This is a genomic window from Cupriavidus sp. UME77, from assembly GCF_014170355.1.
Classification (GTDB): Bacteria; Pseudomonadota; Gammaproteobacteria; order Burkholderiales; family Burkholderiaceae; genus Cupriavidus; species Cupriavidus basilensis.
Genome location: NZ_LZZU01000098.1, coordinates 1 through 89943, shown reverse-complemented (window position 1 = coordinate 89943; position 89943 = coordinate 1). Strand labels below are relative to the sequence as shown.

Sequence of the window (89943 nt, the reverse complement as noted above, 5' to 3'; positions counted from 1 at the left end):
CCATGGGCTCGCCGCGCTCGACATCGCGTACGGTGGCATGGCGCGCAATCCACGCCAATGTGGTGTCATCCGCAAACGGTGTGCCGTCGGTGAAGGCCAGTTGATCGAGGCCGGGCAGGCGTTCGAGCATGAGAGCGCAGTCGGTGGCAAGCAGGTCACGCGCGCGGGCATACTCGCCGCCGGCCTGATCCTGGGCCGTGAAAGCGTAGTACTGCAGGTCCAGCCAGAAATGATTGGCGCCTTCGGCGAAGGCCTGCTCGACGCGGTCGAGCAGTTCCGGCCACTGCTTTTGCAGCACCAGGCGCTTGAGTTGGGCGCGCAGTTCGGCGCGCGGCGCCACCAGGCGCGTCTTGCCGCTGTGCTCGTGCGGCGGGATCTCGGTCAACGTATCCCACCGTACGCAGCGCATCAGGCGGTAGGCCGCGAGGTAGCCCTGCGGTTGCTGGCGCAGGTACAGCGCCATCTGGCGCGCCCGATCCAGCAGATCGCGCGTCGAGGCCACCTCGCCCAAGGCTGGCAGGACCGAGGCGGCCGCCGGCCCGGATGGCGCATCCCCACCAGGGTTGCCGGTGGCCGACGGTGACTCGACCCGGCCCTCGAAGCGACGGATGAGCCCATCCAGCGCCGGGCGAGCCGGTTCCGGCCACTGCGCCGTGCGCTCGAGAATCAGCGCCAGCGCCGACAAGGTACGTTCCAGCTGCGCACCGGCCAGGCCCGGCACCCGGTCGAGCCGGTCCGTGAACGTCGCGCCGGCCAGCCATTCGAGCGCCGCCTTGCGGCTCTCGGCCCGGGCGGGCAGCAGCCGGGCACCAAAACGGTCGACCAGTGCCGACAGCAGCTCGAAGCCAGCGGCGACCCCTTCCGCGCCATCGCGCCGCATGCGCCCGTAGACGTAGTACACAGCCAGGCGCAAATCCTTGGCGGTCAGCTTGAGCAGCCGCTCGGCGGACTCGACGATCAGCGTGTCGTTCACGCCGGACAGCTTGGCCACCTCCTCCTTGATGGCAAGGAAGTCGTCGTCGTAGCCCGGATCGTCGCCGGCCGGGGCGTCGGGACGGATGGGTTGCAGCCATGGGTCCCAGCGCGCCTGTGTGGAGCGCGCGAGATCCGCAGGGGCACGCGCGCCGAAGAGCGCGTTGAGAAGCTTGTTGAACATGGTTTGTCGTTTGTCCCTGTTTGTCTGCGTTTGTCCCTGTCTGTCTCTACTTGCGCAGGGCGGGTGTGGCGTGCGCCGCCGCCTGCGGCTCCCGGCCCACGAAGATCCGCGTTGGCAGCACAAAGCCCCGCAGCGCCAGCATCTCCAGCGGCCCCTGCCCGACCTCGGTTCGCATCAGGTAGCGCACCGGATAGGTCACGTCCGCCGCAACGGGCGCCTGGGCGCTGCGCGCGGTCAGGCTGTCGGGATCTTCGGCGAAGGTCCGGCCGTGCGCATCGGTCTGGCGCTCGGCACCGGCCTTCGGCGCACCTGGCCCTTCTAGCGCTTCCGACACATCCAGCGCGTCCGGCCTCGCCTGCCACGTCAGCTGGTAGTTCGCGCTATCCACCGGTTCGATGTGCGCCCGCTCCAGCATCCGCACCAGGCCCCAGCGGCCGCCGAACTCGTAGCTCTTGCTGGTGCCGGCGCGCTCGGTCTGCCATTGCAGCCGGGTACCCGGGTCCTGCAGGTTCTTGCCCGGCCACGTCAGCGCCTGCCACGTCTCGCGCTGGTTGTAGTAGTGCAGCGTCTGCCCATCGAGCGTCAGCAGCGTGTCGGTCAGGCCCGGGGTGGGGATCGGCTTGAACTCGAAGCGATACTGCGGCTCGCCCTGCGCAAGCAGGTGCGCCGCCATGCGCTGCAAGGTATTGATCGCGTTGAGGAAGGCCGGATCGAAGGACTGCGCCTGCCCGCCGGTGGCCGCCGGCAGCCACTGATCGCCCTGCAGCTCGAGCACGCCCGCCAGCTGCGTGCCGAGGAAGGACCCGATCAAGCCGCTGTGCGGGCGCAGGAAGCGCGCCAGCTCGGCCAGCGAGGCATCGTTGGCGGTATCCGCAAACGGATAGCGTCCGGCGAACGAGCGGCTCCACGTCATCGCAATGCTTTGCCGCCACGCGTCGTTCAGGCTTGCCTGCGCCGGTTGCAGCACCGTCTGCGTCGCCTGCGCGATGGGCCGCACGAACAGCGTCTCGCCCATGCCCGCCCACTGGCTGCCGAGACTCGCCGCCATCAGTTGGGCATAGGCCTGGGTATCGGCCAGTTCCGAGCCCTTGCCCTGGAACAGCGCCTGCGCCATCTGGCGGGCCTGCGCATCGGCATCGGCGCTGTTGCCGACCTGCTGCAAGCGCAGGCGCAGTGCCGTTGCGCGGTCGAGGAACCGTTGCAGGCTCAGGTCACCGCTGGTGCCAGCGTTGGTGCCGGCATGGGTGCTGCCGGGCTGGCCCTGCGCCACCAGCCGCAGCACCGGGCCAAAGGCCGCGCCCAGCGGCCCCGCCGCGTCCGGCTTCGCCACCTCGGGCCCCGCCGGCTTCTTGCCCAGCAGATCCTGCGTCTTGGCCACCAGCGTATCGGACAGCGAATCCTTGCGGGCACCGGCACCGCCCTGGTATTCGAGCGACCTCATCAGCGCGATGACGGGCGACTGGCGCGCATCGGCCATCAGCTTGAGCTGCCCGATCGCGGCCGGCAGGGTCGGCGCGGCCTCCCATTGCAGGCTGTTCATGAAGCCCTGCCAATGCTCCGCGTAATCGGCGAAGTACTGCTCGGTCAGGGCCGCCTGTAGCGCGTCGGCCGAACGGCTCTCAGTCTGCAACTGCGGCTTGCCGTCGGTCAGCACCCAGTCATTGGCGATCTCCGTGCGCCTGGCGGCCTGCTCGATCGCGGGGGCGACGTACCCCTCATAGGCCTGACGGGTGAAGACCCCCGGCACGATGGCGGTGGCCCGGACCAGCCCCCGGGGATCGGTGCCGGCGGTCAGCGCCGCCAGGGTCTGGTCCGGATACTTGCTGCCAGCGTGCTCACCAAAGGCCTGGATCACACCCCGATAGACGGTGTCCTCGGCGTTGCGCTCCCCGATCACGGCCAGCAGCGTCTGGCGGGCCCCGGCGACCAGTTCGGGCCGGGGCTCGATGCGCCCGGCCGGGTTGGCATTCAGGTGCTCCGCATAGAACCTGAGCAAGCGCTCGGCAAGGTCCTGCCGCTCGCCCGGGGTCATCCGGGCATCGGTCGACCAATGCTGCACCAGTTGCGGGGCCAGGAACGTGGGTTCGGCACGCTCCGGGTTGGCCAGCATCAGATAGGTCTTGAGCGCCTGATGGCCGCTCAGCGCCACCCGGTTGGTTGCCGCATCCAGCACCGTGGTGCGCAGTTGCGCAAGATCCACCAGCGACGCCTCCAGATCCCGCTGCACCGGCGCGACGAGCAACTCGCGGCTGGCCTGCGCGTAAGGCTTCCACAGCGCGGCAAGGATCGCCGGATCGCGATTCAGGCCAAAGCGGGTCGCAAGCGGCGCGTGATGCTGGGTACGGTACTCGTAGCGCTCGATCTGCTGCTGCAGAGCAAGCAGTGCCTTCAGCCGCGTGGCAGAATTGGGGGCCGCCTGGACATCCTGAATCACTTGTTGCGCAGCGCTTACGTCTTGCGCGTTGCGCATGCCCGACACCAGCATGCCTGCAGTCCACAGACCAACCGATACCAGCGCTAGCACCGTGCAGACCGCCATCGGGTGGACCCCGATCCGGCGACCGCGGTATCGCTTGGTACTCTCCCCAATTTCTCGCCAGGCTGGCAGCAACGAATCTACCTGAATACGAAGGGCCTCCGGCGCATTTTTGGCGGCGGCAAGCTTGACTATTTTTTCCGGTGCGTCGTCTGCGGGCGCGGGTATCGGGAACGGTATTTCGAGCGTGCCGAACACGGGTGCGAACATTACACCGGCCAGCGGTGCACTCCGCCACTTCGAAGCGTGCCACACCGCCCACCGATTCACGATGCTATTGCGATGCTCGCCGATGAAGGCTGAAATTCTTGCAATAAAGGGGTTCCGCGTGGGTTCCATACAACGCTCCAAGCCGAGTGCAGCGGTGCGAGACTCAAGCGATACCAACGCGTCATGCAAGGCGTCAGCAGTGGCGCCACGTGTCCGCCGACTTGTGTCATTGAGGAATGCGCCGATGGCCACGAGTTCTTCTGAGCAAGCGCCGGCCAACTTAACAGGGTGCAGAAATGTCACTGGCGCGGCCCAGCCCACTTCGACCTGGATCGCAGCCAGGGCACGAAGCGGCTCCGTGCCTGGCGCAACCGAATTGTCTCCCGGTAAGACTTGGACCACGGCATCGACCGGGCGACGGTAGCGCAACTTCCGCAATTGCTTGAGCCATGCGGCAGCCTCGATGCCATCAGGCGAGGCATGGACAAGGACGACCTCGTCCGAGCGCCATACGCCGGCCTGCTTTAGGCCCGGGGCCACCTCGTTGATCAACCCTTCGTCGCCACACAGCATCAACCACGGCATACGGTAGCGCCAGCGCCAACCCAACAGGTTACGCAGGTCACGGTGCAGTTCTTCCAGCCGTGCGTCGCATTTGAGTTTCGTTGCCGATGGAGAGCGCGTCTCACCATTCTCGCGGGCAAACAGCCGTCCAATGGCTTTGTCGGCACCAAGTAGAACGGCGATCAGGTACACGAGGATGGCGAAGACGACGAGGAGAGGAATCCAGATCAGGACAGAAATCCTCGCGTCGCGCGAAATCAGTCCAAAGACCTCACCATCGAACCACACCACGAGGGCCACTATCGCACCCGCTCCCGCCAGGACCAAGGGGCCGCCCCATAGGGATATAGGCCCGCGGTCATTCGAGGTGGCGGACTCGGAAGCCAACGCTTTTCGGTTAGTGCTCGGATTCGTCATGGGGAGTTGTTAAGACGTGAAGGACAGCTGCCTGGGCATGGTCGAGGATGAGATGTGCGCCGGTTTCACGGGACTCGATGGCGGCAGCAATGGAAAGCCACGGGTTGACCGCGCTGACATCGCCAATGATGCGATCCGGGCGGCGTTGTGCCTCCAGCTCGCCGAGTTGCGGAAGGAATGCAGCCTTCAGCGCGGCGAGCAACGCCATATCGTGCTCGCCGTCCAGGCAGGTAATCCAAGCACGCTGCAAAAGCGAAGGCTCAGTTTTCCCCCATCGGATCGCGTCGGCAAAGAGGTCGGCCATTGCGCCGCTTTCGCCTGCAAGCGGACGATGGAGTACGCCGATGACCTTTACCGATTCGGGCAACTGAAAGCAGCCTGGGTTGAGCAATACGGCAACGCACCCCTCCGCACTGCTGACTGGGGGATTGGCATCGTGCCAGTCGGCCGCAATCACAAGCAGTGGTCGCCACTCGCCCAGGTCAAGCCACGCATCAGCCACCATCAGAGCGTCGGACGCCGGCACTGTCTGGCAATCGAAGCACGGCAATCCCATGCGGCGCAGTGCATCCCGAACTTGGGATAGGCGGCTGGTGGCCAACTCAGGCTGGGCCAGCACGCGCACCACCGGATCGTAGGCATGGCCGTACTGGGACAACGCGCGCAGACTTTCCGCAAGCGGATTCAGTGCTTCGACCATCTTCAGGACAATCGTAGAAACTGTCTCAATTTCTGGCTGCACTAGCGCATCCGGAACGCCCTCGGTCGGCGAGGCCTCCTCCAGCGGGACAACCGACAGCGACTCTTCATCGAACCGGTTATGCTCGATCAACCCTGCCCCAATCCTCGGTGCCCGCGAATCGACAAGTGGCTTTTTCGCATTCAGCGCGCAGACAAGGTTCTTGTGTCCTTGAAGGGGCAGGCAATAGCCAGCTCCCAGCACCTGCAATGGGCGCTGCGCTTCGCGCACGCGCTCGTCGATCCATTTCTGCCTGTGGGCATTCCGATGGCGGGCGTGATACCACTGCACTTCGTATCCGACTCGCACGATGCCAAGCACGATCAGGAACACACCATTCGGTATGCCAACGCTGCGCCACCAGAACAGGAACCCGTGCGCCGGCACGCCTGAGGGCCACAGCAGCAACGCGATAGCGGCGCCCAATACGCTGCACACAACCCAGATGCCGAGCCACGACAAGAAGCGCGGACCGTGTGCCGGGTACGGACTCGCCTTTCCGCCCGGAGACAAATCAATAGGCATATTCAGGCGATATGGACATTCTGTAGTGACGAAATCAGGCGACACCCACACGCGCAGCGGTGATGGTGCATGGCTACGAGCCGTCCGTCCTGATCAGGAAAAGCACCATGACCTTCTGCAATTGTCGTGGAGCCATGGCGTGCGCAAAGGGCTGAATCGCCCTTGCGCGCGAGCGGCCGGCTCATGAACTTCATGGTTGGCGAAGCGCTTGTGACCTGACCGCCATATTCGAGTGCGTCACCGAGGCGTATGGGAGATTTCATGTTTCTGCTACCGGCGATCAATGACAATGAGCTGAAATCTTGGGCGGCACAATTATTCGTCCGCAAATTCGATTGTCTTCACGAATTCCACGAATATTTCGCAATTCACATCAATCTACCGCTAATACGAATAACCAATCTTCTTTATTATATCCATCACATCCATACGCTCCGTTTTCGTCAGCCTAAAATTCGGATCTACCTCCACGGAATAACAAGTCAAACCAGATTTTTTAGGACATGCGAAATAGAAATCTGGCACTGGCATTGCAACCCCGTCTCCGAAAATTCGATTAACATGGGCAATCGTCCCACTAAAATACACCCCTCGATATTCTCGTTGCCAGGAAATTATCCTGTAGTATCTCCCCCCGGAGTCCTCGGAGGCGATTACCTCTTTCGCTGTCACTCCTTGATCGTCTGACATAGGACCGGCGACATCACTAGATGGAGGGTTTTGGAAATTAAATTTTCGACACCCAAATTCAAGCATTGCAGGCACCCTCCTATTTTTTCCAAATATATTTATGCGAAATCGTATAGCAGTTGACATTTCACCCTCCTTTAAATTTACATTTACCGCCCTACTGACAACTTATTCCCCCATTTTATATCCGCATAATTGGCGCAGACGCGAGTGTTCCTCAGATACATCTTCCGCTTGCTTCGCATCAGCTGCGTGTGAAATAAAGCAGAGTAGACAGGATATTAAAATTAACCTCATCGCACACGCCCCCACTCACAATCGCCCTATTTTTTTAAAGAAATCACACTATCTCATGGGCTTAAATTTTATATCCACCGACCAGACAATCCTTGCGCACATTTATTAACATATACTATCGAAACCCTCACCCCACAATCAGAATCAACTCGCCACTCTTATCACACCAGACCACCAAGAAATACAAATCACACCTAAAGATAACAAATCACTCAGATTAATCCTCTTTGGGAAAAAATCTTATGGTTGACAAGACCTCAATGACCCGACCAAAGAACAATGGGTTAACCGTTAACGGCTGTGGAGCACTCTCCATCGCGCCTACAATGACATCTTCGTTATGAACAATACAAAACCTTATTACACTGAGAGATGTCGTTGTCTTGACGTTATCGTTAAACGCCATCACGAAGCCGATCCAATCTGCTCCCCTCAATTCCCGAAAAGCAACCATAGATTGACTAAAACGAGGCCGAACCCATTTTCCATCATTTAATCTCGCTGGACACTTTTGACTATTTGCCTCCCTAATTTTGGCTAATTGCTCGGAAGATTCTCGACCTGATTCATCCCATGTGAAATTCTCCCTTCTCTCGCACATCACGCCAAACCAGCCTCCATGGTTTCCGCCAGGACTTTTAAACGACCAATCGTAACCAGATTGCATTTCAGCCTGACTCAAGTAAGGAATACTATTATTTTTTAATCTTTTTTTAGAAAAATAAAAAATAACATCTGGATCATTGAATTTTACATGCCACCCAACACCTAGATTCAATGCATACCGACAGTCCCTCTGCTCAATCATGAATTCACTCGGCCCCTCGCTTAATTGCACCTCCCCCACTCTATTTCCAATAACTATCCGCCCATCACCCCCTGCACGCGCAGAGTTTATAAGCAATACGATCGATGACAGAATAATGATTAATCTGAAAATATCCATCACCATGCCTCCCGCCGAACATAACCTTCTGGCAGCAAGCTTTGGGATCCGTCTGCCAACTTAAAAGAAGTAAGATCAAACAAGACAACTTGGGCATTTGCAAATGCCAAAAATCTGGCTTGGATCCCCCAAATGGATGAATATGAACTAGATGGGAACCCAGTATTTACGGTTCCAGCAACTTTCCCGAAGGCCAAATTTTCGTAAAAATACCGATTCCCTTGAGCGGTGCTAAGCGACCTCATGGTGCTGCCGGGTGTCTGATAATAATCATCGGCACCTCGTGCCGCCCCGGACCATGCCCAGTATGCCCCAGCACTGTCGGCTGCCTCGAATGGATCGGTAGTCTTATTTCTTCGATTGACTATCAATGCTGATATTTGCGTTGATGCATCACTCAGTGAATTGGTTGGATCGTACATCGTCTTTTTTCCATTCACCACCGGCCTATTATTATTTGCTTGTATAGTGCGCTGCTCCAAGACAGACTTAGCTTGCAAAGCAGTATCTATCCCAGAAAAGTCCCAGTATCTTATATAATTACTCGCGTGCGTTAATTGAAGAAATCCACGCCCATCCCAAGGCTTGTACCAAAAAGGAGAGTTTTCGCTAAACTTCTGAAACCACTGAGTCTCCTGCGTGGCATTCCCCATAAAACAGGCGGTACGCACAAGTGATGTTATTCCATATTTTCTAAATGCCTTGTTAAGTTCAATACGCCGCTGAAATGCGCTACTGGTGTTTGATAACACTGGATCAGCACCGACTATAGAAACCGGATTCCAGTTCCAGTTCCCATTACTCTTGTCAGCTGTATAGCTGGGAAGCAGTTGAGCCAACTCGACTCGACTCAGCCACCCACATCGCCTGAAATGGCGAACAAATGCAAGTGGATGAAAGAACCAGAATCTCTTATCAGTCCCTAAAGGGGTCTTATCCAGAAACTGGAATTTCTGCAAGAATTCTATGAACTTCGTATATCCTTCCGGATCGATGTCCTTGCGTTTTCCAAAAAAACCATCCGGGTCATTCAGTCTCTGGTAGCGGGCCTCGTTGCCGCTAGCATCCCACTCACTCGGGGCATGGCAAACGAAGCCTCTGAGCTTTTGCCGCACCTCTGCGTGAGTTTCTATGTATGCGGCGAGCTTGCCTTCCTGTGCATATCCCGGGCCCATTCTTTCGTCAGGGGTTTCTGCTTCCTCGACTACGGCTACGATCTTGCGCAACTCGTCGTAGTCGCACATGCCATCCTCACTGAATGGTGTGTTGCCTTCGTCGATTTTCTGCCAGCCCGTATGAAACGGGAAGTCCGCATCAGACAGCTTTTGGATCGCGTTCTGGCTGATGTCGATGTAGCCCTGCTTGCCCGTCTCGAAAGTCACAGAAACCCATGTTTTCTGGTCTGCGGCCGACAGCTTCGGGCTATCTCTCAAGATACGCCCGAACCGGAGCATCTCGTAGCCATCGCTCGGGCATTGCGGATAGAGCGCTGTGGCGCGCGCAAACATCTCGTACTCATAGTTCGCGTAGGCGTCCCGTATAGCGGAGGGGGTCAGGAGCGTGACGGTTCCATCTTTTTCAACCCAGGAACGCGTGTAGCGTTGCCCCCTGTGGAAATAGGCTTCGACATACAGCTTGCTATCGGCGTCCAACGTGCCCGCCTGCAGCGCAGGGAAATAAGTCGCGGCGGCCCCTACTTGACCGGGGGGCGCACTGACAAATGTCTGACCACCGGGGATCACGAAGTAGCTGTTCCCCCAATAGTCTTTTGATGCCGGGGTGGTGGGGTTCTCGTTTCCGAGCTGAATGGCATGGCCTGGCTGCTCGAACCATGCCGTGAAGTCGGCCTCGGTCATGAAGATTTCGAAATGCAGGTGGGGCTGGCCGTGACACGCACCGTAATATCCGAGGATATCCTTGCGATAGACCTTCAGATTCTGCGGAACTTTCACGCCATTGGTTGGATTTTCCAACCACTTTGGCAGTACGGTGGATGACCCTACGTCCGGCAGATTGTTCGGCAACGGCCCCACTTTCGTACGAATGCCATCCAGATCCAGCAGATGCATGTACAGGGAGTAGAAGGTGATACTCCGGCCCTCGCCCGTCTCGGTCGTGTGTTTGAGCAGCACAAAGCCGGTAGTGGAGTTCAAATCATCGCTGCCGTCGCTGTTTCTTTGTCCGTCAGTGACGGGCTTCTGGCTTACGAGATAAGCAATGACTTTACCGTCGGCGATCGCCCGTACAGGCTCGGTTTGCATGGTGGGTACCAGATGCGCGCCGCAATGCCAGCGGCGGTCAAATGCAATGGGGTAGACGCCGTGGTGACTCAGCTCGTACTTATCGACGACATCCATCATCGGATCGGTCCTGCTCGGGTCGCTGGAAGTCAGGCCATCGGCCGGGAGAAAGGGAGGGCTAATGATCATGATCTAGTGGGACGAAGGATACTGATCGCTGATTTGCAGGCGGCTCTTCGGCAGGCTCGGCAATGCATAGCTTTGGCCATCCGGGCCTTCGAACGTGAAGGACGCGGCTTTCACTTTGAAGGCCCCGGCGCAGAAGAATGTCGCGCTGTGCTTGTCGAATACCAGGTAGGCCCCGCTGCTGCCTATCACTACCTTCTGGCCGGCATTGATCACTACATCCTCGCTGGCGCTTGCGATATGCACGCGCTTGTCGGCAAACACATCCAGCGCGTCGTTTTGCGCTTGGATCTCGACCTTGCCTTTCGCTGCAAACAGCTTGATGCCTAGCCTTGAGGCGAACAGGGATAGCGCGTCACCGGCGGCGATGGCGATTTTCGCCAGTGCGCTGACATGGAAGCTCGCCTTCGTGGCGACATTGATGTCTCGTCCAGCAGCTACCGATACGCGCTCAGGAGTGGTGACGGCGATGCCGTTGGGTGCGGTCAGCATCATGACGGCCTGCTTCAGCCCGTTCACGCTGCTTCGCAGCCACTCGTTTTCGGCTTTCAAGTCGGCGATTTCGGCCTTGGACTGGCTGGCCGCGTTCGCCAAGGACTGCGCCTGGGCTAGAACTGAGCGCATTTCATTCATGGCCGCAGTCATGTCAAGTTGCTGGCCGTTGGCCTGCTGTTGCGTCCATGCGGTAAACAGCAAACCGCGACCGGCCCGCATTGCGCCCGTCGAATCCGTACGCAGCTCAAAGCCCTCCCCCCGCTTTTTCTTCTGGCGATCAACGAGGTAGCCAAGGTTGAGCTGGGTCTTGCCACCATACTCAGTGGAAAGCTTGATGCTCTCCTCTCCCTTCCAGTCCTCCATGCGCAGCTTGTTGTTGCTCTGCGTCTTGATCAGGTTGCGCGACAGCCACCGGTCCCGGGTGGTGATCAGGTCCTCCTGCCGGCTGTTATGCAGCGCGTGCGCGATATAGGGCTTGTTCGGGTTGCCATCGCGAAAGGCTATCGCGACTTCGGTGCCGTCGATGAGCGGGAAGTGGAACCCGGTATGCAGACCGCCGGCATACGGTTTTGCCAGGGGTATGGCCGCGCTTTCCATGCCCTTCGGCCATGGCTCAAAATCAAAATCGAAGCGGACGATGTAGTGGCCCGCTTTTGTCAGGTACGCGTATTGATATTGGCCGGGCGAGGTGATGCGCGCGCTCAGCGTGCCCTGGATTTTTGGCCAGTTTTCCTCGTCCAGCGGCAGGCGAAAGCGCCGGTCCGACGGGATGGCCTTGTACGTGTTGCGGTAAGCGGCATCACGCCCCCCGGTATGGATGACTTCGGTGATGACCTGCCCGTTGGGGGCTTCGGCCAATGGCTCATCCATGCGCAGGATGCAGCCGGAGTGCAGTCTGAGCACGTTGCTCTCGCCCGCATAGACAAGCTGGCCGGCCAACAGGGCCTCGTGGCGCAGTTGCGCCTCCCACTTCGCCTCGGCTATGTCCAGATGATGCGTGCCGTAGATATACTGCTGGCCGTAAGTTGTCTTGTCCTTGCGCGCGACGTTGGCCTCGCCCTTGATGGGCTCCCACGCCTGATCCGGGTTGTAGTCGGCGACCAGGACCGATTCGGGCACGGTCCTGGCGTGCACCTGGATGTCGGATACCGCCTCGATGCCGGCTTCGAGCCCGGCGGTCTCGCGATATGGCACGCGCAGTTCGGGCTGGTAGACGTAGTGGTCGATGTCATCGCCGAAGACGATCATCTCGCCGAACTTTCCCGGGATGAAGTAGCAATACAGCCCTTCCTGGCGCATCAGCAACTGGACATATTCCCAGTCGGATAGCTGGTACTGGAGGCGGAATTTATGCTGGGTGTACTTGCGGCGCACCTTGAGGGAAAACTGGTGGCCCCGGAGCTCGTGCCGGCGCAGGATAGCCTCGATGATCTCGGGGGCCGTCTTGTTCTGGTAGATGCGCGTGATCCGGACAAGTTCGAGCCGCGCGGCCAGCGGCCTGAGCACGATTTCGTAGGCGAAGAAATCGCGCGTGCGTTTCGTGCGTGAGAACGCCGATATCCACCCCGCGAACCGGCGCGGTTCGCTGCCGTCGCCAGGGTCGATCACGAAGGTCGCGTCACGATTGAGGTATTCAGCCCGGTCGAGTTCCAGCGGGTGGGTCAGCCGGATCGTGACGGTATAGAGCTCTCCCAATCGCTCCACTGCCTCGAACGACACCACCGACAGTTCCGCCGCGCTGGCCGCGCGAGGAACGTCCAGATGATAAGCCTGGCGCCCGGGCATCCTTGTGCCGTATGCCTCGAATTTGTCGATAACGCCCATGTCTTCTCCGTTGTCACGCCTGCCGCTTCGCGGCAAGATTCCTGGCGGATTGGTTGCGCACGCCAGGAACGACGAGTGACTTGATGCTTGGCATCGCGGCTCACCATGCAACCACGTCTGTTCGAAGTCCGGGCTGCGAAACGCTGTGAGCTTGGCGCTCCGGCCCGATTCGGAAAACATGCTACTGGGTGAGTGCGGAGAGGATCAATCGGACGTGTCCTATTTTTTGAAGAAATTTTGGCTACGCCGGTATGGCGGCAGCCCGTGAAGCGACGACGGAATAGCGGTGGCCACTCGAAAATCGGAATGCGGAAATTTCCTATTCTTCGATGGGCCGCGCCGGGCACCCGCAGGAAGTACGCCTAATGTGCACCACTGTGGGCGTCCCGTTGTTCAACCGGATCCGTCATGGTCTTCACTCCGTTGTCCGCTTGATCGAACCTGACGCAGGACTCTAAACGGTTTCCAACATGACGAAAATGTTGTTTTTACGAATTTCAAAAAACATGACAATTTTTGAGAAAATTCGTACTTGTCCGATTTATCTCGCATAGGCCCCCATGCTACTAATTCCGACTGGCTGCCTTACTGATCGTTACCGCAAGAACTGAAGAGCGTTTAAATCAGAGATAAAAAGGAACAAACGATGGCTGAGAGTTTCCAGAACGAAGTGCCTAAGGCACGGGTCAATATCAAGCTCGACCTGCACACCGGTGGCGCGCAGAAGAAGGTCGAACTGCCGCTCAAGCTGCTGGTGATGGGCGACTACAGCAACGGTCAGGACACGCGGGCGCTCGCCGAGCGTGAGAAGGTGTCCATCAACAAGAACAACTTCAATTCTGTCCTCGCCGACTTCAACCCGAAGGCAAGGATCGCGGTCGAGAACACCTTGGTCGGCGACGGTACCGAGCTGCCGGTTGACCTGGACTTCCGCTCGATGGACGACTTCAAGCCGGAAGTCGTCGCCGGGAAGGTGCCCGAGTTGCGTGCGCTGATGGCGGCCCGCAATCTGCTGCGCGACCTGAAGTCGAACCTGCTCGACAACGCGATGTTCCGCCGCGAACTGGAAAAGATCCTCAAGGACCCGGCCTTGTCCGAGCGCCTGCGCACAGATCTGCAGAAGATCGGCGAAGCCGCGCCGGCCTCACCATCCGCCCAATAAACGTCTTCCTTGAGGAATGAATCCCATGGCAAAGCATGAAATCGCCGCGCGCGCCAATAGCGAAGCAGACACCGCGGTCCTGGATGCACCCGGCAAGAGCGTCTACGAGTCCCTGTGCGAGAAGATCAACCTGACACCGGTCAAGGCCACGCGCCCGGTGGAGTCTTTCCAGAGCGCCGACGCGCTCGCCGAGTCGTCGCTGGATGAACGCGTCGCCCAGGCGATGAATGTGTTCCTGAAGATGATCCAGGACTCGTCGCAGCAGGTGGACCGTCTTGACAAGAGCTTGCTTGATTTCCATATTGAGCACCTTGACCAGCAGATCAGCCGCCAGCTGGACGCGATCATGCACAACGAGACGTTCCAGCAGATCGAATCGGCTTGGCGCGGCCTCAAGTTCCTTGTCGATCGCACCGACTTCCGCAAGAACGTCAGGATCGAAGTGCTGGACGCCTCGAAAGACGCGTTGCGCCAGGATTTCGAGGATACGCCCGAGATCATCCAGAGCGGCCTGTACCTGCACACCTACATCCAGGAATACGACACGCCGGGGGGCGAGCCGATCGGCTCGATCATCTCGAACTACGCGTTCGGCCGCGGCCCGCAGGATATCGCCCTGCTGCGCAATATCTCCAAGGTCTCCGCCGCGGCGCATATGCCGTTCATCGGCTCCGTCTCGCCGGCCTTCTTCGGCAAGGAATCGATGGAGGAGGTGGCCAGCATCCGCGACATCGGCAACTACTTCGATCGCGCCGAGTACTTGAAGTGGAAGAGCTTCCGCGAGTCGGACGATGCCCGCTATATCGGCCTGACACTGCCGAATTTCCTGGCGCGGCTGCCCTATGGGCCGGAAACCGTGCCGGTACGCGCCTTCAACTACACCGAGGCGGTCAAGGGCCCGGATCACACCCGCTATCTGTGGGCCAATGCTTCGTTCGCGTTCGCCGCGAACATGGTGCAGAGCTTCATCAAGAACGGCTGGTGCGTGCAGATTCGCGGCCCGCAGGCCGGCGGCCTGGTCGAGGACCTGCCGATCCACCTGTATGACCTGGGCACGGGCAACCAGGCCAAGATCCCGACCGAAGTGCTGATCCCGGAAACGCGCGAGTTCGAGTTCGCCAATCTGGGCTTCATCCCGCTGTCCTACTACAAGAACCATGACTTCGCGTGCTTCTTCTCCGCTCATTCGGCCCAGAAGCCAGCGCTCTACGACACCAAGGAAGCCACCGCCAACAGCCGCGTCAACGCGCGCCTGCCGTACATCTTCCTGCTCTCGCGGATTGCTCACTACCTGAAGCTGATTCAGCGCGAGAACATCGGCACCACCAAGGACCGCCGCCTGCTGGAGCTGGAGCTGAACACCTGGGTCAAGACGCTTGTGACCGAGATGACCGATCCGGGCGACGAGTTGCAGGCTTCCCATCCGCTGCGGGAGGCCAAGGTGATCGTCGAGGATATCGAGGACAACCCGGGCTTCTTCCGCATCAAGCTTTTCATCGTGCCGCACTTCCAGATTGAAGGCATGGACATCAATCTGTCGCTCGTGTCGCAGATGCCGAAAGCGAAGAACTGATCGGCCACGATCAGTCTCGATTAGCGCTGACATCACGTAGCGCCGCTGCACGCTGGCTCGACAGCCGCCGTGCGGCGCTCCCATGCGGAAAGGGCCTTTCCGCGTAACGGCCGATCACAATGAAGATAACCAGACCGCTGTGGACGCAGGGCATTTTCATGACCCCGCAGCATTTCCAGCAACAGGCACTGTGGGACCGGTATGCCGACGAGTGCGTCGCGCGCCTTGCCAGCCCCGATCCGTGGGGTACTGTTCGCGTCGCCCTTGACCAGCAGGCTTTGTCCATTCATCGTCTGGTGGTGACTTCCCTGGCCCTGCGCCTGCCGGACGGCACGGTAATCGACACCGAGACGGCGGACCGCACGCCCGCCGCACGCGATCTGCGCGACGTGCCGGCGCACATCGACACCGTGATCGTGCAGATCGGCCTGCCGCTGATGGATGCGCAAGGCGGCAACTGCATCGAGGCCGGGGAACGGCCGGCCCGGCCGCGCCGCTTTGTGCGCGAGTATCTGGAGGTCGCCGACCTGCATGGGGAAGGCAAGGAAGAGATCAGCGTTGAGCGGCATGCCGTGGCGCTGCTGTTCGATTTCGAATCGCATGTGGATTATGTGACCTGCCCAGTTGCTCAGCTGGTGCGCACGCCCCAGGGGCGCTTCGAGCCCGATCCGGCCTTTGTGCCGCCCTGCCTCTTCCTGTCGGCAAGCGACCGGCTCACCGAACGCATGAAGCGGCTCTCCGAAATACTGAGCGCCAAGAGCGCGAGCCTGTCTGTGCGCCGTCGCGAGCGATCCGACCAGATTGCCGATTTCGCGGTTGCCGATGTGGCGTTGTTCTGGCTGCTGCACAGCGTCAACAGCACCTGGCCGGAGCTGGCTCGCCTGTGCGCCGTGCCACAGCAGCATCCAGAGCGGCTCTATGGCATCCTCGCGCGTCTGGCCGGGTCGCTGCTGACGTTTTCCACCAAGGAGACCTTGCAGGCCATCCCGCCTTACGACCACCTCGCACCGGAGCCCGTGTTCGCGGAACTGGAGTCGCTGATTCGTACCCTCCTCGACACGGTGATCCCGTCACGGGTGGTACCGGTGACGCTGGAGCGCTTGCGGCCCGCTGTCTGGGTCGGCAAGATCCTCGACGAGCGCCTGGTCGAAGGCGCGGAGTACTACCTGTCCGTCCAGGCGGGCGTTCCCGCCCATGCGCTGCTCGAACAGCTGCCGCGTCTGTGTAAGGCGGGCGCGCCGGACGAGGTCGAGCAGATCGTCAATTCCGCGCTGCCCGGCATCCCGCTGCGGACGATGTCGCGCCTGCCCGCGGCGATCCCCGTGCGCATCGAGAACCAGTATTTCGCGCTCGACAGCGCGCACCCCGCATTCAAGCGCATGCTGGCTGCGCGGGCCTGCCAGTTCTACGTTCCCGCTTCGCTGCCGGACGTATCACTTGAACTCTTCGCGGTATTGCCGGCATGACAACCCTCTCCACCTCGATGCTGCCGCTCGCCTTGCGCGATACGGCCCTGACCGTCACTGAACTCGCTGACGATACGAAACCCATGGGGTTCAAAGCCTTCCAGGCAATGTGCCTCGAGCAGGTGTCGCGCCTGCGTGAGGAGCTCTCGGCTGCCGGCCAGCCGGCCGACGTCGTCGAGGACGCCGTCTATGCCCAATGCGCTTTGCTGGACGAAGTCGCGCTGGGCAGGCTGCCCGACGACGACCGCGACGCGTGGGAACGCGAGCCCCTGCAGGTGCGGGAGTTCCAGAGCCACGATGCCGGGCAAGCGCTGATCGCTCGCATCGAGCGGCGTCTGGGCGAGGCGAAGCCCGTGCTGCCGCTGCTCACCGTCTTCTACGCGACATTGGGGCTGGGTTTCCAGGGCAGGTTCGCGCTGGATGGCGCCAGCGAGCGTATCGCGCTGATGCAGGCGATCGATGAACGGCTGGAGCGTGCCGGATGGCGCAGGTCGGACGGCCCGGTGCTGGTGACGGATGGCAAGGCGCATCGATGGTGCGCGCATCTGTCGCCGCTCGCCTGGATCACGATCTCCTGCGTCGGCGCGGGCCTCGTCTACCTCGCGCTGGACCGGTGGCTAGCCGCAGCGATCGTGCCGCTCGCTGGCTGAAAAGGGTATTCGTGACCGGCTACCCCTACCGCACACTCGTCGGCTGGATCGCAGCGCTCGCGCTGGCGTGGCTGGCGCTCAGCTCGCCATGGCCGGCGACATGGAACCTGCTGCTCGCGGCCTTCACGATCGGGCTGGCGCTTCTGACGATCATCGTTGCCACGCGGCGGGTGCGCGCACGGCAGAGCGCTTCGCAACCGGTGCTGCAAGCCGTCGACGCATCGCTGGATGGGCTGCCGCGTGGTATCCGGCGCAATACACCGCTGGTGTTGGCCATCGGGGACGCATCGGGCGCCCCGCCGCTGGCATTCGGCGAGGATCTGGTCCGAATCACGGACGCTGCGATCTGGGTACGTGTCGACGACCCGGCCCGGCTGGCGCACGTGGCTGATGCACTCAAGCGCTGGCGCGCGGGGCAGGGCCCGGATGCCGTCGCCTACCTGATTGGCGCCGACCAGGCCCGCGATACGGCCGCGCTGAACGCCGGGCTTCGGCGTTGGCGCTCGGCCATTGGCGAGGCCAGCCGTGGGGTTGGCTACGGCCTGCCGGTCTGCGTCGCCGTGTACGTGGAAGAAGCCCCCCGAAGCCACGGTCCCGCGGAAGATAGTCCGTGGTTCGGCGTCTGCGGCACCAAGGTGCTGCAAGGCGCTACGCTGCCTGCCCAGATTGCCGCACTCGTCCTGCAGTACGGGCAGGCAGCGCTGCCAGCGGATCGCGAGGCCCGCATGCACCGCGCCGCACGGCTCGATGCCCTGGCGCGCTGGGCCTGCGGCGCCTTGCTCCCTGCGCTGCTCGATAACCAACGCGGCAGCCGTCAGGTGCACGTCGCAGCGTTCGGCGTGACCGCCACCGAGGGCATCCCCGCCACGGATTCGTTGTATGCCCGCTTCATCGAGCAAGCGACCGCGCTGACGCGCATCGCCAAGGACGGCCGCCGTGCACGCTACCCGCTGCCGGATCCCCTGATCCGGGGCATCGCCCTGCAGCCCGTGCGGCGCGCGCTACCGCGCGCCCTCGCCCACGCCTTTGCCTGGCTCGCGTTGGCCTTCTGCGCCGCCGCGGCGGCTTCCGCCTGGCAGAACCGTGCCCTGGTCGCACGCGTGGTGGGCGATATGGCGCGCTATCGCGCCATTGGACCGGAGCATGACGCCGCCCGTGTCGATGCGCTGCAGGCCATCAAGCGCGATCGCGACGAACTCGCTCAATACGCACGCGTCGGCGTACCGCTGCGCCTTGGCCTGGGTTTCTATCGTGGCGCCAGCTTGCTGACGCCGCTCCATGCCCTGATCGCCGCGTATCAACCGCCGGCGCCGCCGCCGTCAACCATCGAACTGGACAGCCTGTCGCTCTTCAAGAGCGGTAGCGCGGCGCTCAACCCCGGCTCGAATCGCGTGCTGATCGGCGCGCTGGAGATGATCAAGGCCCACCCGTACAAGCGCGTGCTGGTGGCCGGGCACACCGATACCGCCGGCAATCCTCGCAGCAACCTCAAGCTCTCCGAGGCCCGCGCGGCGTCAGTGCGCGACTGGCTGGCCGACGCGGCAGGCTTGCCGCCGACCCGGTTTGCGATTCAAGGCTATGGCGATACCCGTCCCAAAGCCGCCAACGACACCGAAGCGGGGCGCGCCGCCAACCGACGTGTCGAGATCACGCTCGTCCCCGATTGTCGCGACGGTGATCGCGACAGCCGGACAACTTTGGGCCATCCGGCCTGTTCATTCCAGTAGAAGGAGAAAGAAGCAATGGCAATTCCCGCATACATGTGGATCAAGGACGATGGCGGCGCCGATATCAAGGGCTCGGTCACGGTCAATAGCCGCGAGGGCAGCGTCGAGGTGGTCGCCTTCGATCACGCCGTCAGCATTCCGACGGACTCCAATACCGGCAAGCTCACCGGCACGCGCGTGCACAAGCCGGTGGTGTTCACCAAGGAAACCGATGCCTCGACGCCGTACCTGTACAAGGCGGTCACCAGCGGCCAGACCCTGAAGTCGGTGGAGATCAAGTGGTACAAGATCGACGACGCCGGCAAGGAAAAGGAATACTTCAACACCAAGCTCGAAAACGTGAAGGTGGTCGGCGTCACCCCGAAGATGCTGGACATCAAGAACCCGGCCTTCGAGAAGCACAACCACCTCGAAGACATCGAGTTGCGCTACGAAAAGATCACCTGGTCGTACAAGGACGGCAACATCATCCACTCCGACAGCTGGAACGAGCGCTCGTAATACGGGCCCGGCCGGCTTCCGCCGCCGGCCTGCCATCTCGCGCGGACCCGGCGTAAGGGCCGCGCACTCCCCCTTTCACCCCGAGTCCTTCTTCTCCTCCATGACTGCCCGCGACCTCTCTGCGTTTCTGCGTCGTCTCAACGACCATTGCGCCCGTGCCCTGGCCGACGCCGCCAGCCTCTGCGAAACACGCGCCCACCGGGACATCGAGGTCGAACACTGGCTGATCAAGCTGCTGGAGCTGGGCGACGGTGATCTGCTGGCAATCCTGCGGCGCTATGAACTCGATGTGGACGGCATCTGGAACGGGCTGCTCGCCGCCATCGAGCGCCTGCCGCATGACCTGCGGGGCAAGCCTGGCCTGTCGCAACGCCTCGGCCAGTGGCTGGAGGCCGCATGGATGCGCGCATCGCTAGAAGCCGCGACGCCCGGAGAATCCACGTCAATCCGCTCCGCACACCTGCTGGCCGCACTGGCCGAAACACCGCACTTGCTGCGCGCGCCCGGCGCCTGGCCGCTGTTGAGCGTATCCGCCGTCCAGATCGAGCGGCTGATGCACGAACTCGACAACATCTCGACCGAGGCAGCCGCTCGCGGCGCTGGCGAGCCGGCCGGACCGGCTCGCGCCCCGTCGTCGTCAGCGCCGGTCACTGCCGCCGCGCCCGCCCCAACCCGGTCGATACCCGGTCAGGCCGATACAACGGCGCTGGCCCGCTTCACGACTGACGTCACCCAGAAGGCCCGCGACGGCAAGATCGATCCCGTTTTTGGCCGCGACGTCGAGATTCGCCAGATGGTCGACATCCTGGCGCGGCGGCGCAAGAACAACCCGATCCTGGTTGGCGAGCCTGGCGTGGGCAAGACGGCGCTGGTCGAAGGCCTTGCGCTCAAGATCGCGCAAGGCAATGTCCCGGCTGTCATACAGAACGTCACCGTGCTGACGCTGGACCTGGGCCTTCTGCAGGCAGGCGCCGGCGTCAAGGGCGAATTCGAGCAACGCCTCAAGAACGTGATCGAAGCCGTGCAGCAATCGCCAACGCCGGTGCTGCTTTTCATTGATGAAGCCCACACGCTGATCGGTGCGGGCAACACCGCGGGCGGCGCCGATGCCGCCAACCTGCTCAAGCCCGCCCTGGCGCGCGGCGAACTGCGCACGATCGCGGCGACAACGTGGTCCGAATACAAGCAGTACTTCGAGCGCGACGCCGCGCTGGAGCGGCGCTTCCAGATGGTGAAGGTCGACGAGCCCGATGACGACGGCGCCTGCCTGATGCTGCGCGGCCTGAAGGAGCGGTATGCGCAGCACCATGGCGTACACATCACCGATGCGGCCATCGCCGCCGCCGTGCGGCTGTCGCGCCGCTATCTGACCGGACGCCAACTGCCGGACAAGGCCGTCGATCTGCTCGACACCGCCGCAGCCCGCGTGCGCATGAGCCTGGAGGCCACGCCGGTTGCCATCTCCTCCTGCGAGGCAGAACGCGAGGCGCTGGAGGTCGAGCGGGCTGCCCTGCTGCAGGACCAAGGGGCCATCGGCGCGGATGTCGGCAAACGACTGGTGGCCATCGATGGCCGGCTGGCTGCGCTCGCCATTGAGCTCGAACAGTTTGAACGCGCCTTTGCCGAACAGAAGGGGGCCGCCGAGACACTGATCGCGTTGCGTGCGCAATGGCAAGCCGCCGCCGACGAGTCGGCACGGCGGGACCTGGCGCCATCGATCCAGGCCGCCCGCGAGATGCTGACCAGGCACGGCCAGGCCGCGCTGATCCACGCGGAAGTAGACGAGACCGCCATTGCACAGGTGATCGCCGACTGGACAGGAGTTCCGGTCGACAGCCTGCTGTCCAGCGAGCTGGCCACCTTGCTGGCGCTGGAACGGCGTTTGGGGCACATCGTGGTCGGCCAGGACGAGGCGCTAGCCGCGCTCAGCAAGAGCTTGCGGGCCGCCAAGGCGGGACTCAAATCCGAGGAGGCACCGCTGGGCGTGTTCCTGCTGGTGGGGCCTTCGGGCGTGGGCAAGACCGAAACGGCGCGCGCGTTGGCCGACCTGATGTTCGGCGGCGAGCGTTCACTTGTCACGATCAACCTGTCCGAATACCAGGAAGCCCACACGGTCTCGCAGCTCAAGGGTTCGCCACCGGGGTATGTCGGCTACGGGGAGGGTGGCGTTCTGACCGAAGCGGTCCGTCAGCGGCCCTACAGCGTCATCCTGCTCGACGAGGTCGAGAAGGCGCACCGTGACGTACTGAATCTGTTCTACCAGGTCTTCGATCGCGGCTTCATGCGCGACGGCGAAGGCCGGGTGATCGACTTCCGCAATACCGTCATCCTGATGACCTCGAATCTCGGCAGCGAGCAGATTCTGGCGGCCGCAGACGCTGCCGTCGCGGCCGGCGCCGAGCTCGCCACCGGCACGCTGATGGAAGCGATCCGCCCGTTGCTGATCGACCACTTCCAGCCGGCACTGCTGGCACGCTTCCAGACCATTGTCTACCGCCCGCTGTCGGCCGACGCCATGGCATTGATCGTGCGGATGAAGCTCGGCAAGGTGACCGAGCGTATCGCGCGGCGCTTTGGCGTGCCGCTGCGGTGCGGCGACGCGCTGGTGGACGAACTGGTGCGAGCCTGCCTGCTGCCCGATTCAGGAGCCCGCAATATCGACAGCCTGCTCGATCGGCAGATCCTGCCGGTACTGTCGCGTGAGTTGCTGGTGCGCATGTCTGAGCAGCAGGCGCCGGCGTCGATTCACCTGACATTCTCCGAGGGCGATGGTATCGGCCTGGACTTCGAGGAGCCTGCAACGACCACCGGGGCCAACGCGTGACACGGAGCGGGCCGGGCCTCTTTGAGGCGGTGACGGGCTACTTTGCGAACGGCGTGGCCGTCGACGATTTCGATGCGGCGACGCAGACGTTCCTGTCCGTGCGGGACAACATCCAGCGCATCCTCAATAGCCGTCGCGGCAGCCTGGCGCATCTGCCGGATTATGGGCTTGGCGACCTGTCCAGGATCTACCGGCACCTACCCGCGTCGGCACACACGCTCAAACGCGAGATCGAAACGACGCTGCTGCGCTACGAGCCGAGGCTGAAATCCATTGACATCGCGATCGAAGAAACCGAACCGGGCATGTTGCTCAGCTTTACCATGAGCTGTCTGCTGCATCAGTCCGGGCTGGTGCGATTCGGCACCCACTTCACGCCGGATGGGCAGACCCGCCTCAAGCTGCTGAAAGCGGAACGTGACCGTGAGTGAGTGCGTGACCGAGCCATAGCGGCCCATCATCCTCACCCCTATCAACGACTCACCTCCCCCTGCCCGCGGTCTCCGATGGCAGCTCCCCAAAAAACGCCCGATACTGCGCAGCGAACCGCGGCAGATGATTAAACCCCCACCGTGCCGCCACCACGCCCACCGGATCCTGCGCCTGCCGTCCACCCAACGCCTGCCTCACCCCATTCATCCGCAAAGCCCGAACAAACTCCAGCGGGGCCAACCCGGTCACTTCATTGAAGCTGTATTGCAGCGTGCGCCTTGAAACCCCAAGCCGTTCACACAGTGCCAGAACACTCCAGGGCGCCTCGGGCGCAGCGCGCACCATCTCATACGCCTGTGCGACCAGCCGCCGCCGCGCAGGCGGCGTAGGCAGCAGTGCATCCCCAATGTCATGCGTCAGGGTGGACACCACCGCCATCAGCAACGCATCGCGCATGGCGCTCGCGACAAAGCGCTGGTTGAATACTTCGCTCTGCATGGCTGACGCAGCCAGCACCGCCAGCATCGCCGCCCGGAAATCCTCGGAGGCGGCGCGCCGCACCTCCGTGGCCGGCTGCAAGCGCGCGATCAACTCCGGAACCCCCTCGCGCTCCATCACGCGTTGCAGCGCGGGCAGCGGCAGCGTCACGCCGAGCAAGTCCAGCGAGGGCGGGGTGCGCATGGCCAGCGGCTGGCCGTTGCCGGCGCGCAGCACGGTGTCGCCGCTCATCCGGTAGCCGGAGAACCAGCCATCGGCACACTCGCGGTGGGGCAAGGCGATGGAAAGATAGCCGCGCCGTGCCTCGCCTTCCTCCAGCAACGCCTGGTTGGTGCGTTCGCGGAAGACGTGGACGTCGCCATAGGTAGCCTGCTGCACTTGCGCAAGAAAATGCCCGGGCGTGAGCTGCTGGTAGCGCTGCTGCCAGCCGTCCAGGCCAGTTGCCGCCATGGCGGCCTCGGTGGCAACCAAGTGGCGTACCGGGCGCCCGCTGGCGCCTGTGTCGAGGGGCTCGGTGTTGCTGTGCATCGGTGGCAGCCTGTTGGGGCGATTGACACCATCGGCGGCGGGTGGGCGTGGCCCGGCGCGCAAGGGCTCTTGTGCAGGCACTGCGCGATGATTGTATCGCCAGGCCAGGCAAGCGTCGATGCGCGGCGCAGCAGGCCCGCGGCACCTGGATGAGCGTCCTTGCATTTGTTGACAGTAGCCGACGCGGCCTCGCCATAGAATGCTGCGCTATTCATGGCGGGCATAGATATGGGATCGCGATCCGAACGGTACAGGTTGCTGGGCTACGTCGCGCTTTGCATGGTGGCGTTCGCGCTCGTCACCGTGCTGTGCGTGACGCTGCAGGACGGCAACGAGCAGCGCGCGGAGCGCAAGGTCCGCCAGATGGACAGCCGCGCCACGGCCACCGCCGCAGGCCAGGCTGGGCAACCAGCGGTCACGCGCGCATCGCGCTGAGCGCCAGCGAGCGGATCAGCAGGGCAGGAAGATCGTGAAGGTGGCGCCGGCACCCGCGGCGCTGGTCAGCTTGATCTCTCCGCCATGACGCTCCACCACGGTCTTGACAAAGACCAGCCCCAACCCGCTGCCGGCGGGCGCATCCTGCTCGGTGTCGCGCAGGCGCGCGAAGGGCTGGAACAGGCGGCCCTGGTCTTCCTCGGCGATGCCCCGGCCCTGGTCCGCCACATCGATGGCCAGCCCCTGCGGCACGCGATACAGGCGCACGGTCACGGTCGTTTGCGGCGGACTGAACTTGATGGCATTGCTCACCAGGTTGGCAATCGCCCGCACCAGCAGCACCGGCTCGGCCAGGAGCTGCGACTGCTCCTCTTCCACGTCGACTTCCACCTTCAGTTCGATCCGTGCGGCGCTGGCCAGCGCCCAGAGCTCGTCGGTGGCGTCCAGCACCACCCCGGCCAGGTCGACCTCGATGAAGTCAAGGTGCGTCGCTTCCGCACGCGCCAGCCGGATAAAGTCGTCCGCGAGGTCCAGCGTGCGGTTGGCGTGCTCGCCGATGCGGGCCAGCAGGGCTGCCTCCGGCAACGCCCGGCCAGGCTCGTTCTGCAGGTCGATCAGGGCAAGAATGGAGGACTGCGGGGACCGCATGTCGTGCGAGATAAAGCGCAGGGACTCCTCGCGGCGCCGCTCGGCCATGCGCACCTGGGTGATATCGATAACGCTGACGATCAGGCCGGCGACACCGCCGGTGTCGCTGCGCAGCGGCGCGCCACGCAGCAGCATGGGGTGTTCGTCGCGCGCTTCGAGCTCCACCCCGGGCGGCGCCTGCACCGGGTGCGCGGCGTCGGCCTCGCCCTCGGCATAGACGCTGCGCAACTGGTCCCAATAGTCCAGCCCGGCCTTGGGCTGGACGAATACTTCGTTGATCAGCTCGCGAATGCCAGGGCGCGGCGCGCTCATGTCGCCCAGAGACCCGAGCGTGCGCGGCGCCAGCAGCAGGCCGCGCCGGTTGGCGAGCAGCACGCGGCCGCCGGGATCGCAGATCACGGTGGCTTCGGGCAAGCCTTCGAGCCCGTCCGCCAGGAATTGCCGCAAGTCCCGCAGGCGCGTGGTCATGCGGTAGACCGCGCGCATGCGGGTGTCGAGGTTGCGGCCCGATTTGCGGCCCGAATTGCGGCCCGACTCGCCCTCGCCGGCGGGCATGGCCAGCAGGCCGGGCTCTTGTTCGAGCTGTGCGAGCTCGTCGGTGAGGAACTGCAGCGCCGCTTCCTGGCGCCGCCAGCTCCACAGCGGGTAGAGCAGGCCGCAACCCAGCACGGCGCTGGCCGGCGCGAACCAGAAGTGCCCAAACACGACCAGCAGCAGGCTGGCGGCCAGCGTGCCGGCCAGCAGCACCACCGTAACCAGCAGCGCGTTGCGCGGCGTCAGCATCAGCGAGGCCAGGCTCGCCAGCAACACCGGCAGCAACGTGCACAGCCAGAACCAGGGCGCCGGCAGCGTGACGATGGCCGTGTCGCGCTGCAGCGTCTGCATGGCGTTGGCGATGATTTCCACACCGCTCATGCCGTGGCCGTTGCGCGATACCGGTGTGGGGAACACGTCGCCCAGCCCGCTCGCCGTGGCGCCTACCAGTACGGACTTGCCGCGGAAGAAGTCGCGCGGCAACGTGCCGCCCAGCACGTCGAGTACCGAGACCTGCCGGAACGTCCCGGGCGGCCCGGCAAAGGGAATGCGCAACCGGTAGTCCCGGGTCCAGCCGTCGGCACCGCGCTCGTCCGCAGGACCGTCATGTCGGTAAGCGGACACCGGCCGCGGCGGCTTGCCGAAGCCGACCATCACGGCCGAGAAATGATTGAGCTGGCTGCCCGGCAGCCCTTCCTGCAGGAACACCTGGCGGGCAATGCCGTCGAGGTCCACCGCGATATTGATGTGCCCCACCTCGCTGCCCAGGCCTGTCAGCGGATAGCGCACCAGCAAGCCGCCCCGGCCCGCTTCGGCCAGCGCGGGCAGCACGACGTTGCCGGCGCGCGCCATGCTGCGTGCCAGCGCGCGGTCGTCCTCGGGATGCAAGGTGTCCGGCTCGGAGAGAATCACGTCGACCCCGATCACGCGAGGGGCGTCGGCGGCAATGCGATCGATCAGGTCGGCCAGCACCCAGCGGCGCCAGGGCCAGCGGCCAATGGCGGAGATGCTGGGGTCGTCGATGGAGACAATCACGATCTCGTCGCTGGGCGCGTGATGCTGTGCCGCAACCGACAGGTCGTAGACCGCCTTGTCGGCGCGTTCGCTCCAACCCAGCACGGCGCATGCCGCCACCAGCGCCAGCACGGCGGCCGTCAACAAGCTCCATTCGACCAGCGTACGGCGCTGGTAGCCGGCCATCATGCGTCCGGGCACCCGGCGCAGCGCGCGCGCGCGCGCGGCGAGTTGCGGCAGGCTAGTTGGCACGATTGAGCCAGCGTGAGCCGGCGCTCACGGGCTGGCCCTGCGAATCGCGCACGTACTGCACCACCTCGATACGCTGGGGCGCCGAGAAATGCGGCTCGCGGGCCGGGTCCTGGCGAGCCACCCGCACGAAATACGTGCCGCTGCCGGGCCGCGGCAGGCGGGCCGCATTGGTCTCGGTGCCGACGTCGGCCACGATCTGCGTAAAGGCGGCGTCGGATGCCATCTGCACGCGGTAGGCTTGCGCCGCGCCATTGGCACTGGCTGCGCCGGCGGCCGGCCATGCGAGCCGCAAGGCGTCGCCGCCATCGTCCTCCAGGCGCGGCTGCGGCGGCGACGGCTCCAGCGCGAACGCCACCGGCTCGCTCCAGGGGCCCTGCTGCCCGCCGGCGTCAACCGAGCGCACACGCCACCACCAGCGGCCGGGCGCAAGCGCCTGGCTGGCCGAGGGCGCCGTGCCGCGCGCTTGCAGGACGCCTTGCGTGAAGTCCGCGTTGGCCGCCACTTCGAATTCATATTGCGCGGCGTTGGCGACTTCGGCCCAGGTGAACATCGGCGTCTCGCCGTAGGCGGTGCCATCGCGCTCGGGCGCCAGCGTAAAGGGCGCGGGCGGATTCAGCCGCACCACGAACGGCATCACCGCGCCCGCACCGCCGAGGTGCCGCGCATCGAGCGCGCTCACGCCCACGTAGAGCTCGCCTTCGGGCAGGTCTTGCAGCGCGGCCTGCGTGCCGTCCACGGCCTGGGAGGACAGCAACTCTGTCTGGGCCGCATCGCGCGAGACCACCACGCGGTAGCTGGCGGCCTGTGCAACCGGCCCCCAGCTCACGGTGGCATGGCTTGCCAGCAGCGGCTGGGGCAGCGGCGCCAGGGCCGGCGCAGGCAGCAGCGCGGCGGGCCGCGCCAGGGTGCCCGTGGCCGATGCGCTGACGCCGTAGCCGGCATTCACTACCGCTTGCTGGCCGCGGCGCGAGCGGGCCTGCACCTGGCCTTCGAGCACGGCGCTCTGGCTGGCGCCGTCCTCGGTGCCCACGCGAAAGCGCGTACCGCGCACGCCGGTCACCAGCGACGGGGTACGGATCTCGAACCGCCCCACGCCGGTGCCGCGCGGCGCCACGCGGGACTCCACCTCGCCCTGGCCGATGCCGATCACGGCATCGGTCAGGCCCGTGCGGGCGAACGCGCGCAGCCGCTTGACTTCCATGGCTGTCGCCGGCGGCAACGTCACGCGTGACCCATCACCCAGTTCCATGGTGACAGTGCCGCCGGCGCCGGTCTCGATGCGGGCGCCTTCGCGCAGCTCCATGCCAGCCTGCAACGCGCGGCCATCGGCGCTCGCCGGCCCCGTGACAAAGACCACGCGGGCGGTGCCGTCGGTCACCGGGATGCGCGCCAGCGGGATGCGCAGGCGCATGCCGGGCGGCAGCCGGTAAGGATCGGCCACCTTGTTCAATGCCTGCAGTTCGCGCCAGCCGGCGGGATTGACCATGAAGCGGTCCGCCACGCCAATCAGCGTGTCGCCCGGGCGCACCTGGTAGATAAAGTTGGCGCCCTCGGCGCCTGCAGCCTGCGCCGCGGCGCTGGCGGACCATGCGGCACCAAGCACGCCAACCAATCCGGCCATGCCGATCGTGCCGGCCACACCCATCGCACCCATCGCGCCCATCGTGCATGCCGCGCGCGAGTGCGCTGCAATACCTGCCTTCCTGCCTGCTGCCATGTCGAACCGCTTCATAAACTCAGTCTTCCTTCTTGCCCTGCAAATCCTGCTGATCCTGCATATCCCCGTCGCCCGTGGCTTCGAAGCGGTAGCCGTGCGCATACACGGAAGTCAGGCGCACACCGTTCTCGGGCCGCAATGCCAGCTTGATCCGCAGCCGCGAGATATGGGTATCGAGCGTGCGCGAGCCGACACCGATGGCGCGGCCCCACACCGCTTGCTCGACCACCTCGCGCGACACCAGGCGCCCCAGGTTGCGGAACAGGAACAACGCCAGGTCGAACTCGCGCGGCGACACGTCCACCCGGGTTTCGCCGCAGGTGACGGTGCGCGCCTGCGGATCGACAGCGTAGTTGCCCGCCCGGATCAGCGCGTTGTCCTGCTGCGCCTGCGGATACGTGCGGCGCAGCAACGCGGATACGCGCGCCACCAGCTCGGCGCGGCGGATCGGCTTGATCATGTAGTCGTCGGCGCCCGCGCCCAGCCCGGCGACAATGTCCTCTTCCTGCGAGCGGCTGGTCAGGAACAGGATGGGGGGATTGCGCCCGGAGTTCTGGCGCACCCAGGTCACCACCTCAAGGCCGCTGGTATCGGGCAGTTGCCAGTCCACCACCAGCAGGTCGAATGCTTGCTCGCGCAGGGCCCGCAGGAACGTGCTGCCACTGGCGAAGCACTCGCACTCATGGCCAGCCGAGACCAGGATCTGCTGGATCAGCTCGGACTGGCTCTTGTCGTCTTCCACCGAAGCGATTCTCATACTTACCTCTTGCTTGCCACGTCTTCTCTTCCAGGTGCCACCGCGCGCTTCCCGCGCCGCCGCAAAGGCAACGCGCAATAACCCGGGCAGGCCGGGCGCCAGGTGCGCAAAAGGGGAATGGTACAGAATCCAGCGTCGCCGCGCCAAGGACGGCGCGGGAGGGTATTGCAGCGCGCCGGCGCAAAAACCGGCGCGCGCGCCTTTACTGCAGCATGTAGGTTTCGTACTCGAGGCGGTCCAGCTTGCGGTCGAGCAGGTAGATCGCCAGGGCCACCACGATCAGCAATGATACCGCAAAGCCGTAGCCATACCAGGCCGGTCCCAGTTGCAGGGTCACGGCAGTGAACGCCAGGTTGAGGATCACGAACAACCCGCTGAGCAGCAGCACTTCCCGCCGGCGGTCGAGGTAGAAGTAGATATTGAGCACCCCGAGCAGCACCACCTGCAGGCTGGCGCCGATCACGTCCACATACAGCAGCGGCAGGTAAAGCTCCGAAATGCCGAGCGCTGCCAGCACAAACCTGCCCACGACAAACAGCACCAGCGCCGCAATCGCCTGCACCTTGACGATCTCGTACAGTCCCAGCCGGATCGTCTGCACCATGGTGTTGCGCATATCCTCGATATGCTCGAGCGAGCTGCCGCCGCGCACCGCGTTGTAGAAGGCGTCGTAGTACTCGACGAAGTCGGTCTCGATGCGCACCAGGAACACGGCCATGCCCGGGATGATTGCCAGGTAGGCCAGGAACACCGGGATGTCGTAGATGATCGACGCGTGCAGCGGCCCGATGACTTGCTGCCCCGTGGACGGCGAGTACCAGAACATGAACTTGTCGAGCCAGATGCCAAGGTTGTACAGCAGCCCGATCAGCATCAGGCTCGGATAGGCATAGCGTCGCTGGAACACCTCGAACGACATGAACCGCTGGCTGGTGTAGTTGCGGTAGATCAGCACCACCATGGCGCTCAGCAAGCACAGCTGGCCGGCGACAAACCCCAGCAGCAGGCCCTCCAGCCCATGGTTGCGCAGCGCCAGCGCCGCCACCACAGTCAGCGTATAGCCCAGCAGGAAGGTCCAGACGATGGCCTTGTACTGCTTCATGCCCGTGAGGAAAATCACCGCGATCCAGATGTTGCTCATGACCACGAAGCCCGCGGTCATCAGCAACCGGTACAGCACCGACTGCTCCGGGAACGCAAAGAGCGCGCAGCCGATGCCGATGGCGCCCGACAGCACCGTGACCAGCAGGGCCACCGCGTGGTAGTTCGACAGCACCAGGCCATCGCGCTTCTCGAACAGGCGGTCCGACGTAAAGCGGGTAAAGGCCAGCTGCATCGGCCCGGTCAGGATCAGGCTGACCGCAATCAGGTAGGTCACCGAGACCTGGAACTGCGTCACCAGGCTGCCCGGCACCACGAAAGGCAGGCTGAGCACGCCGATCAGCAAGATGCCGACGATCGACAGGACCCACGGCCCGGAGCTGATGATGCCCGCATAGGCGTACGCGCCGAGCATGCCCGACAGGTTGTCCCGCCGCAGCATCTTGCGAAGTTCGAATCCAATCCCCGCCATCTCAGCGACCTCCCTTCATGGGGCAGCCCGCGGCCTGCGCCGCCCTGGCGGGAGATCCGCCCGCGGACGATTCCACCCGTGGCTGCGCCATCAGGCGCGTGTACAGCTCACGGTAGCTACCCACCATCATCTCCTGCGTGTAATACCGCTCCACGCGCCGGATGCCGGCCTGCTGCGCGGCGTGCCATGCGTCGGGCGAACCCAGCAGGCCGATCGCCTTCTCGGCCAGCGCGGCCGGGTCGGCGATGCGCACCACGTCGCCCGCCGCGCCCAGCGCCGCATCCTCGCCGGGCAGGCCGAAAATCAGTTGCCTGCACGAGCCGACATCGGTGGTCACGCACGGCACGCCGGCGGCAAAGCCTTCCAGCACCACCAGCGGCAATGCCTCGCTGATGGAGCTGAGCACCAGCACGCCCACCTTGGGCAGCAGTTCATCGATGCGCTGGAAGCCCAGGAACTTCACTTTGTCGGCGAGGCCCAGGCTTTCGGCCAGGCTGCGGCATTCCTGCGCGTATTCCGGATCTTCGTCTTCCGGGCCGGCGATCCAGCCCTGGGCATCGGGGTATTGCCGCACCACGGTCAGCATGGCGCGGATAAAGGTCTTGATATCCTTGATCGGCACCACGCGGCCGATCAGGCACAGCACCGGCGGCACGCCGGGTGCGCGCTGTGCGCGCAGCGCGGCCAGCCGCGGCAGGTTGATGCCGTTGGGAATATTGCGGGTCCGCTCGGCGCGGGCACCATCCGTGACCTGGCGCAGGCGGTTGCCTTCGTAGAGCGCGACGATGGTGTCGCCGGCGTCGTAGCAGACGCGGCCCAGCGTTTCAAAGAAGCGCACCCACAGCTCGCGGAAATAGCTGATCTGCGAGATGTCGCGCTCGAATACGTTGCGGTTGTCGCGGATCCACTGGCTCTGGAACAGGTCGATCTTGCGTTCCTTGGTATAGATGCCGTGTTCGGACACCAGCAAGGGACGTCCCGTGCGGTAGTGCAGCATGGCGCCGAGAAAGCCTGCATAGCCGGTGGACACCGTGTGGTAGACCTTGGCCGGGATCAACCCCTCGGCAATGCGCGCGAGCTGCCACAGGGGCTTGTGCATGATGCGCACGGTCCAGAAGTAGTCGGTGAAGGACGGGTCCGTGCAGTACTGGCGGTACTGCTCGGTGATGGTCCGCCACGCGTTGCGGCTGTAGAGGAACGCGTCTTCCGACAGGCTGCCGCCATCGGTCAGCTCGGGCATCAGCTCGCGGATCAGCTCGCCGGCTTCCTGCTCGCGGCCTGGCTGGCGCAGCACTTCGTGCAACTGCGCCGAGGCGGCGAAGGTGACGGGGTCGCCGTCGCTGCCATGCACCAACGGAGGCGGCGGGAAATCGTAGAGAAAATGCGTTTCCAGGTGCACGACGTTGTCGGGCAGCGCGTAGACCATGTCGCCGTAATCTTCGCGGCGGCTGCCGATGAAGACGATGGCGAAGCGGACGTCCGGAAACGCCCGGATTATCTGGTTGACCCAGCTCGACACCCCGCCGCTCACATACGGAAAGGTGCCCTCCAGCAGCAGGGCCACATCGGCCGAGTCGGCGCGGGGCAAAGGGGTATCGCTCATGATTGCCAGTAACGCAGCAGGGGCCGTACCAGTGGCAGCGGCGATGGGCTGTCGAATGACAGCAAGATGGCGCGCACGGCGGCGTAGTCGCGCTCCAGATAGGCGGCTTCGGCCAGCAGCGGCAGCGTGCGCTCGCGCGCAAAGCCAAGCTCCTCGGCCCGCTCCAGCCACCCGCGCGCTTGCGCGGGCTCGTCGCGGGTCAGGGCCAGGCGGCCACGCATGTACCACAAGCCGGCCTGGTCGGTGTCGAACTCCAGCGCGGCGCGCGCGTGGCGCTCGACCTGGTCCGCGGTGTAGCGATAGACGTCGCCTTGCACCAGGTTCTGGTAGATCAGTTCCCAGTACAGGTCGGCCAGGCGCTTGTTGATCTCGCCGCGCTCGCGATCGTCCTGCGCAGCTTCCAGGCGCGGCAGCTCGGCAAGGATCTTCTGCGTCAGCTGCTTCTCCGCGCCGTCCAGCATGCCGTAGGCCAGCAGGCGCACGTCGTCAGCGCTGTCGGCCAGCAGGTCGCGCAGTACCGGGCTGGAGGTGCGCGCCGGCATCGACTGCATGGCCACCAGCGCGGTCATGCGCTCGGGCAACGGCGCGCGCGTGTTGCCCAACTGGGCGCGCAGGCGCGCGCCGCCGCCGTGGGTCACGCGCGAGATCAGGTGGGTGACGAACACCGGCAGCCCGACCAGGCCGATGCCGGCCGTGGCACGGCGCCCCGGGAAGAAGCGCGCGATCAGCAGGCTGCCGACGCAGATCATGCCGCCGGCCAGCGGCACCAGGAAGCAGAATATGAAGAGGTAGCCATAGCTCCACGCGAACGGCACGCGAAAACGCCGGGGCAGCAAGCGCCACAGCACCATCGCGATCATCGCCGCGGCGAGCCCCTGCATCAACAGGAAGGTCAGCAGCAACGCGGTGCTGTTACCGGCGCGAGCCAGCAGCGCCAGGGCGGCGATTTGCGCGGCGATGCCGCCGATGCCGAGCTTACCCACGGCCAACCTCGCCTAGTGCCACCGGCACCGGTACCGGCGCCGGCTGAACATCCACATGGCAACGATGCAGCAAGCGGATCAGCGGCTCCACTGGCGCGTTGGCGGGCACGGCCAGCGTATGCACACCGATGCGCGCCGCTTCGAAATCGGTGCCAAACTGGGCCCGCAGCATATCTTCGATACGCACCAGGTAGGCCGACGCCGCCTCGTTGCCCGACAGTGGCATCAAGGTCAGCAGGGCACGCTGGTGTGCGCTGGTCAGCGGCCAGGCCACGTCGAGCGCGCGGCGGCTGCGGATGACCTGGTCGAACAGCGCGTCGCGCGATTCGTCCAGATCGAACACCAGCGCCACGATCGTGCTGTCGATGCCGCTGTCGCGGCGCAGGCGCGACAGGCGGGCGTAGTCCAGCGCGAAGTCGTAAGGGCAGCCGGGAATCGCGGCCGCGATGGCGCGCGTGGACACGGCGTGCTCGACGCCATCGGCGTAATAGCCCATCAGCACCATCAGCAACTGGAGGTTCTCGTAGCTGAGCGACAGGAACGGCATGCGCTCGACCACCAGCAGGCCCACCAGCTTGTCGGCCCCGGACAGCACCGGCGCCACCGCCACGTAGCGGGTCTGCGGATGGTCCGGCGACTGGCGCGACAACCCGCCGGACTGCAGGTGCGCCAGCTGGCGCGTCTCCAGGCAGTGGCGCACCAGCATATCGTCGGGGTCGAACTCGAATGCCGGGCCGATCTGCGCCGACGCCGTGGCGGATACCGTCTCGCCATCGACAGCATAGAGCGCGGCCGCTTCGAGCTGGCACGCCTGCGCCACCACTTGCAGCATGGGGCGCGAACCAACCAGCACGCCACCCGGTGCGGCATCTTCCAGCGTCACCGCGCGCATTTGCGACAGCGTGTCGCGCAGCGTGGTGGGCTTGGCCAGCAGGTCGTTCTCCAGCCGCGCATGGGACACGCGCAGCAGGTAGTGGTTCTTGGTCAGGGCTGCAAGGCGCTCTTCGAGGTAGCGGTTGACGGCGCGCGCGCGCGCCAGCCTTGTGCCCCAGACATCGCCGAACTGCCCCGCAACCAGCACCATGAGCAGCCCGCCCAGGAAGAACAGGCGCGGGAACTCGCCTGGCTGCGCACCGATCTGGTGGAAGAAGAACCAGCCGCCCAGCATCATCAGCACGCTGCCCACGCCAATCAGCGTGCCGTAGCGCAGCGCCAGGATGACCGGCAGCAGCCATGCCCAGGGAAAGCCCAGGCCCAGCAGCAGGGGGTTGTTGGGCAGTAGCAGGTATCCCAGCGCCATCGCCAGAGCCATCGTCACCACCAGCTCGACCGCAGAGACCGGTCCGCTCGTGGCGGGTGCAAGCAACCGCAAATAGCGGCCGCCCGCACCTATGCCCTGTCCTTCCCGTATCTTGTCGGCTGTATTGGCCACGATCATGCTCTCCCGCGGTTCAACCCTGGCGCAGCGGCGCCAGCAGGCGGCGCAGCAACTTTTGCGCGGTGCCCGACAACGACTCGCGGCTCCAGCCACTGTCGCTGCCGGTAGCGGACCAGACGGCTTCGCCCGTGCTCACGTCCAGCAGTTGCAGCGAGATGCCCACGGCGGGCTCGCCATCCACGCCCACCTTGTAGCGCCATTCCTGCACCGCGCCGGTGAGGGCGTAGCGCATCTTCTGGGTACGTGCCCACTCAAGCGCCTTGCCCACCGACTCGCGCTCGGCCGGCTCGAACAGCGTTTCCGGGTTCAGGTTGGCGGGATAGCGCTTGACGTTGGCAATGCCGCCGGTCTTCAGCAGGCTTTCCGCGATCGCCTCGGCGCGCAGGCCTGCCTGCGGCGTCTCGGTGTAGTTGACGATCGGCAGTATCGCCACCGACTCGCCGGCCGGCAGCGCGGGAGCGCGACCAATATCGGTCACCGCGCATCCGGCCAGCCACAGCGCTGCGCCCAGCGCACCGCACCAGCCCAGCAGTCGTGCTGCGCGGTTCTGCTTCGTGCTAGTTGTTTCCATGACTCTCTCCCCTTCTCGATTGCATACAGTGAACCGGCACGCTCGCGTGCCCGCCCGGATTAAAAAAGCCATCTGTACCGAACACCCACTTCGGTCAGCGGCGTGCCGCCGTTGCGCGCCGCGGTTTCGTGCTGCACATACATGGACAGGTGGTCGTTGCCGAACACCTTGCCGGCCACGCCCAGTTGCGCCCGGAAGTTCTGCCCGGCGCGGGTGTCGTGCAGCAGGCCGATTTCGGCGAACGGCCGCCACTTGTGCGTGTAGTCGTCGATCAGCTCGGTGCCGAAGCCGAATGTCACGCCGGCCTGCGTAAAGCCCTGGGGCATGTAGAAGCCCGGCGTGGCTTCGTCGTCGGCAGGCACCAGCGTGGCCAGCTTGTTGCTGAGCGTGCCGCCGCGCGCGTTGTAGGTGGCATGGGTGCCAACCAGGCGCACCGTGTAGTCCGGGTACGCGGTACGGATGCGGTAGCCCAGCTCCAGGTCGTACACCAGGCCATGGCCCAGCTGCGAGCCGTCCTGGCCGCGGAAGCGGTCGTACTCGATGCGAGCGCCGGCAAATTCGCGCAGGCTGAAGTTGTAGGTCGCGCCCAGGCCGAGCACATCCTTGACGCCGCCGACCCGCAGCGCCGCCGATTCGTCGGCGCTCTGGTTGATGCCGGCCAGCGTGGTGAAGCTCAAGCGGCTGTTCTCGCGCCACTCGCCGGTGAAGCGCGCGGTGGTCACGCTATCCAGGCCGTCGCGCCGGCCTACGCCGAGGCGCCAGCGCAGGTGCTGGTCGCGGTAGCCGAGCGACAGCTCGCCACGCTTGTCGGACGAGGGCACGCCGGTGAGCTGGGTCTGGTCCACGCTGTGCTGGGTGCGCCAGGCGCCGCGCAGGTTGAGGTCGTAGCCATCCCACAGGCGCACGCCGCCAGCCAGGCTGTAGTCGAAATAGCTCAGCGGGCTCTGGCGCTGGTACGTCACGCGTGGCTCGATGGCTTGCGCGTTGAACAGCAGCGTGTCCTGCAGGGTTTCCTGCAGGCTGTCGTCGGTGCGGGTGGTCTCCTGGGTTTCGTAGGCCAGCGTCTGCGCGGCGCCGAGCCGGTCGAGCTGCACGTTGGCTTCGATCTGGTTGTCCACCGGAATGCGGCCAGCCTGGCGCTCCAGCACACGGTCGAGTGCGGCCAGGTCCTGGTTGGCCAGCGCCAGCGTGATCTCGGCATACGCCGGGCGCAGCAATTGACGGGCATATTGGCGGGCCAGCCAGGCACGCGCCAGTTCGTTGGATTCGTTCGACAGGGCCCAGGCCAGCGCCACTTCCTTGGCGGCGGACGAGACTACGGCCTGCTGGCGCGCTTCGCGTTGCGCCACGCCCGGCGGCGTCTTGGGATCGAGCGCTGGCAGGCCGGGAATCTCGCCCAGCCGCGACGCCGGATTGGCGGGACCGGTCCAGTTCGCGGCATTGGTGCCGGCCATCACGGTGCGGTCGCCGCGCAGCATCTCGATCACCAGGTGCTGGGACACATCGCCCGAGGCAAAGATCTGCCCGAGCGCCACGGTCTGGCGCCGCAGCTCGGCCGGGGCGGGGCCGCCCTGGGCGTCCTCCTCCTCGGCGGCCGGATCCATGCTGCGGGGATCCGAGGCGCGGCGCCCGGCCGCGGACTGGTCCTTGTGCAGGTCGACCCAGGCCTGGCGGCGCAGGCGCCACCCGGTGCTGGTCTGGCCGATGGCGTCGTAGGCATCGGCGGCAAGGCCCAGCCAGAGCGGATCGGCGTTCTTGCCGTCGGCCATCTTGCGCAGGTAATGCAGCGCGGTGCGGCCGTCCTGGAAACGCATGCTGCCGGCGGCAAAGGCACCCCACAAATCCGGGTTGCCCTCGGCCTCGCCCTTCAGGCGCAGCATCATGGCGCGCACTTCGGTATCCGAGCCGAGATCGACCAGCGCCCACATCAGCGCGGCCAGCGTCTCGCTACCGGCGTCGGGCATGCTGGCGGCAAGGCGCAGGTCGGCCAGGGCCAGCTCGCGCTCGCCACGGGCGCGCTGGTACTCGGCGCGCATGGCCAGGAAGCGGCTGGATTGCTCGGCTTGCTTCAGCTGGGCGGGGGTCATGCCCTGCAGCAACGTGGCAACGCGGCCGTAAGCACGGGCGCGGGTGTAGTAATTGATGGCAAGCTCGAGCGACACCAGCTTGCCGCCCTTGCGCCAGCTGGCTTCCGCGATGCGCCCGGCATCGATGGGCGAGCTATCGTAGAAGTCCATCAGGTTCGAGAAATCCGATTCCTCGGTATCGCGCACTTCGGCCAGGCAGTCGTTGCGGCCGGCGCCGGGGGGCATGGCCATGCAGTGGTCGTCATGCGTCTCGGCCATGGCCAGCATCAGTTGCCGGTAGCCTTGCTCGAGCAGGTCGCCGCGCTGGTTCAGGCGCGCCAGCTCGGTCAGGGTGCGCCAGAACTCAATGTCGGTGGAGCGCGCGGTGCGCATGGACGGCACCATGGCCTCGAGGGCTTCGGCCAGCTTGCCGCGCACATAGAGCAGGTTGGCCTGCTTGAGCGCGTACTGCGGGCGCGGGCCAAAGCGCTGCTGCAATTCGGTGTAGAGCTCGAAGGCGCGGGCATCCTTGCCCGCGCGCTCGGCCAGCTCCGCCTGGCGCTCCATGATCGGGCGCGCGTTCGGGCCGTGGCTCAGGCTTTGCAGGAAGGCCAGGCCTTCCTCGGGCTCGCCCAGCCGTTCGTAGGTGGCGACCACCTGGTCGACGGTGGCGAGATCGCCCGTGCCGGCGCGGTGGCGCAGCGCGGCCAGGTAGGCGCGATCGTCGTTGAGGCCGGGCGCCAGGCGCAGCACGGCCTTCCAGGCGGTCTCGTCATTGCTGGCCTGGGCATATTCCAGCCAGCTTTTGAGCGCTACCGTGGGCTGGCGATTCCACTCGGCGACCTGGGCCAGGCGTTCGCGCCAGCGCGCCGCGCCGGGCTGGCGCCGCACGGCGGTCTCGGCAACGCGCTGGGCGTCGTCGAGCTTGCCGGCGGCCAGGAATACCTGGAACGCGAGTTCGTAGTCATCGGCATTGAAGGAGCGCTCGGCCGCGGTGGGGGCGCCGGCAGGGGCTGCCGCCGGTGCTGGTGCTGCCGAAGCTGCGGAGGCAGCCCGGGCTTGGCTCGCCGCCGCCGAAGCGGACGTGCCAGCGCCCGAGGTATCCGCCACGCGGCGCAGGTGCGGCATTGCGGCGTCGCCCATGGCGCGGCGCAAGGCCAGGCCACGCGGGCCGTCAAGAAAGATCAAGCCCTGCGCGGCCCATGGCTGGGTGGCCGCCACGCGGCGCACTTCGGCGCGTTGCAGGGAGGCGCCTTCGGGCACGGGCTGCATGCTCGGCGGCAGGCGCAGCAGCCGCTGCACATAGCGCGCGGCCTGCTCGGGGCGGTTGGCGGCCAGCGCCAGCTTGGTCAGGTAACGCAGGACTTCGGCGTTCTCCAGCAGCTTGCCACCGTGCTGCTCGGCCTGGGCCAGCGCCTTGTCGAGCTCGTTGCCGGACTGCAGCGTCTTGAGCGCGGCCAGGTAGAGGCGGCGCTGCTCGGCCGGATCGGTGGCGCGGGACTGCGCGGCAAACAGCGCGTCGGCCGCCTGCTGGTAGTCGCCGCCCGCGAGCGCCGCTGACGCAGCCTGCGCGTTCCACAGCGCCGCGCGAGCTGGGTCGCTCTTGGCCAGCGCCTGGTAGAACACCTGTGCCGGCTTGAGCGCGTTGATCGAGCGCGCTGTGGTGGCCAGCTCTTCCAGGTCGGTGCGGCTCCACTTCATGGTCACCGCCTGGTCGAGCAGCCCGCCAAGCTTTTCGACGTACTGCTTGCGCTCCGGGGTGTCCGGCAGCGCGGCAAACGCGCGCTGCTGCGTGATCTCGATGCGGGTGCGCAGGATCTGGCCGGGTAGCTCGGCGTCGGCGGCGTTCGCGTTCGCGTTGCGCACCGGCCCTTGCGGGCTGGCCGCGGAACTGGCTGCGGAACTGGCCGCATAACGCGCCTCCAGCCGGGACAGCATGGCCTCGGCCTCATCCAGCCGGCCCGTGCGCGCATATTGCTCGGCCAGCACCGCCATGAAGCCGCCGTCGTCGGGCGTGGCCCGCCACCAGGCTTCCAGGTAGGCCATGCTGAGGCCGTCCACTGCCCGGCCTTCGCCCAGCAGGCGTTCGCGCAAGGTTTCGCGCGGGAACATCAGCGCCAGGCCGATCCCCACCATGGCGGTGAAGGTCAGCACGAACGCTGGCGGCAGGAGCCGCTCGCGCTCAGGCGGCGCAGGTGATTTCGACGCTTTGCTTGGCATTGTTGGGATTGGGAACGGGAGTGGTATCGAAACGCAGCGTGCCGCGCTCCTGCACGCCCTGCACCGGCTTGCCATCAATGGCAATCCGGCAACGGTCCGCGCCTGCGAGGCGGAAGAATGGCTTGAAGTAGCCGCTGAAATCAAAACGGATGCGCTGCGCGCTGCCCTGGCCGGTGCGCTGCCAGTTGCGCACGAAGCCGCTGGCCTCGGCGATCTCGGGGCCGGAGGCAGCCGCGGCGTTAGCAGCGTTCGGGGCGCGCATCACGATGCGCGAGGCGCCATCAGCCAGGTGCACGTAGACGCCGCCGCCGGGCGCCGGCGAAGTGCCGGTGACGCCTTGCGAGTTCACCACGTCGGGCACGTCCGCGCCGCTCCACCGCACGTTGCGCAGGTTGGCGTCCCCGCGCACGATCCAGGCGGCCGGCTGCGTGGCGTCGCCACCCAGCTCGCGGGCCACCGCCATGCTTTGCCAGTCGATCACCTTGCGCACGTAGTCGGTGGCATGCACCGGCATCAGCGGCTGGCTCAGCACGTAGTCATAGACCTTGCGCAGAGCCTTGAGCGAAGCCGCCTTGGTGCCGGAGTAGTTGTGATAGTAGATGTTGACCGACTTGAAGCGGTAGGGCCGGTCGGTCAGCTCGAAGGTTTCGATCACGCGCTCGAAGCCGTAGTACGGGCCATGCCAGAGGTTGGTATAGACGTTCTCGTTCTGGTTTGGCGCGAAGATCTGGAAGGTGCCGTCGGCCTTGTTCACGCCGATCGGCGAGATCGCGGTCCAGGTCGGGTTGCTGCGCGTGATCAGCGTATCGCCGCCGTTCATGTTGAGCACGCCGGCCTGGTCGGTCAGCTTGATGGCCTCGGCAGGCGGCTGGCAGTCGCCCGACCACAGCAGCATGCTGACCGGCTTGCCAGGGGGCGCCAGGGTACGGTTGATATAGTCGATCGAGCCGCCGATCTCGCGCTTCAGGTCCATCGTGTAGCCGGGAATCGCCAGGTGGAAGTCGTCGTCGCCTTCGGTGGCATTCTCCGAGTGCGTGCCGCCGGGCACCGTGCGGCCCCACTCGAAGGGATGCGAGAAGGTGTGGCTCGCCACCTCGACATAGGGCTGCGCGAAAATCTTGCGGGCGATCGGCTCGAGCTGCGCGGTCAGCTTGGGATACATGCCGTCGCTGGCCACTTCGCCCTGGATGATCGACATCGTCATCGGCAGGCGATAGCGGTCCCAGATCTCGCGAAACAGGACTTCACCGGAAAAGCCGCCGCCGGGAATCTCGGCACGGGACGCGAAGCCGTCACCGTCCACGTGCACGGTCAGCAGGCGACGTCCGTTTTCGGTCGTGACATCCGGCACCGGCATGGCCGGCAGGCGCAGCGCTTCGCGCAGGAAGGACAACGGCTGCACCACCCAGCGGTCCTGGTCGTTGGCGCTTTGCCGCACCGCGTAAGGCCCGAGCACGTAGCCGCCCCAGGGAGTGATCGCGGCGGCGTCATAGGTCAGCGTGCCCGAATTCAGGCGCAACAGGGAGCGAAAGCCCGGGCCATCGCCCACCTGGACTGGCGCTGCCTGCGTGCGGTCCGGCGCCACAGGCATCTCGAAGCCCATCATCGGGTCCTTTGACACCACGTCCGCCTTGACGCCGATCTTGCCCTTGACAGAATTGAGCTGCAGGCTCGATGCCAGCGCTCCGTTCATGCGCGCGCCGAAATCGTTCAGGAACACCACCGGCACGCCCTGGTCGATATTGCGCTGCACCCAGCTGAAGAAACGCCCGGGCTGGTCGCGCACGTTGCCAGCCATCCAGATCACCACGCCAGCGTAGCGGTCCGGGCCGATCTCCGGCAGCGGCTGGCTGGCTTCGGCGAAGTCCACGCGATAGCCCAGGTAGTTCAGCGGCATGGAGACGAAGCGCACGCCGGCGGAGTCGTCGATCGAGACGCCTGGCTCACGGTCCTGCACCACCAGCACCCGGCGCGGCATCACCTCGATGTTGCCGATCCCAACCGTCTGCAGGCCAGGGTCGGCCACGTAAGGGATGATGTCCAGCGCGCGGATCTGCGCGGCGGTGTCGCGCGCGCACTTGCGGTCGGCGGGCGGGCAGTAATCGATCGAGATCACTGGCAGATGGTACTGCTCGCGGATCGTTCGGGCCTGGCCGAGCAGCCAGTTGCGATCGGCCTCGCTCACTTCGGTGTAGCGCTTGCCGCCTTGATCCCAGCCGCGGTATAGCGATTCAAACGCGACCGCGTACGCCAGTTGGTTGACCTGCGGCAGGATCTCGAAGCCGCGGTTGAAGATCAGCTTGGCCTCTGGATAGCGTGCCTTGATGGCGCGGATCACCGCCACCATGCCGGCCTCCTGGCGGGCGCGCTCGGCGTCCGTCTTGGCTTTGAGCTGGTAGGAGTCGAGGGTGTCGAGGAAGAAGCCGCGATAGCCGCGCTGCCACAGCGGGGCGATGACCTTTTCCACATAGAAGGCGGGCCAGCCCTCGGCGGCCTGGTCAACCACGCGAGCGCCCCAGGCGTCGTTGTTGCCGATCAGCCAGGCCTTGGGAATGTCTTTCAGGTAGGCGCGCGACGGTGCGACCTCGCCAATGCTGACGTAGGAGAACCATTGCGTATTGGGCGTGGCGGCGGTGCGCGGATCGAAGCCGCTGTCGGGCTCGACCACGGCGATATCGAACGCCTGCAGAGCGTCCACCGGCGGCTTGCTGCCGTAGTGGAAGACGATGTTCGGGGCACGCGAGCCGGTGGTGGCCAATGCCTGCGCCTGTGCCGGGCATAGCCAGGCTGCAAACACGGCCAGCAGTGCGCCAAGCCAGGCTCTTGTCATCGGCACGCCCCGGCTTGCCTGACGCAGGCCTGCCACGCGGCGCGCGACACCGTCCAATCGCAACAAATTCACTTGTTGGCCCCTATTTTTTTCATATTTTTATATTCCCGGAAAAGCTCGCTTGGCTTGCCGCCAACATGCTGGTCGTGCTTGATGCCGCCAGACGATGCATTCCGGGTATGGCTGATCCCACCCACTTCTACCTGCGCTGCCCGATCTCTCAGGCAGTCCCCCGCAGGCCAAACTCAAAGTGCTGATTAAGCACTATGGGCGAGAATTCTGAAGCATGCGCGCCATCGTGCATATAAGCATTTAGGACTAGGGAATACGCACTAGTGCAAATGCATGCTTGTGTCACAGAAGCTGGCTAGCGCCAATTCCCGGGTTTCAAACGCGGCGAAGGCGCGCTGACGGAACCCGCCGGACCTGGTCGCGCCAGGGATTTCGGTGCCTGGCAAGCTGATTGTTGTCTCGGTACTTTCTGCATTTTTGTAGTTTTCCGACTCGACAAAGTATCACAGTACGTGGCGCAAATTCGACACTGTTGTGCTCTGAGGGTGGGAAAAGAAGAAATCGCGCGCTGGCTAGGGCCGGAATACAACGGTCCGCGGCGACCAGCGCTGCAGGCAAAGCGAATGGTAGATCACGCGCTTTGCGCCCAATGTCAACAATTGTCACGCACCGCGAATACGGGGCACTTCCAGCGCGGCGCTGTGTAGAATTTTCTCAAACAAAAAAACATCGTCACCTCGGCAGGAATGGACCCGGACAAGCACCGGCCTGACGCCGCATTCGGGAATGTCGCAAGTCACGAACTGGCTCACGCACGGGCTCCACGCAGTACGCAATACGCGATATGCGATATGCGATATGCGATGCGATACGCAATACGCGCGAACCCACCTTCGAAGGCAAACTCCTGCGCAGCGATGCTGCGCCGAACTCGATGGGGATCTCATGCAGTCAGATGAGGGCACTGCCGTGATGGCACTGCTTGTCCTGTTCACCGCCACACAAATCATCCTCGCGGCCCTGATGCTGGCTTTGCGCCAGAGCGCCGTGGGCCGCGCATGGGTCGCCGGCCAGGTGCTGGCCTGCGCCGCGGGCCTGTTGGTGATCGACGCGCGCGGCGGGCCCGCCTGGTTCTTGCTGGTGGCGCCCGCCCTGGGCGTGGCCGCACAGTTGCTGACCCATCGCGGCGTATCGCTGACCGGTGGCCGCCCTTCGGCACCCGCGCGGCTCACTGCCGGCGTGCTTGCCATCTCTGCCGTGCTGGCCGCCGCTGCGCTAGGCAGCGGCAGCCGCCCGGCCGAAGTCACCGGCTACGTGGTGGCAGCCATCACCGCCTGCTTCACCCTGGCCTGCCTGCTGCAACGCCCGCTCGCGCTGACCCGCCGCAGCCGCCCGCTGGTGCTTGCCGCTTGCGGCCTGCAACTGCTGGCGCAATGCTGCGGGCTGCACGCGGTGCTGGAAGCCGGCGCCCCGGTGCCGGCCCTGAGCGCCGAGGCCTTGCTCCAGCTGCGCCTGCTGCCCGCCTTTGTCGCGATCCTCGCTGGCCTGGCGGGCTTCACCTTGATGACCATGGATGCCATGCTGGCCGAGCAGGAAAAGCAGGCACGCCTCGATGCATTGACGGGGCTGCTGAACCGCGGTGCCATGGACGGCGCGGCGATGATGCTGGCAGCCGAATTCAACCGCCACGGCCATCCGCTGAGCTGCCTGGTGATCGACATCGACCGCTTCAAGTACATCAACGACAGCAGTGGCCACCGCGCCGGCGACCGCATCCTGCAGCAGATCGGCCGCGTCCTGAAGGAAACGCGCCGCAGCGCCGACCTCGCGGGCCGCTACGGCGGTGAGGAGTTCTGCGTGCTTTGCCCGCATACCACCGAAGCCGATGCCCTCCTGCTGGCCAACCGCATCCTGCGTGGCATCCGCGCCATCGCATTGCCCCACGAGCTTGGCGGGTTCGCCAGCGCCAGCATCGGCGTTGCGCAGATCCGCGAGCGCGAGGACGGTGGGGCTGCCACCTGGGACAAGCTGTTTGGCAGTGCGGACCGCGCCTTGTATGAAGCCAAGCGGCGTGGCCGGGGCCGGGTCGTGCTCGCCTCCGAGCTGGAAGCGCTGCCGGTGCGCTGCGTGCCCGCACGCGCCGAGGCCTGCCACTAAGCGCTGGCGCAAGCCAATATGACGGAGAAATCGCATTGCCGACGCGCCGCCCGCTAGAATCCTCCAGTGCATGCTTGTCCGGACCCGTTTGCTAGTCCGGTTCGAAACCATCCCTGGAGATACTGAATGAAGGCCGACAACATCCTGCAGACCATTGGCAATACGCCCCATATCCGTGTTCAGCGGCTCTTTGGCGATACCCATCAGGTCTGGATCAAGTCCGAGCGCGCCAACCCGGGAGGCTCCATCAAGGACCGCATCGCGTTGTCGATGGTCGAGGCAGCCGAGCAATCTGGCGTGCTCAAGCCGGGCGGCACCATCATCGAGCCCACCTCGGGCAATACCGGGATCGGCCTTGCCATGGTGGCGGCGGTCAAGGGCTACAAGCTGGTGCTGGTGATGCCGGACAGCATGTCGGTGGAGCGCCGCCGCCTGATGCTGGCCTATGGCGCCACCTTCGACCTGACCCCGCGCGAAAAAGGCATGAAGGGCGCCATTGCCCGCGCCGAGGAGCTGGTGGCGGCCACGCCGGGCGCCTGGATGCCGCAGCAATTCGAGAACCCCGCCAATATCGAGGCCCATGTCAACACCACCGCGCGGGAAATCCTGGCGGACTTCCCGCAGGGCATCGACGCCCTGGTCACCGGCGTGGGCACGGGCGGGCATATCACCGGCTGCGCCCGCGTGCTCAAGCAGAAGTGGCCCGCGCTGAAGGTCTACGCCGTCGAGCCGGTCGCCTCGCCGGTCATTTCCGGCGGCGCGCCCGCGCCGCACCCGATCCAGGGCATAGGCGCCGGCTTCATCCCTCGCAACCTGGACACCGCCCTGCTCGATGGCGTGATCCAGGTCGACGCCGAGCCGGCACGCGAAATGGCGCGCCGCGCCGCGCGCGAGGAGGGCATGCTGGTGGGCATTTCGTCGGGCGCCACCCTGGCCGCGATCGCGCAGAAGCTGCCGGACCTGCCGGCCGGCGCCACGGTGCTGGGCTTCAACTACGACACCGGCGAGCGCTATCTCACCGTGGACGGCTTCCTGCCCGCCTGAGGCCAGGCAGCATTGCTGGATTCTCTTCGGGCGGCGAAGCTCGCCGTGAACCATACTGGAGACTGACAGGCGCCGGCGCAAGCATGCGCCGGCGGCCGAATCTGCCGATATGGCGTGCCAGCGGCCCTGCCGCCCGGCACGGCAGGGCTTGCCACGGCGTTGACACAAGCATTGACACGAGGACAAGGAGCTGAGATGAGCATCCCGAGTTATGAAGTCGCCCGACTGGCGTCCCTGGCCGTGCGGCTTGCGCTATCTTCCGGTCTGTCGCACGAAGAGATGCAGGCTGCGCTCAGCCTCGCGGCCACCATGATCGAGCAGGACGAAGGCGCAACGCCTGAAAACTCGGCGGCGGCAAAGGTGCCGCACGCCAAGGTGACACGCACGATCCACTGAAGGCGCGCGGCGCGCCCCCTCAACCCAGCAAACCCGCCCAATACAGCTCCGCCGCCGCCAGCACCGCCCGCATCTGGGTGGTGTGCGCCAGGCGAAACGCATCGCCATAAACCGTCTGGTCCGGAAATTCGGTGACCAGCGTGAACGGCACCGTTGACCGGGAATCCTCGAAGATCATGCAGGGAATGCCGTTTAGCACCGGAAACGGCACCGCACCGGCGTGGTTGCTCCAGGTCGCCAGCTGGCGGGCATTGAACGCAGCCAGATCCGGTGAAGCCGCCAGTTGCGCGGTCAGCGCCTGCATGAACGCCATGCCATCGCGCCCGGCGTGGTGGCGCAGGATCAGGAAAAAGCCCTTGGGAATGGTCCAGGTCTCGAATCCCGGCGGCACGTAGCCGGTGAGCGGCCGCGTCCATTCGTGGGCGGGGTAGCCGTGCAGGCTCATGTGCAACCCGGCGCCGGTGCGCTCGATGGCTTCCAGCCGGGCCGCTTTCTCCACGAAGGGCGGCGCCGTGCGCGCCTCCAGGTCGTCGCCCAGCGCGGTGTAACGCGCGGCATGCGACATATGGCGCGGATTGTCCTCGCGCAACTGCACATGCAGGGCCGCGCCGTCCGGGTTCTCCAAGGCGATCAGGGCAAAGTGCGCATGCGGCCGCTGCTTGAGCGCATGCGCCGCGCGCAGCGCCCCCACCACGCCGGACGTTTCGTTGGCATGCTGGCCACCGGAAATCACCAGCCCGGGCAGCGAACCTTCGATGTGGGTGGCGTGGACCACGCGCCCCTGCGTGGAAAGCACGCTGAAGCGCTTGCCGCCCAAGGCATGCATCTCGACGGCTGCCTCCTCTGGCGTCAGGGGCTGCGAGAGCCCGGCAAGCGCACTCGCGGACAGAGGGGCCGCAGCTGCGTCAGCCGGCGTCACTGCCGCGACATGCGGGTGCGGCAGCAATGCCACCCGCACCCGCGTGGCACCCTCCGCGTGGCGGATCTCGGGCACGATCTGGCCGGGCTGCAAAGTGCGGTCGCCACGCGGCAAACCGGCGCGATCCTGGAAGAACTCCAGAATGGAGAAATACAGGTCCTCGTGCAGGGCCTCGCGCGTGCTGATGCATTCGTCCTGATAGGACAGCCGGCGCTCGATGCCGCCCGTGTCGATGGCGATGCGAAGCACATCGAAATAGGGTCCCTGCCGGCCCCAGGCATGGCCGCGGATCGCATCCATGGCTGCGGCGAATGCCAGTTCGTACTCGGTGGCGAGAGGGCCGTCCTCGAGCACGGTGCCATCGCGCGACAAACGCAGCCACCCGCACGGCGCGCCAGAGGCCGCGAGCGGCACGAACACGCGATGGGCAATGCCGTCCAGGTCGACGACATAGTGGCCTTCGTCGTCGCCTTCGCTCAGGCGAAGGCTGCCGTGCGGCAGCATGCCGGCAAGCGGATAGGCTTCAAGCCTGAAGCGCTGCGACTGTCCCGCCGTTGTGGCCGCGGGCAGGCGCACGGAAATCTCGCCCGCGGCGGCGAGACGGCCGCCATCGCGTTCCAGCGCCAATGCTTCGAGGAAGAAATGCAGCAGCGGCTTGTAAGCGCTGTGGATCGCCGCCTGCACGCCAGCGGCGGCAAGCCGCTGTTCGGCCGCGCGGCGCGTGGCGACGTCGTCGAAGACCCAGGCTTGCACCTGTACGCCGGGCATCGCCGCAACGCGCTCAACCAAGGTATCCAGTGTGTGCGGGATTGAGGTATCGAGCAGGATCGTCATGGCTGGCCTTGGCGCCGCGCGCGGCGGGATGGGTGTCGGATCCGGCATTATAGGCAGGCTCCCGATTGCCCACGCGCACGCCCGCGGCTGCCCGGGAAGGCGCCCTCCCGGGCGCTTGCTTCGCGCGTTCCGGTAGTGGGGCCAGACGGCAAAGGCGTTCGTAGGCTATGCCGGGCCACAGCACATTTGCTCGTGCACATTTTCTTACAACCCGGACATACATTGACGTCACAGGATCGCTAAGCTGCCCCCCTTGAGCAAGCCTTGTCTTGCCACTCCAAGGAAAGTACGCATGAGCCGCTCCCTTTCTCACGCAACCCAACTTCCTGCCGCGCACGCGCGGCGGCCCCGATGAAGTGGTCCACCATCGTGTTGGTGCTGCTCGGCTGGCTGGGCGGGTGTGCCGCCATCGGATGGCTGCTGATGGCCTGCTCGGGCATGTTGTCCCAGTGAGCCACGCTGACGCACGGGCGGGCATCGCACCGCTCGGCCATCGATTTCCCGAGCCATCGGAGCGTCAAGCACGCGCCATTTCGTAACGGGGTATTTCAGCAGCGCAGCCGGATCCGGCTGCGCACCCCAACCATCACTGGCCCATTTCCCCCATTTTCAAGGCAAGGAAAGACCATGTACGATCACGCCGCCCTGCTGCACGAGAACCAAGGCACCTTCACCGCAAGCGCCATGCAAGACACGCCCACACCGCGCACGCGCCCCGCGCGCCACGCTCGCACCGCGCAGGCCAACGTTACCGCTGGCGACGTCCTGATGTCGGATATCGGCCCGCTCAAGCTGTGCCGCCACTGCGCAGAGCACTGGCCGGCTGACGGCGAGTTCTTCGCGCGGGACACCCGCCGCCAGGACGGCCTTGAACACATTTGCAAGGCTTGCCGCAAGGAACAGCGCTCGGGCCGTTGAAGCGCCTCGGCATGTATGAAATGTGAAGGCTGTCGCGCGCGGACAGCGCGCTCGGACGCGTCACCACGCACACCGGCAAATATCAAAATTCTGGCCAAAACCAATCCAAAACCTAGGGTTTCCCCCAGCATAGACAGGATATTCCAGCACATTCCGCGCCAGATTCGGATGTTCGTTTTGTCCTGTTGATGGTTCGTTCCGTCTATTCCCTCCTGCTCCTGGCGCCGCTATTGTTACGTTCAATAGTTACGTTCAATAACAAATCCCATCCCGCACCAGGAGACACGCGATGCGCACACAAGTCGCCATCATCGGCGCCGGCCCCGCCGGCTTGCTGCTCGGGCAACTGCTCGCCAAGGCGGGCATCGATGCGGTTATCGTCGAGCAACGCAGCCCCGACTACATCCTCGGCCGTATCCGCGCCGGCATCCTTGAAAGCGTGACCGCCGATGCGCTGGAGCGCGCCGGCGTGGCGCAGCGCCTGCAGCACGACGGCCTGGTTCACCATGGCATCGAACTGTCCTATGGCGGCGCGCGCCACCACATCGACTTCCACGCGCTGATTGGCCGCTCGGTCACGGTCTACGGCCAGACCGAGGTCACGCGCGACCTGATGGCCGCCCGGCATGCCGGCAATGCCATCACGATCTACGACGCGCAAGACGTCAGCGTGCACGATTTCGATACGGCCACGCCCATGGTGCGGTATCGCAAGGACGGCCGGCAGCACGAACTGCACTGCGACTTCATCGCTGGCTGCGATGGCTTTCATGGCGTCACGCGGCGCAGCGTGCCCGAGCCGTCCAAGCGCATCTTCGAGCGGGTCTATCCCTTCGGCTGGCTCGGCGTGCTCGCCGACACGCCGCCGGTGGCGGATGAACTCATCTACGCCAGCCACGAGCGCGGCTTCGCGCTGTGCAGCATGCGCTCGCTCACGCGTAGCCGCTATTACGTGCAGGTGAGCGCCGACGAACGGGTCGAGGACTGGTCAGATCAACGCTTCTGGGACGAACTGCGCAGCCGGCTGGATGCCAGCGCGGCCGAGGCATTGGTGACGGGCGCGAGCATCGAAAAAAGCATCGCGCCGCTGCGCAGCTTTGTGTGCGAGCCGATGCGCTTCGGCAGCCTGTTCCTGGCGGGCGACGCCGCGCATATCGTGCCACCGACCGGCGCCAAGGGCCTGAACCTGGCCGCCAGCGATGTTCTCTACCTGGCCGACGGCCTGATCGCGCGCTACCTGCACGATGATGCCAGCGAGCTGGACGCGTACTCGCAGAAATGCCTGCGCCGGGTCTGGAAGGCGGAGCGCTTCTCGTGGTGGATGACGTCGCTCCTGCATCGCTTCCCCGATGCCGATGACTTCGCGCTGCGCATCCAGCAAGCCGAGCTGGACTACCTCACTGGCTCGCGTGCCGCCCAGATGTCGCTGGCGGAGAACTACGTCGGCCTGCCGTATTGAATACGCTGAATCCGCGCGCGAGGCCACGCGGCACGCCTTGAAATACCAAGAAAACCAGAGCATTCGCCGCCTACGAGCGGCATAGCAGGAGACCCGCACCATGACGCCCCCAAGCAGCGGCCAGCCGGCCGCATCCCCTGACCGTGCGCGCCATGCCGGCGCCGGCATCGACGTCCAGCAGTTCATCGACAGCCAGCCGTTCTCGCGCTTCCAGTGGATCATCCTGATCCTGTGCTTCCTGATTGTCGCGGCCGATGGCTTCGACACCGCGGCGATTGGCTTTATCGCGCCGATGCTGGCCAAGGAATGGGGCGTCAGCCGCGCCCATCTCGGGCCGGTGATGAGCGCGGCCTTGTTCGGCCTGGCTGCCGGCGCGCTGGTGGCGGGCCCGCTGGCCGACCGCTTTGGCCGCAAGGGCGTGCTGGTCGGCTCGGTGCTGTGCTTCGGCGGCTGGAGCGTGGCATCGGCCTTTTCGACCTCGCTCGAAGCGCTCACGGTCCTGCGTTTCCTGACCGGCCTTGGCCTGGGCGCGGCCATGCCGAACGCGGTCACGCTGATGTCGGAGTACGCGCCCACGCGGCGGCGCTCGCTGGCGGTCAACGCCATGTTCTGCGGTTTTACGCTGGGCTCCTCGGCCGGGGGTTTTGCCGCGGCCTGGCTGATTCCGCACTATGGCTGGCATTCGGTGCTGCTGGTGGGCGGCGTCGCGCCGCTGCTGCTGGCCGTGCTGCTGATCTTTTTCCTGCCGGAGTCCGTGCGTTTCCTGGTAGCGCGCAAGGCCCCGGACGCGCGCATCGCCGCCGCGTTGTCCAAGGTCCACCCGGGCGTGCTGCGCGCAGACGAGCGCTTTCATGTGCAAGAGGCCGCGCCCACCGGCGCTTCCTCGCTGCGCACCATCCTGATGCCGCAGTTCCGCGCCGGCACCGTGTTGCTGTGGACCACGTACTTCATGGGGCTGCTGATCTTCTACCTGCTGACGAGCTGGCTGCCAACGCTGTTCGCCGATGCGGGCTACCCGATCGGGAAAGCGGCGCTCATCACCGCGCTGTTCCCGCTGGGCGGTGGCATCGGTACGCTGACCGTGGGCTGGCTGATGGACCGCGGCCATCCGTGGCGCATCGTGGCCGGCACCTACGCGCTGACTGGCGCGCTGGTCTATGCGGTGGGCCACGGCGCCGGGGACGTGTTCCTGCTCGGCGTGCTGGTGTTTGCCGCCGGCACCTGCATGAACGGCGCGCAATCCTCCATGCCCACGCTGGCCGCCGGCTTCTATCCCACGCAATGCCGGGCCACCGGCGTGGCCTGGATGCTGGGCATTGGACGCTTTGGCGGCATCGTCGGCGCGCTGCTGGGCGCGCAGATCCTGGGATTGGGATGGAGCTTTGGCAAGATCTTCGGCCTGCTCTCGCTGCCCGCCTTTGTTGCCACCGCCGCGCTGCTGATCGCCTCGGCACGGCCACGCACCGCCGTGCGGCCTGCCGTTGGCCAGCACGACGCCGCTCACTGATCGCCGCGCCACCCGTCAAACCACCGATCCAACGTCGCCATGAATGCCTGGGTAAGCCGGTTGCGTCCATCCTTCATTGGGATGGTGTACCCGCGCGATTGGTTCGCTGGCCCACACACCTTGTGTTGCCACAGGCAGCAAGCGGCACCGCCCGCTTTGCCTGGCGTCCGGCCGCCGCCTACCATGCTAGCAAAGGTAAGCCCGGCTACAGGGCGGCTGTACCAGAGAGAAATCGTGGTGAGGCGGGGACATTTTGGCGAATTACCTGGAAGAGTACTGCACGCGCATCCGGCGCGCAGCGGCAACAGCCGTGATCGACAAACCGGTGCTGGTGGATCGCGATGGCATCTACGCGATGTGCTACGTACCGTTCGAGCACAGCCATGAGCACGCGCGGCTGGTATTGGTGAGCGCCACGCCCGGGCACACCCACGTGCAACTGGCGGCGGAGCTGACCGAGAGCCTGCTGCAGCGGCATGCGCCCGGGCGCACCATCCAGCGTGAGAACAAACGGCGCGCGGAACTTGGCGGCCCGCTCGTGCGGCCCAACCTGATTCGCATGCTGGATCACTTCGGCATCGCGCAACTGGTCGGCCTGCCCGGCGCCGCGGCGCTCTGGGACGAAGGCTTCGAGCGGCTGCAGCCGCTGGCCTTGCTGCCCTATGCCACCACGCGGCGTGGCCTGGCCTTCGATGGCGACCTGGAAGAACTGATGGCGGTGCCGATGCTGCGCAGGGTGTTCGAGAACCTGTTCCTCGGCGCGCTCGGGCAGATGGATGACCAGGCGCTCTACCTGGCGCTGGGGCGCACCGCGTGGTCCGCGCTGGGCCATGCCGCTGACCGTGGCCTGCTGCAGCGCCGGCAACTGCTGGGCATGATGCCTGTACCCGCGCGCGCGGGCAGCATGGTGAAGTACTTCCTGCGCGAGGTCAGCGTCGATGCACTCTCCCCGCGAGACCCCGTGCGCCATCGCACCGCATGGCTCGACGCCGCGCATGACGAACTGGTGGCGGCAGTGCGCCGGCAAAGTCGGCATGACGCCGGTGCGAGCCAGCCCGGCACGGCGGCGACCTGCCTGGAGGCTTGAAGCCGGCCGCCGGCCAACTCGCGATATGTCGAAGTCATCACCCCACATCGGTGGGGTTCATGTTGCACTTTGGCGCGCCGTTAGCCTTCTGTGAGGGAATTGCCTCCCTCGACATTCCCGATCGGCGGCCCTTGTGGCCGCCTCTTTTTTGTGCGCGCGCGCAGACGCTCACGCGCTCAAGCGCCCCGACGCTCAGACCCGCAGGTGCCAGGCCCGCAAGTACTGGAACAAGTCCAGCCCGTGCGTGCCGTGGAACCACACGTGGCGCGACAACGCCAGTGCGCCCATCCACGAAGCCGCGACCACCAGCAGGTCGCAGCGTCCGCTCTTCCACCAGTTCAGCGAGTGCCGCCCGAGAATCCAGGGTACGCCGAGTGGGTTGGGCCAATCGGCCAGCAAGTGCATCAGCCCGCCACAGGCAAAGCCGAACGCCGGCGCGGCCAGCGCGTGCGCGCCCAGGGCGCGGTGCGCAACCACCAGCAGCGCCAGCCAGGCGATGCCCCAGTGCGTCCAGGTACGGTGTGTGATCCACAGCCGGCGGGATCTGGACCACCAGGCGACCTCCAGCCAGTCAGGCGCGCCACCGCCGGCCACGCCCGCAAAAAAGGCAAGCACCGCGGCCATGTGATACGGGCCGCCGGCACCAGACTTGGCGACCACTGCGGCGGCGGCGAGGCCTGCCGCCCATCCGGTGGCATGGTGTGCTTTGCTGGAAGCCATGACGTAGATGCGCCCATCGAGAGCCGTGAAATGAAGGGGCGCAATGGTGGCAGATCGCACCGCAAAAGAACAGGGCTCGGAGCCCGGCTTCGGCTTGCACGTATCCGCCGCGCGCGCTAAGTTGGAAGCTGCTTGCGGCAAATGCGCCGCGCACCTTGGGAGCGGGTCATGAGATCGCAAATTGCCCGGCAGGCCCGCGCAATCCTGGCGGCATCCCTGTGGCTAGCCGCGGCGGCACATGGCCAGCCGGTGGAATCCGGGCCGCTCACCATCGGCGGCTCGCTGGTGGTGGAAGGCCCCCTCACCGTCCATGGCACGCTGACCGTGGACGGCAGCGTCCTTGCACACGGCCCGCTGACCGCAGCCTGGTTTGCCAACCGCCCACCGGTCTATGGACAGCCGCCCGGCGCAGGGCGGCAAAAGGTGTTTCACGGCCCGCTCACCGTGCACGGGCCCTTGGTGGTGGAAGGCAACATGCTGGTCAACGGGCCGGTCAACGTCGATGGGCCGCTTAGCGCGGGCGGCAGCATCGACGCCGACGGCCCCATGCGCGAGCGGCGGCGCCAATGACGCGCCTGTCGATCAGGCCGATTGCAGGCGCGATGACGTGCGCCGGCCAGTCATCGCGAGCGCCGCGCCGCCGATGATGAGCGCGGCCGCGCCTGCCAGCGTCCACGTCAGCGTGGCAAAGCCGAACCACACCAGCAGCAGCGTAGCCATCAGCGGCGTGCCATATGACAACACCCCCAGCAACGCCAGGCGACCGTGCTTGGTGCCGTGGTCCCACGCCGCGAAGGCCACGCCGGTCGGCCCCGCGCCCAGCAGCAGCGCCGCGAGCCATTAGCCGGCGCTTGGCATCACGGTGGATTCCAGCGCAAGGTGGCACAAGGCACCGCACAGGGCGGGCCAGCAAGCTGGCCTCGGCGGGCGGGATCACCGCGAACGCGTAGAAATACAGGGCGTGGTAGAGAACGTGGCCATGCCCCTGCCACCTGTCTTGGCAATTACGGCTATGCGATGCGCGCGCCGTTTGACGATTTGCGAGGGAGAATAAACAGGGGCTTCCCATCGCGAAAAAAGGGCGCTATAATCGCGCCCCTCGCGACACGAAATGTACATGACGTAGCGAGCAAGTCTAAGTCCCCATCGTCTAGAGGCCTAGGACATCACCCTTTCACGGTGAGTACAGGGGTTCGAATCCCCTTGGGGACGCCAGTTTCGAGAGCAACGCCACCAAGCGCAGCCTCAACACGAGCGTCGGAAACCGCGACAAGCGGGTTCCACAGCCACTGCGGAGTGGTAGTTCAGTTGGTTAGAATACCGGCCTGTCACGCCGGGGGTCGCGGGTTCGAGTCCCGTCCACTCCGCCAGTCAGTATATGTAAAAGGCTTGCTGCTATCGAAATAGCAGCAAGCCTTTTTTTATTCCAAGCCTGGAATACCGGCCCTTGATGCGGCACCCGACGCGCGTTGCGATTGCAGGCGCCGCCCGGCGTCTACGCGCAGCGATAACGCCTGTGCCGGCGAAACAGGCTAAGCGACGCACACCAGTGCACCGTCCGTGCCCACCCGCCCCGGCAATCGCACTCAAATCCAGCCCAAGCCTTCAGCCCGATGCCGCCGCGCGCGGCAGCTTGACCACGAAGCTCGACCCCTGCCCTTCCTTGCTGGTGACCAGGACCTCGCCTTGGTGCAGGTCGACTGCCAGCTTGACCAGATACAGGCCAACGCCCGCGCCTGCCGTGCCGGCGACGTTGCCGCCGCGCACAAAGCGCTCGAAGATATGCTCGCGGTCCTTGTCCGGGATGCCCAGGCCGCGATCGGACACGGACACGCGGATCATGTCGGCGCCGCCGGAAACATGCACGGTGACCGGGGCGCCTGCGGGCGAATACTTGATCGCGTTGCCAACCAGGTTGCTGAAGGCCTGGAACAGCAGCTTGGCGTCGCCATGGAAAATCTCATTCACGCCAGGGTCGATGATCTCCTCGATGACGGCCGTGGGGGAACTCTCGCGGTGCATCTCGCAGACTTCGTGCATCAGCAGGGTCAGTGAAAAATCGACGCCTTGCAGCGTGGCAAGGCGCCCGCCGTCCAGCAGTTGCGAGGAATCGAGCAGGTGGTCGATCAGGTTGGTCATGCGCCGCACGGCAACACGGATCCGCCCGCAGCGCTCGCCGAGGACTTCGGCGGTGGGCACCTCCTTCATGCGCATGAGCCGCTGCGCGTGGCCGTCGATCACATTGAGCGGCGTGCGAAACTCGTGCGAGGCCATCGAGACGAAATTGCGCTGGAGCACCGCCAGGCGCCGCTCATTTTCCAACGTGTCCAGCAGCATCGTGGTCTGTGCGGCCAGCGCCGCCTTGCTGCGCTCCAGTTCGATCGTATTGTCGCGAAAGCGCACCACGGCGCGGGCGATTTCACCGATTTCATCCTTGCGCCCGGCGCCGGGGATCTCCACGTCGGGATCGTTGTCCATGATGCGGTGCATGCGCTCGACCAGTCCCGCGATGGGGTTCGACACGGCCCTGACCAGATAGATCACCGCGGCGATCACGAGGAATCCCGACACCAGGATAGCGCCGGCAATCAGTTGCCGGGCCTCGTGATAGGCATCCGCCTCGCGCTCGGTTGCCTGCGCGGCGCCGACGACGTTGCGCTCGGTCAGCACGCCCAGCGTGCCGTTGGCCTGCTCGAAGGCGCGGCGCGACTCGCCGCGATAAAGCGCCACGGCCTGCGTCGTGTCCTTCTGGTGGGCCAGCGAAACCACGCGATCGACCAGTTGCCGGTAAGCCGACCACTGCGCCATGAACTGCTCGTAGAGCGCCAGCTCGGCCGGATCGTGCTCGATCTTGCCATAGCGGGCCTCGACCTCCTTGATCACATCGTCCAGCCGGCTGATCTGCCCCTCGGCCGCGCGCAAGTCGGCGCGCGTCGTCGCGATCAGCGCGTCGCCCTCGAACGCGCGGTAGTCCGAAATATAATTGTTGAGGTCGCCCAGGATGCGGTTGCTCAGCAGCCAGCGGCCGCTGATCTGCGCCGACACGCTGTGAAAGTTGCTGAGCCGATTGATGCCAAACAGGCCCACGCCCACCACCAGCAGCAGGAACAGCACAAACACAAGCGACAGCCGGACGCGAATCGGCCTGAGCATGGGGACTGAATCGGGCAGCCCGACCAGGCGCCGCCCCAGGCCGCGACGCACTCGCCGGCTGGCGGGCGCCGGACGAATCGAGTGATTCATAAGACTTTTATCCTGAATTTCGCTACGCTGTACCTCGGCGGGCCGCAAGATGCGGCTCGCCGCCGCCACCAAGGACCACCATGACCGATGCCCGCCGGAAGATCCTCTGCATCGAGGACGATGCCGAAACGGCCGCACTGATCGCCGAAGAGTTGATCGAACGGGGCTTTGCCGTGAGCATCGCGCACGACGGCCAGCAAGGTTTTGCCGCCATTCTGCGCGACACGCCGGACCTCGTCCTTTGCGACGTGAGTATGCCAGTGATGACCGGCTTCGAACTGCTGGAAAAGATCACCTCGCTGGCGCCACGCTTTGCCGACATGCCCTTCGTCTTCCTCACGGCGCTGGCGCAGCGCGAGGCCGAACTCAGGGGGCGCAGGCTCGGGGCCGACGACTATGTGACCAAACCGGTCGATTTCGACATATTGTCCAGCATTGTCGAGGCTCGCCTTGCGCGGGTTGCGCGCACGCGGCCGGGGCTGCCGGCCGTGCAGCTCAGCGAGCGCGAGGTGGAAGCGCTGGTTTGGTCGGCGCGCGGCAAGACCTCGGGCGAGATCGCCACCATCCTCGGCCTGTCCAAGCGCACGGTCGACTTCCATATTGACAACGCCCGCCAGAAACTCGGCGTGGCCACCCGCATCGAAGCGGTCGTGAAGGCCGCGTCCGCCGGCATCATCAAGCCCTAGCGGCGCAATTGCCCCCCGGCCTACTGTGATCAATCACAGTACTCGGCGGCGGCCAATCCACATAGAATCGGCGCAATTTCATCGCCCCCGGAGCACGGGTTAGCGGGATTTTACGACCAGGGCGCCAGCCCCGGGGCCCACGGCGTCATGGCCGGATCTACCCGCGCCGACGATATGAGCAGATTTCAGCAGCAACGACCCACGCGAGCCGAGGTCGATCCCACCGCCAGCCGCGCGAACGTGTATCCCCATGCGGACGACCTGCGCCGTGCCACGACGCTGATCCATGTGCGTGCGAGCGGGGCGGCGGACGTGGCCGATGCCGACCTGACCGCTTTCCTGCTTACCGCGTGGCGCAAGCTGCACAGCGCCAGCCACCGACCGCCGCAGTGCCCACGTTGCCGGGCCCGCAAGTCGACCTTTGACGGTACCGATGGCAGCAGCCTGCCGCTCTTTCATTGCGGCGGCTGCCGCCAGCGCTTCAGCCGGCTGACCGGCACGCCGATGGCGCGGCTCAGGCTGGAAGATAAGGCGGAAGCCTTCTTCAACCTGGCCTCCCAGCAGGTGTCGGTCGCCGAAGCGGCGCGGCGCCTGGGGATCAAAAGCGAAACCGTCAGGCATTGGTCGATCCAGACCCGCTTGTGGCTGCTGACGCTGGATCCGCAAGGCGACTGGGAGCGGCGCGTGCAGCTCGGCGTTCGTTACGCGGTACTGCCGGCGAACTCCCGCGGCGAGCCCGCAAGCGCCGCGCGCGAGTGCAAGTGCACCATCGCCTCCGACGATAGCGATGCGCTCGCCGAAATGGAAAACGCGCCCCTGTTGATCCGGGTGTGCCCGCTATGCGAACAGACGGCGCACTAGCATGGAATAAACCAGATAAAGGAAAGGCAGGATCTTTTTTTACGGCCCTAGACCTTATTTAACCAGAAATATCATCGATCAATTCATATTGAATTCGATGCGGTTATCCTATTGCCTTTAAAGACGGCCATCCATTTCTTTCGCGCGCCGGATACAAAGCGTACCGCGGAATGGATGGTGATGGTCCCGGCCACTTCCTGCATTCCCCCAATTTCAAGGGACAGCGCGCGCCAACCGGCTTGCGGCGTGACATGGCTATCCGAAGGACTTCGATAGCGATTCTGCTATCGCTCTGCGGAATAGTCGATGCTGGATTCCAATTTTCAATTCCCAATGCGGGTAATCCCCTAAATTTCCGAAAGCCATTTGCAATGTTCTGGAAGGGCAATTGAAAGCTTGTCCTGTCATAACTGTTACAAGTAGCGATGGGAGTGTTTATGATTAAAAAACCAACTAACAGAAAAGTTGGAGCAGCCGTCATCCTGGTCTTTTCGGCTCGGGTCGCATGGGGTGTTCAACTGAGCGGAGATACCGATCCGGTCCCGCTTGTTCCACCAGTGCAGAAAGCGCCTGCTACCGGCAAGGCGCCAGCCAGCGGATGGGATCAGGCAGCGCCGCGCGGCGCCAGCGCGAGCGCCGCGCCAGCAGCCACGCTCAGTGCCGAAGAAAAGACAAAGGGCCTCGTTGGCCCCGGATTCTCATTGTGGGAGCTGTCGGAGGAGTTGCGCGCCAGCAACCCGCAACTGATCCAGGCCCGCTCGCTCTATATGGCGGCCAAGGCCACCGTGCCGCAGATCGCCGCGCCAAACAACCCGCAGGTGGGCTTTATCTGGGGCAACCTGCCCAAGAACAGCCCGCTGGCACTGGCGCGCGCCGAGAGCTTCAGCTACACCCTCACGCAGTCGATCCCGTTCCCGGGCAAGAAGGCGCTGGCCGCCGATATCGCCAACACGCAAGCCGAATCGATCGACGCGCAGCGCGACGCGCTGTACCTGCAGCTCTACGCGCAACTGAGCACGACCTACTTCCAGGCGCTGGCGCAGAAGGCGCAGCTCGATGTGCTGCGCCTGAACCTCAAGCGGCTGGAGCAGGTCAAGCAGGTGGCGCGCATCCGCTACGCCAACAACGCGGCGGGCTATGTGGACTACCTTAATGCCCAGGTAGCGCAGAGCAGCGCGCAGAACGATACGTTTGGCCTGGAACGCCAGTATGACAACGCGCTCAAGACCATCAACACGCTGATCGGCAAGAATCCCGAGTTCCCGCTGGAACTGCGCCCGGACGCCAGCGCGGTGCGCCTGCCGCCCACGCCGCTGCCCGAGCTGGAAGACATGGCCCTGCGCGAGCATCCCAACGTGCGGGCCTCGCGCTTCATGGTGGAAGCGGCCGAGAAGGGCGTGCGCCTGGCTCGCAAGGCCTACCTGCCTGACTTCCAGATCATCGGCACCTTCAATGGCAACAACCCGCCGCTGGGCTTCAAGCCGGCCAGCTACGGCATCGAGTTCGACGTGATCATCCCGCTGTTTTTCTTCACCAAGGAGAAGTACGGCGTGGATGAAGCCGTGGCCAACAAGGTGGCGTCCGACGCCAATGAGCAGTCGGTGCGCCAGCAGACGCTGCTGGCGGTGGATACCGCGCACAACAACCTGCGCCAGTCGGTGAACCAGGCGGAGTTCCTGCGCCAGCGGCAATTGCCCGAGGCCATGACCGCCTACAAGATGGCCTTCACCAACTACGCCAACAACAATGCCGACTTCACCGACCTGCTGACCGCCAGCTCCGCGCTCAAGAACGCGGAACTGGCGGTGACGCAGGCCGAGTCCGAGGCGCGCCAGGCTTACTACACGCTCGCCGCCGCGGTGGGCCGGGACAAATTCTGATGGCCGCAAGGCCTTGAACCTATGAACAAGAATCTGATGATCGGCGCTGGCTTTGTGGTGGTCCTGGCCGGCGGTATCTGGGGCGGGAAGTACTGGGCCCAGTCCCAACAGCCTGAACATGCACAACAGGCGGAGCAAGCCGGCAAGGCCGGCATGGCCGCGCCCTACGCCAAGCCCGAGGCGGCAAAGCCGCGCAACGTGCCGTCGCTGCTGACGCTGCCCGAAGGCGGCTTCGACCCGAACGCGGTCAAGTCCGCGGTGTTCAGCACGCAAGCCGTGACGATCGACACGCCCACGCCCGGCAAGCTGGCCTATAACGTGCAGCAGGCCAAGCTGGCCTCGGCGCGGGTGGCCGGCCGCGTCGAGCGCATCCTGGTGTTCGAGGGCGCCGTGGTGCATGCCGGCCAGCCGCTGGCCGAGCTGTACTCGCCCGAGTACATCTCCGCGCAGAACGAATTCCTGCTCTCGCATAACGCCTTCAAGACGCTCAGCAACAGCGACCTGAAGGAACTGGTGGACGATGCCCGCCTGACCATGCAATCGTCCGAGAACAAGCTGCGCGTGCTGGGCGCGACCACCGAGGACATTGCCCGCATCCGCGAGCGTGGCGTGGCCTCCGACACGCTGACCATCCGCGCGCCGATCGGCGGCACCATCGTCAAGCGCGACATGGACCCCGGCTCCTACCTCAACGTCGGCGACTCGCTGATGAGCATCATCGACACCCGCTCGATCTGGTTCACCGGCAACCTGTACGAGAACGACATCAAGAACGTGCGCCTGGGCCAGGTCATCGAGATCGAGACCCCGGCCTACCCGGGCCGGCACTACCGCGGGCGCGTCAGCTTTATCGCGCCCAATGTCGACGCCGATACGCACACCCTGCAGGTGCGCTGCGATGTGCCCAACCCGGATGGCACGCTCAAGCCGGAGATGTACGCCACCGCGCGCATCGTCACCGGCAGCGCGCAGGCGCTGGTGGTGCCGCAATCGGCCATCGTCAAGGACCAGGGCAAGCTCTACCTGATGACGCAGCCGGACGACAAGCACATCGAGCGCGTGGCGGTGCAGGGCACGCCACGCAGCGACGGCACCTTCCAGGTCACCGAAGGCGTGCCGGCCGGCGCGTCGGTGCGGGTGGTGACGCAGGGCGGCATGCTGCTCAACGAAATGTTGCTCAAGCAGGAGGCCTGAGATGGTCTTCTCGCCAATCAAGAGCATCCTCAAGCGGCGCCTGGTCATCGTCTTCCTGGCCATCGGCCTGCTGGCGGCCGGCGTGCTGAGCTTCCTGCAGCTGCCGCTGCAGGCGTACCCGGGCGTGGCGCCGGTCACGGTGCAGGCCATCACGCAGTGGCCTGGGCGCAGCACGGTGGAGGTCGAGCAGCAGATCACGATTCCGGTGGAGAACGCGCTGGCCAGCGTGCCGGACGTGCAGTCCTTCCGCTCGGTCTCGCTGTTCGGGCTGTCTGTTGTGACCGTCAAGTTCAAGGAGGGCGTGGATAACTTCAAGGCCCGCCAGAACTTCGTCACCTACCTGTCGCAAGCCAACCTGCCGCCGGGCGTGCAGCCCAACCTGTCGCCGGACGGCGACGCCACCGGCGAAATCCTGCGCTACCGGATCGAGGCCGACGGCATCGACGTGACCACGCTGAAGACCTACCAGGACTACAACGTCTACAAGGAGATCAAGCACGTCCCGGGCGTGGCCGACATCACCGCCTTTGGCGGCAAGGTCAAGCAATACCAGATCGTGCCGACGCCGGAGAAGCTGCAGGCCTATGGGCTCTCGCTCAAGCAGGTAGTGGATGCGGTGTCGAATGCCAACGCCAACGCCGGCGGCGGCCTGATGAAGGCCGGCGAGCAGCAGTTCGTGGTGCGTGGCGTGGGCCTGCTGCAAACGCTCGACGACATCCGCAACGTCACCGTTTCGGTGTCCAACGGCGTGCCGGTGCGGGTGCGCGATATTGCCGAGGTGCGGGTGGGCAACACGCCGCGCCTGGGCATGGTGCAGTTCGACCAGCACGACGATATCGTCGAAGGCATCGTGCTGATGAAGCGCGACGAGAACGCCACCGAGGTCCTGGCGCGGGTGCGCGACAAGATCGCCGACATCAACCAGAACGTGCTGCCCAAGGGTATCCAGGTCAAGACGTTCTATGACCGGCAGAACCTGCTCGATATCACCATGGGTACCGTCGAGCATGCGCTGTTCGTCGGCATCTCGCTGGTGCTGATCGTGCTGTTCATCTTCCTCGGCAGCTTCCGCGCCGCGGCGGTGGTGGCGGCGGTGATCCCGCTGGCGCTGTGCGTGTCGTTCATCAACATGGCCCACTTCAAGGTGCCGGCTAACCTGATCTCGCTAGGGGCGATCGACTTCGGGCTGATCGTGGATGCGGCGGTGATCGTGATGGAGAACATCATGCGCCACCTGGAGGAGGGCGAGACCAATGTGGAGGATGGCATCGTCAGGGCCACCAGCGAGGTCCAGCGCGCCATGATCTTCTCCACCGGCATCATCATCGTGGCCTACTCGCCGCTGTTCTTCATGGGCGGGGTGGAAGGCATCATCTTCAAGCCGATGGCCTTCACCATGGGCTTCGCGCTGCTGGCCTCGATCGTGCTGGCGCTGACCTTCGTGCCGGCGGTGACCTCCTTTGTGTTCCGCGGCTCGCTGCGGCCGCATTCGCCGAAGTTCATTGCCATCATCCTGAGCGCCTACAAGCCGCTGCTGCGCAAGCTGCTGAAGAAGCCCGGCCTGGTGTTCCTGGCCGCGTTCATCGGCCTGGCCGGCACGCTGTACAGCTCGCGCTACCTCGGCACCGAGTTCCTGCCCACGCTGGAGGAGAACAACCTGTGGCTGCGCATCACGTTGCCCAACACCGTGGATCTCGACTACTCGGCCTCCATCGCACGCGACCTGCGCGGCTTCTTCCGCCAGCAGCCCGAAGTGAAAACCGTGTCGGTGCAGATTGGCCGCCCGGACGACGGCACCGACTCCACCGGCGTGTTCAACCAGGAATACGCGCTGTACTTCAAGCCCCCGGCCGACTGGCCCAAGGGTGCGACCAAGCAGCAGGTGGTCGAACGCCTGTCCAAGCACCTGGATCGTATCCCGGGCATCGAGTACAACTTCTCGCAGTACATCCAGGACAACGTGAACGAGGCGCTGTCCGGGGTCAAGGGCGAGAACTCGGTGAAGATCTACGGCTCCGACCTGGTGACGCTGCAGGACAAGGCCAAGGAGGTCGAGTCCATCCTGAAGAAGGTGCCGGGCCTGGCTGACGTTGGCATCTTCAAGGAACTTGGCCAGCCCACGCTGAACATCACGGTGGACCGCGAGAAGAGCGCGCGCTTCGGCATGAACGTGAGCGACATCCAGTCCGCCGTGCAGTTTGCAATTGGCGGCGACGCGGTCACCAACATCCTGGAAGGCGAGAAGACCTTCGGGCTGTCGGTGCGGCTCAACGACCAGGCGCGCAACAACCCGGATGTCATCAACCGCTTGCTCGTGGATACGCCGGACGGCCAGCGCATTCCGCTGTCGATGGTGGCCAAGGTGGAGGCGACCGACGGGCCGTTCTTCGTCTACCGCGAAACCGGCAAGCGCTATATCGCCATCAAGTTCGGCGTGCGCGGACGAGACCTTGGCAGCGCGGTGGCCGAGGCGCAGGACAAGGTAGGCAAGGCGGTGACGCTGCCGGCAGGCTACAGCATCTTCTGGGATGGCCAGTTCAACCAGATGAAGATCGCGCAGAAGAAGCTGGCGGTGATCGTGCCGCTGACCATCCTGGTGATCTTCCTGCTGCTGTACAGCACCTTTGGCAACTTCAAGGATGCGCTGATGGTGGTGCTGAACGTGCCGTTCGCGGCCATCGGTGGCTTGCTGGCGCTGCATATCGCGGGAGAGACCCTATCGATCTCGGCGGGCATCGGGTTCTTGTCGCTGTTCGGCATTGCGATCCAGGACGGGGTGATCCTGATCTCCTACGTCAACCGGCTGGCGCAGTCCGACGACTTGCATGCGGCCGTGGTCGAAGGCGCCGCGCTGCGCTTGCGCCCGGTGGTGATGACGGCCATGCTGGCGGGCCTGGGGCTGTTGCCCGCAGCGCTGTCGCACGGCATCGGCTCGGAGGCGCAACGGCCACTGGCACTGGTGATCGTGGGCGGCATGGTGACCACCACGCTGCTGACGCTGCTGGTGCTGCCGGTGGTGTTCTCCTGGGTCAACCGCCATCGCGGGCGCAAGGGCGGCCCGGACGCGGCCTCGCTGACGCCGGCTGAAGGCATCTGAGCCTGAATTTGAACCGGAATCTGAACCTGAACCTGAACCAACCAGTGGCCGGCACGCCCCGGGCGGACCGGCCACGCAACGGGAGTCCATCATGAGCATGCGAAAAAATGCACCGGCGGCACTGCTCGCCATCCTGCTTTGCGCCGGCGTCGGGGTTGCCGGCGCCGCGTCGCCGAAGTCGTCGGCCAGCGGCAAGGGGCAATCGGCGCAGTCAGGGCAATCCACCAAGCAGTCCAGCCGGAATTCGGTGCTGCCGTCCAACGTGCGGAAATAACCGGCCGGCGAACCTCAGGCGCCGATAGGAATCAAGCCTTGGTTCCCGTCGGCGCCTGCCTCGAACACATCGCGCAACCACTGCACGAACACCCGCACCCGCATTGATAGCTGGCGGTTCTGCGAATACAGCACCGACACCGGCATCGGCGGCGGCGGCAGGTCCGCCAGCACGACCTGCAAGCGGCCCTCCCGCAACTCTCCCGCCACCCGATAGCGCGGCACCTGGACCAGCCCCAGCCCGGCCACCGCGGCGCCGGTGTAGAGATCGGCGCCGGTGACCGAAATGGCGGCCGCCAGTTGCATGGCCGTCACGCGGCCAGCTACCGTGAATTCCAGCGGCACAGGCTTGCCGGTGCCGCTGGAGATGTAGTTGACCGCGCGATGCGCCGTCAATGCATCAAGATCCGCCGGTTCGCCATGGCGGGCCAGGTACGCGGGGCTGGCCACGGTCACCTGCTCCAGCAGCGCGACCCGGCGCCCCACCATCGACGAATCCTGCAGGTTGCCCGCGCGCAGCACGCAATCGATTCCCTCGCGCACCAGGTCGACCAGCCGGTCGTCCTCGCCAATATGGATTTCCAGCTCGGGATAGTGCGCCAGGAAATCCGGCAGCGCCGGCACCACGAAATGCCGGGCCAGCGTCCCCTGCAGGTTCACGCGCAGCAGGCCCTTGGGCGCGGTATCCCGGAATGAGCCCTCCGCTTCTTCCAGGTCGGCTATCAGGCGCACGCAGCGCCGGTAGTGCGCTTCGCCGTCGTGCGTGAGCCGCACCGTGCGGGTGGTGCGCTCCAGCAGCCGGGCACCGAGCCGCTGTTCCATGCGCTTGATCAGGTTGGAGATGGTGGCGCGCGGGATCTGGAGATCCTCGGAGGCCTGGGTAAAGCTCTGGCGCTCGGCGATGCGCACGAAGGCCTGCATTTCCTGGAATCGGTCCATGCGTAGCTGAACGGTGCCGGAGTGGGCAATGAAAGACCCTGGGGCGCCGGATTGTTAATGTGAACGGATCAATGATATCAAAATGCCACCAATTATCTTTGCATAGGAATGGTCCATGATCCGTTTCACCAACCCACCGCCTGAAAGGAAACGGACCATGCGCAACGCCAACCCCACCCAAGTCGCCATCGTCACGGGCGCATCCCGCGGCATCGGTGCCGCCGTTGCCAGGCGCCTGGCGCAGGACGGTCTCGCCGTCGCCATCAACTACGCGGCCGGCGCGGCCCAGGCCGACGCCCTCGTGGCCGAACTGAAGGCCGCTGGCGCGTCGGCCATCGCAGTGCAGGCCGATGTGTCCAAGGCCAACGATGTGCGCAGCCTGTTCGAGATCACCGAGCAGCAACTGGGCAAGGTGAGCGTGCTGGTCAACAACGCTGGCGTGCTCAAGACGGTGCCGCTGGCCGACACCAGCGACGCGCTCTATGACCAGACCTTCGACATCAACGTGCGCGGCACCTTCAACACCCTGCGCGAAGCCGCCGCGCGGCTTGCCGACGGCGGGCGCATCGTCAATGTCTCCAGCACCACGCTGGCGCTGAACATGCCCGGCTATGCCGTCTACAACGCCACCAAGGCAGCGGTGGAGGCGTTCACGCACGTGTTCGCCAAGGAACTGCGCGGCCGCAACATCACGGTCAATGCGGTGGCCCCCGGCCCGATCGCTACCTCGCTGTTCCTCGACGGCAAGACCGAAGAGCAGATCCAGGCCTTCGCCAAGATGCCCCCGCTGCAACGCCTGGGCCAACCGGAAGACATCGCCGGCGTCGTCGCCTTCCTCGTCGGCGCCGATGCCGGCTGGGTCAACGGCCAGATCCTGCGCGCCAACGGCGGCTTGGCCTGAGCGCTTGCGCGGCAAGGCATCTGGACGCGGGCTACCGCTACTACGCCAAGATCTTCGGCGATGCGCCGGCCGGCGCGCACACAAAGGCCCGGGCCGCTGCCTACAATGGAGACAATAAGAACAATGACGGCGACCATCGGGCAATCGATCATGACCCCCCATCTGGCTTTGACGCATTCCACCCGCTCGGTGGCGCCGCGCGCTCACGTGCTGGCCACCCTGCTAGCCTGCGGCCTGCTGCTCGCGCACGCTGCGCCGGCCCAAGCGCAGGCATCGGCAGCATCGGCGCCGGCGGCCCCCCCCGGCGCGGCCTTCTCCGCCGGCACGCCCGGCGGCCCGTTGCCGGCCGGGTGGAAGAACCTGCCGGTGGCGCACGGCAAGGCGTCGACCCACTACAGCCTGGTGGCGCAGGACCACGCCACGGTGCTGGAAGCCGACGCGGCCGCCTCCGCCTCCGCGCTGATGCACAAGGGCAACAACCTGGACCTGGAGGCCACTCCGCAGGTCAGCTGGCGCTGGAAGGTGGAACACCCGATCGATGCGGCCGACAACAGCGTCGCCGCCAAGGAAGACGCGCCGGCGCGCCTGGTGTTCATGTTCGATGGAGATACGGACAAGCTATCGCTGGGCGAGCGCACCGCCATCAAGCTGGCCAAGACGCTGGCGGGCGAGGAACTGCCCTATGCCACGCTGATGTACATCTGGTCCAACACCGCGCCGGTCGGCACGGTCATCGACAACCCCCACACCTCGCGGGTCAAGATGATCGTGGTGTCAGGCGGAGCCGACGCCGCCGGCAATTGGCTCACGCTGAGCCGCAATGTGGAACAGGACTTCGAGCATGCCTTCAAGGAGAAGCCCGGCAAGCTGACCGCCTACGGCCTGCTCACCGATACCGACAACACGGGCGGAAACGCGCGGGCCTGGTATGGAGATATCCTGTTCGGGGCGGCGAAGTAGCGTCGCGTGCCGCGGCAAACGCGGATTGCGGTCGTCGCTTGCCAGTCATTCAAAGGGGTTCAGAACACGCACCCCGGTACCAGCAAAATCACTAACGTTGCGCGTCACTACGGTGAGGTCGTGAATCAGCGCCGTCGCCGCGATCAGTTTGTCCAAGGCATGCTCCGCGTGGGGGACACGAAGGCGCCCCCATAGCTGACCGATTTCCGCATCTACCGCGAGGATATGTGCCCCGAACTCGTGCAGCACCGTGTCGAGCCACGTGGCAAGAAGCGCGCCTTGCGCATGATCTCCCCGATGCTGGATCAGCTCGACGCCACGCCGAAGTTCGCCGACTGTGACGACCGACAAGTACAGCTCACGCTCCTGCTTTGCCGCTTGGCGAAAGAATGCTCGAACACCCTTGTCGGCACGCTCGCGCTTCCTCATCTCACTGATGACATTGGTGTCAATCAAATACATGCGCGGCCCCGCCCGGCTGATCGACGCGCTCGAAATCGCTGTCCTCGCCGACATCTGGCATGCTTGCCAACACCTCGGCAAAGCTCTTGCGCCTGGTCGTGTGCAACGCCCGCGCAAGAATTTCACGGTGCTCGGCCTCAGCGCTACGACCGTGTGCGGCAGCCTGCTCACGCAGCCTCTGTACTAGCGCTTCATCAATCCCTCGAACCAGCAGATTTGCCATGATCCCCCTCCTGCAATGCCATCCGAAAACGATAGCATTGATATCATTGCGATGCAATCATGGATCGCATCGCAATGATGCCTGCGCAGGAAGGGTGAGCAATCCGCCTCAGCCTGCCAAAAACCCGCAAACCGCCTGCGCAAACCCCTCCGGCTGCTCCCAGTTTGACAAGTGGGCCCCGTCCAGCTCCACGTAGCGCGCCCCGGCAATCCCTTGCGCCACTTCGCGGCCTTGCGCCGGCGTGGTGGCCAGGTCGTGCGTGCCGGCAATCACCAGCACCGGGCAGGAGATGCGCTGCAGCTGCGCGCGCAGGTCGGCGTCGCGCACGGCGGCGCAGTTGGCCGTGTAGCCTTCGGGCGATGCGTCCAGCAGCATCTGGCGCACCGGCGCGATGCGCGCGGCGTTGCCAGCCAGCCAGGCGGCGCTGAACCAGCGCGCCAGCACCGCATCGACGATGGCGGCCATGCCCTGGCTGCGCACCGTCTGGATGCGCGTGTCCCAGCCGCTGGCCGGGCCGATGAGGGCGGCGGTATTGGCCAGCACGAAGCGGCCGAAACGCTCGGGGTGATTGGCCGCCAGCCACATGCCGGTCATGCCGCCCATCGACAGCCCGCAAAAATGCGCGCGCTGGATGCCGGCGTGATCCATGATGGCCAGCACGTCCTGGCCGAGTTCGGCAAACCCGAACGGCGCTGCGGCCGGGGACGGCAGGCCGGAGCCCCCGTGGCCGCGGGTGTCGTAGCGCAGCACGCGAAAGCGCTGCAGCAGGCTATCCATCTGCGGCGCCCACATCTGCATATCGGTGCCCAGCGAATTGGACATGACCAGCACGGGCGCGTGGGGCGCCCCCTCGATCTCGTAATGCAGCGCGATGCCTTGGTGCAATGCAGTGGTCATGGCGTTCTCAATCCGCGCGGATGCCGCGTTCGCGGATCAGCTTGCCCCATTTATCGGTTTCGGCAGCGAGGTGCTTGCCCAGCTGCGCGGGCGTGCTGCCGATCGGCTCGGCGCCGATGGCGGCCAGGCGGGTACGCACCGACGGCTTGGCCAGCGCGTCCACCATGGCCTGGTTCAGGCGCGCGACCACGGCGGGCGGCGTCTTGGCCGGGACAAAGGCGGCGAACCACGGCGACAGGTCATAGCCCTTGACGCCGGCTTCGGCCAGGGTCGGCACGTTCGGCAGCGTCGACGAGCGCTTGGCGGTGGTCACCGCGATGGGCGTGAGCTTGCCGGAGTCGATGTGCGGCTTGGCCGAGGTGATGCTGTCGAACATATAGTCGACCTGCCCGCCCAGCAGGTCCGTCATGGCCGGGCCGCTGCCCTTGTAGGGCACGTGGAGCATCTTGACGCCGGTGAGCGAGGTGAACAGCTCGCCAGCCAGGTGAATCGAAGTGCCATTGCCGGCGGAGGCATAGGTGTACTTGTCCGGCGTGGCGCGCGCCGCGGCGATCAGGTCGGGCACCGTGGCGGGCAGCTTCTTGGCCTTGCTGGTGACCAGCACGTTAGGCACCACCGCCAGGAGCGAGACCGGCGCGAAATCCTTGACCGGGTCATAGCTGAGGCGGCCGTACAGCGCGGGGTTCACCGCCATGCCGTTGGCGACGATGATCAGCGTGTAGCCGTCCGCGGGCGAGCGCGCCACCATCTCGGCGCCGATATTGCCGCCGGCGCCGGGGCGGTTTTCCACCACGATGGACTGGCCCAGGCTCCTCGACATTTCCTCGCCCAGCGTGCGGGCGATATTGTCCATCGCACCGCCTGCGGGGAATGGCACGACCCAGCGGATCGGGTGATCGGGATAGGTGTCGGCATGGGCGGCGGACGGCAGCACGGCCAGGGTGGCCAGCGCACAGGCGCAGGCGGCCCACGCGCGCAGGAATGGCAAGCGCATCAGAGTCTCCTCCAAGTGGATTCGGAGTTGGTGTTGGTGTTGGTGTTGGCGTTGGACCGCGGCCATCGGGGCCGCGGCGGTATTCAGGGTAACGGCGAGCCGGCCGGCTTACTTGATCGACGACGGGTGCTTGGCCAGCGGCGTGACGTGGATTTCCATGTACGGGAACAGCGGCAGGCTGGAGAGCATGGTGTGCAGTTCGTCGTTGGACTCGGCATCGAACACGCTGTAGTTGGCGTACTCGCCCACCACGCGCCACAGATGCGGCCACTTGCCCTGGCGCTGCAGGTCCTGCGAGTACGCCTTCTCGCGCGCCTTGATCTCGTCGGCCTGCGCGGCCGGCATGTCCGCGGGCATCTTTACGTCCATTCTCACCAGAAACAACATGCTTGAATCCTCGGTCTATGTTTGCTTGGGCAGCGCCTCAGGCGGCGCGGCGGTAATGGGCCAGCTTGTCTTCGTCCAGCGTCAGGCCAAGCCCCGGGCCAACCGGCAGGTGCAAGGCAAAGTCACGGTACTCGGGGCGCGCCGTCACCACATCATCCTTGAGAAGCAGCGGGCCGAACAGCTCGGTGCCCCAGGCCAGCCGCGGCAGCGTGGCAAAGCCGTGGGCAGCGGCGATGGTGCCCACGCTGCCTTCCAGCATGGTGCCGCCGTACAGCGCGATGCCGGCAGCGTCGCCTACCGCCGCTGTGCGCAGCATCTCGAAGATGCCACCGGACTTGGAAATCTTCAGCGCGAACACGTCCGCGCCCGCAATGCGCGCCAGTTCCATCGCATCCTCGGGGCCGCACACGGCCTCATCGGCCATCACCGGCACCACGAAGCGCGCCGCCAGCCGGGCCAGCGCGCCACGCTGCTCGCGCGGCACGGGCTGCTCGACGAGATCGATGCCGGCGGCTTCCAGCATGGCGATGCCGGTGGCGGCATCGGCTTCGTTCCAGGCCTGGTTGACGTCCACCGTCACGCGGGCACGGTCGCCCAGCGCGCGCTTGATGGCGGACACATGGGCCACGTCATCGCGCACGCTGCGACGGCCGATCTTGAGCTTGAAGGTGTTGTGGCGGCGCTCGGCCAGCAGGGTTTCGGCTTCTTCGATATCGCGGCCGGTATCTCCGCTGGCGAGCGTCCACAGGCAAGCCAGGTTCGGCCGCACCGCGCCGCCCAGCAATTCGGACAAGGGCAGGCCCAGGCGCTTGCCCTGCGCATCGAGCAGCGCGGACTCCAGCGCCGACTTGGCGAAGCGATTTCCCCGCGCCACCGAAGCCAGGCGCTGCATGGCGGCGTGGATATTGCACGCGTCGATGCCGGCCAGTGCAGGCGCCAGATAGGTATCGATGGTCAGCTTGATGCCCTCGGGGCTTTCGTCGCCGTAGCTCAGGCCGCCGATGGTGGTGGCTTCGCCAATCCCCTCGATGCCGTCGCTGCAACGCAGCCGCACGATCACCAGGGTCTGGCGCTGCATGGTGGTCATGGCAAGCTGGTGCGCCCGGATGGTGGGCAGGTCGACCAGGATGGCTTCGACGGAGGTGACGGTTGCTTTCATGCTGGGTGTCTGCCAAGTATGGAATACGTTGAGAAGCAGTATGTGGCTTGACATCCAGGGTGTCCAAGACCGAGTATGTCCCGATCAATACCTTTAAAGTATGAAAGGACGGGGGCATGGAGCTACGTCACCTGCGTTATTTCCAGGCCGTCGCGGCCGAACTCAACTTCACCCGCGCGGCTGAGCGCCTGCATATCGCCCAGCCGCCGCTGTCGCGCCAGATCCGCCAGCTGGAGGACGAAATCGGCACCGTGCTGCTGGACCGTTCCTCGCGCGCGGTACGGCTGACCGAGGCCGGGCGCTTCCTGCTGGAGCAATCGCTGCAGCTCAACCAGCGCATCGACGAGATCGTGGAAGGCACGCGGCGCATCGGCCGCAATGAAAAGCGCTGGTTCGGCATCGGCTTCGTGCCATCGGTGCTCTATGGCTTCCTGCCGGAACTGATCCGGCTGGTGCGGGGCTCCGATGCGGCGCTGGAGGTGGGCTTGTCGGAGCTGACCACCGTACAGCAGATGGAAGCACTGAAAGCCGGGCGCATCGATATCGGCTTCGGCCGCATCGTGCTGGACGACCCGGCCATCACCCGCACGGTGGTCATGGCCGAAACGCTGGTGGCCGCCGTGCCCAGCGGCCACCCGGCGCTCAAGGGCCCGCCCATGACGCCGGCGCAGCTGGCGGCCCACCCCTTCGTGCTCTACCCGGCGCGGCCCCGCCCCAGCTACGCCGACCACGTGCTGGCGCTGTTCCGCACGCAGGGCCTGCAGTTGCGCGTGGCGCAGGAGGCCAATGAGCTGCAGACCGCCATCGGCCTCGTGGCCGCGGGGCTTGGGATCTGCCTGGTGCCGGCATCGGTGCAGCGCCTGCACCGCGACGACGTGGCCTACGTGCCGATTGACGCACCCGGCTTTACCTCGCCGGTGATGATGAGCTATCGCAGCGACGACAGCTCGGCGCTACTGGCCGAGGTGGTCAGGCGCGTCGGCGAACTGGCCGGGACACCGCCATCGGCCTGAAATCCCGCACAGGCCAGGAGAAAACCCGGCGGCATCCCATGAATGGGTGATGCGCGAAGGCCGCCCGGTTTGTAGAGTGCCGTTATAAAAAGGATACGGGGAAATCGTGCCATCGACGCACTCAGGGTCACTATCGGGCCACGCCGCGCCACGGCCGGGTGGCCCGCTCATTGCGCTGCTAAAAGCGTGCGGGGACATGCTGCGCAAGGTCTGGCGCGGCGAGCAAGGTGAGGTAGCACTCACCTTGCTCCAACCGCTCGCGGCGCGCAACGCCACCTCCGTCCAGGCGCCGGACAGCGCCTTGCGCCTGCAACTCACCTACGCCGACACGCCGCTGACGCCCGGTGTGCCCCGGGTCACCGCCACCGCTGCGGTGCTGCGGGGCGACGGCACCGACATTACCGCCTCTGTGCCCCCGTCCGCATGGACCTGGCGCCAGGCTTGCGGCCTGTCGATGCGGGCCGGCTACGGCGCGGTCACGGTCGATACCGAGGGCCAGGGGCATGCCGTGTGCGTTTGCCCGCAGGGCGCCAGCGTGTCGGTCTCCGGCACCAGCCGCGCGGCCTGCCAGACGATGGCATCGGGGGTGGAAGTGACCGTTTTGCTAGCCAGCGGCCAGCGCTTGAGCCAGCGCTTCCAGCTGGGCCCGGCCGGGCTGGAATAAGTCAGGCAAGCCAGGCCGCGACAAGAACGCGGACTGCCCATCGGCAGTTGCCCCTCACCCCGCCAGTCACCCCTTGAGGTACATGTTCAGCCGCTTGGCGGCGTTGCGAAGGTGGGTTTCCGCCGCCTGCGCCGCCCGTTCGGGATCGCTCGCCACGATCGCGTCGTAGATGGTCTTGTGCTCTTCCTGCACGGCCTCGACCATGTCCGCGTGATGGCTCTTGGTATTGCTCCTCGCCTGCCGGATCACGCGCCGCGCGCCGTGCTCCAGGTGTTCGCTCAGGGCCTGGAAGTGCGGGTTGTGCGTCGCCTCGACAATAGCCTGGTGAAAGGCGAAGTCCTCTTCATCGCCCAACCTGTCGTTGGCGATCTCGTACTCCATGCCGATCAGCGCGCGCCGGATCCGCTTGAGGTCTTCCGGCGTGCGCCGCATGGCCGCGAACCTGGTGGCCGCCACTTCGATCGTCACCAGCAGTTCCATCACCATGGCCAGCGAGTCTTTCTCGTCGATGGCCACATCCTGCATGCGAAACGCCTGGCGCTGGCTGCGCTCGGTCACGAACACACCGCTGCCCGCCTTGGGCGCAACCAACCCCTCCGACTTGAGCTGCGACAGGGCCTCGCGCACCACCGCGCGGCTGACCGAGAACTGCTCGCACAGCAAGCGCTCGCTGGGCAGGCGGTCGCCCACGGCGAACTCGCCCGCCTGGATCGCCTGGATCAGGCGCCTGGCGATCTCGTCCGGCAGGTGTTTAGGCTCGGGATGGAACATGGTTCCCTCCGGGCGCTGGGTGGGCGGCGGCGCCGCGGCACCGGGCACAGTCTTGTTCAATACGGGCTCCCTGGCGCCAGACAGCCTCTGGCTGGCGCTCGATCTTGAATTGGTCTTACAGGTCAATGTAGCACGTCTGCGCGCGCATGAAACGTGTGGAATGTACCAGCACGAAGCCGTGCCGGCACCCGTTATTCGTCTGTAATCCAAGCTCTGCAAGGGAATAAGCCCTTCGTTCCGCTACGTGGATGCGTGTCCGATCAGACTCTCAGTAGAAACCCGCATGCCGCGCAAGTCGCCGTTGACGACCGCCGCCCATCTCCCTATAGTAAACCTGTCAGACCACTTAAGCCGCAGGTCAGACCACTATGACGGGCCGGTTCGGCGCCCGCCAGATGAATCCAAACAATAGCCAGGAGACACCCATGAGCGGTAGCCGCATTACCCGTCCTTTGTTCGCAGCCGCGGCACTCTCCGTGCTGGCGGGCACGGCATCGGCGGCGCCGGTGAAGATTGCGCTGGTCGAGACGCTGTCCGGCCCGCAGGCATCCACCGGCCTGATGTTCCGCGCAGCGGCGCGCTATGCGATCGACAAGATCAACGCCACCGGCGGCTGGAACGGCGAGCCGCTCCAGCTGGTCGAGTACGACAACCAGGGCGGCCCGGCGGGCGCGGCGGACAAGCTGAAGGCGGCCGTGGCCGATGGCGCCCAGATCGTCATGCAGGGTTCGTCCTCAGCCGTATCCGGCCAGATCACCGAGGACGTGCGCAAGTTCAACCTGCGCAATCCGGGCAAGGAAATCCTGTTCATGAACGTCGGCGGCGAAGCCATGGAGCTGACCGGCGAGAAGTGCCACTTCTATCATTTCAAGTTCGCCACCAATGCGCAGATCCGCGTCAAGGCGCTGGTCGGCGCGATGAAGCCGCTCCATGCGCTGGGCACCCGCGTGTACTCGATCAACCAGAACTACTCCTGGGGCGTCGACATGGAAAAGGCCATCGGCGACTACGCCGGCGCGGGCGGCTACACGGTGGTGGAAAAGACGCTGCATGACGTGAACAAGGTGCAGGACTTCTCGCCCTACGTGGCCAAGATCGCTGCCGCCAAGGCGGACAGCGTGATTACCGGCAACTGGTCCAACGACCTGCTGCTGCTGATGAAGGCCAGCAAGGCGGCCGGCCTGAAGACGCGCTTCGCCACCGTGTTCCTCGACCAGCCGGGCAATATCGGCAACGCCGCCGACGTGGCGCTGGGCCACTATGTTGCCCACCCCTTCAATGCCGAGGCGGGTAGCGCCGACAGTGAGCGCTTCGCCAACGACTTCAAGGCCCGGCAGGGCCATATGCCCGCCTACATCGAGCCGCAGACGGTGTTCGCGGTGGAGATGCTGGGCGAAGCGCTGAAGAGCGTGAAGCCGGAAGGCGGCAAGCTCAACACCAGCGCGCTGGCCAAGGCGCTCGAAACCGCCAAGGTCAGATCGCCGCTGGGCGAGATGAGCATGCGCGCCGCCGATCACCAGGTGCTGCTGCCGATGGTGGTGTCCGTGGTCGCCAAGGACGCGAAGTTCAAGGTCGACGGCACCGACATGGGCTTCAAGCCGGTCAAGACCTTCTCCGCCGCCGAGGCCGCCACGCCGGCCCAGGCCAGCTGCAAGATGCAGCGCCCCAGCTGATTCCCCTGCCCAAGCCACCCTAGCAACATCAGCCAGCGCCCGCGGCGCGGGCGCTGGCAAGTACGGCCATGCGCAAGTTGGCCGCACAGGCTCGTTCCAAGGAAGCCTTCATGGAATACCTCCTCGTCTCATTGCTTAACGGCACCATCTACGGCCTGCTGCTGTTCATGGTTTCCGCTGGCCTGACCCTCATCTTCGGCATGATGGGCGTGCTCAACTTTGCCCATGCGTCGTTCTACATGCTGGGCGCCTACTTTGCCTATACGCTGCAAGGCACGATCGGCTTCTGGCCGGCCATCGTGGTTTCGCCGATCCTGGTCGGACTGGCCGGGGTGGCGGTGGAGCGTTTCTTCCTGCGCCGCGTCCATCACCACGGCCACGCGCACGAACTGCTGCTGACCTTTGGCCTGTCTTTCATCATTGCCGAGCTGATCAAGCTGTTTTTCGGCAACTTCCCGGTGGACTACCGCATCCCGGCGTCGCTGGACTTCGCGGCCTTCCACCTGGGTGTGTCCTCCTACCCCTTCTATCGCGTGTTCATGGGCGGCATCGCCGTGGCCATGTTCGCCGTGATCTACCTCCTGCTCACGCGCACCCGGGTCGGCATCGTGGTGCGCTCGGCGATCTACAAGCCGCGCATGGCCGAGGCACTGGGCCACAACGTGCCGCTGGTCTTCATGGGCGTGTTCGGCATCGGCGCGGCGCTGGCGGGCCTGGCCGGCGCGGTGGCGGGCGCGTTCTACACCACCAACCCGAACATGGCGCTGGAACTCGGCGTGATGGTCTTCGTCGTGGTGGTAGTGGGCGGCCTGGGCTCGCTGGAGGGCGCCATGCTCGCCTCGCTGCTGATCGGGCTGATCACGTCGTTCTCGGTCGGCATCGATCGCAGCCTGGCCGACCTGCTGGCCTTGGCCGGGGCGGGCGCCTGGGCCGAGGAAACCGGAGGGCTGATGACCCTGAAGCTCTCCAGCCTGGCCGGGACGATCCCGTTCGCGCTGATGCTGCTGATCTTGCTGGTCCGTCCGTCAGGCTTGATGGGCGAGAAGGAGTAACCATGACCCACCTCTCCAACACGCAGAAGACCTTGTTGCTGCTCGGCACAGGCGCACTGCTGGCGCTGCCGATGGTGCTCTCGCAATCGCTGGTCAACGCATCCATCCAGATGCTGATCGCGGTGCTGTTCGCGGCCTCGTTCAACCTGCTCAGCGGCCAGGGCGGCATGCTCTCGTTTGGCCATGCGGCGTACTTCGGCATTGGCAGCTTTGCCACCGTGCACGCCATGAACGCCTTCGGCGGCAACGGCCTGCTGCCCACGCCGCTGCTGCCGCTGGCCGGCGGCGCCATGGGCCTGGTCGCCGGCCTTGCCGCCGGCTGGTTCGCCACCAAGCGCACCGGCGTCTACTTCGCCATGATCACGCTGGCGCTGGCCGAACTGCTGCACTCGCTGGCGCCGCACCTGAAGGGCTGGTTCGGCGGCGAAGCGGGCCTGTCCACCATGCGCATGCCGGCGTGGGGCCTCGCCTTCGGCGACAGCAACCAGGTCTACTACCTGACCTTGTTCTGGGTGCTGCTGTCGCTGGCGCTGCTGTACTTGTTCACCCTGACCCCGGTGGGCCGCCTGACGCTGGGCCTGCGGGAGAACGCCAACCGCCTGCGCTTTCTCGGCTATGACACCCACCGCCTCGGCGTGCTGGTGTTCGCCGTCTCGGCCATGTTCGCTGGCATCGCTGGCGCGCTGCAGGCACTCAACATGGAAGCAGCCAATTACGTGGTGTTCGAGTCATCCGCCTCCGCGGCGGTGGTGCTCAACAGCTATATCGGCGGCGTGAAGCTCTTCCTCGGCCCGGCACTGGGCGCGGCGGTGATGACCTTCTTCGGCTACGCGGTATCCGACCTGACGCGCTCGTGGCTGCTGTACCAGGGCATCGTGTTCGTGCTGGTGATGATGTTCATGCCGACGGGCCTGGCCGGGCTGATCAAGTCCTTCGCCACGCACAGCAAGACCTATGGCCTGCGTGCGCTGCTGCCCATGGCGCTGGCATTCGTCATCGGTACGTTGCTGCTCGCGGGCGGCACGGTGTTCACCGTGGAGATGCTGCAGCGCTTCTTCTCGCAAGACTACCGCTCCATGGCTGCCCTGAATGGTGGTGGCTGGCCCGCGATCGCGCTGTTTGGCCGCGAGTGGGATCCCATCTCGCCGCTGACCTGGCTGGTGCCCGCGGCGCTGCTGGCGGCAGGCATCGCCACGGCACGCCTGGCCAACGGCCGCTGGCTGCGCCTGAAGGACGCCACCCCCGCCATCGACGCCCCCGCCACCGCGGCCACCAACGTCCGGAGGAACCCGGCATGAACACGCAAGCGATGCTCTCCCTGCGCGGACTGCGCAAATCCTTCGGCGACGTCGACATCATCCGCGGCGTGGACCTCGACCTCGTCAGCGGCGAACGCCACGCGCTGATCGGCCCGAACGGCGCCGGCAAGTCCACGCTGTTCCACCTGATCTCCGGGCGCCTGCCCCTGACCAAAGGCGAGATCGTTCTCAATGGCGAGCCGATCCACGGCCTGTCGCCGCAGAGCATCAACCATCGCGGCCTGGCGCGCTCGTTCCAGATCACCAATATCTTCGCGGGCCTGACCGTTTTCGAGAACCTGCGCCTCGCCGTCATGCGGCGCCACGGCCTGCAATACACACTGTGGAAGTTCGCCCACAAGGTGCGTGCCGTGCGCGACGAGACCCAGCACCTGCTCGAACAGGTGCGGCTGGCCGGGCGCGCACAAACCATCGCCGGCGAGCTGTCCTATTCGGAGCAGCGCTCGCTGGAGATCGCCATGACGCTGGCCTCGGACCCGAAGGTCATCATGCTCGACGAGCCGATGGCGGGCATGTCGCAGGAAGAGACCGACTACACCGCCGGCCTGATCCGCGAGATCGCGCAGGGCCGCACGCTGCTGATCGTGGAGCACGACATGGATGTGGTGTTCTCGCTCAGCGACCGCATCAGCGTGCTGGTCTACGGCGAGATCGTCGCCACCGGCACGCCGGACGAGATCCGCAACAACGCACGCGTCAAGGAAGCCTATCTGGGCGAGGAGGTCACGGTATGAGCGCGCAGTCCGTACAAAGCGCCGATCCGCTGCTGAGCGTGCAAGGACTGCACGCGCACTACGGCAAGAGCCACATCCTGCACGGCGTGGATTTCCACGTTGGGCGGGCCGAAGTGGTAAGCCTGCTGGGCCGCAACGGCTCGGGCCGCTCCACCACCCTCAAGGCCATCATGGGCCTGGTGCCGCCAAGCGCTGGCCACATCAGGCTGCGCGGGCGCGATCTGGCCGGCGCGCAATCGTATGCGATCTGCCGCAAAGGCATTGCCTATGTGCCGGAAGAGCGCGAGGTCTTCGCCAACCTGAGCGTGGACGAAAACCTGCGCATGGGCGAGCAGCGCGCCACCGAGGGCGCGCCGCAATGGACCTTCGAGCAGATGTTCGACTACTTCCCGCGCCTGAAGGAGCGCCGCAACACCAAGGCCGGCAGCCTTTCCGGCGGCGAGCAGCAGATGCTGACCATGTGCCGCTCGCTGCTGGGCAACCCGCTGGTGATCCTGATCGACGAGCCCACCGAAGGCCTCGCGCCCAAGATCGTGACGGTGGTTGGCGAGGCCATCCAGGACATTCACCGCCGGGGTGTCTCGGTGGTGCTGGTGGAGCAAAAGCTCGCCATCGCGCTGAAGGTATCGAGCCGCGTCTGCGTGATGGGCCACGGCCGCATCGTCTTTGAAGGCACGCCCGAACAACTCACCTCCAATACCCAACTTCTGAAGGACTGGTTAGCCGTATGAGCACCTCTTTGCCTATTGGATACCCGAACGCGCAGCCCTTTGCGCGCGCCAGCTACCCCGGCCTGGCCGGCAAGGTCGTGCTCAACACCGGCGGCGCCAGCGGCATCGGCCGCGCGATGGCGCATGGCTTTGCCCGGCATGGCGCCCGCCTGATGCTGCTGGACCTGGATGCGCAAGGACTCGCCAGCACCAAGGCGGAGCTGGAAGCGGCCTACCCGGAAGTGCAGGTCGAAGTGGTGAAGGCTTCGATCACCGATCCCGACGCCGTGGAGCAAGCCTGTGCCGCCACCGAAGCCCGCTTCGGCCGCATCGACATCCTGCTCAACAACGCCGGCATCTCGATGAACAAGCCCTCGCTGGAACTGACGCCCGACGACTGGCGCCGCGCCATCGATATCGACCTCTCCGGCGTGTTCTTCTGCACGCAAGCCGCGGCGCGCCGCATGGTGCGCCAGGGCGGCGGCGCCATCCTGAGCACCGCGTCGATGTGGGGACTGGCCTCGTCCGCACGGCGCCTGGCGTACTGCGCCGCCAAGGCGGGCGTGGTGTCGCTGACCAAGTCTCTGGCGGCGGAATGGGCTGAGTACAACATCCGCGTCAACGCGGTCTGCCCGGGCTACACCAGCACCGCGCTGATGGAAACGCTGCTGGCCAGCAAGGCCATCGACGGCGACGCGCTGCTGGCGCGCACGCCGCTGCGCCGCTTTGGCGCGCCTGAGGAGATGGCGGAAGTCGCCCTCTTCCTGGCCTCGGACTCGGCCGCGTTCATCACCGGCCATGCGCTGGTCTCCGATGGCGGCTGGACCGCCGACGGCTTCTGAGCACGCAGTCCTCCAACACGATTGCAAGCACCATCGAACGGTAATCAAGGATTCTCCAATGTCTGAACGTAACGCCCTGCGCCCCGCCGCCGAATGGGTGGAACTGCGCACCACCGATGAAGACTGGGCCAAGGCCGACCCGGCCCTGCTCGGCACGCTGCTGAGCCACCTGCACCTGATCCGCGGCTTCGAGGAGGCTGTGCTCGAACTCGCCGCCGAAGGCCTGGTCCACGGCCCGGCGCACTCCAGCATCGGGCAAGAAGGCGGCGCCGCCGGCTCCATCGTGCCGCTGACCGGCGCGGACCAGATCAATGGCTCGCATCGCGGGCATCACCAGTTCGTCTCCAAGGCGCTGGGCTACCTCGCGCCCAATGGCATCGACCCGCGCGCGCCGCTGCCGGCGGACGTGCAAACGCTGCTGCAACGCACGCTGGCGGAAATCCTGGGGTTGGCGCAGGGCTATTGCAAAGGCCGTGGCGGCTCCATGCACCTGCAATGGGCCGAAGCCGGCGCGCTGGGCACCAATGCCATCGTGGGCGGCGGCGTGCCCATGGCCGCGGGCGCGGCGTGGTCGCACCGGCATGCCGGCACGGATGCGGTCGCCATCACCTACTTCGGCGACGGCGCGGTCAATATCGGCTCGGTGCTGGAGACCATGAACCTGGCCGCCGCATGGAAGCTGCCGCTGTGCTTCTTTATCGAGAACAACCGCTACGCCGTCTCCACCACGGTGGAAGAGTCCACCGCCGAGCCGCGCCTGTCCGCGCGCGGCATGGGCTTCAACATCCCGAGCTGGAAGGTCGATGGCATGGACCCGCTGGCGGTGTACCTGGCCACGCAGGAAGCGCTGGCGCATATGCGTGCCGGCAAGGGCCCCACGGTCATCGAAGCCGATCTGTACCGCTTCTTCCACCAGAACGGCCCCTTCCCGGGGAGCGCCTTCGGCTACCGCAGCAAGGAAGAAGAGCAGCAATGGCGCGCGCGCGACCCGCTCGAACTGATGGCGCGCCGCATGCAGGCGCGCGGCCTGATCAGCGCCGACGAGATCGCCGCGCTGCGTGAGCGCATCAAGCAAGCCATGCGCGACGCGATGGCCGCGCTGACTGAAGCCGATCCTTCCGGCAAGCCGGGCAAGCGCCGCATCCGTCCCGAGCTGTGGCCGAGCCCGGACTTCCGCGATGTAGGCATCCGTGGCGACCTGAGCGAGCTGGCAGGCCTGCGCTGCGAGGAGGAGGCCGGCTTCTCCGGCAAGCTGGACAAGCGCAAGTTCATCGACGTGGTGGCGGACGTCATGCAACGGCGCATGGAGACCGATCCGTCGGTGGTGGTGATGGGCGAGGACGTGCACCGCCTCAAGGGTGGGACCAACGGCGCCACGCGCGGCCTGCGCGACAACTTCCCGGACCGTGTGCTGGGCACGCCGATCAGCGAGAACGCGTTCGTGGGCCTGGGTGGCGGGCTGGCGCTGGATGGCCGCTACAAGCCGGTGGTTGAGTTCATGTACCCGGACTTCATGTGGGTGGCGGCCGACCAGGTCTTCAACCAGATCGGCAAGGCGCGCCACATGTTCGGCGGCGAAAGCGACGTGCCGCTGGTGCTGCGCACCAAGGTGGCGATGGGCACGGGCTATGGCTCGCAGCACTCGATGGACCCGGCCGGCATCTTTGCCACCAACCCGGGCTGGCGCATCGTGGCGCCTTCCACGCCGTTCGACTACGTGGGCCTGATGAACACCGCGCTGGCGTGCAAGGACCCGGTGCTGGTGATCGAGCATGTGGACCTGTACAACGCCTCGGGCATGGGCCCCGTGGATGACTTCGACTATCACCTCCCGGTGGGCAAGGCGGCGGTGCGCCGCGACGGTAGCGACCTCACTGTCATCACGTACCTGTCGATGGTCGGCCACTCGCTCGAAGCGGTGGAGCAGACCGGCATCGATGCCGAGGTGATCGACCTGCGCTGGCTGGACCGCGCCAGCATTGACTGGGACACCATCGCGCAGAGCGTAAAGAAGACCAACAACGTACTGATCGTGGAACAAGGCGCGCGGGGTACCTCCTATGGCGGATGGCTGGCCGACGAGATCCAGCGCCGCTACTTCGACTGGCTGGACCAGCCCGTGCAGCGCGTGACCGGCGCGGAAGCAGCGCCGAGCATCTCCAAGGTGCTGGAGCGCGCCGCCGCGGCCCGCACCGAGGAAGTGGCCGAAGGCCTGCGCCAGGTGATGCGCGACAAGGGCGCGGCGTGAGTCCGGAATCCCGCCTGGCCAACTGAACGAACCCAAGGAATACCAATGACCCTGAACATGATTGTTCCCCTGGAGGTCGGCATCGCCGTGCGCGACCTGCCGCGCATGCGCCAGTTCTACGAGCAGGTACTGGGCTTCGACTTTGTCAGCGAAGTGGCCGTGCCTGCGGCAAGCGCCGTGCAGGCTGCCATGCACGCCGGCGGCTATACCGCCGTGCGCCTGCAAACCAGCTACGGAGAGCGCATCAAGCTGCTGGCCCCGGTGCAAGCGCCCGCACCCGCGGCAGCGCCCGAGTACATCCTCGACAAGGCCAACGCCACCTACCTCACGTTTATCGTGGACGACATCCAGGCCGCCGTCGACAAGCTGCTCGCCGCCGACGTGGAATTCCTGACCGGCCCGCAGCGCATCGAAGTGCGCCCCGGCACCTACCTGGCGTTCTGCCGCGATCCCGAAGGCAATGTGCTGGAGATCGTGCAGTACGCGGATATCGCCGCCTACCGCCCCGACCTGCAACCGAGGACTGCCTGACATGGCCACCCTGCTACGCATGCCCGAGGTGGCGGCCAATGCCACCCAGGCCACGCTGCAAGCGTGGACCAAGAACGAAGGCGATACGATTGCCGTGGGCGACTGCATCGCCGAGATCGAGACCGACAAGGCCGTGGTTGAGCTCAATGCCGATTCGGCCGGCGTGCTCGCCCGCCGCCTGGTGGCGGCCGGCCAGGACGTGGAAGTGGGCGCGCCCATCGGCGTGCTGCTGGTCAATGGAGAAACCAGCGTGGATATCGATGCGCTGATCGCCGCAGCCGGTGTCGGCGCGCAAGCGCCGCAGGCCGAGGCGGCATCCACTGGCCAAGCCGTGGTGGCCGCCAATGCCGCCCCGGCGCAAGCCGCACGCATCTTCGCCAGCCCGCTGGCCCGCCGCCTGGCGGCGCAGCGCGGACTGGACCTGGCGGCATTGCGCGGCAGCGGCCCCAATGGCCGCATCGTCAAGCGCGATATCGAGCAGGCCGCCGCGGCTCCGGTCGCTGCCAGCGCACCTGCCGTTGCGCGCCCCGCCGCACCGCAAGCCCAGGCCAGCGATGCATTCACCGAAATCCCGCACAGCAATATGCGCCGCACCATCGCGCGCCGGCTGAGCGAGAGCAAGGCCACCATCCCGCATTTCTACCTCACGGCGGATTGCCGCATGGAGCAGTTGCTGGCGCTGCGCGCGCAGATCAACACCAACGCGCCGCGCAAGATCTCGGTCAACGACTTCATCGTGCGCGCCGTGGCGGTCGCCTTGCGCGAGGTGCCGGCAGCCAACGTGGGCTGGACCGATACGGCGATGCGCCAGTATCGGCAGGCCGATATCGCGGTAGCGGTATCCACGGACGCCGGCCTGATCACCCCCATCGTGCGCGCTGCCGATACGAAGCCGCTGTCCGTCATCAGCGCCGAAATCGCCGACCTGGCCACGCGCGCGCGCGCTTCGCAACTGCGCCCCGAGGAGTACCAGGGGGGCAGCTTCAGCGTTAGCAACCTGGGCATGTTCGGCGTGTCCGAGTTCTCCGCCATCATCAACCCGCCGCAGGCCGCCATCCTTGCCGTGGGCGCCACGCAAGCGGTGCCGGTGGTGGAAGGCGGCGAGCTGAAGGCCGGGCAGGTCATGCGCTGCACGCTCTCGGTGGACCACCGCGCCATCGACGGCGCACTGGCCGCGCAATGGCTGGCCGCGTTCAAGCGCCTGCTTGAAAACCCCTTGTCGATGCTGATCTAAGGACCATGACGTGGCGAACTCCTCATTTGACCTGATCGTCGTGGGCGGCGGCCCGGGCGGCTACGTGGCCGCCATCCGCGCCACGCAGCTGGGCATGAAAACCGCGCTGGTCGAGAAAGAGCACCTGGGCGGCATCTGCCTGAACTGGGGCTGCATTCCCACCAAAGCACTGTTGCGCTCCGCCGATGTACTGCGGCTGGTCAAGGACGCAGCGGCCTACGGTGTGCATGCCGCGCCGCCTACCGCCGACCTGCCGGCCATGGTGGCCCGCTCCCGCGCGGTGGCCGCGCAGCTGGGCAAGGGCGTGGCTCACCTGATGAAGAAGAACGGCGTGACCGTGCTCAACGGCCACGGACGGCTGGCGGGCAAGGGCAAGCTGGAAGTCACCGCAACGGATGGCACGATCAGTACCGTTTCATCCGCCCACATCCTGCTCGCCACCGGCGCACGCGCCCGCCAGTTGCCCGCGCTGCCGGCGGACGGCAAGACGGTCTGGACCTATCGCGAGGCGCTGGCGCCGCCCGTGGTGCCAAAGCGCATGCTGATCGTCGGCGCCGGTGCCATCGGCATCGAGTTCGCCAGCTTCTATCACGCGGTGGGGGTCGAGGTGACGGTGGTGGAGATGGCGGACCGCATCCTGCCGGTGGAAGATGCCGACATCTGCGCGCAGGTAGCGAGCAGCCTGAGCCGGGAAGGCATCGTGCTGCATACAGGCACCGGCATCAAGAGCGCCGAGCGCAACGGGCAAGGCTGGTCCGTCGAGCTGCAAGGCGGCAAGTCCGGCGGCGCGAGAGTCGACGTCGACGTCGTGCTGGTGGCGGCAGGCATTGTCGGCAACGTGGAAGGCCTCGGCCTGGAGCAAACCGCCGTCAAGGTCGAGAAGACGCATATCGTCACCGACGGCTTCGGCCGCACCGATGAGCCCGGCGTGTATGCCATTGGCGACGTGGCGGGCCCGCCGTGGCTTGCGCACAAGGCCAGCCACGAAGGCGCGATCTGCGTGGAACGTATCGCCGGGCTGCATCCGCATGCGCTCGATGCCACACGTATTCCGGCTTGCACCTACAGCCATCCACAAGTGGCGAGCGTGGGGCTCACCGAGGCACAGGCCAGGGAGCGCGGCCATCCAGTCAAGGTCGGCAAGTTTCCTTTCGTCGGCAACGGCAAGGCCATTGCCATGGGCAGCACTGCCGGCCTGGTGAAGGTGGTATTCGACGAAGGCAGCGGCGAACTGCTCGGCGCCCATATGGTGGGCGACGAGGTCACCGAGATGATCCAGGGCTACGCCATCGCGCAGACGCTGGAGACCACCGAGGCCGACCTGATGGCCGCCGTCCTGCCGCACCCGACCATGTCCGAGGCCATGCACGAAGCCGTGCTCGCGGCCTACGGGCGCGCACTGCATATCTGAACACGGGAGAGAACATGTACAACTTTGATCAACGCACGCTGCTGCTGACCGGCGCCAACGGCGGCATCGGCCGTGAGACGGCCAAACTGTTCCTGGCGCACGGCGCCAACCTGGTGCTGACGGATCTGGACGAAGCCGGCGTCGCCGGATTTGCCCGCGAACTGGACCCGGGCGGCGAGCGCATCGCCACGCTGCGCATGGACGCCGCCAGCCCCGACGATTGCGAGCGCGCCGTGGCGCTCGCGCAAGCGCGCTTCGGCGGCATCGATTTCCTGGTGCCGTCGGCAGGCTTGTACCAGGCCCAGCCAGTGGCCGAGATGAGCGACGCGCAATGGCGGCAGACGCTGTCGATCAATCTCGATGGCGTGTTCTATCTTGTGCGCCGCGCCATTCCCGCGCTGCGCGAGAACAGCGCCATCGTCAACCTGACGTCGGTGGCGGCGCACCGGGGCGCTTACTACAATGCGCACTATTCGGCCTCCAAGGGTGGCCTGCTCAGCCTCACCCGCAGCCTGGCGCGGGAACTCGGGCCGCGCACCCGCGTCAATGCTGTATCGCCGGGCGTGATCGAAACCCCCATGACCACCGAGCTGATCCAGAAGCGCGGCGCCGATTCCGTCGAGCAGACACCGCTCAAGCGCCTCGGCCACCCGCGCGAGATCGCCACCGCCATCGGCTTCCTGTGCAGCGACGCGGCCAGCTTTGTCACTGGCGAGGTGCTGCACGTCAATGGCGGGCTGTATATCGCGGGTTGAGTCGCGGGTTGAGTCGCGGCTTGATCGTCCGTCCGGCGGCCAAACGAGACCGCCGGATCCTGCTAACCTGCCGTCGGCGGCGCTGCGCCGAATCCCCCCAACATCGCTACGGAACCGGAACCAGACCATGTTGCAACTCCAAGACCCCTCCCTGCTGCGCCAGCAGTGCTATATCGATGGCCGCTGGACCGATGCGCAGCGTCATATCGACGTGACCAATCCCGCCACCGGTCAGCGCGTCGGCCAGGTGCCCCTGCTGGGCGCCGACGAAACGCGCCAGGCCATCGAGGCCGCCAACCGCGCTCTGCCGGCCTGGCGCGCGCGTACCGCCAAGGAACGCTCCGCGCTGCTGCGCAAGTGGTTCGAACTGCTGCTGGCGAACCAGGACGACCTCGCCCGCATCATGACCGCCGAGCAAGGCAAGCCCTTTGCCGAAGCCCGCGGCGAGATCGGCTACGCGGCCTCGTTCATCGAATGGTTCGCCGAGGAAGGCAAACGCGTCTACGGCGAGACCATTCCCGCACCCGTCAGCAACCAGCGCATCGTCGTCACCAAGGAACCGGTGGGCGTGTGCGCGGCCATCACGCCGTGGAATTTCCCCGCGGCCATGATCACGCGCAAGGCCGGCCCGGCGCTGGCGGCAGGTTGCACGATGGTGGTCAAGCCCGCCTCGCAAACCCCGCTGACCGCGCTGGCGATGGTGGCGCTGGCGGAACGCGCCGGCATTCCCGCAGGCGTGCTGTCGGTCGTCACCGGCTCGGCTGCCGCCATCGGCGGCGAACTCAGCAGCAACCCGCTGGTGCGCAAGCTCACCTTTACCGGCTCGACGGAGGTCGGCCGTACGCTGATGGCGCAGACGGCGTCCACCATCAAGAAGGTCTCGATGGAGCTCGGCGGCAACGCACCCTTCATCGTGTTCGAGGATGCCGACCTGGATGCCGCCGTCGAAGGCGCCATCGTGTCCAAGTACCGCAACGCGGGACAGACCTGCGTCTGCGCCAACCGCCTCTATGTGCACAGCAAGGTCTATGACGCCTTCGCCGAAAAGCTGGTCGCGGCGGTACGCGCGCTGAAGGTGGGCAACGGCATGGACGACGGCGTGCGCATCGGACCGCTGATCGACGGCAAGGCAGTCACCAAGGTCGAGGAACATATCACCGACGCGATCTCCAAGGGCGCGCGCGTGCTGCAAGGCGGCAAGCGCCACGCGCTCGGGCAATCGTTCTTCGAGCCTACCGTGCTGGCCGACGTGACGCCCGGCATGCTGGTCGCGCGTGAAGAAACCTTCGGGCCGCTCGCGCCGCTGTTCCGCTTCGAGACCGAGGACGAAGTCGTCGCCATGGCCAATGACACGGAATTCGGCCTGGCGAGCTATTTCTACGCCCGCGATCTCGGCCGCGTGTGGCGCGTCTCCGAGCGGCTGGAGTACGGCATGGTCGGCGTCAACACCGGCCTGATCTCCAACGAGGTGGCGCCGTTCGGCGGCGTCAAGCAATCGGGCGTGGGCCGCGAAGGCTCGCACTACGGCATCGAGGACTACCTGGTCATCAAGTACACCTGCATGGCCGGCATCTGAGCCATCGCCATGCCCGCGGGACGGCGCGCATCCGTCCCGCCTCCCGCTTCCTTCCCTCTTCCCGCTCTTACACGTCACCCGGAATCCCGCAATGCAGATCGATGGCAATACCCAGCTTGTCGGCATCATCGCCGCCCCCATCGCGCACGTGCGCACGCCGCAACTCTTCAATGCCTCGGTCGCCCGCCAGGGCCTGAACGCCGTCTGCGTGCCCTTCCATGTGGATGCGGCGCAATTGCAGGCATTCCTCGCCGGCGCGCCAGCCGCGCAAAACCTGCAAGGCCTGGTCGTCACCATGCCGCACAAGGAGGCGGTGGTGGCCATCTGTGGCGAACTGACCGATGCCGCGCGCCTGCTCGGCTCGGTCAATGCGATGCGCTTCGACCGCCAGAAAGGCTTTTGGGTCGGCGGCAACTTTGATGGCGACGGCTTCGTCGCCGGCCTGCGCGAACGCGGCCACAGCCTGTCTGGCAAGCGCGTGCTGCAGCTAGGCGCCGGCGGTGCCGGCAAATCGATGGCCTACGCCATCGCCCGCGAGCGGCCGGCCGAACTGGTCATCTACAACCGCTCCGCCGACAAGGCGCAAGAGCTGGCGGCAAGCCTGAAAGCGGTGCTGCCGACCGTCTCGATTCGTGCCGGCGATAACAGCCCCGCCAGCTTCGACGTGGTTGTCAACGCCACCGCGCTCGGCTTGCGCGATACCGACGCCACGCCGCTCCCCGCTGCGCAACTGAGCGCAGGCACGCTGGTCTGCGAGGCGGTGATCCGCGATGGCGATACCCCACTGCTGAAAGCCGCGCGCGAACGCGGCTGCGCGGTGCATCACGGCCAATGGATGCTGTATGGACAGATCGTGGAGATCTCGCGCTTCCTCGGCGTTGCGCTGGCGCCGGAGTTTGTCGAACGGATCCTGGGGCCGGTGGACTGAGCACGAGCACGGCGGCATAACGAACGCCGGCCCTCTCCCCCGCCCCTCTCCCGCAAGCGGGAGAGGGGAGCAAAACCGGTGGATGGCAAACGGTAGCGCGCCGGCAGATGCAGCCCCGCGCGAAACCCCAAACGCGCGATATCCGAGGACGAAAGCAAGAGCGCTGCCGCCAGACGCCGACTCGGTGTAGCCGTGCGGAGCGCCCGAGGGCGGGCCGCACCAACCCGCGATGCGAAGCGAGCCGTCAAGGTGTACCACGCCATACGGCGCGCCTTCTTTGCCTACTTTCTTGGCAAGACAAGAAAGTAGGTCGCCGCCCCGCAGGGGTGGTGAAACTGCCTTTGACTTTAAGCCTTTGACGTTGACTTTGAACGGCAAGCAGTCAGAGCAGCAATCGCAATATCAAATCACCCCATCCCGCCGCAATCCCCCAATCACCTCCCCCC

70 protein-coding genes and 2 tRNA genes are annotated in these 89943 nt (G+C 65.5%); 42 read left to right on the top strand and 30 right to left on the bottom strand.

The window, feature by feature from the left end; genetic code table 11:
- From tssA to A9975_RS37650, 7 genes are all read right to left on the bottom strand, one after another.
- Positions 1 to 1156: type VI secretion system protein TssA (gene tssA, locus A9975_RS37680; protein WP_183037165.1), on the bottom strand; the 1156-nt coding region annotated here is incomplete at its 3' end.
- Positions 1157 to 1202: 46 nt separating this feature from the next.
- Positions 1203 to 3695: an ImcF-related family protein gene (locus tag A9975_RS37675; RefSeq protein ID WP_370565991.1), complete on the bottom strand. Its 2493-nt coding sequence runs from the start codon at positions 3693 to 3695 to the stop codon at positions 1203 to 1205.
- 1168 nt (positions 3696 to 4863) lie between these two features.
- The gene (locus tag A9975_RS37670) at positions 4864 to 6048 is read right to left on the bottom strand and encodes a hypothetical protein (protein ID WP_255504304.1); all 1185 of its coding nucleotides are present in this window, start codon (positions 6046 to 6048) and stop codon (positions 4864 to 4866) included.
- Positions 6049 to 6149: 101 nt separating this feature from the next.
- On the bottom strand, positions 6150 to 6410 hold the full coding sequence (locus tag A9975_RS37665) for a PAAR domain-containing protein (RefSeq protein WP_183037162.1): 261 nt from the start codon (positions 6408 to 6410) through the stop codon (positions 6150 to 6152).
- A gap of 941 nt (positions 6411 to 7351) precedes the next feature.
- Entirely contained in the window at positions 7352 to 8086 is a 735-nt protein-coding gene (locus A9975_RS37660) for a hypothetical protein (protein ID WP_183037161.1), read from the bottom strand.
- The gene (locus tag A9975_RS37655; protein ID WP_255504300.1) at positions 8080 to 10440 is read right to left on the bottom strand and encodes a M23 family metallopeptidase; all 2361 of its coding nucleotides are present in this window, start codon (positions 10438 to 10440) and stop codon (positions 8080 to 8082) included. Before A9975_RS37655 ends, A9975_RS37660 begins: the two co-directional genes overlap by 7 nt.
- A 72-nt stretch (positions 10441 to 10512) precedes the next feature.
- Positions 10513 to 12825, bottom strand: a complete 2313-nt coding sequence (locus A9975_RS37650; protein ID WP_183037159.1) for a type VI secretion system Vgr family protein — start codon at positions 12823 to 12825, stop codon at positions 10513 to 10515.
- A gap of 646 nt (positions 12826 to 13471) precedes the next feature.
- Here A9975_RS37650 and tssB point away from each other — a divergent pair.
- The 8 genes from tssB (at position 13472) to tssE (ending at position 23159) form a co-directional block, all read left to right on the top strand.
- Complete coding sequence (tssB, locus tag A9975_RS37645) at positions 13472 to 13987, top strand: type VI secretion system contractile sheath small subunit (RefSeq protein ID WP_183037158.1); 516 nt, start codon at positions 13472 to 13474, stop codon at positions 13985 to 13987.
- 25 nt (positions 13988 to 14012) lie between these two features.
- The gene (tssC, locus tag A9975_RS37640; protein WP_183037157.1) at positions 14013 to 15560 is read left to right on the top strand and encodes a type VI secretion system contractile sheath large subunit; all 1548 of its coding nucleotides are present in this window, start codon (positions 14013 to 14015) and stop codon (positions 15558 to 15560) included.
- A 119-nt stretch (positions 15561 to 15679) separates the two neighbouring features.
- On the top strand, positions 15680 to 17026 hold the full coding sequence (tssK, locus tag A9975_RS37635) for a type VI secretion system baseplate subunit TssK (protein ID WP_183037156.1): 1347 nt from the start codon (positions 15680 to 15682) through the stop codon (positions 17024 to 17026).
- Positions 17023 to 17676 (top strand): DotU/TssL family secretion system protein, encoded by a 654-nt coding sequence (locus A9975_RS37630; protein WP_183037155.1) that lies wholly within the window; start codon positions 17023 to 17025, stop codon positions 17674 to 17676. Before tssK ends, A9975_RS37630 begins: the two co-directional genes overlap by 4 nt.
- Positions 17677 to 17687: 11 nt before the next feature.
- Positions 17688 to 19403 (top strand): OmpA family protein, encoded by a 1716-nt coding sequence (locus tag A9975_RS37625; RefSeq protein WP_183037154.1) that lies wholly within the window; start codon positions 17688 to 17690, stop codon positions 19401 to 19403.
- Positions 19404 to 19418: 15 nt separating this feature from the next.
- A complete protein-coding gene (locus tag A9975_RS37620; protein ID WP_183037153.1) occupies positions 19419 to 19904 on the top strand; it encodes an Hcp family type VI secretion system effector in 486 nt (161 codons plus the stop codon).
- Positions 19905 to 20004: 100 nt separating this feature from the next.
- Positions 20005 to 22728, top strand: a complete 2724-nt coding sequence (gene tssH / locus A9975_RS37615; RefSeq protein ID WP_183037152.1) for a type VI secretion system ATPase TssH — start codon at positions 20005 to 20007, stop codon at positions 22726 to 22728.
- Entirely contained in the window at positions 22725 to 23159 is a 435-nt protein-coding gene (gene tssE / locus A9975_RS37610) for a type VI secretion system baseplate subunit TssE (protein ID WP_183037151.1), read from the top strand. Before tssH ends, tssE begins: the two co-directional genes overlap by 4 nt.
- A gap of 49 nt (positions 23160 to 23208) precedes the next feature.
- Here the strand turns inward: tssE and A9975_RS37605 are convergent, their stop codons facing one another.
- The gene (locus A9975_RS37605; RefSeq protein WP_183037150.1) at positions 23209 to 24186 is read right to left on the bottom strand and encodes a helix-turn-helix domain-containing protein; all 978 of its coding nucleotides are present in this window, start codon (positions 24184 to 24186) and stop codon (positions 23209 to 23211) included.
- A gap of 228 nt (positions 24187 to 24414) precedes the next feature.
- On the opposite strand from A9975_RS37605, the gene A9975_RS37600 reads away from it, so the two are divergent.
- Positions 24415 to 24621 carry a hypothetical protein gene (locus A9975_RS37600; RefSeq protein ID WP_255504299.1) on the top strand — a complete coding sequence of 69 codons (207 nt, stop codon included), beginning with the start codon at positions 24415 to 24417 and terminating at the stop codon, positions 24619 to 24621.
- Between the two features lie 15 nt (positions 24622 to 24636).
- Here A9975_RS37600 and A9975_RS37595 read toward each other — a convergent pair whose 3' ends face one another.
- The 10 genes from A9975_RS37595 to A9975_RS37550 form a co-directional block, all read right to left on the bottom strand.
- The gene (locus A9975_RS37595) at positions 24637 to 27006 is read right to left on the bottom strand and encodes a CHASE2 domain-containing protein (protein ID WP_183037169.1); all 2370 of its coding nucleotides are present in this window, start codon (positions 27004 to 27006) and stop codon (positions 24637 to 24639) included.
- Positions 27007 to 27058: 52 nt separating this feature from the next.
- Entirely contained in the window at positions 27059 to 28801 is a 1743-nt protein-coding gene (locus A9975_RS37590; protein WP_255504298.1) for a FecR domain-containing protein, read from the bottom strand.
- Positions 28802 to 28805: 4 nt separating this feature from the next.
- Positions 28806 to 29543, bottom strand: coding sequence for a response regulator transcription factor (locus A9975_RS37585; RefSeq protein WP_183037149.1), 738 nt, complete (start codon positions 29541 to 29543; stop codon positions 28806 to 28808).
- A 202-nt stretch (positions 29544 to 29745) separates the two neighbouring features.
- Positions 29746 to 31116: an exopolysaccharide Pel transporter PelG gene (pelG, locus tag A9975_RS37580; protein ID WP_174423503.1), complete on the bottom strand. Its 1371-nt coding sequence runs from the start codon at positions 31114 to 31116 to the stop codon at positions 29746 to 29748.
- Position 31117: 1 nt separating this feature from the next.
- Positions 31118 to 32719 carry a GT4 family glycosyltransferase PelF gene (gene pelF, locus A9975_RS37575; protein WP_183037148.1) on the bottom strand — a complete coding sequence of 534 codons (1602 nt, stop codon included), beginning with the start codon at positions 32717 to 32719 and terminating at the stop codon, positions 31118 to 31120.
- Positions 32716 to 33702, bottom strand: a complete 987-nt coding sequence (locus tag A9975_RS37570) for a lipopolysaccharide N-acetylglucosaminyl transferase (RefSeq protein ID WP_183037147.1) — start codon at positions 33700 to 33702, stop codon at positions 32716 to 32718. Before A9975_RS37570 ends, pelF begins: the two co-directional genes overlap by 4 nt.
- Positions 33695 to 35140 carry a PelD GGDEF domain-containing protein gene (locus A9975_RS37565; protein WP_183037146.1) on the bottom strand — a complete coding sequence of 482 codons (1446 nt, stop codon included), beginning with the start codon at positions 35138 to 35140 and terminating at the stop codon, positions 33695 to 33697. The genes A9975_RS37570 and A9975_RS37565 overlap by 8 nt, the downstream gene beginning before the upstream one ends.
- A 13-nt stretch (positions 35141 to 35153) precedes the next feature.
- Positions 35154 to 35711 (bottom strand): penicillin-binding protein activator LpoB, encoded by a 558-nt coding sequence (locus A9975_RS37560; protein WP_150984411.1) that lies wholly within the window; start codon positions 35709 to 35711, stop codon positions 35154 to 35156.
- 59 nt (positions 35712 to 35770) lie between these two features.
- Entirely contained in the window at positions 35771 to 39997 is a 4227-nt protein-coding gene (locus A9975_RS37555) for a tetratricopeptide repeat protein (protein ID WP_183037145.1), read from the bottom strand.
- Entirely contained in the window at positions 39960 to 42827 is a 2868-nt protein-coding gene (locus A9975_RS37550; RefSeq protein WP_183037144.1) for a bifunctional glycoside hydrolase 114/ polysaccharide deacetylase family protein, read from the bottom strand. Before A9975_RS37550 ends, A9975_RS37555 begins: the two co-directional genes overlap by 38 nt.
- A 957-nt stretch (positions 42828 to 43784) precedes the next feature.
- Between A9975_RS37550 and A9975_RS37545 the strand changes: the two genes are divergently transcribed.
- The 3 genes from A9975_RS37545 (at position 43785) to A9975_RS37535 (ending at position 46436) form a co-directional block, all read left to right on the top strand.
- Complete coding sequence (locus A9975_RS37545; RefSeq protein ID WP_183037143.1) at positions 43785 to 44996, top strand: diguanylate cyclase; 1212 nt, start codon at positions 43785 to 43787, stop codon at positions 44994 to 44996.
- A 126-nt stretch (positions 44997 to 45122) separates the two neighbouring features.
- Entirely contained in the window at positions 45123 to 46040 is a 918-nt protein-coding gene (gene cysK, locus A9975_RS37540) for a cysteine synthase A (RefSeq protein WP_183037142.1), read from the top strand.
- A gap of 195 nt (positions 46041 to 46235) precedes the next feature.
- Positions 46236 to 46436, top strand: a complete 201-nt coding sequence (locus A9975_RS37535) for a hypothetical protein (protein WP_183037141.1) — start codon at positions 46236 to 46238, stop codon at positions 46434 to 46436.
- 19 nt (positions 46437 to 46455) lie between these two features.
- Here the strand turns inward: A9975_RS37535 and A9975_RS37530 are convergent, their stop codons facing one another.
- A complete protein-coding gene (locus tag A9975_RS37530; RefSeq protein ID WP_183037140.1) occupies positions 46456 to 48189 on the bottom strand; it encodes a hypothetical protein in 1734 nt (577 codons plus the stop codon).
- A 627-nt stretch (positions 48190 to 48816) separates the two neighbouring features.
- Between A9975_RS37530 and A9975_RS37525 the strand changes: the two genes are divergently transcribed.
- The 4 genes from A9975_RS37525 to A9975_RS37510 all read left to right on the top strand — a co-directional run bounded on the left by A9975_RS37525 (position 48817) and on the right by A9975_RS37510 (position 53160).
- Positions 48817 to 49107: a hypothetical protein gene (locus A9975_RS37525; RefSeq protein WP_183037139.1), complete on the top strand. Its 291-nt coding sequence runs from the start codon at positions 48817 to 48819 to the stop codon at positions 49105 to 49107.
- A 289-nt stretch (positions 49108 to 49396) separates the two neighbouring features.
- A complete protein-coding gene (gene pobA / locus A9975_RS37520; RefSeq protein ID WP_183037138.1) occupies positions 49397 to 50566 on the top strand; it encodes a 4-hydroxybenzoate 3-monooxygenase in 1170 nt (389 codons plus the stop codon).
- Between the two features lie 100 nt (positions 50567 to 50666).
- The gene (locus tag A9975_RS37515) at positions 50667 to 52073 is read left to right on the top strand and encodes an MFS transporter (RefSeq protein WP_183037137.1); all 1407 of its coding nucleotides are present in this window, start codon (positions 50667 to 50669) and stop codon (positions 52071 to 52073) included.
- Positions 52074 to 52326: 253 nt separating this feature from the next.
- The gene (locus tag A9975_RS37510; RefSeq protein WP_183037136.1) at positions 52327 to 53160 is read left to right on the top strand and encodes a hypothetical protein; all 834 of its coding nucleotides are present in this window, start codon (positions 52327 to 52329) and stop codon (positions 53158 to 53160) included.
- Between the two features lie 192 nt (positions 53161 to 53352).
- Here A9975_RS37510 and A9975_RS37505 read toward each other — a convergent pair whose 3' ends face one another.
- Positions 53353 to 53880: a metal-dependent hydrolase gene (locus A9975_RS37505; protein ID WP_183037135.1), complete on the bottom strand. Its 528-nt coding sequence runs from the start codon at positions 53878 to 53880 to the stop codon at positions 53353 to 53355.
- A 168-nt stretch (positions 53881 to 54048) separates the two neighbouring features.
- Here A9975_RS37505 and A9975_RS37500 point away from each other — a divergent pair, with 168 nt between their 5' ends.
- Positions 54049 to 54450: a hypothetical protein gene (locus tag A9975_RS37500; RefSeq protein ID WP_183037134.1), complete on the top strand. Its 402-nt coding sequence runs from the start codon at positions 54049 to 54051 to the stop codon at positions 54448 to 54450.
- A gap of 12 nt (positions 54451 to 54462) precedes the next feature.
- Here A9975_RS37500 and A9975_RS37495 read toward each other — a convergent pair whose 3' ends face one another.
- Positions 54463 to 54681: a hypothetical protein gene (locus A9975_RS37495; protein WP_183037133.1), complete on the bottom strand. Its 219-nt coding sequence runs from the start codon at positions 54679 to 54681 to the stop codon at positions 54463 to 54465.
- Between the two features lie 338 nt (positions 54682 to 55019).
- Between A9975_RS37495 and A9975_RS37490 the strand changes: the two genes are divergently transcribed.
- Positions 55020 to 55095: transfer RNA gene (locus A9975_RS37490), tRNA-Glu, on the top strand.
- A 78-nt stretch (positions 55096 to 55173) separates the two neighbouring features.
- A tRNA-Asp gene (locus tag A9975_RS37485) sits at positions 55174 to 55250 on the top strand.
- Positions 55251 to 55485: 235 nt separating this feature from the next.
- On the opposite strand, the gene A9975_RS37480 is transcribed toward A9975_RS37485, so the two are convergent.
- Positions 55486 to 57123 carry an ATP-binding protein gene (locus tag A9975_RS37480; RefSeq protein WP_183037132.1) on the bottom strand — a complete coding sequence of 546 codons (1638 nt, stop codon included), beginning with the start codon at positions 57121 to 57123 and terminating at the stop codon, positions 55486 to 55488.
- 80 nt (positions 57124 to 57203) lie between these two features.
- Here A9975_RS37480 and A9975_RS37475 point away from each other — a divergent pair, with 80 nt between their 5' ends.
- The 6 genes from A9975_RS37475 (at position 57204) to A9975_RS37450 (ending at position 65115) form a co-directional block, all read left to right on the top strand.
- A complete protein-coding gene (locus A9975_RS37475) occupies positions 57204 to 57809 on the top strand; it encodes a response regulator transcription factor (RefSeq protein ID WP_150984423.1) in 606 nt (201 codons plus the stop codon).
- Positions 57810 to 57983: 174 nt separating this feature from the next.
- On the top strand, positions 57984 to 58670 hold the full coding sequence (locus A9975_RS37470; RefSeq protein ID WP_183037131.1) for a DUF746 domain-containing protein: 687 nt from the start codon (positions 57984 to 57986) through the stop codon (positions 58668 to 58670).
- A 701-nt stretch (positions 58671 to 59371) separates the two neighbouring features.
- Positions 59372 to 60550, top strand: coding sequence for a TolC family protein (locus A9975_RS37465; RefSeq protein ID WP_255504297.1), 1179 nt, complete (start codon positions 59372 to 59374; stop codon positions 60548 to 60550).
- 21 nt (positions 60551 to 60571) lie between these two features.
- Entirely contained in the window at positions 60572 to 61744 is a 1173-nt protein-coding gene (locus A9975_RS37460) for an efflux RND transporter periplasmic adaptor subunit (RefSeq protein WP_183037130.1), read from the top strand.
- Position 61745: 1 nt separating this feature from the next.
- Positions 61746 to 64841, top strand: coding sequence for an efflux RND transporter permease subunit (locus A9975_RS37455; RefSeq protein ID WP_183037129.1), 3096 nt, complete (start codon positions 61746 to 61748; stop codon positions 64839 to 64841).
- 91 nt (positions 64842 to 64932) lie between these two features.
- Positions 64933 to 65115 (top strand): hypothetical protein, encoded by a 183-nt coding sequence (locus A9975_RS37450; protein ID WP_183037128.1) that lies wholly within the window; start codon positions 64933 to 64935, stop codon positions 65113 to 65115.
- Between the two features lie 14 nt (positions 65116 to 65129).
- Here the strand turns inward: A9975_RS37450 and A9975_RS37445 are convergent, their stop codons facing one another.
- Entirely contained in the window at positions 65130 to 66053 is a 924-nt protein-coding gene (locus A9975_RS37445; RefSeq protein ID WP_183037127.1) for a LysR family transcriptional regulator, read from the bottom strand.
- A gap of 157 nt (positions 66054 to 66210) precedes the next feature.
- Between A9975_RS37445 and A9975_RS37440 the strand changes: the two genes are divergently transcribed.
- Both A9975_RS37440 and A9975_RS37435 read left to right on the top strand, forming a co-directional pair.
- Positions 66211 to 66954: an SDR family oxidoreductase gene (locus A9975_RS37440; protein ID WP_183037126.1), complete on the top strand. Its 744-nt coding sequence runs from the start codon at positions 66211 to 66213 to the stop codon at positions 66952 to 66954.
- Between the two features lie 150 nt (positions 66955 to 67104).
- Complete coding sequence (locus A9975_RS37435) at positions 67105 to 67914, top strand: DUF3047 domain-containing protein (protein WP_255504295.1); 810 nt, start codon at positions 67105 to 67107, stop codon at positions 67912 to 67914.
- 45 nt (positions 67915 to 67959) lie between these two features.
- On the opposite strand, the gene A9975_RS37430 is transcribed toward A9975_RS37435, so the two are convergent.
- The 6 genes from A9975_RS37430 to A9975_RS37405 all read right to left on the bottom strand — a co-directional run bounded on the left by A9975_RS37430 (position 67960) and on the right by A9975_RS37405 (position 72036).
- Positions 67960 to 68376 carry a type II toxin-antitoxin system VapC family toxin gene (locus A9975_RS37430; RefSeq protein WP_183037124.1) on the bottom strand — a complete coding sequence of 139 codons (417 nt, stop codon included), beginning with the start codon at positions 68374 to 68376 and terminating at the stop codon, positions 67960 to 67962.
- Positions 68363 to 68599, bottom strand: coding sequence for a DNA-binding protein (locus A9975_RS37425; RefSeq protein ID WP_150984430.1), 237 nt, complete (start codon positions 68597 to 68599; stop codon positions 68363 to 68365). The genes A9975_RS37430 and A9975_RS37425 overlap by 14 nt, the downstream gene beginning before the upstream one ends.
- 108 nt (positions 68600 to 68707) lie before the next feature.
- Positions 68708 to 69496 (bottom strand): 3-oxoadipate enol-lactonase, encoded by a 789-nt coding sequence (gene pcaD, locus A9975_RS37420; RefSeq protein ID WP_183037123.1) that lies wholly within the window; start codon positions 69494 to 69496, stop codon positions 68708 to 68710.
- Positions 69497 to 69503: 7 nt separating this feature from the next.
- Complete coding sequence (locus A9975_RS37415; RefSeq protein ID WP_183037122.1) at positions 69504 to 70490, bottom strand: tripartite tricarboxylate transporter substrate binding protein; 987 nt, start codon at positions 70488 to 70490, stop codon at positions 69504 to 69506.
- 108 nt (positions 70491 to 70598) lie between these two features.
- Positions 70599 to 70877, bottom strand: a complete 279-nt coding sequence (gene catC, locus A9975_RS37410) for a muconolactone Delta-isomerase (RefSeq protein WP_183037121.1) — start codon at positions 70875 to 70877, stop codon at positions 70599 to 70601.
- Positions 70878 to 70914: 37 nt separating this feature from the next.
- Complete coding sequence (locus A9975_RS37405; RefSeq protein WP_043352961.1) at positions 70915 to 72036, bottom strand: muconate/chloromuconate family cycloisomerase; 1122 nt, start codon at positions 72034 to 72036, stop codon at positions 70915 to 70917.
- 116 nt (positions 72037 to 72152) lie between these two features.
- Here A9975_RS37405 and A9975_RS37400 point away from each other — a divergent pair, with 116 nt between their 5' ends.
- Together A9975_RS37400 and A9975_RS37395 are read left to right on the top strand one after the other, a co-directional pair.
- Positions 72153 to 73049 (top strand): LysR family transcriptional regulator, encoded by an 897-nt coding sequence (locus tag A9975_RS37400; protein ID WP_174423471.1) that lies wholly within the window; start codon positions 72153 to 72155, stop codon positions 73047 to 73049.
- A 196-nt stretch (positions 73050 to 73245) separates the two neighbouring features.
- Positions 73246 to 73713: a hypothetical protein gene (locus A9975_RS37395; protein WP_183037120.1), complete on the top strand. Its 468-nt coding sequence runs from the start codon at positions 73246 to 73248 to the stop codon at positions 73711 to 73713.
- 66 nt (positions 73714 to 73779) lie between these two features.
- Here the strand turns inward: A9975_RS37395 and A9975_RS37390 are convergent, their stop codons facing one another.
- Positions 73780 to 74484, bottom strand: coding sequence for a FadR/GntR family transcriptional regulator (locus A9975_RS37390; protein ID WP_183037167.1), 705 nt, complete (start codon positions 74482 to 74484; stop codon positions 73780 to 73782).
- Positions 74485 to 74909: 425 nt separating this feature from the next.
- Between A9975_RS37390 and A9975_RS37385 the strand changes: the two genes are divergently transcribed.
- The 13 genes from A9975_RS37385 to A9975_RS37325 all read left to right on the top strand — a co-directional run bounded on the left by A9975_RS37385 (position 74910) and on the right by A9975_RS37325 (position 89497).
- Positions 74910 to 76157 carry a branched-chain amino acid ABC transporter substrate-binding protein gene (locus A9975_RS37385; protein WP_174423469.1) on the top strand — a complete coding sequence of 416 codons (1248 nt, stop codon included), beginning with the start codon at positions 74910 to 74912 and terminating at the stop codon, positions 76155 to 76157.
- Positions 76158 to 76267: 110 nt separating this feature from the next.
- Positions 76268 to 77209 carry a branched-chain amino acid ABC transporter permease gene (locus tag A9975_RS37380; protein WP_183037119.1) on the top strand — a complete coding sequence of 314 codons (942 nt, stop codon included), beginning with the start codon at positions 76268 to 76270 and terminating at the stop codon, positions 77207 to 77209.
- 2 nt (positions 77210 to 77211) lie between these two features.
- Complete coding sequence (locus A9975_RS37375; RefSeq protein WP_183037118.1) at positions 77212 to 78507, top strand: branched-chain amino acid ABC transporter permease; 1296 nt, start codon at positions 77212 to 77214, stop codon at positions 78505 to 78507.
- Positions 78504 to 79262 (top strand): ABC transporter ATP-binding protein, encoded by a 759-nt coding sequence (locus A9975_RS37370; protein ID WP_183037117.1) that lies wholly within the window; start codon positions 78504 to 78506, stop codon positions 79260 to 79262. The genes A9975_RS37375 and A9975_RS37370 overlap by 4 nt, the downstream gene beginning before the upstream one ends.
- Positions 79259 to 79993: an ABC transporter ATP-binding protein gene (locus A9975_RS37365; RefSeq protein ID WP_183037116.1), complete on the top strand. Its 735-nt coding sequence runs from the start codon at positions 79259 to 79261 to the stop codon at positions 79991 to 79993. The genes A9975_RS37370 and A9975_RS37365 overlap by 4 nt, the downstream gene beginning before the upstream one ends.
- A complete protein-coding gene (locus A9975_RS37360) occupies positions 79990 to 80814 on the top strand; it encodes an SDR family NAD(P)-dependent oxidoreductase (RefSeq protein WP_255504294.1) in 825 nt (274 codons plus the stop codon). The genes A9975_RS37365 and A9975_RS37360 overlap by 4 nt, the downstream gene beginning before the upstream one ends.
- A gap of 58 nt (positions 80815 to 80872) precedes the next feature.
- Positions 80873 to 83062 carry a thiamine pyrophosphate-dependent enzyme gene (locus tag A9975_RS37355; protein WP_183037115.1) on the top strand — a complete coding sequence of 730 codons (2190 nt, stop codon included), beginning with the start codon at positions 80873 to 80875 and terminating at the stop codon, positions 83060 to 83062.
- A gap of 45 nt (positions 83063 to 83107) precedes the next feature.
- Positions 83108 to 83593 carry a VOC family protein gene (locus A9975_RS37350; RefSeq protein WP_183037114.1) on the top strand — a complete coding sequence of 162 codons (486 nt, stop codon included), beginning with the start codon at positions 83108 to 83110 and terminating at the stop codon, positions 83591 to 83593.
- 1 nt (position 83594) lies between these two features.
- Positions 83595 to 84827, top strand: coding sequence for a pyruvate dehydrogenase complex dihydrolipoamide acetyltransferase (locus A9975_RS37345; protein WP_183037113.1), 1233 nt, complete (start codon positions 83595 to 83597; stop codon positions 84825 to 84827).
- Between the two features lie 10 nt (positions 84828 to 84837).
- Positions 84838 to 86238: a dihydrolipoyl dehydrogenase gene (lpdA, locus tag A9975_RS37340; protein ID WP_183037112.1), complete on the top strand. Its 1401-nt coding sequence runs from the start codon at positions 84838 to 84840 to the stop codon at positions 86236 to 86238.
- A 14-nt stretch (positions 86239 to 86252) separates the two neighbouring features.
- Positions 86253 to 86993 carry an SDR family NAD(P)-dependent oxidoreductase gene (locus tag A9975_RS37335; protein WP_174423460.1) on the top strand — a complete coding sequence of 247 codons (741 nt, stop codon included), beginning with the start codon at positions 86253 to 86255 and terminating at the stop codon, positions 86991 to 86993.
- Between the two features lie 127 nt (positions 86994 to 87120).
- On the top strand, positions 87121 to 88569 hold the full coding sequence (gene gabD, locus A9975_RS37330) for an NADP-dependent succinate-semialdehyde dehydrogenase (RefSeq protein WP_183037111.1): 1449 nt from the start codon (positions 87121 to 87123) through the stop codon (positions 88567 to 88569).
- A gap of 91 nt (positions 88570 to 88660) precedes the next feature.
- The gene (locus A9975_RS37325; RefSeq protein ID WP_183037110.1) at positions 88661 to 89497 is read left to right on the top strand and encodes a shikimate dehydrogenase; all 837 of its coding nucleotides are present in this window, start codon (positions 88661 to 88663) and stop codon (positions 89495 to 89497) included.
- The last annotated feature ends 446 nt before the right edge of the window (positions 89498 to 89943 follow it).

Excerpts from the sequence above, each read along its gene's own strand:
- A9975_RS37675 (WP_370565991.1), bottom strand. The coding sequence starts at position 3,695 with ATGGCGGTCTGCACGGTGCTAGCGCTGGTATCGGTTGGTCTGTGGACT.
- A9975_RS37665 (WP_183037162.1), bottom strand. The coding sequence starts at position 6,410 with ATGAAATCTCCCATACGCCTCGGTGACGCACTCGAATATGGCGGTCAG.
- A9975_RS37660 (WP_183037161.1), bottom strand. The coding sequence starts at position 8,086 with ATGGTGATGGATATTTTCAGATTAATCATTATTCTGTCATCGATCGTA.
- A9975_RS37655 (WP_255504300.1), bottom strand. The coding sequence starts at position 10,440 with ATGATGGATGTCGTCGATAAGTACGAGCTGAGTCACCACGGCGTCTAC.
- A9975_RS37650 (WP_183037159.1), bottom strand. The coding sequence starts at position 12,825 with ATGGGCGTTATCGACAAATTCGAGGCATACGGCACAAGGATGCCCGGG.
- tssB (WP_183037158.1), top strand. The coding sequence starts at position 13,472 with ATGGCTGAGAGTTTCCAGAACGAAGTGCCTAAGGCACGGGTCAATATC.
- tssC (WP_183037157.1), top strand. The coding sequence starts at position 14,013 with ATGGCAAAGCATGAAATCGCCGCGCGCGCCAATAGCGAAGCAGACACC.
- tssK (WP_183037156.1), top strand. The coding sequence starts at position 15,680 with ATGAAGATAACCAGACCGCTGTGGACGCAGGGCATTTTCATGACCCCG.
- A9975_RS37630 (WP_183037155.1), top strand. The coding sequence starts at position 17,023 with ATGACAACCCTCTCCACCTCGATGCTGCCGCTCGCCTTGCGCGATACG.
- A9975_RS37620 (WP_183037153.1), top strand. The coding sequence starts at position 19,419 with ATGGCAATTCCCGCATACATGTGGATCAAGGACGATGGCGGCGCCGAT.
- tssH (WP_183037152.1), top strand. The coding sequence starts at position 20,005 with ATGACTGCCCGCGACCTCTCTGCGTTTCTGCGTCGTCTCAACGACCAT.
- A9975_RS37605 (WP_183037150.1), bottom strand. The coding sequence starts at position 24,186 with ATGCACAGCAACACCGAGCCCCTCGACACAGGCGCCAGCGGGCGCCCG.
- A9975_RS37600 (WP_255504299.1), top strand. The coding sequence starts at position 24,415 with ATGGGATCGCGATCCGAACGGTACAGGTTGCTGGGCTACGTCGCGCTT.
- A9975_RS37595 (WP_183037169.1), bottom strand. The coding sequence starts at position 27,006 with ATGATGGCCGGCTACCAGCGCCGTACGCTGGTCGAATGGAGCTTGTTG.
- A9975_RS37590 (WP_255504298.1), bottom strand. The coding sequence starts at position 28,801 with ATGAAGCGGTTCGACATGGCAGCAGGCAGGAAGGCAGGTATTGCAGCG.
- A9975_RS37585 (WP_183037149.1), bottom strand. The coding sequence starts at position 29,543 with ATGAGAATCGCTTCGGTGGAAGACGACAAGAGCCAGTCCGAGCTGATC.
- pelG (WP_174423503.1), bottom strand. The coding sequence starts at position 31,116 with ATGGCGGGGATTGGATTCGAACTTCGCAAGATGCTGCGGCGGGACAAC.
- pelF (WP_183037148.1), bottom strand. The coding sequence starts at position 32,719 with ATGAGCGATACCCCTTTGCCCCGCGCCGACTCGGCCGATGTGGCCCTG.
- A9975_RS37565 (WP_183037146.1), bottom strand. The coding sequence starts at position 35,140 with ATGATCGTGGCCAATACAGCCGACAAGATACGGGAAGGACAGGGCATA.
- A9975_RS37560 (WP_150984411.1), bottom strand. The coding sequence starts at position 35,711 with ATGGAAACAACTAGCACGAAGCAGAACCGCGCAGCACGACTGCTGGGC.
- A9975_RS37555 (WP_183037145.1), bottom strand. The coding sequence starts at position 39,997 with ATGCCAAGCAAAGCGTCGAAATCACCTGCGCCGCCTGAGCGCGAGCGG.
- A9975_RS37550 (WP_183037144.1), bottom strand. The coding sequence starts at position 42,827 with ATGACAAGAGCCTGGCTTGGCGCACTGCTGGCCGTGTTTGCAGCCTGG.
- A9975_RS37545 (WP_183037143.1), top strand. The coding sequence starts at position 43,785 with ATGCAGTCAGATGAGGGCACTGCCGTGATGGCACTGCTTGTCCTGTTC.
- cysK (WP_183037142.1), top strand. The coding sequence starts at position 45,123 with ATGAAGGCCGACAACATCCTGCAGACCATTGGCAATACGCCCCATATC.
- A9975_RS37535 (WP_183037141.1), top strand. The coding sequence starts at position 46,236 with ATGAGCATCCCGAGTTATGAAGTCGCCCGACTGGCGTCCCTGGCCGTG.
- A9975_RS37530 (WP_183037140.1), bottom strand. The coding sequence starts at position 48,189 with ATGACGATCCTGCTCGATACCTCAATCCCGCACACACTGGATACCTTG.
- A9975_RS37525 (WP_183037139.1), top strand. The coding sequence starts at position 48,817 with ATGTACGATCACGCCGCCCTGCTGCACGAGAACCAAGGCACCTTCACC.
- pobA (WP_183037138.1), top strand. The coding sequence starts at position 49,397 with ATGCGCACACAAGTCGCCATCATCGGCGCCGGCCCCGCCGGCTTGCTG.
- A9975_RS37515 (WP_183037137.1), top strand. The coding sequence starts at position 50,667 with ATGACGCCCCCAAGCAGCGGCCAGCCGGCCGCATCCCCTGACCGTGCG.
- A9975_RS37505 (WP_183037135.1), bottom strand. The coding sequence starts at position 53,880 with ATGGCTTCCAGCAAAGCACACCATGCCACCGGATGGGCGGCAGGCCTC.
- A9975_RS37500 (WP_183037134.1), top strand. The coding sequence starts at position 54,049 with ATGAGATCGCAAATTGCCCGGCAGGCCCGCGCAATCCTGGCGGCATCC.
- A9975_RS37480 (WP_183037132.1), bottom strand. The coding sequence starts at position 57,123 with ATGAATCACTCGATTCGTCCGGCGCCCGCCAGCCGGCGAGTGCGTCGC.
- A9975_RS37475 (WP_150984423.1), top strand. The coding sequence starts at position 57,204 with ATGACCGATGCCCGCCGGAAGATCCTCTGCATCGAGGACGATGCCGAA.
- A9975_RS37470 (WP_183037131.1), top strand. The coding sequence starts at position 57,984 with ATGAGCAGATTTCAGCAGCAACGACCCACGCGAGCCGAGGTCGATCCC.
- A9975_RS37460 (WP_183037130.1), top strand. The coding sequence starts at position 60,572 with ATGAACAAGAATCTGATGATCGGCGCTGGCTTTGTGGTGGTCCTGGCC.
- A9975_RS37455 (WP_183037129.1), top strand. The coding sequence starts at position 61,746 with ATGGTCTTCTCGCCAATCAAGAGCATCCTCAAGCGGCGCCTGGTCATC.
- A9975_RS37450 (WP_183037128.1), top strand. The coding sequence starts at position 64,933 with ATGAGCATGCGAAAAAATGCACCGGCGGCACTGCTCGCCATCCTGCTT.
- A9975_RS37445 (WP_183037127.1), bottom strand. The coding sequence starts at position 66,053 with ATGGACCGATTCCAGGAAATGCAGGCCTTCGTGCGCATCGCCGAGCGC.
- A9975_RS37440 (WP_183037126.1), top strand. The coding sequence starts at position 66,211 with ATGCGCAACGCCAACCCCACCCAAGTCGCCATCGTCACGGGCGCATCC.
- A9975_RS37435 (WP_255504295.1), top strand. The coding sequence starts at position 67,105 with ATGACCCCCCATCTGGCTTTGACGCATTCCACCCGCTCGGTGGCGCCG.
- A9975_RS37430 (WP_183037124.1), bottom strand. The coding sequence starts at position 68,376 with ATGTATTTGATTGACACCAATGTCATCAGTGAGATGAGGAAGCGCGAG.
- A9975_RS37425 (WP_150984430.1), bottom strand. The coding sequence starts at position 68,599 with ATGGCAAATCTGCTGGTTCGAGGGATTGATGAAGCGCTAGTACAGAGG.
- pcaD (WP_183037123.1), bottom strand. The coding sequence starts at position 69,496 with ATGACCACTGCATTGCACCAAGGCATCGCGCTGCATTACGAGATCGAG.
- A9975_RS37415 (WP_183037122.1), bottom strand. The coding sequence starts at position 70,490 with ATGCGCTTGCCATTCCTGCGCGCGTGGGCCGCCTGCGCCTGTGCGCTG.
- catC (WP_183037121.1), bottom strand. The coding sequence starts at position 70,877 with ATGTTGTTTCTGGTGAGAATGGACGTAAAGATGCCCGCGGACATGCCG.
- A9975_RS37405 (WP_043352961.1), bottom strand. The coding sequence starts at position 72,036 with ATGAAAGCAACCGTCACCTCCGTCGAAGCCATCCTGGTCGACCTGCCC.
- A9975_RS37400 (WP_174423471.1), top strand. The coding sequence starts at position 72,153 with ATGGAGCTACGTCACCTGCGTTATTTCCAGGCCGTCGCGGCCGAACTC.
- A9975_RS37395 (WP_183037120.1), top strand. The coding sequence starts at position 73,246 with ATGCTGCGCAAGGTCTGGCGCGGCGAGCAAGGTGAGGTAGCACTCACC.
- A9975_RS37390 (WP_183037167.1), bottom strand. The coding sequence starts at position 74,484 with ATGTTCCATCCCGAGCCTAAACACCTGCCGGACGAGATCGCCAGGCGC.
- A9975_RS37385 (WP_174423469.1), top strand. The coding sequence starts at position 74,910 with ATGAGCGGTAGCCGCATTACCCGTCCTTTGTTCGCAGCCGCGGCACTC.
- A9975_RS37380 (WP_183037119.1), top strand. The coding sequence starts at position 76,268 with ATGGAATACCTCCTCGTCTCATTGCTTAACGGCACCATCTACGGCCTG.
- A9975_RS37375 (WP_183037118.1), top strand. The coding sequence starts at position 77,212 with ATGACCCACCTCTCCAACACGCAGAAGACCTTGTTGCTGCTCGGCACA.
- A9975_RS37370 (WP_183037117.1), top strand. The coding sequence starts at position 78,504 with ATGAACACGCAAGCGATGCTCTCCCTGCGCGGACTGCGCAAATCCTTC.
- A9975_RS37365 (WP_183037116.1), top strand. The coding sequence starts at position 79,259 with ATGAGCGCGCAGTCCGTACAAAGCGCCGATCCGCTGCTGAGCGTGCAA.
- A9975_RS37360 (WP_255504294.1), top strand. The coding sequence starts at position 79,990 with ATGAGCACCTCTTTGCCTATTGGATACCCGAACGCGCAGCCCTTTGCG.
- A9975_RS37355 (WP_183037115.1), top strand. The coding sequence starts at position 80,873 with ATGTCTGAACGTAACGCCCTGCGCCCCGCCGCCGAATGGGTGGAACTG.
- A9975_RS37350 (WP_183037114.1), top strand. The coding sequence starts at position 83,108 with ATGACCCTGAACATGATTGTTCCCCTGGAGGTCGGCATCGCCGTGCGC.
- A9975_RS37345 (WP_183037113.1), top strand. The coding sequence starts at position 83,595 with ATGGCCACCCTGCTACGCATGCCCGAGGTGGCGGCCAATGCCACCCAG.
- A9975_RS37335 (WP_174423460.1), top strand. The coding sequence starts at position 86,253 with ATGTACAACTTTGATCAACGCACGCTGCTGCTGACCGGCGCCAACGGC.
- gabD (WP_183037111.1), top strand. The coding sequence starts at position 87,121 with ATGTTGCAACTCCAAGACCCCTCCCTGCTGCGCCAGCAGTGCTATATC.
- A9975_RS37325 (WP_183037110.1), top strand. The coding sequence starts at position 88,661 with ATGCAGATCGATGGCAATACCCAGCTTGTCGGCATCATCGCCGCCCCC.